Origin of the sequence: Chromobacterium sp. Beijing (genome assembly GCF_021496765.1) — a bacterium.
Lineage (GTDB): Bacteria > Pseudomonadota > Gammaproteobacteria > Burkholderiales > Chromobacteriaceae > Chromobacterium.
Genome location: NZ_CP053750.1, coordinates 785,293 through 893,843, shown reverse-complemented (window position 1 = coordinate 893,843; position 108,551 = coordinate 785,293). Strand labels below are relative to the sequence as shown.

Annotated in this window: 128 protein-coding genes, 1 other RNA gene, 2 pseudogenes and 1 riboswitch (2 of these 132 only partly in view); of the genes and pseudogenes, 39 read left to right on the top strand and 92 right to left on the bottom strand. The window is 62.6% G+C overall.

All coding sequences use genetic code 11. The features are described from left to right. From HQN78_RS04470 to HQN78_RS04350, 25 genes are all read right to left on the bottom strand, one after another. Positions 1–178, bottom strand: the beginning of a protein-coding gene (locus tag HQN78_RS04470; RefSeq protein ID WP_235088190.1) for a sugar ABC transporter ATP-binding protein. Its footprint begins 1,316 nt before the window's first position; 178 of the gene's 1,494 nt are visible here — the first part of the coding sequence; it begins with the start codon at positions 176–178; its stop codon lies beyond the left edge, outside the window. Between the two features lie 11 nt (positions 179–189). Beyond that, entirely contained in the window at positions 190–588 is a 399-nt protein-coding gene (gene rbsD / locus HQN78_RS04465) for a D-ribose pyranase (RefSeq protein ID WP_107799654.1), read from the bottom strand. Beyond that, positions 585–1,472 (bottom strand): ribokinase, encoded by an 888-nt coding sequence (locus HQN78_RS04460; RefSeq protein WP_235088188.1) that lies wholly within the window; start codon positions 1,470–1,472, stop codon positions 585–587. The genes rbsD and HQN78_RS04460 overlap by 4 nt, the downstream gene beginning before the upstream one ends. A 297-nt stretch (positions 1,473–1,769) precedes the next feature. Then, positions 1,770–2,495 carry a YebC/PmpR family DNA-binding transcriptional regulator gene (locus HQN78_RS04455; RefSeq protein WP_107799656.1) on the bottom strand — a complete coding sequence of 242 codons (726 nt, stop codon included), beginning with the start codon at positions 2,493–2,495 and terminating at the stop codon, positions 1,770–1,772. 97 nt (positions 2,496–2,592) lie between these two features. Beyond that, the gene (fliR, locus tag HQN78_RS04450) at positions 2,593–3,369 is read right to left on the bottom strand and encodes a flagellar biosynthetic protein FliR (RefSeq protein ID WP_107799657.1); all 777 of its coding nucleotides are present in this window, start codon (positions 3,367–3,369) and stop codon (positions 2,593–2,595) included. Then, a complete protein-coding gene (gene fliQ, locus HQN78_RS04445) occupies positions 3,369–3,638 on the bottom strand; it encodes a flagellar biosynthesis protein FliQ (protein WP_019099986.1) in 270 nt (89 codons plus the stop codon). Before fliQ ends, fliR begins: the two co-directional genes overlap by 1 nt. A 71-nt stretch (positions 3,639–3,709) precedes the next feature. After that, entirely contained in the window at positions 3,710–4,456 is a 747-nt protein-coding gene (gene fliP, locus HQN78_RS04440) for a flagellar type III secretion system pore protein FliP (protein ID WP_235088185.1), read from the bottom strand. Continuing rightward, entirely contained in the window at positions 4,453–4,902 is a 450-nt protein-coding gene (fliO, locus tag HQN78_RS04435) for a flagellar biosynthetic protein FliO (protein ID WP_235088183.1), read from the bottom strand. Before fliO ends, fliP begins: the two co-directional genes overlap by 4 nt. 11 nt (positions 4,903–4,913) lie before the next feature. After that, positions 4,914–5,363: a flagellar motor switch protein FliN gene (gene fliN, locus HQN78_RS04430; RefSeq protein WP_048414031.1), complete on the bottom strand. Its 450-nt coding sequence runs from the start codon at positions 5,361–5,363 to the stop codon at positions 4,914–4,916. A 29-nt stretch (positions 5,364–5,392) separates the two neighbouring features. After that, on the bottom strand, positions 5,393–6,394 hold the full coding sequence (gene fliM, locus HQN78_RS04425; protein ID WP_048413985.1) for a flagellar motor switch protein FliM: 1,002 nt from the start codon (positions 6,392–6,394) through the stop codon (positions 5,393–5,395). A gap of 5 nt (positions 6,395–6,399) precedes the next feature. Further along, positions 6,400–6,921, bottom strand: a complete 522-nt coding sequence (locus HQN78_RS04420; protein WP_048410216.1) for a flagellar basal body-associated FliL family protein — start codon at positions 6,919–6,921, stop codon at positions 6,400–6,402. Between the two features lie 106 nt (positions 6,922–7,027). After that, a complete protein-coding gene (locus tag HQN78_RS04415) occupies positions 7,028–7,969 on the bottom strand; it encodes a flagellar hook-length control protein FliK (protein ID WP_235088181.1) in 942 nt (313 codons plus the stop codon). Positions 7,970–8,042: 73 nt separating this feature from the next. Further along, on the bottom strand, positions 8,043–8,492 hold the full coding sequence (gene fliJ / locus HQN78_RS04410; RefSeq protein ID WP_107799662.1) for a flagellar export protein FliJ: 450 nt from the start codon (positions 8,490–8,492) through the stop codon (positions 8,043–8,045). Positions 8,493–8,501: 9 nt separating this feature from the next. Continuing rightward, positions 8,502–9,896, bottom strand: a complete 1,395-nt coding sequence (gene fliI, locus HQN78_RS04405; protein WP_227107860.1) for a flagellar protein export ATPase FliI — start codon at positions 9,894–9,896, stop codon at positions 8,502–8,504. Beyond that, the gene (locus HQN78_RS04400) at positions 9,877–10,704 is read right to left on the bottom strand and encodes a FliH/SctL family protein (RefSeq protein ID WP_235088179.1); all 828 of its coding nucleotides are present in this window, start codon (positions 10,702–10,704) and stop codon (positions 9,877–9,879) included. The genes fliI and HQN78_RS04400 overlap by 20 nt, the downstream gene beginning before the upstream one ends. Then, positions 10,685–11,683 (bottom strand): flagellar motor switch protein FliG, encoded by a 999-nt coding sequence (gene fliG / locus HQN78_RS04395; protein WP_048413990.1) that lies wholly within the window; start codon positions 11,681–11,683, stop codon positions 10,685–10,687. Before fliG ends, HQN78_RS04400 begins: the two co-directional genes overlap by 20 nt. Beyond that, a complete protein-coding gene (gene fliF / locus HQN78_RS04390) occupies positions 11,676–13,370 on the bottom strand; it encodes a flagellar basal-body MS-ring/collar protein FliF (protein WP_235088177.1) in 1,695 nt (564 codons plus the stop codon). The genes fliG and fliF overlap by 8 nt, the downstream gene beginning before the upstream one ends. A gap of 101 nt (positions 13,371–13,471) precedes the next feature. Next, complete coding sequence (gene fliE / locus HQN78_RS04385; RefSeq protein WP_019099998.1) at positions 13,472–13,792, bottom strand: flagellar hook-basal body complex protein FliE; 321 nt, start codon at positions 13,790–13,792, stop codon at positions 13,472–13,474. A gap of 2 nt (positions 13,793–13,794) precedes the next feature. Then, positions 13,795–15,171 carry a sigma-54 dependent transcriptional regulator gene (locus HQN78_RS04380; RefSeq protein ID WP_107799666.1) on the bottom strand — a complete coding sequence of 459 codons (1,377 nt, stop codon included), beginning with the start codon at positions 15,169–15,171 and terminating at the stop codon, positions 13,795–13,797. Between the two features lie 22 nt (positions 15,172–15,193). Continuing rightward, a complete protein-coding gene (locus tag HQN78_RS04375; protein WP_235088175.1) occupies positions 15,194–15,901 on the bottom strand; it encodes a chemotaxis protein CheB in 708 nt (235 codons plus the stop codon). A gap of 70 nt (positions 15,902–15,971) precedes the next feature. After that, on the bottom strand, positions 15,972–16,469 hold the full coding sequence (locus HQN78_RS04370) for a low molecular weight protein-tyrosine-phosphatase (protein WP_255701213.1): 498 nt from the start codon (positions 16,467–16,469) through the stop codon (positions 15,972–15,974). A gap of 129 nt (positions 16,470–16,598) precedes the next feature. Then, positions 16,599–18,824 carry an ATP-binding protein gene (locus tag HQN78_RS04365; RefSeq protein WP_235089757.1) on the bottom strand — a complete coding sequence of 742 codons (2,226 nt, stop codon included), beginning with the start codon at positions 18,822–18,824 and terminating at the stop codon, positions 16,599–16,601. 5 nt (positions 18,825–18,829) lie between these two features. Continuing rightward, positions 18,830–19,339: a molybdopterin-dependent oxidoreductase gene (locus tag HQN78_RS04360; RefSeq protein ID WP_107799669.1), complete on the bottom strand. Its 510-nt coding sequence runs from the start codon at positions 19,337–19,339 to the stop codon at positions 18,830–18,832. 11 nt (positions 19,340–19,350) lie between these two features. Continuing rightward, positions 19,351–20,568, bottom strand: a complete 1,218-nt coding sequence (locus tag HQN78_RS04355) for an EAL domain-containing protein (RefSeq protein WP_158274295.1) — start codon at positions 20,566–20,568, stop codon at positions 19,351–19,353. Between the two features lie 184 nt (positions 20,569–20,752). Continuing rightward, positions 20,753–21,676, bottom strand: a complete 924-nt coding sequence (locus HQN78_RS04350; RefSeq protein ID WP_107799671.1) for a LysR family transcriptional regulator — start codon at positions 21,674–21,676, stop codon at positions 20,753–20,755. A 95-nt stretch (positions 21,677–21,771) separates the two neighbouring features. Here HQN78_RS04350 and HQN78_RS04345 point away from each other — a divergent pair, with 95 nt between their 5' ends. Next, positions 21,772–22,740 carry a bile acid:sodium symporter family protein gene (locus HQN78_RS04345; protein ID WP_235088170.1) on the top strand — a complete coding sequence of 323 codons (969 nt, stop codon included), beginning with the start codon at positions 21,772–21,774 and terminating at the stop codon, positions 22,738–22,740. A gap of 133 nt (positions 22,741–22,873) precedes the next feature. Here the strand turns inward: HQN78_RS04345 and uvrB are convergent, their stop codons facing one another. Further along, positions 22,874–24,886: an excinuclease ABC subunit UvrB gene (gene uvrB, locus HQN78_RS04340; protein ID WP_107799673.1), complete on the bottom strand. Its 2,013-nt coding sequence runs from the start codon at positions 24,884–24,886 to the stop codon at positions 22,874–22,876. A gap of 223 nt (positions 24,887–25,109) precedes the next feature. Here uvrB and HQN78_RS04335 point away from each other — a divergent pair, with 223 nt between their 5' ends. Next, positions 25,110–25,979, top strand: coding sequence for a serine hydrolase (locus HQN78_RS04335; protein ID WP_107799674.1), 870 nt, complete (start codon positions 25,110–25,112; stop codon positions 25,977–25,979). A gap of 67 nt (positions 25,980–26,046) precedes the next feature. Here the strand turns inward: HQN78_RS04335 and HQN78_RS04330 are convergent, their stop codons facing one another. From HQN78_RS04330 to HQN78_RS04300, 7 genes are all read right to left on the bottom strand, one after another. Continuing rightward, positions 26,047–26,574: a fimbrial protein gene (locus tag HQN78_RS04330; RefSeq protein WP_081550751.1), complete on the bottom strand. Its 528-nt coding sequence runs from the start codon at positions 26,572–26,574 to the stop codon at positions 26,047–26,049. 66 nt (positions 26,575–26,640) lie between these two features. Then, complete coding sequence (locus tag HQN78_RS04325; protein WP_082158901.1) at positions 26,641–27,654, bottom strand: fimbrial protein; 1,014 nt, start codon at positions 27,652–27,654, stop codon at positions 26,641–26,643. 30 nt (positions 27,655–27,684) lie between these two features. After that, a complete protein-coding gene (locus HQN78_RS04320; RefSeq protein WP_227107851.1) occupies positions 27,685–28,419 on the bottom strand; it encodes a molecular chaperone in 735 nt (244 codons plus the stop codon). 16 nt (positions 28,420–28,435) lie between these two features. Continuing rightward, positions 28,436–30,859 carry a fimbria/pilus outer membrane usher protein gene (locus tag HQN78_RS04315; RefSeq protein WP_227107850.1) on the bottom strand — a complete coding sequence of 808 codons (2,424 nt, stop codon included), beginning with the start codon at positions 30,857–30,859 and terminating at the stop codon, positions 28,436–28,438. Positions 30,860–31,170: 311 nt separating this feature from the next. Next, positions 31,171–31,668: a fimbrial protein gene (locus HQN78_RS04310; protein WP_235088168.1), complete on the bottom strand. Its 498-nt coding sequence runs from the start codon at positions 31,666–31,668 to the stop codon at positions 31,171–31,173. A gap of 386 nt (positions 31,669–32,054) precedes the next feature. Further along, the gene (locus HQN78_RS04305; RefSeq protein ID WP_146176655.1) at positions 32,055–32,405 is read right to left on the bottom strand and encodes a hypothetical protein; all 351 of its coding nucleotides are present in this window, start codon (positions 32,403–32,405) and stop codon (positions 32,055–32,057) included. A 518-nt stretch (positions 32,406–32,923) separates the two neighbouring features. After that, entirely contained in the window at positions 32,924–33,856 is a 933-nt protein-coding gene (locus tag HQN78_RS04300; RefSeq protein ID WP_235088166.1) for an N-acetylmuramoyl-L-alanine amidase, read from the bottom strand. Positions 33,857–34,119: 263 nt separating this feature from the next. Between HQN78_RS04300 and HQN78_RS04295 the strand changes: the two genes are divergently transcribed. Next, complete coding sequence (locus tag HQN78_RS04295; RefSeq protein ID WP_235088163.1) at positions 34,120–34,461, top strand: hypothetical protein; 342 nt, start codon at positions 34,120–34,122, stop codon at positions 34,459–34,461. A 215-nt stretch (positions 34,462–34,676) separates the two neighbouring features. Next, complete coding sequence (gene motA / locus HQN78_RS04290) at positions 34,677–35,537, top strand: flagellar motor stator protein MotA (RefSeq protein ID WP_107799681.1); 861 nt, start codon at positions 34,677–34,679, stop codon at positions 35,535–35,537. On the opposite strand, the gene HQN78_RS04285 is transcribed toward motA, so the two are convergent. The 4 genes from HQN78_RS04285 to HQN78_RS04270 are packed head-to-tail and all read right to left on the bottom strand — an operon-like array spanning position 35,521 to position 39,584. Continuing rightward, entirely contained in the window at positions 35,521–36,477 is a 957-nt protein-coding gene (locus HQN78_RS04285) for an ABC transporter ATP-binding protein (protein WP_235088161.1), read from the bottom strand. The genes motA and HQN78_RS04285 overlap by 17 nt on opposite strands. Next, the gene (locus HQN78_RS04280) at positions 36,470–38,023 is read right to left on the bottom strand and encodes an iron ABC transporter permease (RefSeq protein WP_235088159.1); all 1,554 of its coding nucleotides are present in this window, start codon (positions 38,021–38,023) and stop codon (positions 36,470–36,472) included. Before HQN78_RS04280 ends, HQN78_RS04285 begins: the two co-directional genes overlap by 8 nt. Then, positions 38,023–38,571 carry a GNAT family N-acetyltransferase gene (locus HQN78_RS04275; RefSeq protein WP_107799684.1) on the bottom strand — a complete coding sequence of 183 codons (549 nt, stop codon included), beginning with the start codon at positions 38,569–38,571 and terminating at the stop codon, positions 38,023–38,025. Before HQN78_RS04275 ends, HQN78_RS04280 begins: the two co-directional genes overlap by 1 nt. Next, on the bottom strand, positions 38,568–39,584 hold the full coding sequence (locus HQN78_RS04270; protein WP_107799685.1) for a thiamine ABC transporter substrate binding subunit: 1,017 nt from the start codon (positions 39,582–39,584) through the stop codon (positions 38,568–38,570). Before HQN78_RS04270 ends, HQN78_RS04275 begins: the two co-directional genes overlap by 4 nt. A 45-nt stretch (positions 39,585–39,629) precedes the next feature. Next, positions 39,630–39,724, bottom strand: a riboswitch (TPP riboswitch). A gap of 149 nt (positions 39,725–39,873) precedes the next feature. Here HQN78_RS04270 and HQN78_RS04265 point away from each other — a divergent pair. Further along, positions 39,874–41,373 (top strand): DUF1800 family protein, encoded by a 1,500-nt coding sequence (locus HQN78_RS04265; RefSeq protein WP_235089755.1) that lies wholly within the window; start codon positions 39,874–39,876, stop codon positions 41,371–41,373. A gap of 13 nt (positions 41,374–41,386) precedes the next feature. Further along, positions 41,387–42,556, top strand: coding sequence for a DUF1501 domain-containing protein (locus HQN78_RS04260; protein WP_235088156.1), 1,170 nt, complete (start codon positions 41,387–41,389; stop codon positions 42,554–42,556). Between the two features lie 58 nt (positions 42,557–42,614). Here the strand turns inward: HQN78_RS04260 and HQN78_RS25665 are convergent, their stop codons facing one another. From HQN78_RS25665 to HQN78_RS04225, 4 genes are all read right to left on the bottom strand, one after another. Then, positions 42,615–50,714 (bottom strand): calcium-binding protein, encoded by an 8,100-nt coding sequence (locus tag HQN78_RS25665; RefSeq protein WP_304502837.1) that lies wholly within the window; start codon positions 50,712–50,714, stop codon positions 42,615–42,617. 236 nt (positions 50,715–50,950) lie between these two features. After that, positions 50,951–52,150, bottom strand: a complete 1,200-nt coding sequence (locus HQN78_RS04235) for a glycosyltransferase family 4 protein (RefSeq protein WP_235088154.1) — start codon at positions 52,148–52,150, stop codon at positions 50,951–50,953. Position 52,151: 1 nt separating this feature from the next. Further along, the gene (locus HQN78_RS04230; protein ID WP_107801108.1) at positions 52,152–53,573 is read right to left on the bottom strand and encodes an HlyD family type I secretion periplasmic adaptor subunit; all 1,422 of its coding nucleotides are present in this window, start codon (positions 53,571–53,573) and stop codon (positions 52,152–52,154) included. Positions 53,574–53,581: 8 nt separating this feature from the next. Next, the gene (locus HQN78_RS04225; protein ID WP_235088152.1) at positions 53,582–55,729 is read right to left on the bottom strand and encodes a type I secretion system permease/ATPase; all 2,148 of its coding nucleotides are present in this window, start codon (positions 55,727–55,729) and stop codon (positions 53,582–53,584) included. Positions 55,730–56,091: 362 nt separating this feature from the next. Between HQN78_RS04225 and HQN78_RS04220 the strand changes: the two genes are divergently transcribed. Further along, the gene (locus HQN78_RS04220) at positions 56,092–56,916 is read left to right on the top strand and encodes a hypothetical protein (RefSeq protein WP_107801110.1); all 825 of its coding nucleotides are present in this window, start codon (positions 56,092–56,094) and stop codon (positions 56,914–56,916) included. Between the two features lie 344 nt (positions 56,917–57,260). Here HQN78_RS04220 and HQN78_RS04215 read toward each other — a convergent pair whose 3' ends face one another. From HQN78_RS04215 to HQN78_RS04085, 27 genes are all read right to left on the bottom strand, one after another. Continuing rightward, complete coding sequence (locus HQN78_RS04215; RefSeq protein WP_235088150.1) at positions 57,261–57,872, bottom strand: tail fiber assembly protein; 612 nt, start codon at positions 57,870–57,872, stop codon at positions 57,261–57,263. 17 nt (positions 57,873–57,889) lie between these two features. Beyond that, positions 57,890–58,990 (bottom strand): phage tail protein, encoded by a 1,101-nt coding sequence (locus HQN78_RS04210; protein WP_235088148.1) that lies wholly within the window; start codon positions 58,988–58,990, stop codon positions 57,890–57,892. Positions 58,991–59,081: 91 nt separating this feature from the next. Further along, complete coding sequence (locus HQN78_RS04205) at positions 59,082–59,564, bottom strand: putative phage tail protein (RefSeq protein WP_235088145.1); 483 nt, start codon at positions 59,562–59,564, stop codon at positions 59,082–59,084. Next, positions 59,561–60,625, bottom strand: coding sequence for a baseplate J/gp47 family protein (locus HQN78_RS04200; RefSeq protein WP_235088143.1), 1,065 nt, complete (start codon positions 60,623–60,625; stop codon positions 59,561–59,563). The genes HQN78_RS04205 and HQN78_RS04200 overlap by 4 nt, the downstream gene beginning before the upstream one ends. Further along, positions 60,625–60,975: a phage GP46 family protein gene (locus HQN78_RS04195; RefSeq protein WP_107732775.1), complete on the bottom strand. Its 351-nt coding sequence runs from the start codon at positions 60,973–60,975 to the stop codon at positions 60,625–60,627. The genes HQN78_RS04200 and HQN78_RS04195 overlap by 1 nt, the downstream gene beginning before the upstream one ends. A 58-nt stretch (positions 60,976–61,033) precedes the next feature. Further along, a complete protein-coding gene (locus tag HQN78_RS04190; protein WP_235088140.1) occupies positions 61,034–61,402 on the bottom strand; it encodes a hypothetical protein in 369 nt (122 codons plus the stop codon). 11 nt (positions 61,403–61,413) lie between these two features. Continuing rightward, positions 61,414–62,040 (bottom strand): phage baseplate assembly protein V, encoded by a 627-nt coding sequence (locus HQN78_RS04185; protein ID WP_235088138.1) that lies wholly within the window; start codon positions 62,038–62,040, stop codon positions 61,414–61,416. Continuing rightward, positions 62,037–63,137, bottom strand: coding sequence for a phage baseplate assembly protein (locus tag HQN78_RS04180; protein ID WP_235088135.1), 1,101 nt, complete (start codon positions 63,135–63,137; stop codon positions 62,037–62,039). Before HQN78_RS04180 ends, HQN78_RS04185 begins: the two co-directional genes overlap by 4 nt. Continuing rightward, positions 63,121–64,398 carry a DNA circularization protein gene (locus tag HQN78_RS04175; protein WP_235088133.1) on the bottom strand — a complete coding sequence of 426 codons (1,278 nt, stop codon included), beginning with the start codon at positions 64,396–64,398 and terminating at the stop codon, positions 63,121–63,123. The genes HQN78_RS04180 and HQN78_RS04175 overlap by 17 nt, the downstream gene beginning before the upstream one ends. Then, positions 64,399–66,522 carry a phage tail tape measure protein gene (locus tag HQN78_RS25660; RefSeq protein ID WP_304502836.1) on the bottom strand — a complete coding sequence of 708 codons (2,124 nt, stop codon included), beginning with the start codon at positions 66,520–66,522 and terminating at the stop codon, positions 64,399–64,401. It lies immediately after the preceding gene. A 124-nt stretch (positions 66,523–66,646) separates the two neighbouring features. Further along, positions 66,647–67,024, bottom strand: coding sequence for a hypothetical protein (locus tag HQN78_RS04165; protein ID WP_235088131.1), 378 nt, complete (start codon positions 67,022–67,024; stop codon positions 66,647–66,649). A 7-nt stretch (positions 67,025–67,031) separates the two neighbouring features. Beyond that, complete coding sequence (locus HQN78_RS04160; RefSeq protein WP_235088129.1) at positions 67,032–67,406, bottom strand: phage tail protein; 375 nt, start codon at positions 67,404–67,406, stop codon at positions 67,032–67,034. Between the two features lie 47 nt (positions 67,407–67,453). After that, a complete protein-coding gene (locus HQN78_RS04155; protein WP_235089753.1) occupies positions 67,454–68,872 on the bottom strand; it encodes a phage tail sheath subtilisin-like domain-containing protein in 1,419 nt (472 codons plus the stop codon). After that, the gene (locus HQN78_RS04150; protein WP_235088127.1) at positions 68,872–69,060 is read right to left on the bottom strand and encodes a DUF2635 domain-containing protein; all 189 of its coding nucleotides are present in this window, start codon (positions 69,058–69,060) and stop codon (positions 68,872–68,874) included. Before HQN78_RS04150 ends, HQN78_RS04155 begins: the two co-directional genes overlap by 1 nt. Then, entirely contained in the window at positions 69,057–69,722 is a 666-nt protein-coding gene (locus tag HQN78_RS04145) for a DUF1834 family protein (RefSeq protein WP_235088125.1), read from the bottom strand. The genes HQN78_RS04150 and HQN78_RS04145 overlap by 4 nt, the downstream gene beginning before the upstream one ends. Continuing rightward, on the bottom strand, positions 69,722–70,141 hold the full coding sequence (locus tag HQN78_RS04140) for a gp436 family protein (protein ID WP_235088122.1): 420 nt from the start codon (positions 70,139–70,141) through the stop codon (positions 69,722–69,724). The genes HQN78_RS04145 and HQN78_RS04140 overlap by 1 nt, the downstream gene beginning before the upstream one ends. A gap of 1 nt (position 70,142) precedes the next feature. Beyond that, positions 70,143–70,526, bottom strand: coding sequence for a hypothetical protein (locus HQN78_RS04135; protein WP_235088120.1), 384 nt, complete (start codon positions 70,524–70,526; stop codon positions 70,143–70,145). A 10-nt stretch (positions 70,527–70,536) separates the two neighbouring features. Further along, entirely contained in the window at positions 70,537–71,445 is a 909-nt protein-coding gene (locus HQN78_RS04130; protein ID WP_107732766.1) for a Mu-like prophage major head subunit gpT family protein, read from the bottom strand. Positions 71,446–71,488: 43 nt separating this feature from the next. Continuing rightward, on the bottom strand, positions 71,489–71,893 hold the full coding sequence (locus HQN78_RS04125) for a hypothetical protein (protein ID WP_235088118.1): 405 nt from the start codon (positions 71,891–71,893) through the stop codon (positions 71,489–71,491). Positions 71,894–71,900: 7 nt separating this feature from the next. Beyond that, positions 71,901–73,001, bottom strand: a complete 1,101-nt coding sequence (locus HQN78_RS04120; RefSeq protein WP_235088116.1) for a phage protease — start codon at positions 72,999–73,001, stop codon at positions 71,901–71,903. A gap of 69 nt (positions 73,002–73,070) precedes the next feature. Then, positions 73,071–73,649 carry a hypothetical protein gene (locus HQN78_RS04115; RefSeq protein ID WP_235088115.1) on the bottom strand — a complete coding sequence of 193 codons (579 nt, stop codon included), beginning with the start codon at positions 73,647–73,649 and terminating at the stop codon, positions 73,071–73,073. A 7-nt stretch (positions 73,650–73,656) separates the two neighbouring features. Then, positions 73,657–74,532, bottom strand: coding sequence for a DUF4747 family protein (locus tag HQN78_RS04110; protein ID WP_235088113.1), 876 nt, complete (start codon positions 74,530–74,532; stop codon positions 73,657–73,659). 217 nt (positions 74,533–74,749) lie between these two features. After that, positions 74,750–75,313 carry a phage virion morphogenesis protein gene (locus HQN78_RS04105; RefSeq protein ID WP_235088111.1) on the bottom strand — a complete coding sequence of 188 codons (564 nt, stop codon included), beginning with the start codon at positions 75,311–75,313 and terminating at the stop codon, positions 74,750–74,752. Next, positions 75,310–76,140, bottom strand: coding sequence for a phage minor head protein (locus HQN78_RS04100; protein WP_235088109.1), 831 nt, complete (start codon positions 76,138–76,140; stop codon positions 75,310–75,312). The genes HQN78_RS04105 and HQN78_RS04100 overlap by 4 nt, the downstream gene beginning before the upstream one ends. Next, on the bottom strand, positions 76,127–77,704 hold the full coding sequence (locus tag HQN78_RS04095; RefSeq protein WP_235088107.1) for a DUF935 domain-containing protein: 1,578 nt from the start codon (positions 77,702–77,704) through the stop codon (positions 76,127–76,129). Before HQN78_RS04095 ends, HQN78_RS04100 begins: the two co-directional genes overlap by 14 nt. An 11-nt stretch (positions 77,705–77,715) precedes the next feature. Beyond that, positions 77,716–79,479: a hypothetical protein gene (locus tag HQN78_RS04090; RefSeq protein ID WP_235088105.1), complete on the bottom strand. Its 1,764-nt coding sequence runs from the start codon at positions 79,477–79,479 to the stop codon at positions 77,716–77,718. Continuing rightward, complete coding sequence (locus HQN78_RS04085; protein ID WP_235088103.1) at positions 79,476–79,652, bottom strand: hypothetical protein; 177 nt, start codon at positions 79,650–79,652, stop codon at positions 79,476–79,478. The genes HQN78_RS04090 and HQN78_RS04085 overlap by 4 nt, the downstream gene beginning before the upstream one ends. On the opposite strand from HQN78_RS04085, the gene HQN78_RS25770 reads away from it, so the two are divergent. Beyond that, positions 79,631–79,843: a KTSC domain-containing protein gene (locus tag HQN78_RS25770; protein ID WP_370646589.1), complete on the top strand. Its 213-nt coding sequence runs from the start codon at positions 79,631–79,633 to the stop codon at positions 79,841–79,843. The genes HQN78_RS04085 and HQN78_RS25770 overlap by 22 nt on opposite strands. Before the next feature lie 56 nt (positions 79,844–79,899). Here HQN78_RS25770 and HQN78_RS04080 read toward each other — a convergent pair whose 3' ends face one another. The 23 genes and pseudogenes from HQN78_RS04080 to HQN78_RS03970 all read right to left on the bottom strand — a co-directional run. After that, positions 79,900–80,400, bottom strand: coding sequence for a DUF1804 family protein (locus HQN78_RS04080; RefSeq protein ID WP_107732756.1), 501 nt, complete (start codon positions 80,398–80,400; stop codon positions 79,900–79,902). Further along, positions 80,400–80,621 carry a hypothetical protein gene (locus HQN78_RS04075; protein WP_081575578.1) on the bottom strand — a complete coding sequence of 74 codons (222 nt, stop codon included), beginning with the start codon at positions 80,619–80,621 and terminating at the stop codon, positions 80,400–80,402. The genes HQN78_RS04080 and HQN78_RS04075 overlap by 1 nt, the downstream gene beginning before the upstream one ends. Beyond that, positions 80,618–80,830, bottom strand: a complete 213-nt coding sequence (locus tag HQN78_RS04070; RefSeq protein ID WP_235088101.1) for a TraR/DksA family transcriptional regulator — start codon at positions 80,828–80,830, stop codon at positions 80,618–80,620. The genes HQN78_RS04075 and HQN78_RS04070 overlap by 4 nt, the downstream gene beginning before the upstream one ends. Next, the gene (locus HQN78_RS04065) at positions 80,827–81,408 is read right to left on the bottom strand and encodes a hypothetical protein (protein ID WP_235088099.1); all 582 of its coding nucleotides are present in this window, start codon (positions 81,406–81,408) and stop codon (positions 80,827–80,829) included. Before HQN78_RS04065 ends, HQN78_RS04070 begins: the two co-directional genes overlap by 4 nt. Beyond that, on the bottom strand, positions 81,401–81,610 hold the full coding sequence (locus HQN78_RS04060; RefSeq protein ID WP_235088097.1) for a hypothetical protein: 210 nt from the start codon (positions 81,608–81,610) through the stop codon (positions 81,401–81,403). The genes HQN78_RS04065 and HQN78_RS04060 overlap by 8 nt, the downstream gene beginning before the upstream one ends. Then, positions 81,603–81,836: a hypothetical protein gene (locus HQN78_RS04055; protein WP_235088095.1), complete on the bottom strand. Its 234-nt coding sequence runs from the start codon at positions 81,834–81,836 to the stop codon at positions 81,603–81,605. The genes HQN78_RS04060 and HQN78_RS04055 overlap by 8 nt, the downstream gene beginning before the upstream one ends. Next, a complete protein-coding gene (locus HQN78_RS04050) occupies positions 81,836–82,243 on the bottom strand; it encodes a M15 family metallopeptidase (protein WP_235088093.1) in 408 nt (135 codons plus the stop codon). The genes HQN78_RS04055 and HQN78_RS04050 overlap by 1 nt, the downstream gene beginning before the upstream one ends. A gap of 112 nt (positions 82,244–82,355) precedes the next feature. Beyond that, on the bottom strand, positions 82,356–82,907 hold the full coding sequence (locus HQN78_RS04045; RefSeq protein WP_235088091.1) for an SIKE family protein: 552 nt from the start codon (positions 82,905–82,907) through the stop codon (positions 82,356–82,358). A gap of 33 nt (positions 82,908–82,940) precedes the next feature. Continuing rightward, positions 82,941–83,372 carry a Mor transcription activator family protein gene (locus tag HQN78_RS04040; protein ID WP_235088088.1) on the bottom strand — a complete coding sequence of 144 codons (432 nt, stop codon included), beginning with the start codon at positions 83,370–83,372 and terminating at the stop codon, positions 82,941–82,943. After that, entirely contained in the window at positions 83,369–83,779 is a 411-nt protein-coding gene (locus HQN78_RS04035) for a gp16 family protein (RefSeq protein WP_235088086.1), read from the bottom strand. Before HQN78_RS04035 ends, HQN78_RS04040 begins: the two co-directional genes overlap by 4 nt. 57 nt (positions 83,780–83,836) lie before the next feature. Then, the gene (locus HQN78_RS04030) at positions 83,837–84,268 is read right to left on the bottom strand and encodes a hypothetical protein (protein WP_235088083.1); all 432 of its coding nucleotides are present in this window, start codon (positions 84,266–84,268) and stop codon (positions 83,837–83,839) included. Then, the gene (locus HQN78_RS04025; protein ID WP_235088081.1) at positions 84,258–84,497 is read right to left on the bottom strand and encodes a hypothetical protein; all 240 of its coding nucleotides are present in this window, start codon (positions 84,495–84,497) and stop codon (positions 84,258–84,260) included. The genes HQN78_RS04030 and HQN78_RS04025 overlap by 11 nt, the downstream gene beginning before the upstream one ends. Then, positions 84,497–85,018, bottom strand: a complete 522-nt coding sequence (locus HQN78_RS04020; protein ID WP_235088078.1) for a hypothetical protein — start codon at positions 85,016–85,018, stop codon at positions 84,497–84,499. The genes HQN78_RS04025 and HQN78_RS04020 overlap by 1 nt, the downstream gene beginning before the upstream one ends. Beyond that, positions 85,015–85,452, bottom strand: coding sequence for a hypothetical protein (locus tag HQN78_RS04015; RefSeq protein ID WP_235088076.1), 438 nt, complete (start codon positions 85,450–85,452; stop codon positions 85,015–85,017). The genes HQN78_RS04020 and HQN78_RS04015 overlap by 4 nt, the downstream gene beginning before the upstream one ends. Before the next feature lies 1 nt (position 85,453). Then, positions 85,454–86,065, bottom strand: coding sequence for a DUF3164 family protein (locus HQN78_RS04010; protein ID WP_081575566.1), 612 nt, complete (start codon positions 86,063–86,065; stop codon positions 85,454–85,456). Next, positions 86,062–86,415, bottom strand: a complete 354-nt coding sequence (locus HQN78_RS04005) for a hypothetical protein (protein ID WP_235088074.1) — start codon at positions 86,413–86,415, stop codon at positions 86,062–86,064. The genes HQN78_RS04010 and HQN78_RS04005 overlap by 4 nt, the downstream gene beginning before the upstream one ends. Further along, complete coding sequence (locus tag HQN78_RS04000) at positions 86,412–86,726, bottom strand: hypothetical protein (RefSeq protein WP_107732745.1); 315 nt, start codon at positions 86,724–86,726, stop codon at positions 86,412–86,414. The genes HQN78_RS04005 and HQN78_RS04000 overlap by 4 nt, the downstream gene beginning before the upstream one ends. Before the next feature lies 1 nt (position 86,727). Continuing rightward, positions 86,728–87,060, bottom strand: a complete 333-nt coding sequence (locus HQN78_RS03995) for an XRE family transcriptional regulator (protein WP_235088071.1) — start codon at positions 87,058–87,060, stop codon at positions 86,728–86,730. Continuing rightward, complete coding sequence (locus tag HQN78_RS03990; RefSeq protein ID WP_235088069.1) at positions 87,047–87,655, bottom strand: hypothetical protein; 609 nt, start codon at positions 87,653–87,655, stop codon at positions 87,047–87,049. Before HQN78_RS03990 ends, HQN78_RS03995 begins: the two co-directional genes overlap by 14 nt. Continuing rightward, positions 87,655–88,398: an AAA family ATPase gene (locus tag HQN78_RS03985; RefSeq protein ID WP_107732742.1), complete on the bottom strand. Its 744-nt coding sequence runs from the start codon at positions 88,396–88,398 to the stop codon at positions 87,655–87,657. Before HQN78_RS03985 ends, HQN78_RS03990 begins: the two co-directional genes overlap by 1 nt. Positions 88,399–88,448: 50 nt before the next feature. Continuing rightward, positions 88,449–90,578, bottom strand: coding sequence for a Mu transposase C-terminal domain-containing protein (locus HQN78_RS03980; RefSeq protein WP_235088067.1), 2,130 nt, complete (start codon positions 90,576–90,578; stop codon positions 88,449–88,451). Further along, complete coding sequence (locus HQN78_RS03975) at positions 90,575–91,099, bottom strand: hypothetical protein (RefSeq protein WP_235088065.1); 525 nt, start codon at positions 91,097–91,099, stop codon at positions 90,575–90,577. The genes HQN78_RS03980 and HQN78_RS03975 overlap by 4 nt, the downstream gene beginning before the upstream one ends. A gap of 93 nt (positions 91,100–91,192) precedes the next feature. Next, positions 91,193–91,438 (bottom strand): annotated as a pseudogene (locus HQN78_RS03970) (helix-turn-helix domain-containing protein); the annotation flags it as partial. A gap of 473 nt (positions 91,439–91,911) precedes the next feature. On the opposite strand from HQN78_RS03970, the gene HQN78_RS03965 reads away from it, so the two are divergent. Next, positions 91,912–92,187, top strand: coding sequence for a hypothetical protein (locus tag HQN78_RS03965; RefSeq protein WP_235088060.1), 276 nt, complete (start codon positions 91,912–91,914; stop codon positions 92,185–92,187). A gap of 1,116 nt (positions 92,188–93,303) precedes the next feature. On the opposite strand, the gene HQN78_RS03960 is transcribed toward HQN78_RS03965, so the two are convergent. Beyond that, on the bottom strand, positions 93,304–93,774 hold the full coding sequence (locus HQN78_RS03960; protein WP_107731688.1) for a helix-turn-helix domain-containing protein: 471 nt from the start codon (positions 93,772–93,774) through the stop codon (positions 93,304–93,306). Between the two features lie 182 nt (positions 93,775–93,956). Here HQN78_RS03960 and HQN78_RS03955 point away from each other — a divergent pair. The 30 genes and pseudogenes from HQN78_RS03955 to HQN78_RS03815 all read left to right on the top strand — a co-directional run. Beyond that, a pseudogene (locus HQN78_RS03955) lies at positions 93,957–94,249 on the top strand (transcriptional regulator). Between the two features lie 61 nt (positions 94,250–94,310). Next, positions 94,311–94,787 (top strand): hypothetical protein, encoded by a 477-nt coding sequence (locus HQN78_RS03950; RefSeq protein WP_107731690.1) that lies wholly within the window; start codon positions 94,311–94,313, stop codon positions 94,785–94,787. Next, positions 94,784–97,018 carry a Mu transposase C-terminal domain-containing protein gene (locus HQN78_RS03945; protein WP_235088058.1) on the top strand — a complete coding sequence of 745 codons (2,235 nt, stop codon included), beginning with the start codon at positions 94,784–94,786 and terminating at the stop codon, positions 97,016–97,018. Before HQN78_RS03950 ends, HQN78_RS03945 begins: the two co-directional genes overlap by 4 nt. Before the next feature lie 11 nt (positions 97,019–97,029). Then, complete coding sequence (locus tag HQN78_RS03940) at positions 97,030–97,812, top strand: AAA family ATPase (protein ID WP_235088056.1); 783 nt, start codon at positions 97,030–97,032, stop codon at positions 97,810–97,812. Continuing rightward, a complete protein-coding gene (locus HQN78_RS03935) occupies positions 97,757–98,410 on the top strand; it encodes a hypothetical protein (RefSeq protein WP_235088054.1) in 654 nt (217 codons plus the stop codon). Before HQN78_RS03940 ends, HQN78_RS03935 begins: the two co-directional genes overlap by 56 nt. Beyond that, complete coding sequence (locus HQN78_RS03930; protein ID WP_162787912.1) at positions 98,403–98,714, top strand: XRE family transcriptional regulator; 312 nt, start codon at positions 98,403–98,405, stop codon at positions 98,712–98,714. The genes HQN78_RS03935 and HQN78_RS03930 overlap by 8 nt, the downstream gene beginning before the upstream one ends. Positions 98,715–98,716: 2 nt before the next feature. Continuing rightward, the gene (locus tag HQN78_RS03925; protein ID WP_114152727.1) at positions 98,717–99,040 is read left to right on the top strand and encodes a hypothetical protein; all 324 of its coding nucleotides are present in this window, start codon (positions 98,717–98,719) and stop codon (positions 99,038–99,040) included. Beyond that, positions 99,037–99,333, top strand: a complete 297-nt coding sequence (locus tag HQN78_RS03920; RefSeq protein WP_107731695.1) for a hypothetical protein — start codon at positions 99,037–99,039, stop codon at positions 99,331–99,333. The genes HQN78_RS03925 and HQN78_RS03920 overlap by 4 nt, the downstream gene beginning before the upstream one ends. 42 nt (positions 99,334–99,375) lie before the next feature. Continuing rightward, a complete protein-coding gene (locus tag HQN78_RS03915; RefSeq protein WP_203390503.1) occupies positions 99,376–99,741 on the top strand; it encodes a DNA-binding transcriptional regulator in 366 nt (121 codons plus the stop codon). A 2-nt stretch (positions 99,742–99,743) separates the two neighbouring features. After that, complete coding sequence (locus tag HQN78_RS03910) at positions 99,744–100,484, top strand: helix-turn-helix domain-containing protein (protein ID WP_235088051.1); 741 nt, start codon at positions 99,744–99,746, stop codon at positions 100,482–100,484. After that, a complete protein-coding gene (locus HQN78_RS03905) occupies positions 100,481–100,810 on the top strand; it encodes a hypothetical protein (RefSeq protein ID WP_235088048.1) in 330 nt (109 codons plus the stop codon). Before HQN78_RS03910 ends, HQN78_RS03905 begins: the two co-directional genes overlap by 4 nt. Beyond that, complete coding sequence (locus HQN78_RS03900; RefSeq protein ID WP_081574355.1) at positions 100,810–101,433, top strand: DUF3164 family protein; 624 nt, start codon at positions 100,810–100,812, stop codon at positions 101,431–101,433. Before HQN78_RS03905 ends, HQN78_RS03900 begins: the two co-directional genes overlap by 1 nt. A 1-nt stretch (position 101,434) precedes the next feature. Then, on the top strand, positions 101,435–101,707 hold the full coding sequence (locus HQN78_RS03895) for a hypothetical protein (protein WP_107731699.1): 273 nt from the start codon (positions 101,435–101,437) through the stop codon (positions 101,705–101,707). A 35-nt stretch (positions 101,708–101,742) separates the two neighbouring features. Further along, entirely contained in the window at positions 101,743–102,018 is a 276-nt protein-coding gene (locus tag HQN78_RS03890; protein WP_235088046.1) for an HU family DNA-binding protein, read from the top strand. Positions 102,019–102,029: 11 nt separating this feature from the next. Further along, positions 102,030–102,092: hammerhead ribozyme type II (locus tag HQN78_RS03885), an RNA gene on the top strand. Positions 102,093–102,097: 5 nt separating this feature from the next. Then, positions 102,098–102,781: a DUF2786 domain-containing protein gene (locus tag HQN78_RS03880; protein ID WP_235088044.1), complete on the top strand. Its 684-nt coding sequence runs from the start codon at positions 102,098–102,100 to the stop codon at positions 102,779–102,781. 17 nt (positions 102,782–102,798) lie between these two features. Beyond that, positions 102,799–103,080 (top strand): hypothetical protein, encoded by a 282-nt coding sequence (locus HQN78_RS03875; RefSeq protein WP_235088040.1) that lies wholly within the window; start codon positions 102,799–102,801, stop codon positions 103,078–103,080. A gap of 177 nt (positions 103,081–103,257) precedes the next feature. Then, positions 103,258–103,653, top strand: coding sequence for a gp16 family protein (locus HQN78_RS03870; RefSeq protein ID WP_235088037.1), 396 nt, complete (start codon positions 103,258–103,260; stop codon positions 103,651–103,653). Then, entirely contained in the window at positions 103,650–104,099 is a 450-nt protein-coding gene (locus HQN78_RS03865) for a Mor transcription activator family protein (RefSeq protein WP_235088035.1), read from the top strand. The genes HQN78_RS03870 and HQN78_RS03865 overlap by 4 nt, the downstream gene beginning before the upstream one ends. A 112-nt stretch (positions 104,100–104,211) precedes the next feature. Further along, complete coding sequence (locus HQN78_RS03860; protein ID WP_235088033.1) at positions 104,212–104,511, top strand: hypothetical protein; 300 nt, start codon at positions 104,212–104,214, stop codon at positions 104,509–104,511. A gap of 21 nt (positions 104,512–104,532) precedes the next feature. After that, positions 104,533–104,916 carry a DUF4124 domain-containing protein gene (locus HQN78_RS25765; RefSeq protein ID WP_370646588.1) on the top strand — a complete coding sequence of 128 codons (384 nt, stop codon included), beginning with the start codon at positions 104,533–104,535 and terminating at the stop codon, positions 104,914–104,916. A gap of 81 nt (positions 104,917–104,997) precedes the next feature. Further along, positions 104,998–105,519, top strand: a complete 522-nt coding sequence (locus tag HQN78_RS03855) for an N-acetylmuramoyl-L-alanine amidase (protein ID WP_235088030.1) — start codon at positions 104,998–105,000, stop codon at positions 105,517–105,519. 2 nt (positions 105,520–105,521) lie between these two features. Next, entirely contained in the window at positions 105,522–105,761 is a 240-nt protein-coding gene (locus HQN78_RS03850) for a hypothetical protein (RefSeq protein WP_235088029.1), read from the top strand. Next, on the top strand, positions 105,758–106,327 hold the full coding sequence (locus HQN78_RS03845) for a hypothetical protein (RefSeq protein ID WP_235088026.1): 570 nt from the start codon (positions 105,758–105,760) through the stop codon (positions 106,325–106,327). Before HQN78_RS03850 ends, HQN78_RS03845 begins: the two co-directional genes overlap by 4 nt. Next, the gene (locus HQN78_RS25760; protein ID WP_370646587.1) at positions 106,324–106,707 is read left to right on the top strand and encodes a TraR/DksA family transcriptional regulator; all 384 of its coding nucleotides are present in this window, start codon (positions 106,324–106,326) and stop codon (positions 106,705–106,707) included. Before HQN78_RS03845 ends, HQN78_RS25760 begins: the two co-directional genes overlap by 4 nt. Positions 106,708–106,723: 16 nt before the next feature. Further along, positions 106,724–107,092: a hypothetical protein gene (locus tag HQN78_RS03835; RefSeq protein WP_233620762.1), complete on the top strand. Its 369-nt coding sequence runs from the start codon at positions 106,724–106,726 to the stop codon at positions 107,090–107,092. Continuing rightward, positions 107,089–107,403, top strand: coding sequence for a hypothetical protein (locus tag HQN78_RS03830; protein ID WP_114152740.1), 315 nt, complete (start codon positions 107,089–107,091; stop codon positions 107,401–107,403). The genes HQN78_RS03835 and HQN78_RS03830 overlap by 4 nt, the downstream gene beginning before the upstream one ends. Before the next feature lies 1 nt (position 107,404). Further along, entirely contained in the window at positions 107,405–107,950 is a 546-nt protein-coding gene (locus tag HQN78_RS03825) for a DUF3486 family protein (RefSeq protein WP_114152741.1), read from the top strand. A 12-nt stretch (positions 107,951–107,962) separates the two neighbouring features. After that, positions 107,963–108,157: a hypothetical protein gene (locus HQN78_RS03820; RefSeq protein ID WP_114152742.1), complete on the top strand. Its 195-nt coding sequence runs from the start codon at positions 107,963–107,965 to the stop codon at positions 108,155–108,157. Then, positions 108,147–108,551: the start of a hypothetical protein gene (locus HQN78_RS03815; RefSeq protein WP_235088024.1), read on the top strand. 1,143 nt of this gene lie beyond the right edge of the window; the window shows 405 of its 1,548 coding nt (coding positions 1–405); it begins with the start codon at positions 108,147–108,149; its stop codon lies beyond the right edge, outside the window. Before HQN78_RS03820 ends, HQN78_RS03815 begins: the two co-directional genes overlap by 11 nt.

The window sequence follows — 108,551 nt, the reverse complement described above, 5'->3', positions numbered from 1 at the left end:
GGATCTCTCCGGCGTCGGCCTGATGGACGCCGGACAGAATCTTCATCAAGGTGGATTTGCCGGCGCCGTTCTCGCCCATCAAGGCATGCACTTCACCGCCCGTCACGGTGAAATCCACCGCCTCCAGCACCTTGACCGGGCCAAAGGCCTTGCTGATGCCGCGCATGCTTACCTTCATCGCCCGTCCCTTCAAAAGATCACGCCGGAATACAGGATCACATTGGCGTACGGCGTGCATTCGCCGGTGCGGATCACCGCCTTGGCCTCGCGGCAGCGGCGCTTGAACTCCTCGTGCGGCGCGTACTCCACCGCCACGCCGTGCGCGGCCATATCGTTGGCCAGCACTTCCACCGCCGGGCTGTGCTGCAGGCATTCGGAGGCGAACAAGGCCCGCTCCGCCTTGAAGTCCGCCAGGATGGAGTCCAGCACGCTGGGAAACTCCGGCACGCCCAGGCGCAGGCTCAGGTCTATGCACTCGACGCCGGGCGGAATCGGCAGGCCGCAATCGGCGATCACCAGACTATCGGTGTGGCCCATGCCGGCCAATACCCGCGCGATGTCCCGGTTCAGATGTCCCAGCCGCTTCATGCCTGTTCCTTCAGCATCTGTTGCAGCGCGGCCAGCGTCGGCATGCCGCTCTGCGCGCCGGATCGCGTCACCGACAGCGCGGCCGCGGCGCAGGCCAAGGCCATCGCCGCCTCCAGGCCCTGCGGCCAGAACGCGGCCAAGGCGCCGTTGAAGGTGTCGCCGGCGCCGGTGGTGTCCACCGCGGACACCACGAAGCCGGCTTGATGATGCAGGCTGCCGTCGGCGCGGCAGAAATAAGCGCCGTCCTTGCCGCGCGTCATCGCCACCCGTCCCGGCAGTTTGCGCATCAGCGTTTGCCAATCGCCCTGCTCGTCCAGCGCCTGCGCCAGCTCGTGTTCGTTCGGCGTCAACAAGGCGGTCCGTTCCAGCAGGCTGGACGGCAAGGGGCGGGCCGGCGCCGGATTCAGCAAAAAGGGCTTGCCGTGGCGTTGCGCCAGCTCGGCCGCGCGCTCCACCGTGGCCAGCGGCACCTCCATCTGCGCCAGCACCACGTCGGCGTCGCGGAAGGCTTGTTCGTCCTGATCCAGATGCTCCGGCAGCAACTGATGGTTGGCGCCGGGCACCACCACGATGGCGTTGTCGCCTTCGGCCAGGGTAATCGTCGCCAGCCCGGTGGCCACATCCGCCTCGCGCAAGTGGCCGATGTCCACGCCCTCGGCCCGCAAGGTCTCCTTGAGCTGGGAGCCGAACATATCGCGGCCCACGCAACCCAACAAGCTCACCTGCGCGCCCAGCCGCGCGGCGGCCACCGCCTGATTGGCGCCCTTGCCGCCCGGATAGGACGCAAAGCGCTTGCCAAACAAGGTTTCACCCAGCCGTGGATAGCGCTCCGCTTCCACCACCAGATCCATATTCACACTGCCCACCACCAGGACCCGGGTCATAGTTTCCTCATCGTGATCAAACGACGCCGCGGCTAGCCCGGCGGCGCCAATTGCTAAAACGTAATCAGCTGACGCTTTATAGCAGAGCCGCCCACGCGCCGGAAGCGATAAACTCAATCTGTTCAGCAAATGCAACAGTCCGCGCCAAGCCCTTCGGCGGCGCTTGACGCCGGGCGAGCTTCAATGTAGCGGCAAAACTACAGACGGGCCGCGCCGCCCGGACGCAAAAAAAGCTCCCCTGGGGGAGCTTTCTTTTTCCTGCCGCCGCGGGGCCTGTGGCCTACCCGCGTCCGCGTCTTACTCGTCCAGCACCGCGGAGGTGTAAACATCCTGCACATCGTCCAGGTCTTCCAGCGCGTCCAGCAGCTTCTGCATGCGCGCGGCGTCGTCGCCGGACAGTTCGGTCTCGTTCTGCGGCTTCATCGTCACTTCGCCCATCTCCGCCTTGAAGCCCTTGGCTTCCAGCGCGTCCTTGACGTCGGAGAACTCGTACGGACCGGTGATCACTTCGATGGAGCCGTCGTCATTGGCGACCACGTCCTCCGCCCCGCTTTCCAGCGCGGCCTCCATCAAGGCGTCCTCGTCCACGCCCGGCGCGAACACCAGATAGCCGCAATGGCTGAACTGGAAGGACACGCAGCCGTCGGTGCCCATATTGCCGCCGTACTTGGAGAAAGCGTGGCGCACGTCGGCCACGGTGCGGGTCTTGTTGTCGGTCAGACAGTCCACCATCACCGCCGCGCCGCCGATGCCGTAGCCCTCGTAGCGGCATTCCACGTAATCGACGCCGTCCAGCTGGCCGGTGCCGCGCTTGATCGCGTTCTCGATATTGTCCTTGGGCATGGACTCGGCCTTGGCCTTGTCCACCGCCAGGCGCAGGCGCGGGTTCATATTGGTGTCCCCGCCGCCCATCTTGGCCGCAACGGTGATTTCCTTGATCAAGCGGGTAAAGATCTTGCCACGTTTGGCATCCTGACGACCTTTGCGGTGCTGGATGTTAGCCCATTTACTGTGACCTGCCATAGTTGCCTCTGTCTGTTGTCCGGTCCACTGCGGACCTTTCAGTCAAAATTGGCGCTTATTTTAGCAGAACTTGAATCTGGACAGGAATGGCGGCCGCCTACTTGGCCTTGAGCATGGCCAGCATCATCTCGAAACCGGCCTGGTACATCTGCTCCAGCACCGGCACCATCATCGGCAAAGTCAGATAGATGCTGATGAAACCTATCATCAGAGTCAGCGGAAAACCGAAAGTGAAGATGTTGAACTGCGGCGCGGCGCGGGTCATCACCCCGATCGCCAGGTTGGTGATCAGCAGCGCCGCGATCACCGGCATGGCCAGCCAGACGCCCCACTCGATCAGATGGCCGCCCCACAGGGCCAGCGCCTTGATGCCCTGGTCCGGCATGCTCATGCCTATCGGCAGCACCCGATAGCTTTCCACCAGGGTGGACAGCACCACCTGGTGGCCGTCGAAGGCCAGAAACAATAGAAAGGTGAACAGGGTCAGCAGCTGCGACACCACCGGCACCTGGGCCGAGTGCATCGGGTCGAAGAACATGGCGAAACCCAGGCCGGTTTGCGAACCCATGATGAAGCCGGCCACTTCCACCGCGGAAATCACGATGCGCATGACGAAGCCCATCGCCAGGCCGATCAACAACTGCTGCAACAGGATGGCGATGCCCTCAGCCGACACCAGCGGCACCGCGGGCAGCGGCGGCAGCAAGGGCGCCAGCATCACGGTGAGGATCAGCGCGAAGCCGGCCTTGAAACGGCGCGGCACGCCGCGATAGGCGAACACCGGCTCCACCAGCAGCAGGCCGACGATGCGCGCGAACGGCCAGACGAACATGGCCACCAGCGCGTTGATCTGCGCGTCGGAAATGCTCAGCATCAGCCGATCACGTGCGGAATGCTCTGGAACAGCCGCGTGGTGTACTCGATCAGCGTGTTCAACATCCACGGCCCGGCCAGCACCAGCACCAGGAACATCGCCAGCAGCTTGGGAATGAAGGTCAGCGTCATCTCGTTGATCTGAGTCGCCGCCTGCAGCACGCTGACCAGCAGGCCCACCAGCAGCGACACCAGCAACACCGGCGCCGCGACGATGATCAGGATGTACAGCGCGTTCTGCACGATATTGATGATTAGCTCCGGACTCATGCCGCCCGCTCCTCGCCTAAAACGCCGGGCCCAGCCCGGCGACGTTTCCAGTCACAAGCCATCATGCCGCCTCAGCCAGTATAGAAGCTCTGCACCAGCGAGCCCATCAGCAAGGTCCAGCCGTCCACCAGCACGAACAGCATCAGCTTGAACGGCAGCGAGATGGTCACCGGCGACACCATCATCATGCCCATGGCCATCAGAATGCTGGCCACCACCAGATCGATGATCAGGAAGGGAATGAACACCATGAAGCCGATCTGAAACGCGGTTTTCAGCTCGCTGATCACATAGGCCGGCACCAGGGTCTTCATCGACACGTCGGCCTTGGTCTGCGGCTTTTCCGATTGGGAAATCTCGATGAAGAAGGCCAGATCCTTCTCCCGGGTCTGGCGCAGCATGAAGGCCTTCATCGGCTTGCTAGCCTCGTCCACCGCCTGTTGCAGCGTGATCTTGTCGTCGGAGAACGGCACCCAGGCCTTGGCGTAGACCTGATCGAAGGTCGGCCCCATCACGAACAGGGTCAGAAACAGCGACAAGCCGACGATCACCTGGTTGGGCGGCGACTGCATGGTGCCCATCGCCTGGCGCAGCAAGGACATCACGATGATGATGCGGGTAAAGGCCGTCATCATCAGCATCATCGCCGGGATGAAGGTCAGCCCGGTCATGAACAGCAACATCTGCAGGCTGAGGGAGTAATTCTGCCCGCCGCCGGCCGCCGGCGTGCTGCTCATCATCGGCAGGCCGCCGGCCGCGTCCGCGATCAAGGGCATCGCCAGCAAGGCCAAGGCGCCGTATCGGAGACAGCGCTTCATCGCGGCCCCGCCTTGTCCTTGCGGTTCTTGTCCATCGCCGCCTTCAACCAGCGCGCAAACGGCTCCGCCGCCGGCGCGACCTCGGTTTCCGCGCCTTCCGGCCGCGGCAGCTTGCTCAGCAGATTGACTTGCTGCGGCGTCACGCCCAGCACCAGCCACTCGCCCTCCAGCTCCACGATCACCACGCGCTCCTTGGGCCCCACCATGGTGCCGCTCACCACCTTCAGGCGGTTGGACGCGCCCAGCATGCCGCCGGAAAGCCGTTTGAACAGCCAGGCCATGCCGACGATGGCGCCCAGCACCACCGCCAGGCCAAACAAGACCTGCAGCAAACTCATGAACGGCGACGGCGCGGCCGCCGGCGGCGCGGCGGTGGCCGCGGCGGCCAGACTGGACGCCGCCAAATAAAAAGCGCCCTGCACTGCACGGCGCGTCATCGCAAACATGGCTGACCTCGTCATTTTTGCAGGCGGCGAATGCGCTCCGCGGGCGTGATGATATCGGTCAGCCGGATGCCGAACTTGTCGTTGACCACCACCACCTCGCCCTGGGCGATCAGGCAGCCGTTGACCAGCACGTCCATCGGCTCGCCCGCCATGCCGTCCAGTTCCACCACCGAGCCCTGCGCCAATTGCAGCAGGTTGCGGATGGCGATCTTGGTGCGGCCCAGTTCCACGGTCAATTGCACCGGGATGTCCAGAATCATGTCCAGGTTCTGCGGCACGCCGGCGCCGGACGTGCTCGCGCCCAGCTCCTGGAACAGGTTCTGCGCCGGCACCGCCTCGGGAGCCGCGTCCACCACTTCCTGCTCGGCCATCGCGGCCGCCCAGTCGTCCATCGATATCTCTTCCTCGCCGCCGGCCCCGCCGGCGGCGGCTGCCGCGGCGGCGGCCGCTTCGGCCTCCATCTGCGCGGCTTGCAATTCTTCTTCGCTCATTACTCTTTATCCCCCAGAGGCTCGTGAAAATCATTCGCGCCGGCCAACACTTGCTCCACCTTCAGCGCATAGCGCCCCTGCACGGTGCCGTAGCTGGCTTCGAACACCGGAATGCCCGACACATCGGCCTCCACCCGTTCCGGAATCTCCAGCATCACCACGTCGCCGTTCTTCAAATTCAGAATCTGACCCAAGGTCACCTTGGTCTGGCCCAAGGTCGCCACCAGCTCCACTTCCGCCGCCTGCACCTGATGCGTCATCAGGTTGACCCAGCGGTTGTCCACCTCCGTGCGGTCCGCCTGCATGGTGCTGGACAGCATGTCGCGGATGGGCTCCACCATCGAATACGGCAGACAGATATGGAAATCGCCGCCTCCGGCGCCCAGTTCGATATGGAAGGTCATCGCCACCACCACCTCGGTGGGCGTGGCGATGTTGGCGAACTGGGTGTTCATTTCGGAGCGCAGGTAGACGAACTCGATCGGGTGCACCGGCTCCCAGGCCTTCTGGCATTCGACAAACACCACGTCCAGCAAACGGCGGATGATGCGCTGCTCGGTGGGGGTGAAGTCGCGGCCTTCCACCCGCACATGGTAGCGCCCGTCGCTGCCGAACAGATTGTCGACGATCAGGAAGACCAGATCCGGGTCGAAAATCAGCAGGCCGGTGCCGCGCAAAGGCTTGACGTGCACCAGGTTGAGGTTGGTGGGCACCACCAGGTTGCGGATGAACTCGCTGTACTTCTGCACCCGCACCGGCCCAACCGAGATTTCCGCGTTGCGGCGGATGAAGTTGAACAGGCCGATGCGCAGATTGCGCGCGAAACGCTCGTTGATGATTTCCAGCGTCGGCATCCGGCCGCGCACAATGCGCTCTTGCCGGCCGATATCGTAGCCGCGGACGCCCTGCGCGTCCCCGCCGCCGCTGTCATCCTCATCCTCCCCGGAGACGCCCCTGAGCAGGGCATCTACCTCTTCCTGGGAAAGAATATCGTCGCCCATGCCGCTTACTGCTTCTGGATGATGAAGGAAGTGAAGAGCACGCTTTCCACCGGCTGCTCCTCGCCGGCGTCCATCGACTCATTGATGATCTGCTTGACCTGGGCTTTCAGCCGCACCTTGCCGTCCGGCGTCGCCAGCTCGACCGCGGACTTGGACGACAGCAGCAGGATCAGCGCGCTGCGAATCTTGGGCGCGTAATCGGTGAATTTCTTTTTGGCTTCCTCGTCGGCCAGCTCCGCCTGCATGTCCACTTGCAGCAAGGAGCCGTCGTTGCCGGCCAGATTCACCACGAAAGTGTCCAGCTTTTCAAAGATCGGCGGACCTTCTTTTTTCTTCTTGGGTTTTTCCTTGGTCTGCTCGGCATGTTCGCCGGCCGCCGCCGGTTTATTCATATTAGTGAACATGTAAGCGGCCAAGCCCCCCACCGCGGCCAACACCAGAACCAGCAACACAATGACGATCAGCATCAATTTGCCGCCGCCCCCTGCTTTTTTCTCTGCTTTTTCCGCTTTTTTATCTTCTGCCATATACCTGCCCTGTTCACTGGGTGTTCATAGTGAAATCTTAAACGATTTCTTCACTATATTTTCTAATTTTAGATGCCAATTGAACAGGGGAGATTATCACAAATGATCAGGCGAAAATGCTGAGAATGCCTCGAGCGGCCTTGATGCTGCTCAATGCATCCATCGGCTCGGGCTCGGCGCTCTCGTTCTCGCGCTGCGATTGTCCGCGCTGAAACGCCTGCTGTTGCTGTCCGGATTGTCCGCTGGACACTTGCGCGTCGGTCAGCTGAATGCCGCCGGCGGCCAACATGGAAGACAGACGGTGCATATTGTTTTCCAACGCTTCGCGCGTGGCCGGCACCGCCGCGGCGAACAATACCTGGGCCTGGTCGTTGCCGTTCATCTTCAGCGTCACCTCGATCGGCCCCAATTGCGGCGGATTCAGCTGGATCTGCGCCTTGTCGGCCTTGAGGCTGACCATGCCCATCACCTGCTCGCTCATCGCCTTGGCCCAATTGGGATCGGTCACCGGCTGCTGCACGGTGAACACCGGCGTGGGCGCCGTTTGCTTGACCGCCAGCTGTTCATGCCCCTGGAGCGGCAAAAACTGCGGCAGGACCTTGCCGTCTTCCGGCAAATTTTGCTGCGCCTGCAGGGGCAGGTTGCGGGTCTTGCCAAGAGCGGCGGGCAGGGTCGCGGCGACGTCCGGCTTGAGATCCACCGGCTTGGCGCCGGTCGGCAAGTCGCCGCTGGCCCGCGGCGCGGTCATCGCCTGCTGCTGGACGGGCTGCTGCGCGGCGGCCATCAGCGGCATGCCCGGCAAGGGCGTCGCCTGCGCCTGGCCGTCGTCGCCCTTGGCCGGCTTATCCTTGTCCAGGCCTGCGTCCGCCAGCGGATCGGCGTTGGCGCCCGGCAGGAAGGAACTGCCCAGGGCGCTCATCTGCAGCCCCAGCAGGCTGGCGAACAGGTCGCCGGCGCCGGTATCGCCGGCAGTGGCCAGATTGCCGCCCGGCATATTGGCTTTGCCGCCGACCGGATTGGCCGCGGCTGCGTTCACAGGTGTCGTCATGGCCGACTCTCTACAAGTAAGACGCAGACAATAAAGCAACTAGCGTGCCAAGCGTCGGCCTTTGAGCAAGACCTTATTCCTCGCCGTGGGTGCTGTCCCAGAAACGCCGGGTGGCGAATTCGTCGCTGGCCTTTTGCTGCAGCCGCGCCTCGCGCACGGCGGCGCGCTCCTGCTCCCGCTGCAGCAGTTTTTCATAGGCCTTGAGCTTTTTGTATTCATGCTGCCAGGCCTGACGCTCCAGCAAGAAACGCTGGGTGCAGCGCTCCACCTCGCCCTGCTGTTGCACCATGGCCTCGTCCAGACGGGCGAGAAAACGCTGGAAATCCTGATACTGCAAAGCGCTGATGCCCTGAGCGCCGCGACTGGTCAGCCGTTGCCGGTACTCGCCGCGAAACGCGTCCAGCTGCTCCTGACGCGAACGGGCGTCCGCCAGACGGCCTTGCGCCAGCCGCATGCGTTCGGCGGCGGCCTTCTGCTTGTCCTCGGCCAAGCGAATCAACAACAGGTATTTGCTCTCCGCCACGGCTCAGTCTCAGGACAACACGCCCTGCAATTGTTCGCAGCTGGACGGAAAATCCTGCGACTCATGCATAGGCTGGGTCAGAAAACCGACCATGGGCAGCTGACGCCGCATCGCCTCGTCCAACACCGGATCCGAGCCGGGCACATAGGCGCCGACGCTGATCAGATCGCGGTTGCGCTGATAGCGCGAATACAGCTGCTTGAATTGCCGGGCCAAAGCCATCTGCGACTGCGGCACCACGTCCACCATCACCCGGCTGATGGACTGCTCGATGTCGATGGACGGATAGTGGCCGGATTCGGCCAGTTCGCGCGACAGCACGAAGTGGCCGTCCAGAATGGCGCGCGCCGAGTCCGCGATCGGATCCTGCTGATCGTCGCCCTCGGACAGCACCGTGTAGAAGCCGGTGATGGAGCCGCCGCCCTCGGCGGCGTTGCCGGCGCGCTCGATCAATTGCGGCAGACGCGCGAACACCGACGGCGGATAGCCCTTGGTCACCGGCGGCTCGCCGATGGCCAGCGCGATCTCGCGTTGCGCCATCGCGTAACGGGTCACCGAGTCCATCAGCAGCAATACGTCCAGGCCCTGGGCGCGGAAATACTCGGCCAGCGCGGTGGCGTAGGCGGCGCCGTGCAGCCGCATCAGCGGCGGCATGTCCGCCGGCGCGGCCACCACCACCGAGCGGGCGATGCCCTCGTCGCCGAGAATGTTTTCGATGAAATCCTTGACCTCGCGGCCGCGCTCGCCGATCAGGCCCACCACCACCACGTCGGCCTTGGTGAAGCGCGCCATCATGCCCAGCAACACCGATTTGCCCACGCCTGAGCCGGCGAACAGGCCCAGACGCTGACCGCGCCCCACCGTCAACAGGCCGTTGATGGCGCGCACGCCGACATCCAGCACGTCGCGCACCGGCGATCTGTCCAGCGGGTTCATCGGCTGGCTGTGCAAGGGAAACCAGGCGTCGGGATGAATGTCGCCCTTGCCGTCCAGCGGCCGGCCCAGCGAGTCCAGCACCCGGCCCAACAGGCTGAGCCCCACCGGCACCATGCGGCCGGACGCGCCGTCGCCGGCGGCCTGGGCCCGGGTCTTGCCGAATTGCGGCGGGTGCTGCGGCGTCAGCGGCATCACCGGCGTGCCCGGCAGCAAGCCATGCACATTGCTCAGCGGCATCAGAAAGACTTTGTCGCCGGAGAAGCCCACCACCTCGGCTTCCACCAGGCGCTTATCCGCCAGGGCCACCTGGCAGGCGCTGCCCACCGGCAGCTTGAGGCCCACCGCCTCCATCACCATGCCGGTGACGCGGACCAGCTTGCCGCAGGGCTGCCACAGCTTGGCGGCGCGCGCGCTGTCCGCGCAATCGCGCAGCCAGGCGCGCTGGCGCTCAATCAGCGGCGGGCTCATCGTCCATTCCCAAGGCTTTGCGCATGGCGGCGATGCGGGTGTTCATGGTCAGATCCAGACGCAACGCCGCGGTGTCTATCACGCAGCCGCCGCGCTCCACTTCCGGATCCTCTATCCATTGCCACTGGGTTTCCGGCGTCTCCTGGGCCAGAAACTCCCGCGCCACGGCCAGATCCGCCGGGTTCAAGCGCAGCCGCGCCTGAGCCAGCGTGGCCGGCAAGTCCTCCAGCGCCTCGCGCAGCAACTCCTGAATCAACAAAGGGTTCTGCCGCGCCAGCCCATGGCTCAGCTGGCCGGCGAGCTCCAGCGCCAGCGCCAGCCAGTCCGCCGACAATTCGGTTTCAAAACGGGAAATATCTTGCGCCAGCCCTGCCGCCAGCGCTTGCAGCGGCTGCCAGGCCGCGGCGAAGCGGGCCTCCTGCTCGACGCGCACCTCGGCCAGACCCTGCTCGCGCCCGGCGGTCAAACCTTCTTGATAACCGGCGGCGCGGCCGGCTTCCTCCCCGGCCTCATGACCGGATTGCCAGGCTTCCTGATGGATGGCTTCCAGCTCCGCCGCGGTGGGATAACCGCTGACCGCGCGCTCGTTTTCGGCCCCGCCGGTTTCCGCTTCGGGCTCGGCCGGGGCCGGCTCGGCGGCGGACTCCGCCTGCGCCTGCTCCTGCTGGCGGCGGCGCTGCTGCGCCAGCTCCATCAGTTGCACCGGCGTCAGTCTCTGGGTCAGGCCGTCCAGCGCGTTGGGACTCCAACTGCTCCAGCCCTCCAGCTCCTCGCCGGGGATGATGGGATTACTCGACGAGACCTTCATCACCGCCCTTGCTGCCTAGCACGATCTGGCCGTCGTCGGCGAGCTTGCGCACCACCTTGAGGATTTCCTTCTGCTCGGCCTCCACTTCGGACAGCTTGACCGGGCCCTTGGACTCCAGGTCGTCGCGCAACATTTCCGCGGCCCGCTGCGACATATTGCGGAAGATTTTGTCCTTGAGCTCGGCGCTGGTGCCTTTGAGCGCGATGACCAGAGAATCGGACTGCACTTCGCGCAGAATCGTCTGGATCGAACGGTCGTCGATTTCCAGGATGTTCTCGAACACGAACATCTTGTCCTGAATGCGCTGAGCCAGCTCCGGGTCGTACTCGCGGATGTAATTGAGCGCGGCGGCCTCGACGTTGGAGCCCATGAAGTTGAGGATTTCCGCGGTCAGGCCAATGCCGCCGGCCGCGCTCTTCTTGATGCGGTCGGAACCGGACAAGAGCTGGGTCAGCACGTCGTTCAGTTCGCGCAGCGCCTGCGGCTGCACGCCCTCCAGCGTGGCGGTCCGGATCAGCACTTCGTTGCGCATCCGCTCCGGGAAGAAGGACAGAATAGAACTGGACAGATCCGGCTCCAGATGCACCAGAATGGTGGCGATGATCTGCGGGTGTTCGTTGCGGATCAGGTCCGCGGCGGAAGAAGGGTCCATCCACTTCAGGCTTTCGATGCCGCTGTGGTCGTTGCCCTGCATGATCTTGTCCAGCAGGTTGGCCGCCTTGTCCGGACCCAACGCCTCGATCAGCACATTGCGCAGGTATTCGTCGGACGCGCCGATGCTGGCGCGCGCCGCGCACTCGCCCTTGAATTCGCTGACCACCTCGTCGATCTGTTCGTAGCTCAGATTATTGATCGCCGCCATCGCCAGCGAAATTTTCTGCACTTCCTTGGGACCGAGGTATTTGAATACCTCCACCGCCTCGGCCTGCCCCAGGCTGAACAGCAACACCGCGCTTTTGCGCACTCCGTTCTCACTCATCGGCGCTTATCCATTCCTTGATGATCTGGGCCGCCATGCGCGGATCGGATTTCACCATTTCACGCACCGCTTCCAGATTGGTGGTGTATTGCCGCATCTGCGCTTCGCGCGGATCGCCGCCGCCCGCGGCGCCGCCGGCGTGACCGACCGCGCCCTCCTCGCCCTCTTCTCCGGCCACGCCCAGCAGGCGGCCGCCCGCGGCGGCGGCCTGCGCCGCGGCCTCTTCTTCGCTGCCCTTGGCCGGCGCCGGCGGCTTGACCAGATCGCGCATGATGGGCCGCACCACGCCGAACAGCAGGTAGAGCACCGCGATGGTCAGCAGGCCGTACTTGATCAGGCTGGAGCCGTTGCTGGCCACGTAGTCGGTGACTTTTTCCTGCAGCGTCGCCGGCACTTCGGCGTCGGCGAAGGCGGCGTTGACCACGTTCAGGGTGTCGCCGCGCTGGGTGTTGAAGCCCATCGCCTCCTTGACCAGATTATTGATCTGCTGAACCTCCTGCGGGGTCAGCGGCGTCGGCTTCATTTCGCCGTTCTTGTCCGGCATGCGCCGGTAATTGACCACCACGGCGGCGGACAGGCGCTTGACGCCGCCCTGCGGCATCTTGGTGTGCTGGATGGTCTTGTCGACTTCGTAATTGGTGGTGATGTCGCGTTGCAGCGTGCCGGACGCGCCCATGGTCTGGCCGGACAGCGTGGCGGTGCCCGGCGCGGCGCCCGGCGGCAAGGTGATCGGAGCGGAGGCGGCCGACGGCGGCTGATTGGACAAGGCCCCCGGCACGCCGGACGGCAACGCCGCGCCGTTGTTCAGCTTTTCGCTGATCTGCTGGCTGCGGGTGGAGGACGGATTGGGGCTGGAATTGGGCTTGAAGGTTTCCGAGGTCTGCTCCACCTCGGCGAAATCGACGCTGGCGGTGACCTGGGCGCGAGAATTGCCCTTGCCGAAGATCGGCTCCAGGATATCCTCGATGCGCTTGACGTAGCCCTCTTCCACCTGGCGCACATAGCCCAGCTGGCGCTGATCCAGGCCCGAGTTCTCGTCCGGCCCGTTCTGTTTGGACAGCAGATTGCCGTCCTGATCGACGATGGTGACGTTCTTGACCGGCAGATTGGGCACCGAGCTGGACACCAGATGCAAAATACCGGCGATCTGCCCGGCGTCCAGCATGCGGCCGCGGAACAGGCTCAGCATCACCGAGGCGGTGGGCTGCTGCTGTTCGCGCACGAAGACGCTTTGCTTGGGAATGGCGATATGGACGCGGGCGGTCTCCACTGAGCCCACCGCTTCAATGGTGCGCGCCAGCTCGCCCTCGATGGCGCGCTGGTAATTGACTTGCTCGGCGAACTGGCTGATGCCGAACTTCTGATTGTCCATCAGTTCGAAACCGACGCCGCCGGCCTTGGGCAGGCCTTGCGCCGCCAGCTTCAGGCGCGCGTCGTAGACCTTGTCCGAGGGCACGGAGATGGTGCCGCCCTCGCCCAACTGATACGGCACGTTCATCTGCTGCAGCGAAGCGGCCACCTGCCCGCCGTCGCGGTCGGAGATATTGGAGAACAGGACTTTATAGCTGGGCGTGCGGTTCAACACCACCGCGCCCACGATAACAGCGAAAATGGCGGCTACCGCCGCGAGGAACAGGACTTTTTTATTGTTGGGAAGCGCTTTGAAGCGATCGGACGCTTCATTCATGCGGCTTCGCCAAACGGGTGTAGCGTTTTCTTCTGCCAGGTCAGCCATACAGTGGTTTTAGGTTCGAGCCCACCGCCGCCGGCTGGTCGGGTCCGGCAGCGCTAGACTTGGGTATTCATGATTTCCTGATAGGCGGTGACCAGCTTGTTGCGCGCCTGAACCATGGTCTGGAACGACAGGCTGGCTTTCTGCAGCGACACCATCACGTCCTGCAGGTTGACCCCCTCGTCACCCAATTCAAATTGCTTCTGCATCTCCTGCGAAGTCTGCTGCGCCGAATTCACCTGCTCCAAGGTGGACTTTAGCACAGCGGAGAAGTCCACCTGGGACGCTTCCGGGGCCGTAGCGGCGGGCTTGCCCGCGGCCAGGGCCGAGGCGGTGCGCAGCTCGCCCAACAGTTGATCGATATTTGGCACTGACATGGTTACTCCAAGCCATTTCCATCTGGAACCTCCTGACATCCGTCGGCTGCGTCTTCATCACGGTAACGCTGCAATTTATAGCGCAAGGTGCGCTCGCTGATGCCCAGTTTTTCCGCGGCCAGCTTCTTGACGCCGCCCACTGCGGTCAAGGTTTCCAGAATATGGCGTTTCTCTAGCGTTTTCATGTCGGTTTCATCCGACACGGAATAGTCTTTTTCAGACGCTGTCCGGGTAACCTGAGCCGCGCCGGAGTCGTGATCCAGCAGCAGGTCGGCGGCAAAAATTTCCGCCCCGGCGGCAAGAATCACCGCCCGCTGCACCACATTCTCCAGTTCGCGGATGTTACCCTCCCAACTATAGGCCGTCAAATGACGTTCCGCATCCTCGGACAGGATCAGATTGCCTCTTCCGGCGGCCTCTGCGTACTTTTTAAGCATGATTCGTGCCAGCGGCAGAATATCGTCGCGTCGCTCGGCCAGCGCGGGGATGCGCATCGGGAACACGTTCAAACGGAAATACAGGTCCTCGCGAAATTGCCCCGCGTCCACCGCGGCCTGCAAATCGCGGTTGGACGTGGCCAGCACGCGGATGTCCAGCTTCAGGGTGCGCGTGCCGCCGACGCGCTCCACTTCCCGCTCCTGCAGCACGCGCAGCAGCTTGGCCTGCAGCGACAACGGCATCTCGGTGACTTCGTCCAGCAGGATGGTGCCGCCCTGCGCCTGTTCGAACTTGCCCGGCAAGGCCTGGGCCGCGCCGGTGAACGCGCCGCGCTCATGGCCGAACAAGGTGGACTCCAGCAGGTTTTCCGGGATCGCCGCGCAGTTGACCGCGACGAAAGGCCCTTCGCAGCGCTTGGAGTGCCGATGGATGTAGCGCGCCAGCACTTCCTTGCCCACGCCGCTGGGGCCGGAGATCATCACGCTGACGTCGCTGCCGGCCACGCGGCCGGCCAGCGCGAACAGCTGCCGCATCGCGGCGGACTCGGCCACCACCTCGCCGCTCGTCTCGCTGGGCATGCGCAGCAAATGCTTTTCCACTTCGGCGATCAGGCTGGCCGGCTCGAAAGGCTTGAGCAAGTAATGCGCGGCGCCCGCGCGCAGCAGTTCAATCGCCCTTTCGATGACGCCGTAGGCGGTCATCAGGATGAAGGGCACGCCGGGATAGCGTTTTTTCGCTTCCTCGAACAGCGCGTAGCCGTCCATCGGTGCCATCTGGGCGTCGGATACGATCAGCCCCACCGGGGCTTCTTTCAATTTGGCCAGGGCCGCGGCGCCGTCGCCGGCCTCCAAGGTGGGATAACCGGCCAGGCTTAGGGTGTCGACGATGGCTTCGCGCAGGTCCGCGTCGTCTTCCACCACCAGAATAGGGAGATACTTCATGTCTTCTTGTTCTATCAGAGGGTTAAGCCGAGCCGCCGGCTTGTTGTTGCTTTTGCGTGGCCAGCACCGACAAACGCGTGGCGATGCTTTCCAAGGCCAGCACTTCGTGCGCGCCGCCCATGGCGATGGCCTCCTTGGGCATGCCGAACACCACGCAGCTGGCTTCGTCCTGGGCGATGTTCCAGGCGCCGGCCTGCTTGAGCTCCAGCATGCCGCTGGCGCCGTCCCGCCCCATGCCGGTCAGGATCACGCCGATGCAGTTCTTGCCCACCAGATTGGCGGCGGAGCGGAACAGCACGTCCACGGACGGGCGATGTCGGTTGACCGGCGGCCCGGCGTGCAGGCCGATGGCGTAGCCTATGGTGGGCGCCGGCTTGACCAGCAGATGGGAGTGACCGGGCGCAATGTAGACGGTGCCGTTTTGCAGCCGTTCATTGTCCTCGGCTTCCTTCACCGTCAGCTTGCACAAGGTGTTCAGACGCGTGGCGAAGGAATGGGTGAACATCTCCGGCATATGCTGGGTGATCAGGATGGGCGGCATCGAGACCGGCAGCGCGGTCAGCAAGGTGCGCAGCGCCTCCGTGCCGCCGGTGGAAGAGCCGATGACGATCACCGCCTGGCTGGCCAAGGGCACTTTGCCGGCCTGCTTGGGCAAGATAATGTCGGCGTTGTGGCTGGGCACTACGTCCAGCGGCTTCTTGGCCGCGCTTCCCCTCGTCAGCTGCCCCATACGCGTCCTTGGCTTTCTCTGGTTATTGTAAAAACAGCCCGCGCGCGCGGCGCCGCCGCGTCAAACGGCTTCATGGCGCCGGCTCCGTTTCGGCGTCCGCGATGCGGGCCAGCCAGGCGTCGCAAGCCGCCTCCACCAGATCCAGCACGGTGTCGAAACCGCCTGCGCCGCCGTAATAGGGATCGGGCACGTCGCGGGCGGCGCCGGACAGCGGCTCCAGCAGCAAATGCAGCTTGCCCCGATAGGATGGCGGACATTGGGTATTTAACAAAGCCAAATTTTGCCGGTCGGCGGCCAAAATCCAGTCGAAACGCTCGAAATCGCGCGCCTCCACCTGTCTTGCCCGCAAATCGGACAGGTCGTAGCCGCGACGCAGCGCCGCCTGACAGGTGCGCCGGTCCGGCGCTTCGCCGACATGGTAGCCGTGCGTGCCCGCCGACTCCACTTCAATCCGCGCCTCCAGGCCCGCGCGCTTCAGCTTGGCGCGCATCACCCCTTCCGCCGTTGGCGACCGGCAGATGTTTCCCATGCAAACAAATAAAATGGACAAGCAATCGTTCTGGCTCATGGACGGCTTCGGCTCTCTATTTTTATTCAGTATGGGATTCAGGCACCCACTCGCCCCGATCTTATCACTTCCGCCGCCGGCTACGCGTCCGCGAGAAAGGCGCCGGCTATTTTCCCTCCGCCCCCGCCGCTAACGCAGCGCCGGCAAATCCATGCCGGCCAGATAGCCGGCCGCGATGCAGGCGCTGCGCGTCGAGTCGAACAGCAGGCCCACTCTTTCCGCCTCGTCGGCCAAGCCCTCCTCCGCCGCCAGCGCCAAGCGCTCCAGCCCGGCGCAGGATCCGCCCAGCGCGCTGAAGCCCAGGGTCAGCGCGGCCCCCTTCAGATTGTGCGAGTGGCGTCGCACCTGATCTCGCTGACCGGCCAGCGCGGCGGCCAGCAGCTCGTCGACCCGGCCCACCTTGCCGGCGAAGAATTGCGCCACCAGCTCCCGGTATTTTTCCAGGGTCAGCATTTCGGTCATTTTTTCGATCATCGCCACGTCCAGCAAGGCCGGCAGCAAGGTGGGCTCGGTGTTCGGCTCCCGCGCCGGCCCATTGCCGAACTGACGCTCCAGCATGGCGTGGAACTCCGTCACATGCAGCGGTTTGGCCAGGAAATCGTCCAGGCCGCCGGCCAGAGCCTTGTCCCGCGTTTCCGCGAGGACGTCCGCCGTCAGCGCGACGATCTTCATCCCCGGCGTCATCGCGCGCTCGCGCAAATGCCCGGTCGCCTCGATGCCGTCCATCGCCGGCATGTGCAAGTCCATCAAGACCAAGTCGAAGGGCTGCCGGGCGGCCGCCTCCACGGCTTCCGCGCCGTCCTGGATCACGGTGACCAGATGCCCTTGCTTTTGCAGCATCGCCTGCATGTATTTGCGGTTGATCGGATTGTCGTCCACCACCAGGACGCGCAGCTGACGCTCCAGCCCCGCCGGGTCCGCTTCCGAGCCCGTCTTGGCCCGGCCCTCCGGCGCGTTCATCGCCTGCAAAGGCAGCGACAGCACGAAGACGCTGCCGGCGCCCAGCGCGCTGTGCACGGTGATGTCGCCGCCCATCAGCTGCGCCAGGTTCTGGGAAATCTCCAGCCCCAGGCCGCTGCCACCGTACTGACGCACGGTGGAGCTGTCGCCCTGGGAGAAACGCTTGAACAAGCGCGCCAGCGTGGCGTCGTCCATGCCGATGCCGGTGTCCCGAACCGTGATCCGCAGCACGGCGCCGGCTTCCGAGCCCGATTCCGCGGCTTCCGCCTGTATGGTTACCGCGCCGATCTCGGTGAACTTGATCGCGTTGCTGAGCAGATTGAGCAGGATCTGCCGCAAGCGGGTGGGATCGCACAACACCCATTCGGGCACGTTCAAATCCAGCGCCATGCGCATGGCCAGCCCTTTGGACACCGCTTGTCCGCGCATCAGGCTTTCGCATTGCAGCAGCAGTTGTCGCAGATTGCACACCGTGGGCAGCAGATCGAGCTTGCCCGATTCCAGCTTGCTGGCGTCCAGCACGTCGTTCAACAGGGCCATCAGGTGGCGGGCGGATTCTTCGGCGGTCTTGATGTAATCGGCCTGCACCGGCGTGGGATTGCAATCCCCCAGCAAGGAGAGCATGCCCAGCACGCCGTTGAGCGGGGTGCGGATTTCATGGCTCATATTGGCGAGAAACACGCTTTTCGCCATGCTGCCGGCCTCGGCCTGGACCCGAGCCTGCTCCAGCACGTCGGTCAATTCCTCCAGTTCGTGGCGCCGGCGTTCCAGTTGCCGCAGCTGCCGCACCACGATGGTGGCGAAGCCCAGGATCAGCGCCCATTCGAAGGCCATCAGCCAATTGCTGACCACGATGTGCTGCTGCATGCTTTTATTGCGCGCGTCCACCTGTTCCGCCATGCGCTGGTTGGCCACCAGCGACAGGTCGTGCAGCGGACCGCTCAGCAAGTCCAGTTCGGTGTCCAGCCGCCGCAGGCCGTCCAGTTCCAACTCCGCGCCGGATTGGCGGCCGAAATAGGCGTCGGCCTTGCGGATGAAGGCGTCCAGTTTGGGCCGGGCCTGCTGGTATTCCTGGGTGCCGTCCAGCAGGCTGGAATACAGGCCGTGGTCGACCACGCCCACGCGGCTGACGAAGATGTCGTAGCGCTCCTGCAGTTCGGCCCGGTCCTGCTCATGGTTCAGCACATGTTCTATCGTCGTCTGCAGCCGCATCGATTCGGTTTCGAGCTGAAAGTAGGCCCATACGATATTGTCGCCTTCGTAGCGCGCCGCGGTGTTCAGCATGTCCGCCTGCCGCACCTGGATATAGGCCACTCCGGCGAACACGCAGGCCAGCGTCGCCCCGATCAAGATCAGGCTGCGCCAGGCGGAATAGCTTCGCTGCGGCGTCTTCATCGCGCTCAATGCACCTGCAGGGATTTGAGTTGCCAGGCGGAACGGTTGTAATACAGCTCCGAACGCAGCTCTTCTTGCGAATCGTAGGGGTAGACGATGAACAAGGGCCCTTTTTCCCGCACCGGCATCGGTTTACCGTTCATCTGAGTCGCCAGGATCACGTCGAAGCGGCTGGCGTCGTCAAAGGGGATATCGGTCTTGTAGTCGTTCAGCGCCACTGCTTTCAACAGTTTGCCGTGGGCGCCGGCGGCGGCCAGCACGTCGCGCAGCAAGGGCCCCGAAAAGCGGGTCAAGCCCGGGTACCACGGCGTGTGGGTGCTGAAACTGCGCTGAGGCAGTTTGGCCAGCATGGCCATGTCGAAGGCGGCGACGTCGCCCTGGTTTTTTTGGCCGACGTTGCCGCTGATCACCAGCACCGCCTTGCCGGCGGGCTTGGCCAAAGCGTCGACCGCCGCGGCCAAGGGCGCCGCGGCGGCCAGGCCGAGCAGCAACAACAGGATTCCAAGTCGTTTCATGGTTTTCTCGCTTAGGTGTGCGCTGCAATGAATACCCAATCCCGCGCCGACTGCGGCACGCCTCCGCCGCAATTCGCCAGCCACTCGGCGAAGGAGGCCTCGTCCACCGGCGGGGAGATCAGGGAACCTTGGGCCGCCGATACGCCGAATGCCTGGCACAAGCCCCACTCGGCCTCGGAAGCCACGCCCTCGGCCACCACTTTCAAGCCCAACCGGCGGCCCAATTCCACGCTGGCCAGGAAAATGGAGCGGTTGGTGGCGTTGCTCGCGGCGTCGATGACGAAGCCCTTGTCGATTTTCAATTCGGTGAACGGGATGCGCGCCAGCCGGTCCATGCTGGCGAAGCCGGTGCCGAAATCGTCAATTGCCAGGCCGGCGCCTTTCAGACGCAAGCGCGTCATGATTTCCAGCGCCGAGGCCGGGTCCGCCATCACGCCGCTTTCCGTGACCTCGAACGTCACCCGGGACATCTCAAGATCGGCTTCGTTCGCAATCGCGACCAAAGCAGCCACCAGACTGGAGTCCTTCAGGGATTGCATGGAAAGATTGACCGACATGTCCAGACGCTGCCGCGCGTCCAGGCGTTTGAGCGCTTGCGACGCGTCCGCGAACAAACGCTTGGTCATCTGCGTGATCAGGCCGCTTTGTTCCGCCAGTTCGATGAACTGCAACGGCCCGAGCAAGCCCAGCTGCGGATGCAGCCAGCGCGCCAGCACTTCCACGCTCAACACCCGGCCGCTGGCCACATCCACCTGCGGCTGAAAAAACGGCACCACCTCGCCGCGCTCTATGCCCAGGCGCAGTTCCTCGCTGTTGATCCGTTCCAAAGGCAGGCACACCGCTTCCCCGGGCGCGACGGGCGCGGCCAGCATCGCCAGCAATTGCTCCGGATCCACCGGCTTGGGCAAGACGCCGCACAAACGCAGCGCGTACATTCGCGCCAGATCCGCCACGCTGTCCAGCACTCTTTCGTCGAAACCGCTGGTGATCAGCAATTTGCCGCAATAAGCCCTCTCGCCCAAATGACGCACGAACTCGACGCCGTCCATGCGCGGCATGTCCAGATCGCAAAAAATCAGATCAAAGGCCCGGTCGCCGGCGTCCAGTTGCATCAGCGCGTCCAGGCCGTCGACCGCCTCGGAAATCTTGCCCATGCCCAGCTGCCGCAATACCGCGGTCAGGAATTGCCGGGACACGGCTTCGTCGTCAACCACCAAGATTTGCGGCATCGTCTCCCCCATCTAGCCCATCTCGTGCTGGCTGTTTTCACTATCGACGCCGGCTGCGAGCTTCCGCGACCGCGCCCCGCCGCGCTGTGCTTGGCCGCGCGGCGGTCCGGATCTCGTTTTTGCCCCTGTAGTATCTAAATAGCCCGCCGCCTTCGTCTTTTCCAGCCGGCGCGGCTCGGCGAGCTCAGCCGCCCCAGGCGGCCGGCCGTGCCGCGGCGGCCAGTTCCTCGCGCATTTCCAGCGCCAGCTGCCACACTTTCCGCGCCAGCGGCGACAAGGAACGGTTGGGCCGTTTGATCAAGACGATGCGGCGCCTCTCCACCGGCAGCAAGGGCAATACGCTCAAGCCGCCGCCGGCGGGCGGCGGCATGGCCAGTCCCGGCGCGACGCTGAGGCCCAGGCCGGCCGCCACCATGCGGAACACCGACTGCGAGTGCCCCAATTGCTGCGCCACTTCGCAGGCCAGGCCGTGCCGGGCCAGCAAGTCGTCTATCAGCCGGCGGCTGCCCGAGCTGTGGTCCAGCAAGACCAGCGGCTGGCCGTCCAGTTGCGACCAATGCGCCGCGTCCTGGCCGGCCAAGGCGTGGTCGCTGCGGCACACCAGCCAGAAGTCGTCCTCCAGCAGGGGCTCGCTGTCCAGCGCCGCGGCCGCGTCGGGCTCCACCACCAGGCCGAAATCCACCTGTCCGCCCGTGACCGCGTCTATGTTCAGGCGCTGCACCTGGTCGTGCAACACCAGCTTCAGCTGCGGATAGCGCTGCCGGCACCGCGCGATCAACAAAGGCATCAGGCTGGCCGACAAGGTGGGGCTGCTGGCCACCCGCACCACGCCGTGCGCCTGCGCGCCCTCCATCCGGGCTTCGCCCAGCGCGTCCTGCAGCGCCTCCAGCACCCGCGTCAGCTTTCCCTGCAAACGGCGAGCCGCGGCGGTGGGCTCCACCTCGCGCGTGGTGCGGTCGAACAAGCGCAGATCCAGAGCCTGTTCCAGCTCCCGCACCGCGCGGCTGACCGCCGGCTGGGTCAGGCCCAGCGCGTCGCCGGCGCGGCTGAAGCCGCCCAGCTCGATCACGGCCTGGAACACTCGCAGTTGGCGCAAAGTCACATTCATATCAATTACTCATCAATTGATCAGATAAATGCATTTGTATTCTCAATTGAGCTGCGGTTCAATAGCGGCATCCCTTGCCATCGCCGCATCGCCCCATGCCCAAACTACTCGACGCCTTCACGCTGTCCCTGCTCGCCACCGTCGCGCTGGCCACCGCGCTGCCCTGCTCCGGCGATGTCGCCGCCGCCTTCAACCTCATCACCAATCTGGCGATTGCGTTGTTGTTCTTTCTGCACGGCGCCAAGTTGTCGCGCGAGGCGGTGCTGGCCGGCGCCGCGCATTGGCGGCTGCACCTGGTGGTGCTGAGCTGCACCTTCCTGCTCTTCCCCGCGCTCGGCCTGGCCTTGCGGCCCGTCTTGCAGCCCCTGCTGACGCCGGAACTCTATCTCGGCGTTCTCTATCTGTGCATGCTGCCTTCCACCGTGCAATCGTCCATCGCCTTCACCTCCATGGCGCAAGGCAATGTGCCGGCCGCCATTTGCAGCGCCACCGCTTCCAACATCCTGGGCATCTTCATCACGCCGCTCCTGGTCAGCCTGCTGGTGGTCAAGCACCACGGCGCCGGCCAGGGTTGGGGGCCGGTGCTGGACATCGTGATGCAGTTGCTGCTGCCCTTCATCGCCGGCCAGATCGCCCGTCGCTGGATAGGCGGTTGGGTGGACCGCAACAAGGGCTTGCTGCGCTACGTCGATCAGGGCTCCATTCTGCTGGTGGTCTATACCGCCTTCAGCGCCGCGGTGATCAGCGGTCTGTGGCGACAAACGCCGCCGCAGGCGCTGGCCGCGCTGCTGCTGGTCAACCTGGTCTTGCTGGGCCTGCTGCTGGCCATCACCCTCTTGCTGAGCCGCAAGCTGGGCTTCTCGCGCGCGGACCAGATCACCATCGTGTTCTGCGGCTCCAAGAAAAGCCTGGCCAGCGGCGTGCCCATGGCCAAGGTGTTGTTCGCCGCGCCGGCGCTGGGTTCCATCGTGCTGCCGCTGATGCTGTTCCATCAGATCCAGCTGATGGCCTGCGCGGCCTTGGCGCAGCGCTACCGCCGCCGGCACGCGGAGGACGCGCGCTGAAAAGACGACGCCCCGCTCGGCATCGAGCGGGGCGTCTCGCGGACAAGACCGGACAAGGCAGGGCCTGTCAGCTGGAAGCCCCGCTACTCGTCGTGCAAGGCTTCACACAGCGCAGCAGATTATGAACAGGCTCTTACAGCTCGTTGATCCAGGCCTGTTCTTTTAGATGCTTGAGCTGGTCGCGCAGGCCGGCCGCCTTTTCGAACTCCAGATTGCGCGCGGCCTCCATCATTTCCTTCTCCAGACGCTTGATTTCCTTGGCCAGGGACTTTTCGTCCAACATCGCCACGCGGGCCTTGTCCACCAGCTTCTTGCGTTCGTCCTCCACGCTGTAAACGCCGTCGATGATGTCCTTGATCTTCTTCTGCACGCCCTTGGGCACGATGCCGTGCTCGGCGTTGAAAGCCATCTGCTTGGCGCGGCGGCGCTCGGTTTCGTCCATCGCCCGCTTCATGGAATCGGTGATGCGGTCCGCGTAGAGCAAGGCCCTGCCGTTGAGGTTGCGCGCGGCGCGGCCTATGGTCTGGATCAGCGAACGGTCCGAACGCAGGAAGCCTTCCTTGTCCGCGTCCAGGATGGCCACCAGGCTGACTTCCGGAATATCCAGGCCTTCGCGCAGCAGATTGATGCCGATCAGCACGTCGAACACGCCCAAGCGCAGATCTCGGAGGATTTCCACCCGTTCCACGGTATCGATGTCGCTGTGCAGATAGCGCACCTTGATGCCGTGCTCGGTATAGTAGTCGGCCAGTTGCTCGGCCATGCGCTTGGTCAGCGTGGTCACCAGCACCCGTTCGCCGCGTTCCATGCGCAGACGGATTTCGGACAAGAGATCGTCCACCTGGGTGGCTACCGGCCGCACCTCCATCTCCGGGTCCACCAGGCCGGTGGGACGCACCACCTGTTCCACCACCTGGCCGGCGTGTTCTTTCTCGTAGTTGGCCGGGGTGGCGGACACGAACACGGTTTGCGGCATCAGCAATTCGAATTCGTGGAATTTCAACGGCCGGTTGTCGGTGGCCGACGGCAGGCGGAAGCCGTACTCCACCAGATTGGCCTTGCGCGCGGCGTCGCCCTTGTACATGGCGCCCACCTGGGGCACGGTGACATGGGATTCGTCGATGAACATCAAGGCGTTCTTGGGCAGGTAATCGATCAGCGTCGGCGGCGGATCGCCGGGGCCCCGGCCGGAGAAGTGCCGGGAATAGTTTTCGATGCCTTTGCAAAAGCCCATCTCGTACAGCATTTCCAGGTCAAAGCGGGTGCGCTGCTCCAGGCGCTGGGCCTCCACCAGCTTGCCCTCTTTCTGATACCACTCCAGGCGCGTGCGCAGTTCTTCCTTGATGTGCTCGCAGGCGCGCAGCACGGTGTCGCGCGGCGTCACGTAGTGGCTGGAGGGAAACACCGTGAAGCGCCCCACCCGCTGCTTGGTCGTGCCGGTCAGGGGATCGAACAGGGTCAGCGTTTCCACTTCGTCGTCGAACATGCTGACGCGCAGCGCGGTGTCGCTGCTTTCCGCCGGATAGATGTCGATCACATCGCCGCGCACGCGGAAGGTGCCGCGGCCGAAATCCATATCGTTGCGATCGTACTGCATGGTGGCCAGCCGGCTGATGATGTCGCGCTGCGCCAGCGTCTCCCCTTCCTTCAGATGCAGAATCATCTGATGGTAGTCGGAGGGGTCGCCAATGCCGTAAATGGCGGAGACGGTGGCGACGATGATGCAGTCCGGCCGTTCCAGAATGGACTTGGTCGCCGACAAGCGCATCTGCTCGATGTGCTCGTTGATGCTGGAATCTTTCTCGATGAAAAGATCGCGGCTGGGCACATAGGCTTCCGGCTGATAGTAGTCGTAGTAGGACACGAAATACTCGACGGCGTTTTCCGGAAAGAACTCGCGCATCTCGCTGTAGAGCTGCGCCGCCAGCGTTTTGTTGTGCGCCATGATGATGGCCGGGCGTCCGCTTTGGGCGATGACGTTGGCCATGGTGTAGGTTTTGCCGGAACCCGTGACCCCCAGCAAGGTCTGGTAGGACAGGCCGTCGCCCAGCCCTTCCAGCAATTGGACGATGGCGCCGGGCTGATCGCCGGCCGGTTCGAATGGTTGATGCAGTTTGAACGGACTGTTGGGATAGGTGCGCAGCATGGGTCGAGACATCGGAGGAGATAGCCTGATTCTACGCGGTTCGCCCCCGCTTCACACCCCCGATGCGCCTGCATATAAAAAAGCTGCGATTCAGGCTATACACAGTCAAAACATTGTTTAAAATACAGTTAGACCGAGCATAAAACACGGCTTGCGGCGCAAACGCCGCGAGCCTATTTTTCGGTCCGAGATTCGTTAATATCCGCTCTCCCTGGAGTGAAGCATGATCAAGAAAATTGCAAGCCTGCTGGTATCCGCGGCGTTAGCCATGCCGGTGCTGGCAGGTGCGCCGTCCAGCGTGATGGTGGCCTCGCAGATGGCCGACCTATCCGTTCCGCGGCTGAATTCGCATTCGGTCTTGGTGCTCAACGGCATCACCGGCGAACCCTTGTACCAAAAGAACATCCACCAACGCATGCCCATCGCCTCCATCACCAAATTGATGACGGCCATGGTGCTGCTGGATTCCGGCGCCTCGCTGGATCAGGAGGTGACGGTATCCGACGCCGAGATAGACCGGGTGAAAAACACCTCCTCGCGCCTGGCGGTGGGCACCACCCTCAGCCGCAAGGAAATGCTGCTGCTGGCGCTGATGTCGTCGGAAAACCGCGCCGCCGCCACGCTGGCCCGCACCGCCTTGCCGGGCGGCAGCGCCACCTTCGTGGAACGCATGAACCGCAAAGCCCGCAGCCTGGGCATGAGCGAGACCATCTTTTACGACGCCACCGGCCTGGACATGCGCAACACCTCCACCGCCGCCGACTTGGCCCGCATGGTCCGCGCCGCGCACGGCTATCCGCTGATCCGCGCCTTCACCACCACGGAGAAGCACCAGATTCAATCGGTGAGCCGCCGCGTGCTGCAATACAAGAACAGCAACGCGCTGGTGCGCGAAGGCGACTGGGAAATTTCCCTGCAAAAAACCGGCTACATTCAGGAAGCCGGCCGCTGCATGGTGTTGCAGGCCACCGTGGGCTCCCAGCCCTTGATCATCGTGTTGCTGGCCGCCGGCGGCAGCGCCGCCCGCGTCAACGACGCCAGGAGCATCAAAACCTGGCTGGAGGCGCATCCCGGCAGCTGGCTGGCCGGCTGAGTCCGCCGCCTCCAAACGAAAACGGCCCTTCCGCCATATGACGGAAGGGCCGTTTTCATGCATGCGCTTACATATAGCGCAAGTCGAACTGAGCCAGGCCGTTGGCCGAACCCGGCTTGATGCCGCCCTCCTGCCCTTGCGGCACCGGCGCGCGGGTGGATTCGTACATCGCGTTGAAACGCAGGGTGTTGCTGCCGTTGGTCAAGCCCACCAGCGGCGAATACTGGCCCAGCACGATGTCGCCGCCGCCCGGTCCCATCAGGCGGATGCCCACGCCGGCGGCGCTGCCGTTGATCGCCATCAGTTCGCCGTTGTCGCGGTCGGCCTCTCCGTTGAAACGCACCGCCACCGTGGTCATGGTGTCGATGGAGCACTCGGTCAGCCGGATATCGAAGGACACCGGGCGGGAACGGTCGCCGATCTTGCGGAACATCTGCGAGGACACCAGACCCATGCCCACTTCCAGGCTCTGCGAGTTGGGATCCAGACCGCAGGCGCTCAACACCAGTTCGCCAAAAACGTTCAAGGTGCCGTCCGCCGCCTGCGCCAACGGCGCCGCCAGCGCCAAAGCCAGCACCATCGCCTTGAATTTCATTGCTCCACTCCTTACGCCAATTCAGTTCGCCGTCTCGCCGCCCTCATACCAGAGGGCTCGAGCCGCTCAGATATAATCCAGATCGATATTGACCGTGCCCTGGAACGGGCCTTCTTCCACCTTGCCCATATTGGTGGGGACGATGGTGGCGAACATCGGCACGGTTTTCTGACGGTCGCCCTTGAAAAACTCCGCCAGGAACTCCGACTGCTCCAGCCGCAGCTGACGTCCGTCGCCGTAAAACAGTTGCAAGCCAAGCCCGCTATCCGAGTTGTCCTTCTTTTTCACCAAAGTGGCGGTATAGGTATCCGCCTTGCCGTTGATGCCGCGGAAATAGCCGTTGACCTTGACCGGATCGTCGCAGGTTTTCTCAAGCTTCAGGGCAAAGTCCCTGCGCGGCACCGCCGGGTTGAGCCCCTTGACGGTTTTGGCGATTTTGCCGAAGTCCAAAGCATTGCTGGCCGGATTCAGGCTGACCTTCACCGCGCACTGGATGAAACGGATCTTGTCCAGCCCGGTCACCTTGTAAACCAGATTGCTGCCCTTGATGTCGTTGATCCCGCCGACCCCGTCGAACTGCAAGACTTCAAACTGCGACTTGCCGACGCTCCCATTGCCGGGATACGGCGTCTTGGTGGCGATCACCACCTGGAAGCTCAAGGAAAAATCCGTTGTCGGGCACTGATTCAATGCGATATTGGACGGGCACTTCGGAATGACCTGACCCGTCGCAATCCGCAGATTGGGGTCGAAATTGGGGCGCCCGTTATACATCACGCCAAACTGCACCCCCTGCGGAGAACTGTCCTTGCGCGGGTTAGGATAGAAGAACACCTCCTCCGCCTCCCGCAAGCCATTATGGTCTTTGTAGCAAGAGACATTGACCGTGCGCACCGAGGAGTGCCAGATGATCTCGCCGCTTGGCAGGGTGATGGGCACCGCCACCGTGGAGCCTATGTCCTCGGTAATCATCACGCTGCCATTGCGCCCCCCTTCCTTGCACGCCAAAGCGTGGCTCAAGGCCGGCAGCATGGCCAGCGCGGCCATCAACAGCAAACGCGGCAAACGACGATTCAACATGGGCTCTCCCTGCGCTGTGCGCCTGCGGAATTATTTCTTGTCTTCGCGGTACTGGCACTGGCCGTCCGCGCAAACGAAGGTAAAGGTGTCCTGAGCGCCGAAATCATTGATATTGCTCAGCTTCAGACTGGCCGGCAGCGCCTTCAGCGCAAAACGGGCCTCGCCCTTGGGCGGCACCATCAGGCCGTCCATATCGCGCGGCTTCTTGTCGCCCGGCAGTTCCAAGCCCACCAGGGTCAGGTGATAGGGGCTGGGGTTCTTGAACACCAGCTTGCCGGCGGCGGCGTCGAAGCTCAGCTGCAGCTTGTTGGCCGGGTTTTCGCCGCGCGGCAATTGCGCTTCCTTAGGACGGTAGAACACCTTGATGCGCGACTTGATCGCCAGTTGCAGCACATTGTCCTTATCGCTCTTGGGCGGGACTTCCTGCACGTTCAGATAAAACAGCGATTCCCGATCGGACGGCAGGCTGGGGTCAGGAATGCGGCTCAAGCGCACCACGCCCTTCTCGCCGGCCTCGATGCGTTGCAGCGGCGGCAGCACCAGGAAGGGGGAAGCCAGACGTTTGCCCTCGCCGTCGCTGAGCCAGGATTGAACCAGATAAGGTTGCTCCGGGTTCTTGTTGCTCAGCACCATGCTGACGTTCTTGTCCTGCTCCAGATAAATCATCCGGGTGCGGTCCAGCAGGATGTTGGCCTGAGCCGCCAGCGGCGCGGTCAGCGCGGCCAGCACGCCCGCCAGCCCCAGTGCGCGATGAAACGTTTTCATATCGATTCCTTATTCTTTATTCTGCGAGAGGCGCGCACACCATGTCGCGGCTGCCCTGGCTCAACTCGTAATCGGCCGGCAGCGGGTCCACGCGGCAACGCGTCTTGCCCCAGGAGATTTCCAGCTTGGGCGTCGGGCTCAAGCCGGTGACGAAGGTCAGACCGCCGTCGCCCACCATGCCGACGTCGCGCTTGCCGGCCACGTCACTGACGGTGGCGCCCAAAGGCGGCATTTTGCCATCCGGCAGCCGCACCGTCAGCAAGGCCTTGCGTCCGACCTTGACCGGGAACTCGGTGCGCCCCACCGCGCCTTCGGTCAACACCACGCGGCGCACCGCGGAACTGGCCTCCACCGAATCCGGCATATTGTCGTCGTCCAGGCGCACGTCCTGGCTGTAATACGGCGCCACGCTGCTCAGCATCGCGTAGCCGTTGCGGTCGGTCTGCGCCGACACGCCGTAGACCGGCACGCCGGCCACGCCGTCGGTGTCCACCAGCATGCGGGTTTCGCCGCCGTAGCTATTGCCCATGGTCAGGCCCCCGGCGTGCAGCACCAGCGAGCTGCCCAAGCCCGCGGACAGGCTGCTGTAACCGCCCTGCTGCTTGCTGGCCGAGACGTCGGCCTGCATGACGCGGCCGGTGTAATGATAGTCGCCGGACACCAAGGGCTTGCCGGAACGGGTGTCCGCGCTCATCGCCACGTTGTAGCTGTGGTTGGGGTTGCTGCTGTCCGAGTAACGGACGGTGTGATTGGTGTTGCCGGCACTGCCCTGCACGTCGTAGCCGATGCGGCGGTTGTTCTCCAGCGGCATGCTCAAACCCAGGTAGACACGGTTGCTGCTGCCGGTCTGGTCGCGCAGGTTCTGCACCGACAGATTGAGGCTGACGTTGCGCAAGGACCCGATATTGACGTCGCGGCTCAGCGACAGATCCACGCGCTGGGTGGCGGTGGCGTTCCAATAAGTGGACTTTTCAGCCGACAGAAACACATTGGTCTGGCCGAAAGTCTTGCTGGCGGTCATGCCCACCCGCTGTTTGTCGCTGATATAGTTCTGGCCGTCCAGGTCGCTGAGGAATTGGCCGAAGGAACGGAAGTTGCGGTCCGAGAAGCGGTAGCCGAACAGACGGATGTCCGCGTCCAGGCTTTCAAACTTCTTGGCGTAGTTGAAACGGTAAGAACGGCCGGCCATATTCAGGCCGCCGCGCAATTGGGCGTTGGCCTGGGTCACGTCGGCGGACAAAGCGCCCCAGTTGCCGAGATCCTTGGCGAAGCCCATCGCCAGCGAACGGTAGTCGGCGGACGCGATGAAGCCGCTGTACAGCGACAAGGTCTGCGTCAGGCCGTAGGACGCCTCGGCGCTGGCCACGTTCGGGTGCGACGCGCTGCCGTTCTGATCCGCCTGGCCAATGGCCGCCTTGTAACGCCACATGCCGTTGCGCGTCAGGAAGGGCACCGAGGCGGTATTGACGGTGAAGGTCTGCTGGCTGCCGTCCGCCTCCTCCACGGTCACATCCAGCTGCCCTTGCGTGCTGCTGTTCAGATCGCGGATGGAAAACGGGCCCGGCGGCACATTGGTGGTGTACAGCACCCGCCCTTGATTGCGGATGGTCACCTTGGCGTTGGTCTTGGCCACGCCGTTGACCTGCGGCGCGTAGCCGCGCAGGCTTTGCGGGATCATGCGGTCGTCGCTGTTCAGCGTGGCGCCGCGCATGGAGAAGGCATCGAAAATCTCGGAAGTCTTGAAGACTTCGCCCAGGGTCAGACGCGCCTGCATGCCACGCAGATCGCGATACACCTGAGTATTGTTCCAGCTCAGACGGCTGCGGTTAGTCGCGCTGTCGTCGTACTGGTAATTGGAGCGCAGCCTCCAGGGGCCGGCGTTGGCGCCGGCCACGCCGTAACTGGTTGTCTTGCTGCTGCTGGCGCCAAGACCGTTGTCGGTGCGCTGATAGAATACGCGGTAATCCAGCATCGCGGCCGGCACGCCGTCGTTCCAGGTCTCCGGCGGCGCGTAGTCTTCATCGCGATACGCCAGTTCCGCCTGCGGCACCGAGATGTCCAGGCGCGCGTTGCTCTTGCTGTAGCGCACTTTTGCGGCGCTGACCGCCGACAAATCGACGCACTGCTCGTTCTGCGGCCAGACGATGCCGGAGCGCAGGCCCAGCTGGCGAATCAAATCCGGCGGCAAACACGGGCGCACGGTCTGATCCGCGCCTTCCGGGCGGAAATCCAGCTCCAGCTGCTGCAAAAAGCGCTGGTTCAGATACACATCGGCGATATAGCGGCCGGGCACGATATAACCGGCCTGCTCGAACTGCTCCAGGCTCACGCTGCTGCTCGGGTCCAGCTGCAAAAAGGCGTCGTTGAACTCCACCGCATGCGCAATGCAAGGGCCCAGCGTCAGCGCCACTGCCACAATGTAAATGCGATGCTTGTTCATGCCTGCCGATATCCCGATTTAAGTGCGCGCCGCCTGCGGCAGCCTGGCCCAAAACACGCCGTCGCGTCGAAGCGCGCCGGCCTTGAATCTGTCCCGTCAGGCAATGACGAAGCCGCGCCGCTTGTCAGGCGCAGGGGTATGCCTTGGGGGAATGCTTGCAGATGACTATCCTCATGCCCTGGTTTGCAGACTACTCATTGCTGACAGCGGACAAACCAGGCCAGACCATCGCCTAAGCGATGAGACCTTCAGGGCACAAGGAAACAGGAGCCGGAACCTTGCTTGGTTCCGTTATTGAATCGAACTGCGGATTACTTGTACTGCAGATCGAATACGGCGAAGGCATCCGCTTGACCCGGGGTCACGGTTACGGCGTCGCCGGCTTTGGCGCCGTCGGCTTCGTATGCAGCGCTGAAGTTCAGGGTGTTGTTGCCGTCAACCAGGTTCAGGGCGGTGCCGTACTGGTTCAGCTTGATCTGGTCGCCGTTATTGGTGTTCACCAGACGAACGCCCACGCCTTTGGCGCCGCCGCTCTTCAGAGCCATCAGTTCATTGTTGGAGCCAGCGGTGCCGGAGAACATCACAGCCACGGTCTTCAGCGTGGTGGTGGTGCAGTCGGTCAGGGTCATTTGGAACGGGGTCGGAGCCGAACGGTCGCCCACTTTCTTGAACACATGGGTCGGCACTTTGCCCAGACCCACTTCCAGGTTCACGCTCTTGGAATCCAGGCCGCAAGCTGCGGTAACGATTTCGCCCTTAACATCCAGGGTGCCGGCGGCGGCGAAAATGGAGGAAGCGGCAACAGCCATCAGGGAACCAGCAAATACAAATTTTTTCATTCTTGACTCCGACTAGGGTAATCATTCTCAAACCGCACAGCAGCCTCGCATGCCGCGTCGCGGACCATCCGCCAGTGCTGACCTGCAGTACTGGAACGCAGACGCATAGTATCAAGCGGAACCATTGCGTAGATTTTTTTGTTTCATATTAAATTTTTTCTTTAAAATCTATGCAAAAACACGCCTCGTCGACTTTAAACGATTTGATGAATCAATCTTGAATATTTGTTTTATTTCAGGGGTTTGTTAAGGATTGAGCGATATTTGCAATAAAACAACACTTCAAATAAAGAAAACCCACTCAGTCAATGCTGAATGGGTTTTTTGCTGATTTATTGAGCAGATTTGGACTGCAATCAGAAGTAGTTGACCACCAGGTTCACCGCGCCGGCCCGGGCGGTGGCGCTCCGCAGCAAATCGCGGCTGCTGAACTGGTTCTCGCCTTTACGCACGTTCAGGCTGGCGATCTTGCCTTGCTGGGCGGCGGCTTCGCTATCCAGCGTCAGCTTGGCCGGGCTGGCGCATTGATTGAGTTCGAGAGCCGGCTTGGCGCGGGCCGCGTCGGCGCTAGCCACTTCGTGAGTTTGGGCGCTGCAGCCGCCTTCAACGATGGCGCCGTAGAAATGGACTTGGCCGCCTTGGGCCATTGCTGCGGTAGAAAGAGCGGAAAGCAGGGCTGCCAGTCCAAGTGCGTGCAGACGTTTCATTTTCGACCTTCCTTTCCAAATCCCGCAATTAGTAAGCAATTACTTTTAGGTTTCGGCTTTTTTTATAAGCTCAACCAGTTCAATTGCATTCTAGTACAAGTGGCATTTAAATTGAAAGGGCTATTTGATAGTTTTTATTACAAATTATTTTGTTTTAGAAATAAGTGTTTCTTACTAATAAATGCTTGTTTATGCAGAAAGTGCTTAATAACTCTAAATGACGCCGTCTGATTATCGTTATGGCACAAACTAAGCGCGGCCGCCCACCCTCCTTGGCCGGCATGGCCGGCCGCCCGACGGACGGCGACAAAAAAGGGACGGCTAGCCGTCCCTTGGCTCCGCCGGCCTGAGCGCCGGCGAGGATGAAACCTGATAAGCATCTGTTCTATGCCCCGCGAGCAAGGGCGAAACAAGACGAAAACGGCTGAGAAAGAGGAATGTTGGCGTGGCGCATGAGCAGGCCGAAGCGGTACTCACTGCGCCACGCCTCACGAAGCCCAGCAGACATTGAACAGGTTCTAAGGCGTCAGCGGCCAGGTATCGCTGCCCTTTCCATTGTCCTTCTTCGGCGCAGCGGCCGGTTTCGAGCCCGGCGTCCGTCCCGGACGCGGCCGGTCGAAGTATTTTTCCAGCAAGGCGTCCAGAATCGCGGAAGTCTCGGCATCCGGCGCGCCGTCGTAGCGCGCAGGCCGGAAATGCATCTGAAAGGCCGCCACCACGTCCTGGCTCTCTTTGTCCAGCACGCCGGTTTGCGGCGCCTCGTAGCCGTAATCCAGCAAGCGTTTCTGCAGATCCCGCACGTCGCCGCGATAAGGCGCCCGGCGCAGGTAGAACTCGACCGCCTCGCGTTCCGGCCAGGCGCCGATATTGTAGTCGCGGTACAAACGCTCCCAGGGGAACTTCGGCCCCGGGTCCACCTTGCGTCCCGGCGACACGTCGGAATGCCCCACCACCTTGTGCGGCGGAATCTGATGCCGCGCGATGATGTCCGCCGCCAGTTGCGCCACCACCGAGACCTGCGCCTCATCGAAGTCGAACCACTGCCGCCGCATCAAGGGCAGTTCGTCCTCTTCCGGAGACGGATAGCCCAGGTTCACGATCTCGATGCCGATGGAGCTGGAGTTGATCAGCCGGTCCCCTTGCCAGTAACTGCGCCCGGCATGCCAGGCTCTGCGCTCCTCCGGCACCAATTGGTACACCTTGTTGGACATGCCCAGCAATGCGGCATCCGGCACCAGGTAGTGCGCGCTGGCGCCGTGCTGGCCCTGGGTGAGCATTTCCAGCGCCAGGCCGTTGGGCACGGCGGTGTAATGGAAGACCAGATTGCGTACTCTGGAATCCTGGTTTTCGGACAGCAGACTGGCGTCCACCCGATAGCTTTTGGCCGTCCCGGCCGCGCTGGCGCAAGCGGAACTCAATGCGCTGGCCGCCAACGGCGCCAGCAGGGGCAAGGCCCCGCTCCAAGCCAAAACTCGTCTTCTACTGATCATTTTCCATTCAACCTTAGAGTCAAGCATGCGCGCGGACCTTTTCCCGGCGCACGCAGCAAAGGTAGAGTTTTTAAACTAATAAATAGTTCCAATTAAGATATTGGCATGATAAATGCCATTTAATTAACATGGAAATATCGTCGCTTGGCGCTCAAGCCTGAATCTAGGCTTGCCAGCCCCCCGATCCTGATTTAGATTGCGCTGCGATTCATGGGAAACGGGCATTGAGACTTTCTGCATTCAAATCCATCACCCGGCTGGCCCTGCTGCTGTTCATGCTCTGGCAGGCCTTGCCCTTGGCCAACGCCGCGGTTCACGCCGACGGCGCCCTTGGCCGCGCCGGTCCATCCTATGCCCTCGGCCACGGCACGGCCGCGGCGCAAGCAGTCAGCGGCGGCCACGCCCACTGCGCCGCCGAGTTGGGCGGATGCGGAGAATGCCAGACCCTGCCCGGCATGAGCCCGGCCATGGCGACGCATGCGGCGAGGCCTGGCTGGCCCGACTTCATCGCCGCCCTTCCCTCGCCGCCGCCGCCCAATCCGCCGCGTCGGCCGCCTCGCGTCTGAGAGCCGGTTCAAAGCCGGCCGCGCGCCGCGGCGCCTTGCACGGCTGACGCCGCGTCGAAATGCTCATGCGCCGCTTGCGCGCTCAGCATCGCCACGCCGGCCGGACTTTGAACCGACCCCAGGCCTTCCGCCTTCTTTATCTCGCAGACCCGCCGCGTTCGCCGCGGCGACGCGCCAGGCCGGCATCGGTCTGACTTTGCTTGGGACTACCACATATGAATGTAATCATCGGCTACCTCGTCGTGATCGGCATGATCTTCGGCGCCTTTCTGATCCACGGCGGCGCCATCGGCGCCATTCTCTCCGCGATGCCCACCGAGATGATGGCGATTCTGGGCGGCGCGCTGGGCGCCTTCATCGTCGCCAACCAGACCAAGAATCTGAAAGCGGTGGCGCGCGCGCTGCCCGCCGCGCTCAAGGGCTCGCGCCACAACAAGGCCCGCGCGCTGGACTTGCTGTGCCTGTTGTACGAACTGCAGGCCAAGGCGCGCAAAGAAGGGCTGATGGCGCTGGAAGCCGATGTCGACGCCCCCGGACAAAGCCCGGTCTTCAGCAAGTATCCGGCCATCGCTCAAGACCACCATGCGCTTAATTTCATCCGCGACTATCTGCGCATCATGGTCAGCGGCAATCTGAACGCCTTCGAAATCGAGAGCCTGATGGACGTGGAACTGGAAACCCACCACCAGGAAGGCATGGCGCCTATCGCCGCCATCCAGCGCCTGGGCGACGCCTTGCCGGCCTTCGGCATCGTCGCCGCCGTGCTGGGCGTGGTCAACACCATGGCCTCGGTCGGCGCGCCGCCGGCGGTGCTGGGCGGCATGATAGGCTCGGCGCTGGTGGGCACCTTCCTCGGCATCCTGCTGTCCTACGGCATGGTGTCGCCGCTGGGCGCGCTGCTGGAACAGAAGCTGGACGAGGACAGCAAGGAATTGCAATGCATCAAGACCGTGCTCTTGGCCGGCATGCAGGGCTATCCGCCGCCCAGCGCCATCGAGTTCGGCCGCAAAGTGCTGTTTTCCAGCGAACGCCCGGAATTCGAGGAAATGGAACAGCGCATCAAGAGCCTGCGCTGAACGGAATCAGGGCGGACGCGTCCACCCCCAACCCAAACTGGCCGCCAAGCCGCAGTTCCGCGCCCAGGCTCGCCGCCTCCCGCGCGGACAGGCTCAGGCTCAGCCGCCCCGCCTGCGCCGCCACTTCCACCCGGGCGCCGTCCGCCAGCCAGGTCAGCGACTCGATGCGCGCCGGCGGGTACTGCGGCCCCAGCCGCAGCGCGTGGCCCGGCACCACCGCGTGCTCCAGCACGTTTTCATAGCCGATGAAGCGCGCCAGCCACGCATTCGCCGGCCTGGCCAACAGCTGCGGCGGCGTCTCGCATTGCACGATGCGCCCCTGGCGCAGCACCGCGGCGCGGCTCGCCATCGCAAACGCTTCCTCTCTGTCGTGCGTGACCAGAATGGCCGGTATGCCGGACTCCGCCAGCAACTGCGCGAACTCCCCTTGCAACTGACCGCGCAAATGCGCGTCCAGGCTGGAGAACGGCTCGTCCAGCAGCAAGAGCCGCGGACGGGTCACCATCGCGCGCGCCAGCGCCACCCGCTGTTGCTCGCCGCCGGACAAGGTCCAGACCTTGCGCCCTTGATAACCGCCCAGACCCAAACGCTCCAGCATCGCCGCGGCGGCGGCGGCGGCCTGGGCGCGGGACGATCCCCGTTCGATCAGACCGAACATCACATTGCCAAGCACGTCCAGATGCGGAAACAAGGCGAAATCCTGGAACATCAGCGCGAAGCCGCGCCGCTCCGGCGGCAGCCGGCTGATGTCCTCGCCGTTGAAACGAACCGCGCCGCCGTCCAGCGGCAGCAGGCCGGCGATGATTTTGAGCAAACTGCTCTTGCCGCAGCCGGACGGTCCCAGCAGAGCCAGGGTCTCCCCGGCAGCCACCTCCAGCGACACGCCGTCCGCCGCCACCCGCGCGCCGAAGCGCTTTTCAATTCCGATGAGCTCAAGCACGCCCGTCTCCTTTTCCCGGTTCTCCCGGTCTGGCCGCGCCGCTTTCAATCACGGCGAAAGCCAGCGTCGCCAACACCATCAGCAGGCCGGACAACAGCATCGCCGCATCCGCGTTGGCCTGGCCCGGCCGGCCCAGCTTCTGATAAATCAAGGTGGTCAGGGTCAACCACTCCGGCCGTGACAGGAATAAGGTCACCGCGAACTCCCCCACCGCAGTGGCGGCCGCGAAGGCCAGCCCGCGCCGCAGCGCCGGCTGCAACAAAGGCCAGATCACCCGTCGGAACAGCCGCCAGGGCGAGGCCCCCAGGGAGCGCGCCGCCTGCGCCAGATGTTCCGGCATGCCGTCCAGCGCCGCGCCGGCGGCTTTGGCGACGAAGGGATAGGCCAGCAAGACGTAGGCCGCCAACAGCATGGCCAAATCCGCGCTCCAGCTCGGATAGAGCAGCAGCAGGCCAAACGCCACGCAGACCGGCGACACCACGAAAGGCAGAAAGGCCAGGGCCCGCAACCACAGCCAGCGCCCGGCGGCCAACGCGTGGCACAGGCCCAGCAAGCCGGACAGCAATACGGTCAGCAAGGTGAAACGCGCCGAGTTGAACAAGGCCAGCCGCAATTCCTCGTCCCACAGTCCGGCCAGGCCGTCGAGCGCGGACAGCGCTTTCCACAGCACCGCCAGCAAGGGCAAGCCGGCGAAGATCAACAGGATGGCGAGGGCCGCCGTCAGCCAGGCGCGGTCCGTCCAGGTCCGCGCGGACGCGGGGAGCAGCGGCTCGCAGCGCGCCGGCACGCCCAAACGCGCCTCCAGCCAGGCGTAGACCGCGGCGACGCCGCCGGCCACCAGCAAGCTCAGCAAGGCCAGCGCGCCGGCGTCGGCCAGATTCAGCTCATACGCCACCAGCGTGTAAATCTCGACTTCCACCGTGGCGTAACGCTGGCCGCCCAGCAACAGCGCCAGGCCGAAGCCGGAGAAACAGTAGAGGAAAACCAGGCATAGATTGGGCAACAGCCAGGGCAGCGCTGCCGGCCATTCCACGCGCCAGAACGCGCGCCAACGCCCGGCGCCCAGGCTGCGGGCCGCGGCCAGCCGGCTGGCCGGCACCTGAGCGAAGCCATCGGCGGCCGCGCGGATCACCAGCGGCAGATTGAAGAACAGATTGCCGTACAGCAGCAGCCAGGGCGAATCCTGCAGGTTCAGCCCGCTCAAACCCTGAGGGCCGAACAGCGCCAACACGCCGACGCCGGCGACCAGGGTGGGCATCACGAAGGGCAGCATCAGCAGGCGCAGCGCCAGGCCGCGCCCGGCGAAGCGGAAGCGAGCCAGCGCCCACGCCGCCGGCACGCCGAGCAGCAAGGCCAGCGCGCAGGTCGCCGCACCCTGCAGCAGCGACCACATCATGCGCCAGCGCAGATAGGAATCGCTCAGCAAACCGAAGGACAGCGGCTCGCCGCCCTCCTTCAACAACCGCGCCAACGGCGAAATAGACATCGCCAGCAAAAACAGCAAGGGAGGCGCCGCCAGCAACAGGCGGCTCCGACGGCTCAACATCAAAACGGCGTTCCCTTCAACGGCCAGCGGGCGGTCAACACATCCTCCACCCCGTCTTCATCCTCGCTTTGCCCCGCCTTGGCGAAGCCAAGATCCGCGGCCAAACATTGCGAAGGCAGATTGTCCGGCGCGATGGACAGCACCAGCCGCGGCGCGCCGGCCAGGGCCGCCCAGGCCCCCATCGCCAGCACCGCTTCTCGGGCATAGCCCTGGCGGCGATAAGCCGGGTAAATCGTGTAACCCAATTCCACGTCGCCGTAGTCGCCCAGATAAGGATGGCCGGGCAAGGAGTGGAAGTTGACGTGGCCGACCATCGTCAGATCGTCGCGGCGCAGCAAGGCGCGCACCGACCAGGGCGCGTAGTCGGGCTGGCGCTCGATGTCGTCCAGCCGCATGCTCATCAAGTCCTGCTCGTCCAACCATTCCGCCGCCAGCGGCGCGCCCAGCAGCTCGGCCGCCGTTTCCGGCTGACCGGCCAGGCACAGCCACAGCGTCTGCGGGTCCAGATGGCGCAGCAACAGCCGCGGCGTTTCGATGTCCGGAATCATTGCCCGCCCTTCAACACCACTCGGGTCCAGCGCGCCACCCATTGGCGGGAATGTTCGGCGATCGCCTTGCTATCCGGCGTGTCGTGCGCGGCCGGCTGCTCCGCGAAACGATAGACCGGGTCCAAACTCACCTTGTCCATCACCGGATACATCCACATGGTGGTGGTCACGTCCTTCTGCACCGCTTCGGAGCGCAGGAAGGCGATGAATTTCTCGCCCAGCGCCGCCTCCTTGCCGCCCTTGACCAGGGCCGCGCCCTCCACCTGGCGGAACACGCCGCCTTTCAAGGGCAGATTGCCGGTGGGCGCGTCGTTCAGTTTCTGTTTGCTGTAGAACACCTCGGCGGCCGGACTGGTCGCGTAGCTGACCACCAGCGGACGGCTGCCGCCGTTCTTGGAGAAATCGGTGTAGTAGGATTCGCTCCAACCCTTGCTGACCTTCAGCCCGTTGTCGCGCAAACGGCCCCAGAAGGCGAAGGCCTTATCCTCGCCCATGGCGGCGATGGTGGACAACATGAAAGCCAGGCCCGGGCTGGACGTGGCCGGATTTTGCACCACTAGCAGGTTCTTGTAGGCCGGCTTGCTCAAATCCTCCAGCGTCTTGGGCAGCGCCAGCTGGCGCTGGGCGAACCAGGCCTTGTCGTAATTGAGGGTGACGTAGCCGTAGTCTATGCTCACCGCGCCGGGCAAGGCGGCCTTGCCGCCCTGGGCCAGCGCCGCCGGCACCGGAGCCAGCACGCCGGCCTGCTGCGCCTTGCCGATCAGGCTGTTGTCGATGCCGAACACCACGTCGGCGATGGGATTGGCCTTGGTCAGAATCAGCTTGTTCAGCATCTCACCGGCGTCCCCGGCCTTGATGATGGAGACCTTGGCGCCGTTCTGCTTTTCGAATTCGGCCAGCAAGGGCTTGGACACGGTGAAAGAACTGTGCGACAGCACGCGCAGCTCGGCCGCCGACGCGGCCAGGCTGGACGCCGCCAGCGCAACGGCTATCAAAGAGGAAAAGCGCTTCATGGATATCTCCGTACACGATAGTCCGGAGCAAGCGGAATGCGGGCCCTGGCCCGCGCATCACGCTCCCTCCGCTGGCATGACCCAGATCAGGTTGCAGGGTATTTTCTCAGCCCGCGTCGCGGGCACCCCTGGTGACAGCGCGCCAGTATACCGCAGCGGCCGCCGGCTGGCAGCCAACAATCCTTAACAGAGTGGGCCCGCGCCTTAACACGCCGATGACAAGCGCCTTCTAAGCTGAATGCATGCTTACGCCCGCTCCGGGCGCGTTTGGAGACCATGCTTGAACCCCATGCCCACCCTTGGCCGGCCGCCGACTAGAACGGCCGAGGCCATCCGCTTCACCGCAAAAACCGCGCTGGGGCTCCTGCTGGCCGTTCTCAGCCTGCCCGCGCTGGCCCAGGCCGGCATCGGCGTCGCCGGCGCGCGCCATTTGCTGTCCCGCACCGGCTTCGGCGCCAACCCGGCGCAAATCGCCGTGTACGCGCCGCTGAGCCGCGAAGCCGCGGTGGATCGGCTGCTGGCCAATAGCCAGGCCAACGCCGCCACGCCGCCGCCGTCCTGGGTCGACGAAGCCTTCGAGCGGCCGGGGCAGCCCAATTTAGACGAAGAGGCGAAAAAGGCGCTGCAAAAACTGCGCGCCGAGCACGCGGTGGAATTGCGCGGCTGGTGGCTGAACGAGATGCGCTACACCTCGTCGCCGCTCAGCGAAAAAATGACCCTGTTCTGGCACAACCACTTCGTCTCCGCGCTGGACAAGGTGCGCTCGCCCCAACTGATGTATCGGCAAAACGTCTTGCTGCGCCAGTACGCGCTGGGCAACTTCGGCGCCATGCTGCACGCCGTCGCCCGCGATCCGGCGATGATGCGCTATCTGGACACCGCCAATAACCGCAAGGGCCAGCCGAACGAGAACTTCGCGCGCGAGGTGATGGAGCTGTTCACCCTGGGCGAAGGCCATTACAGCGAACAGGACATCCGTGAAGCCGCGCGCGCCTTCACCGGCTGGGGGCTGGATCGCGACGAGCGCTTCGTCAACCGTCCGCGCTTGCACGACGACGGCGACAAGCTCGTCTTCGGCCAGCGGGGCGACTTCAACGGCGACGATGTCTTGGACCTGCTGCTGCGACAGCCGGCCACCGCCGAGTTCATCGCCGCCAAGCTGTGGAAGGCCTTCGTCTCGCCCAAGCCGGATCCGGCCGCCGTCAAGCGGCTGGCCGCCGGCTTCCGCAACAGCCGCTACGAAATCAAGCCCTTGCTGCGCGCGCTGCTGCTAAGCCCGCAGTTCTGGAGCAGCCAGGGCCAGTTGGTGAAATCGCCGCTGGAGCTGACCATAGGCACCCTGGTCACCTTCGACCTGAACCCGCCGGACTGGCGCGCGCTGGCCGGGCTCAACCGTCAGTTGGGCCAGGACGTGTTCGCGCCGCCCAACGTCAAAGGCTGGCCGGGCGGCGAGGCCTGGATCAACAGCGCCACCTTGCTCAGCCGCAAACAGTTCCTGGACCGCATCGCCCGCGACGCCGCGCCTGCGCGCAACGCCTTTGCGCTGCCGGACGGCGGCATGGACGAAATGAAGGGACGCGAGGCGCGCATCAACCGGCTGGCGGCCGCCGGCCTGCGTTCCATCAGGCTGCAGCCGGATGAATGGAGCGCCATCTACCAAATCCGCAGCGCTCAGGACGCCGCCAAGCTCTTGCTGGCCTTGCCGCCGGCCAATCCCCTGCCCGAATCCGGCAGCGGCGCGCAAGCCATCGCCCCGCTGCTGCTGGACCCGGTTTATCAAGTTCACTGACGGAAACCCAGCCATGTTCCAGCGACGACAATTTCTCAAAGCCATGGCCGGCGGCCTGATGGTGTCCGTACTGCCCAATCTGAGCTGGGCGCTGGCGCCGGCCGGCTATCAACGCCTGTTGGTGCTGATCGAACTCAAGGGCGGCAACGACGGCCTCAACACCGTGGTGCCCTACGCCAGCGCCGACTATTACCGGCTGCGCCCCGGCATCGCGATTCCCCGCGACCAAGTGCTGCCGCTGGACGAACGCCTGGGCCTGCACCCGGCCATGACCGGCCTGCGCCCGCTATGGCAGCAGCAGGAGCTGGCGGTCTTGCAGGGGGTGGGTTATCCCGATCCCAATCTGTCCCACTTCCGTTCCATCGAGATTTGGGAAACCGCGTCCAATAGCCAGCAATACCTGAGCGAGGGCTGGTTGACCCGATTGTTCCGCGAGCAGCCGACGCCGCGCGGATTCGCCGCCGACGGCGTGGTGTTGTCCAGCCAGGCGCTGGGCCCGCTGGACGGCGGCGCCCGCGCGGTGGTGCTGAGCAATCCGCAAGACTTCGCGCGCCAGGCCAAACTGGCCGCGGACCAAGGCCATGCCGGCAGCGGCGCGCTGGGCCACATTCTCAAGGTGGAGGGCGACATCCGCCAGGCCGCCGCCGAACTGAGCCAAGCCGCCAAACCCGTGGCCGCGGCGGATTCGCCGATGGCCGCGCCTCGGCCGGCCGGAGCCTTCGCCCAGGCCGTCGCGACCCTGACCGATACCCTGTCGCGCGGCGTATCCATCGCCGTGGCCCGCATCACGCTCACCGGCTTCGACACCCACGGCAACCAGCCGCCCACCCAGGCGCGGCTGCTGGGAGAGCTGGCCGACGGCATCGCGCTATTGCGCACGCAATTGCAACAGCAGGGACGCTGGGACGACACCCTGGTGCTCAGCTACGCCGAATTCGGCCGCCGCCCGCGCGAAAACGGCAACCGCGGCACCGACCACGGCACCGCCAACGTCCATTTCGCCGCCGGCGGGCGCGTGCGCGGCGGCCTGTATGGGCAAAGCCCGCAATTGGCCGGCGTCGACGACGGCAACCTGCCTTGCGCCATCGACTTCCGCCAGGTCTACGCCACCGCCATCCAGAGCTGGTGGGGCAAGGACGCCCACAATGTGCTGGGCGGCCGCTTCGCCCCCTGCCCATTCTGAAGGCATGAAAAAAGCCAGCCCCTAGGGGCCGGCCGTCTACAGAGAACCACTCAGCGATTTACTTCCAGCTGGACGCCAACACCGGCTGCAAAGCCGCCTGATAGTTGTCCGGCAGGTTGACCTGGCCAGCGGCCGGCGGATTGAAGGCCGCCATCGCATTGACCAGCGCCTGCACCTGACTGGCCGCCAGGGCCTTGCCGTCGCCGGACTGGAGGGTCTCGATCTGGTTCGCGGCATTGCCGAACCAGTTGTTAATCGACACCTTGTCCTCAGTGCCGATCACGCTGACCTCCAGGCTGGCGCCCTGACGCTTGAACCACAGCTGGTCGGCATTGACGCCTTGGCCGAACTTCAACACATCCTGGCCGCCGGTGTCGGTGATGCCGTCCTGGCCATCGCCGCGCTCGAACTGATAGGTGTCGTTGCCGTTGCCGCCCTCAAGCACGTCGTTGCCGCGGCCGCCGACCAACAGATCGTTGCCCTCGCCGCCGTACAAGGCGTCATGGCCGCCGTTGCCAACCAGCCAATCGTCAAGCGCGCCGCCGCGCAGGGTATCGCCCAGCTCGGTGCCCAACAAGGGCACGCCCTGCTTCATCAACTGATCGGCGGTCCACTTCGTGCCGGAAGCGAAGGTGATCTGTTCGATCCAGTTCAGCTGATCGCCAAACCAATCCTTCACCGTCACGCTGTCCTGGCCGTTGATGTGGCGGAACACCATGTCGTTGCCGCTGCGCAGCACCTGGATATCGCTTTCCTTGATGTCGGCGCCGAACACCAGTTCATCCCGGTACGAATCTTCCGCGCTGACGCGGTAGGCCCGATCGATGATCACGTCCTGACCGTCGCCCAGATTGAACAGATAGATGTCGCGGCCGTAACCGCCGGTCAGTGTGTCGTTGCCGATGCCGCCTTCCAACGTGTTGTTCCAGCTGCTCCACGCCACTGTCAGCTGATCGTTGCCGGCGCCGCCGCGCAGCGTATCGCGCTCTTCGCGCCATGAGCCGCCTTCGTTACCGCCAATGATCACGTCGTCGCCGTCGCCGCCTTCCAGCAGGTCGGTGCCGTTGCCGCCGTACAGCGTATCCTTGCCGGCGCCGCCGCGCAGCGTGTCGTTGCCTTCTTCGCCGAATAGGCCGTCGTCGCCGGCACCGCCTTCCAGCAGGTCGTTGCCGTTGCCGCCGTACAGCGAATCGTTGCCGCCGTTGCCCAGCATCCAGTCATCGACATTGCCGCCGCGCAGCGTGTCGCCCAACTCGGTGCCAATCAGCGGCACGCCCTGCTTCATCAACTGATCCGCCGTCCACTTCACGCCGGAAGCGAAGGTGATCTGTTCGATCCAGTTCAGCTGATCGCCAAACCAATCCTTCACCGTCACGCTGTCCTGGCCGTTGATGTGGCGGAACACCATGTCGTTGCCGCTGCGCAGCACCTGGATATCGCTTTCCTTGATATCCGCGCCGAACACCAGTTCATCCCGGTACGAATCTTCCGCGCTGACGCGGTAGGCCCGATCGATGATCACGTCCTGACCGTCGCCCAGATTGAACAGATAGATGTCGCGGCCGTAACCGCCGGTCAGCGTGTCGTTGCCGATGCCGCCTTCCAGCGTGTTGTTCCAGCTGCTCCACGCCACTGTCAGCTGATCGTTGCCGGCGCCGCCGCGCAGCGTATCGCGCTCTTCGCGCCATGAGCCGCCTTCGTTACCGCCAATGATCACGTCGTCGCCGTCGCCGCCTTCCAGCAGGTCGGCGCCGTTGCCGCCGTACAGCGTATCCTTGCCGGCGCCGCCGCGCAGCGTGTCGTTGCCTTCTTCGCCGAATAGGCCGTCGTCGCCGGCACCGCCTTCCAGCAGGTCGTTGCCGTTGCCGCCGTACAGCGAATCGTTGCCGCCGTTGCCCAGCATCCAGTCATCGACATTGCCGCCGCGCAGCGTGTCGCCCAACTCGGAACCGACCAGCGGCACGCCCTGCTTCATCAACTGATCCGCCGTCCACTTCACGCCGGAAGCGAAGGTGATCTGTTCGATCCAGTTCAGCTGATCGCCGAACCAATCCTTCACCGTCACGCTGTCCTGGCCGTTGATGTGGCGGAACACCATGTCGTTGCCGCTGCGCAGCACCTGGATATCGCTTTCCTTGATATCCGCGCCGAACACCAGTTCATCCCGGTACGAATCTTCCGCGCTGACGCGGTAGGCCCGATCGATGATCACGTCCTGACCGTCGCCCAGATTGAACAGATAGATGTCGCGGCCGTAACCGCCGGTCAGCGTGTCGTTGCCGATGCCGCCTTCCAGCGTGTTGTTCCAGCTGCTCCACGCCACTGTCAGCTGATCGTTGCCGGCGCCGCCGCGCAGCGTATCGCGCTCTTCGCGCCATGAGCCGCCTTCGTTACCGCCAATGATCACGTCGTCGCCGTCGCCGCCTTCCAGCAGGTCGGTGCCGTTGCCGCCGTACAGCGTATCCTTGCCGGCGCCGCCGCGCAGCGTGTCGTTGCCTTCTTCGCCGAATAGGCCGTCGTCGCCGGCACCGCCTTCCAGCAGGTCGTTGCCGTTGCCGCCGTACAGCGAATCGTTGCCGCCGTTGCCCAGCATCCAGTCATCGACATTGCCGCCGCGCAGCGTGTCGCCCAACTCGGAACCAACCAGCGGCACGCCCTGCTTCATCAACTGATCCGCCGTCCACTTCACGCCGGAAGCGAAGGTGATCTGTTCGATCCAGTTCAGCTGATCGCCAAACCAATCCTTCACCGTCACGCTGTCCTGGCCGTTGATGTGGCGGAACACCATGTCGTTGCCGCTGCGCAGCACCTGGATATCGCTTTCCTTGATATCCGCGCCGAACACCAGTTCATCCCGGTACGAATCTTCCGCGCTGACGCGGTAGGCCCGATCGATGATCACGTCCTGACCGTCGCCCAGATTGAACAGATAGATGTCGCGGCCGTAACCGCCGGTCAGCGTGTCGTTGCCGATGCCGCCTTCCAACGTGTTGTTCCAGCTGCTCCACGCCACTGTCAGCTGATCGTTGCCGGCGCCGCCGCGCAGCGTATCGCGCTCTTCGCGCCATGAGCCGCCTTCGTTACCGCCAATGATCACGTCGTCGCCGTCGCCGCCTTCCAGCAGGTCGGTGCCGTTGCCGCCGTACAGCGTATCCTTGCCGGCGCCGCCGCGCAGCGTGTCGTTGCCTTCTTCGCCGAATAGGCCGTCGTCGCCGGCACCGCCTTCCAGCAGGTCGTTGCCGTTGCCGCCGTACAGCGAATCGTTGCCGCCGTTGCCCAGCATCCAGTCATCGACATTGCCGCCGCGCAGCGTGTCGCCCAACTCGGTGCCAATCAGCGGCACGCCCTGCTTCATCAACTGATCCGCCGTCCACTTCACGCCGGAAGCGAAGGTGATCTGTTCGATCCAGTTCAGCTGATCGCCGAACCAATCCTTCACCGTCACGCTGTCCTGGCCGTTGATGTGGCGGAACACCATGTCGTTGCCGCTGCGCAGCACCTGGATATCGCTTTCCTTGATATCCGCGCCGAACACCAGTTCATCCCGGTACGAATCTTCCGCGCTGACGCGGTAGGCCCGATCGATGATCACGTCCTGACCGTCGCCCAGATTGAACAGATAGATGTCGCGGCCGTAACCGCCGGTCAGCGTGTCGTTGCCGATGCCGCCTTCCAACGTGTTGTTCCAGCTGCTCCACGCCACTGTCAGCTGATCGTTGCCGGCGCCGCCGCGCAGCGTATCGCGCTCTTCGCGCCATGAGCCGCCTTCGTTACCGCCAATGATCACGTCGTCGCCGTCGCCGCCTTCCAGCAGGTCGGTGCCGTTGCCGCCGTACAGCGTATCCTTGCCGGCGCCGCCGCGCAGCGTGTCGTTGCCTTCTTCGCCGAATAGGCCGTCGTCGCCGGCACCGCCTTCCAGCAGGTCGTTGCCGGCCCCGCCGTACAGGGTGTCGTTGCCGGCGCCGCCGAACAGGCTGTCGTTGCCTTCATTGCCGAACAACTGGTCATCCCCGGCCAGGCCGAAGATCACGTCATTGCCCTTGGCCCCCTTCAGCGTATCCGCGCCGTCGGTGCCGTTCAGGGTCACGGCCGCCAGGCTGATCAGTTCGAGCAGACTCCAGCTGCCGCCGTTGGCGAACACGATGCTGCCGGACCATGAGCTCTGAACCGACATGCCGGCCTGGATGGTGATGCTGTCCACGCCGTTGCTATGCCGCAGCACCACATCGTCGCCAATGCGCACCACGGTGATGTCGGTCACCGAAATCCCCACGCCGAAGCGGATCTCCTCGTAGCTGCTCCAAGCGAGGTTGACGCCCTTTTCGCCATAGCGAATGGTGTCCTGGCCGTCGCCCAGATTGAAGATATAGACATTGCGCCCGGCGCCGCCTTCCAGCACGTCGTTGCCTGCGCCGCCCTTCAAGGTGTCGTTGCCGCCGCGGCCAATCAGGGTGTCGTTGCCGGCGCCGCCGTCCAGCAGGCTGCCGCCCGCGCCGCCGATCAACACATCATTGCCGGCGGTGCCGATATAGATGCCGCTGGCCCACTGATTGATCTGCACTGAGGTCCAGCTGCTGCCGTCGGCGAACACCACGCCGCCCACCCAGTTGCTCTGGCTGAGGAACCAGCCCTGGATCAGCACCGAATCCACGCCGTTGACGTGTTGCAGCAACACGTCGTCGCCCACGCGCACCACGGTGATGTCGGTCACCGAGATGCCGGCGCCAAAGCGGATTTCGCTCTGGTGGCTGACGCTGACGTTCAAGGAGTTGTTGATCACCACGTCGCGGCCGTCGCCCAGATTGAAGACGTAGATGTCTTGGCTGCCGCCGCCCTTGAGGGTGTCGTTGCCCTTGCCGCCTTCCAGGATGGACACGCCGCCGCCTGCGCTGATCAACACATCGTTGCCGGCGCCGCCTTTCAGGGTGTCGTTGCCGCCGCCGCCGATCAGCACGTCGTCGCCGTCGCCGCCGTCCAGCAGGTCATGGCCCTTGCCGCCCTTGAGGACGTCGTTGCCGCTGGTGCCGATGAAAATGCCCGCGGCGAACTGATTGATCTGCACCGAAGTCCAGCTGCTGCCGTCGGCGAACACCACGCTGCCCACCTGGGACAATTGGCTGCTGAACCAGCCCTGGATGCGCACCGAGTCGCTGCCGTTGACGTGTTGCAGCACGATGTCGTCGCCTACGCGCACCACGGTGATGTCGGTCACCGAAATCCCCGCGCCGAAGCGGATTTCGCTGCTCATGCCCACCGATACGTTCAGCGAGTTGTTGATGACGAGATCGCCGCCGTCGCCCAGATTGAACACATAGATGTTCCGGTCCGCGCCGCCGCGCAGGGTGTCATTGCCCTTGCCGCCGTCCAGGATCACCGTGCCGCTGCCGGTGGCGATCAGCACGTCGTTGCCGTTGCCGCCGCGCAAGGTGTCGTTGCCGCCGCCGCCAATCAGCGTATCGTCGCCGTCGCCGCCTTCCAGCAGATCGCTGCCGCTGCCGCCGTGGAAGGCGTCGTTGCCGCTGCCGCCCACATAGACGCCTTTGACGAACTGGTTGATCTGCACCGAGGTCCAGCTGCCGCCGTCGGCGAACACCACGCTGCCCACTTGCATGCTCTGGCTGCTGAACCAGCCCTGGATGCGCACCGAGTCGCTGCCGTTGACATGCTGCAACAGCACGTCGTCGCCCACGCGCACCACGGTGATGTCGGTCACCGAAATGCCGACGCCGAAGCGGATTTCGCTGCTCACGCCCACCGACACGTTCAGCGAGTTGTTGATGATCACATCGTTGCCGTCGCCCAGATTGAACACATAGATATTGTGTTCGCTGCCGCCTTGCAGGGTGTCGTTGCCCTTGCCGCCTTCCAGGATGGCCGTGCCGCCGCCGCTGCTGATCAGCACGTCGTTGCCGGCGCCGCCCTTCAGGGTGTCGTTGCCGCCGCCGCCGATCAGCGTATCGTCGCCGTCGCCGCCGTCCAGCAGATCGCCGCCCTTGCCGCCGGTCAGCACGTCCTTGCCGCTGGTGCCGCCCGCGGCCACCACCATGGTCAAGAGCTCGGCCGCGCTCCATTTGGAGCCGTCGGCGAACAGCACCACGCCGGCCCAGCCGGTCTTATCGACCAGGCCGTTTTTGACGCGGATGCTGTCCTGGCCGTTGACGTGCTGCAGCAGCAGGTCGTTGCCGGCGCGCAGTACGCGGATGTCCTTGGCGCTGATGCCGGCCTTGAAGCGGATTTCATCGTTGGCGCTCAAGGCGGCGATCTTGCCGATCTGGGCACCGTAGTTGATCAGGTCGCGGCCGTCGCCCACGCCGAAGACGAAGGTTTCACGGCCCTTGTTGCCGATCAGCACATCGTCGCCGGCGCCGCCTTCCATTGTGGTGTGGCCGCTGACGCCGCCTTGCAGCTGGTCGTCGCCGGCGCCGCCGCGCAAGGTGTCCTCGCCGCCGTTGCCAATCAAGGTGTCGTTGCCGGCGCCGCCGTCCAACAGATCGGACTGGCCGGAGCCCAGCAGCAGATCGTCGTCGTCGCCGCCGGTCTGCACTTCCAACAGTTTCTGCGCCAGTTCCGCGCCCAGCCAGACGCTGCCGTCGGCGAACACGATCTGGCCATGCCAGCCATGCTCAAGACTGAAGCCCGCCTGGATGGTGATGGAGTCGCGGCCGTTGGCGTGGATCAGCACGATGTCGTCGCCCTGGCGCTCCACTCGGATGTCGTCCACCGAAATGCCGACGCCGAACACAATGCGGTCCTGCAAGGTCACGCTGACGTCCACGCCGTGCGCGGCGATCACGTCCGCGCCGTCGCCCAGGCCAAACTGGTAAATCTCCGCGCCGGCGCCGCCCACCAGGGTGTCGTTGCCCGCGCCGCCGATCAGCACGCTGACGCCCGCGCCGCCGCTGACCAGCACATCATTGCCCAGGCCGCCGATCAAGGTATCGTTGCCGCCGCCGCCGATCAGCGAATCATCGCCTGCGCCGCCATCCAGCAGATCGCTGCCTTCCCAGCCGATCAAGGTATCGTTGCCGCTGCCGCCCAGCTGGGTCAGCTTGATGTCGGCCTGGGTCCAGACCACGCCTTCGGCGAACACGATGCGCTCGATCCGGCTGGACGCGCTGGCGAAATAGCCTTCCACCACCAGGCGGTCGCTGCCGTTGACGTGGATCAGCACCAGGTTGTCGTCCTGGCGGCTGACGCTGACGTCCTTGACCAGGATGTCGGCGCCAAAACGGATCTCGTCTTTCACCGACACGTCCACGCCGCCGGCGTCGCGAATCACGTCCACGCCGTCGCCCAGGTTGAACAGGTAAACATCGGCGCCGGCGCCGCCGATCAGCAGATCGTTGCCGCGACCGCCGTGCAGCACATTGTTGCCGCTGCCGCCGTCCAGGGTGTCGTCGCCGTCGCCGCCCAGCAAGGTGTCGTTGCCGTCTTCACCAAACAGCTTGTCGTTGCCGGCGCCGCCGTCCAACAGATCGTCGCCGCCGCGGCCGTTCAGCACGTCATTGCCGCCCAGGCCGATCAGATGGTCCTTGCCCAGCCAGCCGTTGAGGATTTCCTTGCGCTCGCTGCCGGTCTGCACGATCACGCGCTGCGCCAGATCGTTAATGCCCCATTCGCCGCCGTCGGCGAATACGATGCGCTCGATCCAGAAGCTCTTGTCGGCGAACCAGCCCTTGATGGTGACCGCGTCGTCGCCGTTGCGGTGGGACAGCAGCAAATCGTCGCCCACATGCTCCAGCTGGATGTCTTCCGGGCGGATGCCCGGGCCGAAGCGCAACTCGTCGCGGTAGGCCGGATCGCTGTCCGCCGCGTCGCGCTTGTCCTGGGCGTTGTCGGTGATGGTGTCGAAACCGTCGCCCAGATTGAACAGATAGATGTCCTTGTCCGCGCCGCCGATCAGGGTGTCGTTGCCCTCGCCGCCGGCCAGCACATTGTTGCCGCTGCCGGCATTGAGCAAATCGTCGCCGGCGCCTCCTTCCAGCGTGTCGTTGCCTGCATAGCCGTTGAGCACGTCGTCGCCGGCGCCGCCCTGCAGCAGATCATTGCCGTCATAGCCGTTCAAGGTGTCGTTGCCGGCACCGCCCTTGAGCACATCGTCCTGCGGGCCGCCTTCCAGCACGCCTCCCAGGTCGCTGCCCGTTACGCTTGTCGTCATAACTTGTTTCCTTATCAATATTTGTTTGTGTCATCACGCACTACGATTTACTGCTTGGTACTGCTCTTGCCGGTTCCACCGCCTAAGAGCCTGTTCAAAGTCTGCTGCGCTTCGGCGATACGGCGTTGAAAACCCCTTCGAAATACTCATGTACCACTTGTACATTCCGCTTTCTCAGTGGTTTTCGCCTTGTCTCGCCCTTGCTCGCGAGACTTTGAATAGGCTCTAAGCCGCCTTCACTCCGCCGGCAAACCCAACAACCGTCGATAGCCCGCCAGCCCCGCCTCCACGCTGTAACGCGCCGCCGTCTCCCGCGCCGCAAGCCGCAGCCCGCCGCCGTCCGTCTCCAAGGCCGCCCCCACCTTCTCCGCCAACGCCGCCGCGTCGAAGAAGTCGGTCAGCTCGCCGTTCTCCCCGTCCCGGATCACTTCCCGCACCGGCGCGGTATCCGACGCCACGATGCGGCAGCCGCTGGCCATTGCTTCCAGCAGGCTCCACGACAGCACGAAGGGATAGGTCAGGTAGACATGGACCGCCGACACTTGCAGCACCTTTCGGTAAACCTCGTACGGCACTTTGCCCAGGAAGTGCACCCGCTCCGGGTCCACCGGCTTGTCACGCAGCAGTTTTTCGCGCCAGTTGGCCGCGTCGCGCGGCGCGCTGCCGTAGCTGACGCCGTCGCCGCCGACGATGACGATCTGGCTGTCCGGCCGTTGCCGCAGCAGCGCCGGCAGCGCGCGCATGAAGCTGTGGAAACCGCGATAGGGTTCGAGGTTGCGCGCCACATAGCTGACGATGGGCTGGCCGGCGCGCAGCGTCCGGCCGTTGGGCAGGGTCAGCGTCGCCGTCGGGTCCGGCCCCAGTTGGCCGCAGCGGATGCCTTCGTGCTGGATCTGCACACTCGGCCGGTAGGCCGCCGGGTGCAGGCTGTGTTGCCAGTGAGTGGGGGTGACGCTTTGATCGGCGTGTTCCAGGTTGAGCAGGTGCAGCGCGTTGCGCGCCCGCAGCCGCGCCGCGCCGTCCAGGCTGAGCGGGAATTCCGGATCGAAGTCGGCGTCGGCCCCTTGACCGTGGTAGTAGTACTCGCTGTAGTGGATCAGCCGCGCCGCCGGGAACAGGTCTTTGAGGAACAGGGTTTCGCCCCAGCCGGGGTGGGCCAGGATGACGTCCGGCCGGTAGCCGCGCTGTTGCAGCGGCTGCAAGGCGCGCAGCACCGCCTGGCCGTGCAGCACCGCGTCTTCGTAGCTGTGCAGATAGGGGTGGGTGTGCCGATGCGGGCCGCGATGCGGCCGGTAACGCAGCAGTTTGACGCCGGCCAGGCCGGGCGCGCTGTCGCGCCCTACCGCCAGCAGTTCGATGTCCGGCCGCTGTTTGAGGTGTTCGGCGATGTGGCGCAGCTGGCCGGGGAAGTTTTGGTGGATCAGCAGCAGTTTCATCTCAACGCTCGCGCAGGCCTTCGCCAACATGCTGTTGCAGCGGACTCAGGAAGTAGTCGATCACCCGCCGCCGACCGGTCTTGATTTCCGCGCTCACCGTCATGCCGGCGCTGAGCCGCACCCGCGCGCCGTCTATGCTCAGGTGGTCTTGCTTGAGCCGGATCCGCGCCAGGAACACCAAGCCCTTCTTCTCGTCTTGCATCGCGTCGTGGCTGACGCTGTCCACCACGCCGTCCAGGTAGCCGTAGCGGGTGTAGGGGAAGCTTTCCACTTTGACGGTGGCCGCCTGCCCCGGCCGCACAAAGCCGATGTCTTTGTTTTCGATCTGCGCTTCGATTTCCAGGGTTTCGTCCCGCGGCACCACCGCCAGCAGCGGCTGCGCCTCGGTGACCACGCCGCCCACGGTGTGGATGGCCAGTTGCTGCACGCTGCCGGCCACCGGCGCGGTCAGCCGGGTCAGCGCCTGCCGTTGGCCGGTCTTTTTCTGGTCTTCGCCGTATTGGCGCATTTGTTCGCGCGCTTCACGCAGTTTGTCGAGGGCCTCGCTGCGGAAGTTGGCTTGCAGCGCTTTGCGCTCTTGTTCTTGCCCGGCGATGGCGGCGTCGAGTTCTTGCAGCCGGCTTTGCTGGCTGGCCAGGTCGCCGGCCTGTTCGATGCGCGCTTGTTGTTTGTCCAGGTAGGCGTGCTTGGAGATGAAGTTCTTGGCCAGCAGGTCTTGGTAGTCGTGTTCGCGCGCGGCGGCGATGCGGCCGGTGGCTTGCAGTTTGCTCACTTGCTGGCGGGTGGTGGCGTGTTCGGCCTGGCGTTGGCGCAGGGTGGCGTTCAGCGCTTCGAGCTTGGCCTGGTAGCCGCGCCATTGGCCCAGCGCCAGGCTTTCTTCGGCCAGTCTCTGGCTGTCGGCGACGCCGGGGGTGGCCGGCAGCTGCGGCAGCCGGCCGCTGTCCAGCGCATTCAGCAGCGCCTGGTAGCGCGCGGCGGCCAGCGCGGCGGCGGCGTGGGCGTCGTCGGCCTTTTGTTTGTCGGCGCTGGCGCCGGTGGCGTCCAGTTCGATCAGCACTTGGCCGGCCTTGACTTGCTGGCCGTCGCGCACGTGGATGGCTTTGACCACGCTGGGTTCCAGCGGCTGCAGGATTTTGGTGCGGCCGCCGCTGACGGTCTTGCCGCCGGCGACGGCGACGATGTCGAGCTGGCCCAGCGCGGACCACAGCAGCGCGATGAGGAACAGCGCGCCGATCAGGCGCATGCTCCACATCGGCAGCGGGGACAGCGGGCTGTCGGTCAGTTCCAGGTGGGCGGGCAGGAAGGCCAGTTCGTCTTCGCGCCGCGGCTGGGGGTCCAGTTGGCGGCGGATGGCCCAGTGCGCGGCAAAGGCCTGCCGGTAGCGCCGCGCGAAGTCGCGCAGCGCGTGCAGTTGGTGCTTCATGTACGGGTTTATCCTTGTTGCAGGCTGTGCAGGCGGGCGTAGTAGCCGTCGGGCTGGCGGAGCAGGTCTTCGTGGCGGCCGCTTTCGACGATGCGGCCTTGGTCCATGGCGATGATGCGGCTGGCGCCGCGCACGGTGCTCAAGCGGTGGGCGATGATGAGCACGGTGCGCCCCTGGCAGATGGCGCGCATGTTTTGCATGATCGCGCGTTCGGATTCGTAGTCCAGCGCGCTGGTGGCTTCGTCCAGAATCAGGATGCGCGGCTTGCTGATCAGCGCGCGGGCGATGGCGATGCGCTGGCGCTGGCCGCCGGACAGGCTGGCGCCGTGTTCGCCCACCATGGTGTCGTAGCCTTCGGCCTGTTCCATGATGAAGTCGTGGGCGCCGGCCAGTTTGGCCGCCTGGATCACGTGGTCAAGCGCCAGCCCGGGTTCGGCCAGCGCGATGTTGTCGCGGATGCTTTGGTTGAACAGCAGGTTTTCTTGCAGCACCACGCCGATCTGCCGCCGCAGCCAGGCCGGGTCCGCCAGCGCCAGGTCGTTGCCGTCCACCAGCACGCGTCCGGATTCGGGCACGTACAAGCGTTGCACCAGTTTGGTCAGCGTGCTTTTGCCGGAGCCGGAACGGCCGACGATGCCGATGACTTCGCCGGCCCGGATGTCCAGGCTGAGGCCGCGCAGGATTTCCGGGCCGTCCGGGCGGTAGCGGAACACCACCTGGTCGAACTGGATGCGGCCCTGGATCGCCGGCAGCGCCGCGCGGCTGGCCGGCAGTTCGCTGCGGGTGTTGAGGATGTCGCCCAGCCGTTCCACCGAGATGCCGATCTGCTGGAAGTCTTGCCACAGCTGCGCCAGCCGCACCACCGGCGCCGCCACCTGGCCGGCCAGCATATTGAAGGCGATCAGCTGGCCGACGGACAGCTCGCCGGCGATCACCAGCCGCGCGCCCAGCCACAGGGTGGCGACGGTGACCAGCTTCTGGATCAGTTGCACGCCGTTCTGGCCGATATTGGCCAGCCGGGTGACGCGGAAGCCGGCGGCCACGTAGGCGGCCAGCTGGTTGTCCCAGCGCCGGGTCATGTGCGGTTCCACCGCCATCGCCTTGATGGTGCCGATGCCGCCCACCGCTTCCACCAGGAAGGATTGGTTGTCGGCGCCGCGCGCGAACTTCTCGTCCAGACGCCGCCGCAGCAGCGGGGTCAGCCCGGCCGACCACAGCGCGTAGCACGGCAGCGACACCAGCACGATCAGGGTCAGCCAGCCGCTGTAGTACCACATCACCGCCAGGAACACGAAGGAGAACAGCAGGTCCAGCACCGTGGTCAGCGCCTGGCCGGTGAGGAAGTTGCGGATATTGTCCAGCTCGCGCACCCGCGCCACGGTGTCCCCCACCCGCCGCGCTTCGTAGTAGGCCAGCGGCAGCGCCAGCAGGTGGCGGAACAGCCGCGCCCCCAGTTCCACGTCGATGCGGCTGGTGGTGTGGGCGAACACGTGGCTGCGCAGCGCCGACAGCGCCACATTGAACAGCGACAGGATCAACAGCCCGACGGCGATCACGTCCAGGGTGTTGAAGGCGCGGTTGACCAGCACCTTGTCCATCACCACCTGGAAGAACAGCGGCGTCACCAGCGCGAACAGCTGCAACACCAGCGACACCGCCAGCACTTCCAGCAAGAGTTTGCGGTATTTGACGATGGCGGGCACGAACCAGGTGAAGTCGAACTTGGCCAAGGCCCCCGCAGCGGACGCGCGCGAGGCCAGCAGCAGCAGCCGGCCGGCGTAGCGCGCCGTCAGCTCCGCCTGGCTCAGCACTTGCGGCCGGCCGTGTTTGAGGTCGTGGATCAGCACTTTGTCGCCGTCGCAGCGGGCGATAATGAAGTGTTCGCCGTCCGGCCGCAGCGCCAGCGCCGGCAAGGCGGTCAGGCTGAGGCGATCCGGGCTTTGTTTGACGATGCGGGCTTTAAGGTCCAGGCCTTTGGCGGCCAGCAGCAGGTCGGTTTCGCTGAAGGGTTCGGCCTGGCGGCCGTATTGATGGGTGAGTTGCGCCGGGTCGGCGGCTACGCCGTGGAACTGGGCCAGCAGGACCAAGCCCAGCAAGCCCAAATCGCTGATGTTTGCGGAGGAGGTAGAACCGTCCGTATCCGTTTGAGCAAGCATAATGACCGATTGTATTTAATGATTGGGGGCACGATATGCCACACCATTACCCAATACAAGTAACACATTCACATTTTATTATGTGATTATTTAGCGCAACCAATAAGTGTTTGTTTGAAATAAAGCTTTTATTGATCTGCAATATTCTAAGTAAAACTACGCATTGACCGTGCAGCGCGCCAAATTGGCCGCCGTTTGCCCTCATGCCGGATGTCATGCGAGCAAGGATTCCCCAAGCCGTCTAGATTGGTACAATAAGCGTCCCGTGACGCCCGCCCGCGGCGGCCGTCCGCCCGTTCACGAGCCCAGCGCCTGATGACCACCGCAAACAGGCCCCCAGAACACCCCAGCATAGGCAGCAGATGACCAGTCCGAACCAGGCCGCCAACCCGGCGCCCACCGCCGAAGAACCGGTGCTCCGCGCTCCGGAAAACGAAAACACCCTGGCCACGCTGGCCATTCCGCTGGGCGAGACCATTCTGACGCTGACCGCCAACGGCACGCCCATTTACGGCATCTTGCAGCGCAGCCGGGCCATGACCGAGCAATCCGACTTCTTCCGGCTGCAGTTTCGCGGCTACGCCCGCGCCGACGGCCACCGCTGGCAGTTGTTCGAGGGCGAGGACAGCCATTTCCAAGCCGCCCACAACTGCGCCTGGGTGCGCGTGGACCGGCCCAGCCGCACCGTCACCTTCGGCCCCAAAAGCGGCGTGCAGGCCAGCCCCGGCTTTGTCGGCACCGGACTCGACGCTTTTCTGTTCGCCAGCGTCATCGCCTGGGCCAAGGGCATTTGTCCGGACCACGCCATCAGCCCCGGCATGATCGCCATGAGCCAGACCTCGTCGGAAGAAGAGAGGCTGCAACGCAACGCCTTTTACGCCAGTCAGGGCTTTGAATTTGAATGGCAGGACGCCAACCAGCGTTCCGCGCTGTACTTCAAGGACAAGGTCAACAAGCTGCTGGGGGTATGGAATAAGGAACTGATCACCGAGGTGGGCGGCGAGGCGATGCTGCAATCGCTGGCGCGGCAGGATGAAACCCGCGCCGAGCTGGAACAGCGGCTGGAAAAACTGGAAAGCGTGCACGACAACCTGAAACGGGCGCTGCAAAAAGAACGCACCACCGCCCAGATCCTGACCGGGGTGCTGATCCTGTTCGCGATCTGCGGACTGTGGGCGGTGATCTAAGAGCCTGTTCACGATCTTTCTGAGTGATGGCTCCAAGGCCTGGAATCCGCTGCGCGGATGATAGTTTGCATTGCCGGGGCTGCCCGGCGGGCAGGAAGGGGAATTTGCGCGGCCAAATTCCCCTTCACCCCAAAGGCCGCCCTGCAAGCCTGGCCTGCGGCTTCCCGCCGGTTCCCGTCAGGCCCGAGGCGCGGCTGAACTCGCGATTTGCTAACGTCAAATCGCTCAAACAAAGCAGCCGCTGTAACGCGGCGCGCATTTTGGCACTCATTTGCAAATGTTTTGTCACCAGACACAACCGCAGATTTTCGCAAATTTACAGAATTATTGGCACTTGCGAAGCATTACGCCGGCAGCGGCGGCCAGACGACTGAGATGGGGAAACCCGACTGCTGGCGAACACGTGACAGCTCGACCCTATAACGCCGCCATGCAGTCAACTTCTCTTCTTCTTCTGGTGTTGCCATTTGCAAATCAACAGCATCTTGCAATGGCACAATCGCTGCATCAGCGGCGACACGAAGAGATGCGATCTCCGCCTCTGCCGTCGCTGTCAGCGCGGCAAGGCGGGTAGCGGTATCTACTTCCCAGCTATCACCGTCCCATAGACAAAATGCTGACGGCTCCAGTTCGGTCGCTTGCAGGCGCTCCGGCGTGTCTCCGATTTGTGCAGCCACCGGTTGTGCATTGGTCTTGCTCCATAACGGGACACTACGCCAGTCTGGCAGCACGCACCATTCGCCACCAGTGCAATGGCTCGGGACGGCCCCATCTTCAGCTCTGAATACTGCCGCTTGTCGTGGGCCAACCTGGGGCGGTGGTTCGTCTGCAGCCCAAGCAGGGGTCAAATAGACATCGTCATCGTCAAGCGGCGAGCGCTGGGCGAAGGTTTCGCCGACATACTCGCCAGTTTCGGCGCTGTAGCAGTAGACAGTTTTCCATGCAGAAGTGGACATTTTGCTCTCCATCGGAATCAGAACTTAATGCATGCGAGCAGCGCGATGTTGCGTGGTCTGGTCTCGCCGCCACCGGTATAGCCCACGTTTGCGAGCACATCGTATGACGAACCACCCAGGGTCTTCACGCCCGAGCTTGAGACGGTCGCCGCAATGCCCGTTTGGTTAGGCGGCGTGTGTGTATGCGATGCCAGCGCGTCGCCCTGTTCGCTGCCATAGACCCGGCCAACGTCTATACCGCGGTTGTTGTCAAACCCGCGAAAAAACACGCCGCGCGCATCGGGCAAATTGAATGTTGTAGACCCATTGCCCGTGCCAAACTGCGTGCCAATTGCGGCATAGAGCGTCGAGTATGTCGTTCGAGATACCGCAGACCCGTCAGCAACAAGCCAGCCAGTCGGCGGAGCGGTGTTCAACGCAATGCCAAAGAGCGCAACGAGGCCCGGCGGCGATGCGGTTGAAATTGCCGTTGCTACGCTTGCTTGCGTTGCGCCGTCGGTAATGCCATAACCCGCCAAAGTGGTGGCCTGCGTTGCAAGGTTTCTCCAGGCACTCCATGTTGTACCGTCGGTTTTGTTACGCCAGCGCACGAGGCCGGTGTGGGCGTATTCTGTTTGCACGGATCCAACAGAGCCACCCGCGTCAGAGACAACCAAAGTAGTCGAATAGCCTGAGTAGAGTACTCGCCAGATCCCAATGTTCGTTGCCGTGTTAATCTGCGCAGAATCCAACTCCCCACGGTAGCCTAATGCGTCGGTAATGCCATAACCGGCAAGGGTTGTTGCCACATTCGCCTTGCCAGCCATTTGGCTATCTGTCGCCGTCTTCGTGTAAGCATCGGTAATACCATAACCCGCCAAAGTCGTCGGGCGCGCCGCTCCTGTTCCACCCCATGCGATCTTCTTGATCGCCTCAATGACCTGGGTAGTACTGCCAGGGTCAATACCGACCCCCGCCGCCGCCAGCACGGCGAGCAGTTCAGACTGCGTTGATCGGATAGCCCCCTGAGAGGCATTCAACCACAAGGCCGAAACGATAGTTCCCAGTTGGCCGGTGGCCGGGTTGCCATCATGGAAAAGCCCATCAGGTGTCCCAATGGGTTGCATTACGTCTTGCATAGCTATGCCTCCTGATAGGCAAAGTAAACGAAAGTATCGGCAGGCTTCAGATCGTTAAACACCGTCTCAATGGCTTGGTCGCCGAACTCCATCAGTCTCTCACCAGCAGCAGATAGCCCCGCTTGAAACCGATACGTCTGAGTCGGGTCTCCATGAACCAGTACTTGCCATACCCACAAAATATCAGCAGTCCAAAGTGGATCCCCGCGCAGTTGAGGCCAGCGCGGAATGGCTGCGGCTCGTTGATGGTGATCTGGTAACCCAGCCCCGCCGCCAAGCGGATGAAATACGGAATGGACAAACCACCAATTTCTGCCAGCTTGGCTAGAACGGTCTGCAGCCGCTGTTGATAGGGGGCGTTCGCTGCCGGAGTGATGCCACACACCCGCTCCCAATCCAACAACATCTGCTGCGACAAAAATGGCGTTACTCCACCTACTGCAGAGCGCGCGGAGGCTTGCACAACATCGAGCGCATTGCCTTCAGCAGAAAGCTCAGCCTCAAGAGAACCTCCCGTTGCGGCCGCATAGCTCGTGGGGGGCAATAACAGAGTGAGCAGCTCATCGTGGTTCATGACATCACCGCGATGGTGACGATACCCAAGCGAACCCACTCGACTTTGATCTCATCGACCACCGGGACTACGTTTGCTGTTGGCAAGGTCACAGCTCGGTCAACGATGCCCGTCAGATCAGAAACCAGTGCTTCGAGTTGGCTCTTGATGGCAGTCTCGCCAGGCGCTAACTGGTCAAAGTAAATGGCCAGTGCAGCTTCAATCTGCGCTGTCGCGGCGGCAAGAGTGATGCCGGACAGTTGAACCAGCATGCTGACATTAGTTGTCTTCGGCGTCGGCGACAGAACCAAACAATTCTTGGCGGTAACGGGTCGACGCTCGTCGAGATAGTCCTGCGCAGCCTCGATAGTCGCTTCGGAAGGCAAAGACCCAGCAGAGGTGACCACAACGTCGACGGTGCCGAGGCCACGGCGCAGCGGATAGACGTAGGCGGCGGTTACGCCCGGCACCTCCATCGCCCAGCGCCGGTAATCGTGACGGTTGCCGCCGGCCGGCGGGCGGCGGATCAGCTCCAGCAGCCGCGCCAGCAGCGCCGCGTCGTCCTCTTCATCCACTCCGCCGGTCATTGTCACGATGCTGGCCGCGCTGGTGACGCCGGACGGCGCGGCGGTCAGCTCCAGCGCTGCATTGGCCGTGGCGTTGCCGACGGTCCCGGCGGTATTGGCGACGGCCGTCACGGTTGCAATGCCGGTGCCGTCGATCACACCGGCCGACGTAGTGGTATACACCTGGTCGCCCAGCTTTGCGGATAGACCAGTCGGCACAGACGCGCCCGACGTGCCGTATGCCTTGATCTGGCCCTGTGCAGCCACCGCCACCTTGCGGGCCAGGCCGCGGACACGGGCGTGCAGCTCCAGATACTCTCGGTCGGCGGTGTCGGGGAAGATTTGGCGCACGATCCATGCTTGATGTTGGTACAGCCCTTCAACGGCGCTGGCGACCGAGCTGGCGCGGATGAAGTAGTCGCTGTCGGGGCCAGTGTCGGCATCCGGCAACTGGTTCTTGATGTCCCGCAATAGATCTTCGCGGATCTTTGCGAATGCGGGAACGGAGAAGGCCATCACGCGACCCTCACCGGGTGCTGAAAGCGTTGTACACGGCCGCTGATGTCTTCGACCTGGATGTGCAGCTCAAGCCAGCCGGGTTGCTGGCGAGACGTGGTGACGGCCACGCTGTTGGCGCGACCGTCCTTGATCAGCGGCGCAAGCGCCTGTTCGGAGTATTGGCGGGCCAGCACCGCCACGCGGCTGACGTCCTTCTCTCGCTGCAGCTCGTGCAAGCGCGAACCCAAGGAGGGGTCGGCCCACCAGCTGCCCAGCGGGGTCATCAGCCTCAGGTAGACGGCATTGGCCAGGGTGTCGGTGCGGGATCCGGCGTAGTCGCCGGTTTTGGGGTCAATTAAAGCGTCCATGCCCCGATTGTCGGGGCATGGTTGTGGCGAAGCTCATGTGATGGGCTTCAGTGCGCTGTTATAGGGCGCTTAACACATCAATTTGCTTGTTCTCAAGTGACTTAAGCATCTGGTGCCCGCTCCAACTAAGCCGCAATGCAACTGCTTTCGCCTGATGAATGTCGACATGGCCCATAATCCATTCCTGCTCAGCAATCAGAAGGTAGTGCGCCATCACTTGTTCTCGCGAGAAACCCTCTCGGTTCAAACTGCGCTCACATGCTTCAGATTTGAAGATATAGGACCGATCCGAGATCTCCTTCAACAACGCCATTATCAGTTCGCTATCGATTGCTCCATCAAAAGCAGTCTGTTGTAACATTGATTTCATGTTGGCCCCATGTTGGATTAAATGCACATAATGCCAAATGGCTTGCAAATTATCCATAGGGAATGTCTTTAGTTCGGCGGCCCTGTCACCCCGCCCGAGTCCCCTGGGTGCGTATGGTGCGCGCCGCTCTTGCCGCCAGCCACTACATCCTCTGTCGCCGTCAGCGTGCCATCCACATGCGCGCCGCTGCCGCCGCTGATCGCCATCCCACCGCTGCCGTTGATCTGGCCATGGGCGTTGAACACCGCGCTGGCCGTCAGCGCCGGGGTGTTGAAGGTGGCGCTGGCGCTGGCGTTAACTTCCCAGGTCTGGCAGTTGACTTTAAACACATCGCAGTCGGTCTCGATCAGCCGGCCGCGCTTCATCACGATCTTGCTGCCTTCGTCGGTGTAGAGCGCCACCTCACCAGGGGCTAATGACTTCAACCGGTAGCTGCCGTGCTCGGTGGCGATCACGATGCCGTGAGCGGTTTTACCGCCCACCGGCAGGATCACCGCCATGGTGCCCGGCGGCGGGTTGCTGGTCAGTCCGTAGTGCTGGAACAGCTCATTGTCCTGTAGGCGTTCGCCGGCCAGGCCGTCAGCCTGGGCCAGTTGCACCGCCGGGCCGCTGCTGACGCGTGTCAGTACCCCGCGGAACGCCTGGCGCACGCTGGACATCGCCCGACGGATGCGCTTGTCGATTTCGTTGATCATTTGCTCACGTCCACGGCTTCCAGCCCCGCCGATCCGTTCTTGCCGCGGCGGTGCTTGCGTTTATGCGGGTGGGCGTCCAGCACCCAGACCTTGTCTTCCTTCAGCGTCAGCGTTGTGACGGTTCCCTGGCCCCGGCCACCCTGGAACTTGCGCGCCATCAGAAAGAAGGTCGCGTCGATGCCGTGGGCGTCGCTGATCACATGAATGCGCTGGCCAGGCTGCCACAACACGCCACCGCTTGTGCGGTGGCCGGCCACCTTGGCGGTCAGCGTAAAGCCCTTCAATCTGGAGTCGGACAACAGCTTGCGGCCGCGAGCGCGCGCCGCCTCGGTGTTCTCGGCCTCGTGGTCGACGATGATCTTGGGTCGATAGATCTTGACGCCGGGATCCCGCACCGTGCTCTTGAGCGCGTGCTTGCCGTTTTCCGTTGCTGTGCCATGGCGTTGGCCCAGCACCGTGAACTCGGAGTAGCGCTCCGCCATTGAGCGCACCCGGCTCAAGCTGATCACGTTGTTGTCCTTGCCTTCGCGGCGCATCACCAGGCTGGCCACTGGCGGGGTGTTGTAGTCCGGGCCGCCGATCACCAGGGTGCCGTCTGGCTCGAACCAGGGCCACAGCCCGTTCGCCTCAGCGGCGTGGACCAGGGTTTCCCATGCGGTGTCGCCTGGCTCCACGTTGATTTTCTCCGACGTCATCGACCGGGCCGCGTCGATGCGGATCTTGCTGATGCCCAACGGCCTGACCACGTTGGCCACCACCTCGGCCAGCGTCGCTTGCTTTGCGGTGAAGATGGGGCTGGAGCAGTCCACCAGCACCGCCGCGCCGTCACGGCCGGACAGACTCAGTGTGTGGCTGTTCTTGTCGATGGGGTCTGCAATCTCGTCTATCTGACCGGTTAGCACCGTGTCGCGGCCGATCCGCACCACTACGCTGGCTCCGGCCTCCACCAGCGGAGGGAACTCGCCCTTGGGCAAGCCCAGCGACACCTGCCAGGCGTCGGCCGGGATCATCAGATCCGAGTCGATCTCGTAGCTGGTCCATTGCTGGTGGACCCGGCCACCGATCAGCACGCTGACCGTGTTATCTGGCGTAGGCATTGAGCACGTCTCCCACTTGCAGCGCGTTCGGGTTGATCAAGTGCGGGTTCAGCCGCGCCAGCTCCTGGGCCCGCGTGTAATCGCCATACCACCGGAAAGCGGCCAAGTGCAGATTGCCAGGCGCCTCGACGGTCCTGGTGATCAGCGGGGGCAGCGCCTCAATCACCGCCGAGGCGGCGTCCTGGGTGCCCAGGGCGGTGTCTTTCAGCGCCTCGGTGACGGGCCGGAAAACTTCGACTGGGAACAGCTGGCGGTGCGTTTCAATGGCTTGCTGAATGGAGCCACGCACGTCATTGGCAATCCGTTCGACTTCGGGAGGGGATAAGGTCGGCTTCTCCGCCTCGGCGGCCAGGATCTGGCCCGCCACCTCGGCCAGCGTAGTGGCCACTGTCGTCTGTACTACGGCCGTCACCAGCGCGACATCTTCCGCCTTCGCGGGAATCGGCTTGGCTTCAGCCCCGACACTGCCGCCAGACTCTCCGCCGCTTCCTGTCGTACCTGCGGATCCCGACGCCACCGCGCCCGGCAACTGGACAACATTGTTGAGTTGACCCGTGAGGCTTTTCCAGTCCGACATGATCACGCCGGAATCGAAGCTGCGCAGATCCGCCATGCCGTTAACCAGGCTGACCACGTCGCTGGCAAACGCGCGCGGGTAGTCGATCAGATCCAGCGTGGTGCCGATGATGCTCTGCAGCTGGCTGCGAATCGCGCCCAGCGTGCCCGTCATCACGTCGCGCAACGCATTCAAGCGCGACAGACTGCCGGTGACGCCGCTCAAGGCAGAGATCGCCGAGGCGAACACCTCGATACCGTTGAAGCGGGCCGTTTCCGCCAGCAGGCTGACTGCCTCGGCCTTTTGCACCGGCAGCTGCTGGACAAAGAAGGGGTTGCCGGGTGTGGCTTCGACGAAAGCCAGCTCCAGCGTGCAGTAATCCGGGCTGTCGGCGTCGTGGCCGATTTCGTAGCTGAGGAGCTGGGCCGCTTTGATGCTGCCGAACACCGGGTGGATCAGCTCGCCGTGGCCCGGCTCGTCCAGCACTTTCAGGAAGGCTTGCAGGCGGCTTTCGTAGTCCTTGCCGAAGAAGGCGGCCGACATCGTAATGTGTCGGGCCTTGCGGCCCAGGTCTTCCACGTCCGCGCCGTCCAGGTAGGGGTATTCGTGGCTTGCCGAGTCGCGCTGTGCGCTGTCCTGGGCGCGCAGGCAATCGAAGGTCACGCCGCGGAAACTGGCGTCAAGCAGGGTGTCGGCCCAGGCCATCTAAAACCTCCTGCCGGTAGTGGTGTTGGCGGCATTGACGGCAGCGACGATGTTGCCGTTCTGAACATCCACCGTTACCTTGATCGGGATGGGCTGGCTGGTGGCCTGCTGCATCTTCTGCGCCGCGAAGTCCAACTTGGTCGACGCGTTGACCGCCGACTGCAGCAGATTGAGCTGCGGAATCGGCGCGGCGGCGCTGGGGTCATTACGCTTTGATAGTTGCGTTGGACCCAGCAGCTTGGCGTCCTTGTCGCCGTTGACCATGTCGTAAAGCCAGGTACCCAGCGTCCGCTCTTTGCCGCCATTCGTTGCTGTCAGCCCCCAGGTAATTCCCGAGTTGAGCAGTGACCCAACGCCGTAGCCCGCCAGGCCGGCCAGCCCCACGCCGCCGGCCCGGAGCGCGACGCCGGCCCCGCTGGCTGCCCGGCCGAGGATCCCGCCGCCTGCGCCGCCGCCCAAAATGCCGGGCAAACCGCCTTTGCCCATCAGCAGCATCGGCAATGCGGCCGCGCCGGCTGCGGCGGCCAAGGCGCTGACTGCGGTCGTGGCTCCAACCAAGGACGCAGTCAGGCCGGGGTACTGGGATCCATATTCCGCCAACTTGCCGGCCACATCGCCCACTACATTGTTGAACTTGCCGATGGAGTCGTACTGTCCTTGTTCCTTGACGTTCTCCGCCTGCTGGAACTTGAATCCGGCCTGCTCTTTGATGAATAGGTGGTTTGTTTCTACATCTTGCTCCCCACCTTCTTTTGTTCTTTTATTCAACTCCGCCAATTTCGCAGGATCAAACAAAATTGGCAGAACACCAAGTAATGCTTGCCTGTCCTGCAATGTCTTGCCAATCCCTTTCGCCATCAGGATATCGGCCATGCTGCCATACATTGCAGATTTGTCTTTATCATCCGCGGAGGCTTTTACTTGCTGCTGCAGTTTGGCAAATGCAGGGTCAGCACGAGCAACTTTTCCTACAAGTGCAGTAAACGCATCAACGGAATCCATTCCTTTTGCTCGTGCATTTATCAAAGTGCCGTATAAATCTATACCTTTCTCGCCTTTCTTTTTGTCACCCATAGTGCGAGCGCTGATCTTCTTGAAGTCGTTGGCGGTATCTGCCGATGTGATTTTCTGCAAGAAATTGACGACGTTATTACCTGCCTCGTCAGTTCCTCCTGCAGCGGTAACCGCCATTTGGCTTACAGAAAGTATCTTTGCCAGACCGTCCGCTCCTCGAAGCCCTGCAGCTCCACCCATTGCCAACATTTTGGGCAACCAGGTGGCCATGTCCTTCAACTCGAAACCACCCAACTGTCCAGACTTCAACGCCATCCCGAGCGCTTTTGGAATCTGGTCTACCGGAATCTTGGCGTTCTGCACCGCCGCCATGACCACGCCGGTCATTTCCTCTGCGTTGGAGCCTGCTGCAGTAGCCGCCTTGCTGATCATCGGCAGTAGCTTGCCGGCCTCCTGCGGCGAGAAGATGCCGCGCGCGATCAGCTTGTCGAGGGCTGCGGCGTTATCATCTCGGGTTCCGCCCTCAACTGTTGCCGCCCTGATGTATCCCTCTAACTGGGATTTGCCTGCACGTCGGCGCTGCAACTGCTCATCTACGGAGAGCTTGCGCCCGTTCTCCTCTGTGTCGTTGAACGCGGTGTTCGCCATTTGCGCCAAGCGCATATCGTAGCTGGCCACTCTGCGCATCGGGTTTGCCAACACGGCGCTCCCAGCGATGCCGCCCGCCGCGACGGATGCCAGCACTTTCGACCCAGCCGAAAAGTTGCGCTGCAGCTGGCTGACGCCGGTCATCTCCCGGCGCAGCTCTTTGACCTGGTCCCGCATGGCGCTGTAGGCGCGGGTTTGCTCCCGCGCCGTCATGGTGCCGCTGCTGGCAAGGCGCTTGTAGGCGGCCTCGGTCTGCTGAATCTCGCGTTGGATGGTGCGTTCTGACCTGACGCCCAGTTGCTCCCTGGCGCTGGCCATGCGCTGGCTTTCGCGCGACAGGCCAATGACCGCTTTCTCGGCGCGCTGAGTGTTCTTCTCAAGATCCTGCATCGCCCGCGCAATCGGACGCGAGGCTTCGTCGCGGGCCTTGAGGGTTAGGCCGACTTCAGGTTCTCTTGCCATGTTTAACCGGGCTTCCTTTTGCGCTGGGATTTAATGCTGCGCTGCTCGACGCTGCCCCGCGGGCGTGTCTTGCCGCCATACAAGCTATTGACGGCGGCAAGGTAGCCTTCAAACTCGACGGCGTTCAGCTCCCGGATCCGGGACTCGGGGATGCCGTGCCGGCCGAGGAGGACGACGGCGAGTCGGAAGCCGCTGAGTTGCTCTTCGGCCGCATCCGCTTTTTTTTGAGACGATCTCGCGCATCGGTCATCACGTCGTAGTCGTCATCCACCATGGTGCCCAACAGCTCAAAGGTGATCGCCTCGCGCGGGATGCCGCCCAGCTTCACCAGGCTGGCCGCCAGCATCATGGTGTTGAGGCGCAAATTGGAGCCGCCGCCGCTGGTCTCGATGGCGTCGATGTTGTCGCTTACGGTGGGCAAGCGAATCTCGAATTCGTAGTGCATCTGGCCGGATCCGGCCGGATACTCGACGCCGTACTGCAGTTCGCCTTTTTCGGTCATGGTGCGTTTATTCCTTCACGTGGCGCAGCGCCTGCAGCTTGAGGTCGCGGCGTGCTTCGTTGTCGACGGAGTACTTGTCGCCGGTCTCGGTGGTGAAGCAGTCGAGATAGCTTTCACGCTTGCCGCCTGCGCTGTTCGGGTAGATGGTCAGCTTCGCGCCTTCAATCGCCTCCCAGTCCAGGTCGCCGCTCAGCGGGATGGCGACGGTTACCGACAGGTCGTATTCGGCGATGCCCTTGGCGAAACCTTTGGCCCGGCCGGTCTTGTTCATGGTCTTGACCAGCTTCCGGCCGGTCTTTGTGCTGATGCTGATGTCGATGACTTCGACTTCCTTGCCGTCGACTTCCAGCACGATGGCCCCTGCGTATTCCTGAAGCGCCATGATGTCCTCCTGGTTGATGCGAGGCGGCCTGCGCCGCCCCTGGTTGTTTACAGCAGCAGGTCGATGCGTCCGGCGAACACGTGCAGGCCGTTGACCACGTCCACCGGTATCTTGGCATCCAGGCGGTTCACGTCCTGGCTGTCGCGCTCGACGATCAGGCCGTCCTTGTTGGCCTCCACCGCTTCGACGATCTCCAGTTCTTCCAGCTTCAGCAGCACGTCGAACAGCTCCGAACGCACCTTGTCCGGGGTGCGCTCTGACAGCTTCTCGCGCGGGAAGCGCAGCGAGATCCGCTCACGGCACGCCTTGCGCACGTAGTCCAGGGTGCGAATGGTGGTGATGTCCAGCAGCGCCACGTCGTCCACGCCCTGGGCGTCCTTGGTGTAGGTGCTGATGGCGCGCACGATCTGCACCCGGTCGCCGGGGCCGATCTCCAGCGGCGTCATGCCGTTGTACAGGGCGTTTTCCTGCTCGGTCCGGGTCGGCCGCTGGTCAATGCCGGTCACGTCGATGCCCGCCAGCTCCAGGGTGTTCAGCGGCCGCGCCGGATCCTCCTCGCTGGCCAATACGGCGGCGTAGGCGGCGGCAATTTCGCAGGGCAGGCGCAAGGCGCCTCGATGCCATGCGCCAGTGATGCGGCCGCTGTTGATCTGTCCGGCCAGGGTGGTGCCGCTCGCCAGCGAGCCAGGCCAACCAAATACGCCAATGGCACCGCGTTGCTCCATCGGCCCGGACACGAAGTCCAGGTGACTGCGGATCACGGTCAGCTGCGCCTGGCTCGACAGCGGGGCCACAATGATGTTGTGCCCGCCTCCGGCCATTGCCGCCAAGGTGGCGGTATAGTCCGGGTCCAAAGTGCCGCCTGCCAGGGTCACCACCGCGGCGGAGAGTCCGGGCGCGGTGGCGCTGGCCACCAGCTTCAGGTCATTGCCGATGGTGCCCTTGTGGACGCAGGTCACGGTGACCACGCCCGACGCCACCGCGCCGGTCGCCGGCAAATCCGGCCGGGCGGCCAGCGCCGCGCCGAGGGCCGTCGCCACGGCGGCGGCAGTGTCGCCGCTGTTGACCGCGACATCGACCCGAGTCGCGCCGACCCACAGCTTCAGCACGCCGCTGCCGGTGGCGGTGCCGGTCAATGTCACCGTGCCCGATGCCGCCACGCCAGCCGGATCCACGATGGCGACGGCGGTCAGCTGCAGGTACGGGTAAGCCGTGATTGCGGCGCGGGCCATCAAGTGCAGCTGAGAGCCGCGGCCGAAAGCCTGGGCGGCCTGCTCGTCGCTGAACACGTCGACGGGCATCATCGCCGCCTGGGTGCCGGCGGCCAGTTTCTGGCCCAGCACCAGCACACGCTGCGGATTGCCCGGCAGTGTGCGCACCGCCAGCTTGGTATTGAATTCGAAGTACTTTCCGGGCTTGCGGATGCTGGCCGGAATGCTGTCGAAGCTGATATTCGGGCTGGCCATCATTCACCCCCTTTCTTTGCGGTGGTTTTGGCACTGTCGGCGGCGTCGATCTCGATCAGATCGCCATCCGCCTGGATGCGCAGGTAATAGGCGCTGTTCGGCACGTCCACCGCGGCGGCGTCGGTGATGAACTCACGCGGTTTGTCTTCCCTCGGCACCTTGATGCCGGGCGCGGCTTTCACTTTCATGGATCGCTCCTGGTGAGGATGTCCGAGGCGTCGGGCTGGCCGTCGTCCGGCATCAAGTGGTAATTCAGGCCGGTGCGCAGCCAATCCGGATCCGGCTCGCCGGTCTTGCCCTGGTAGCCGGTGAACACCGCGTCCGGGTCGTTAACCGCATCCGGCGCGCCGGCAGCCGGCGGCGTCGGCCAGCGCAGGTGCGGCAGGGCTTCTTCCATCCAGAAGGTCGAGAACTCGCAGGCGAACACCGAGAACGCGTCGTTCTCCAGACGGGAGTTGAACAGGGTGCGAATCCGGCCGGGCTGCAGCGGATGAATCGGCAGACCCAGGTCCTGAGCCGACAGCAAGCGACGCACCGCGGTGACCAGCCGATAAGTGCCGACTTCCGCCGCGGCCGCGCCGCCGGTACGGCTGGCCGCTTCGCTGCGCACGCTGCGGTCGCCCACCATCACGACGAAGCTGGCGTCGGCTTTGAATTTCCACTTCGACGCCGAGTACGGCTCGGTCCTGGGAACACCGCCGAAGGTCACCCATGCCGCAGGGAAACGCCGGATGGCTTCCTCCAGACCATCGTCCAGTTCGCCGCCATAGCTGCCGACTTCGCGGACCATGCGGCCGAGGCCCAGCCGCAAACGCGCGATGATGGCCTCTTCGGTTCTGGCGATGATCATCAGAACAGCCCTCCATCCCGCGCGAACACCCGCGTGCCGCTGGCGAACTGCACGGTGTTGTCGGTTGGCATGGGCGCGCCGTCCGGCATGCCGCCCAGCGTGACCTTGCCCGCGGCCACCAGTTCAAGGAACTTGACAGCATCGCGGTAACGGTCGCGGATGTCGTCGGTCACCCGCGTGCCGCTGCCACAAAGCCGATAGCGCGCGATGTCGCAGGCGTAACCGGTGAGGATCTTCGGCGGCTGGGCCAGCGGCAGCCGGTAGCGGCTGCTGATATAGCCGTCGATCTCGACGCCGGCCGCTTCCAGCGCGCCCGCCAGTACCGTCTCGTCGACTGCGCCGGCAAAGGCGCGGTCAGTCAGCGCAATGACTTCACCTTCGCCGAAGCGCGTCACCATGTCGTCGCGGGTGGCGTACATCTCATTCGCCCCCGCCGACGCGGAGCAGCTGCAAGGACAGCATCGGCTCCTGGCACAGCACTTCGAACTCTGCGGCGGTCAACTCGCTCAGCGGGATCCGGGTAACTTCGCGAGTAAACCAGCGGCCGGCACGGCGGAACTGCTCGCACTTCGCTACCACCTCGACGGTGTCGGGGGCAAACATCCCCGTCACTTCAGGCGGCAGCGCGTCCGGCGGCTCCACCACTTGGGCGGCGGGTTGCTGCAGATCGCCTTCGGTCGCAGCGCCAGATTCCTGGATGCTCGGCGGCAGCGCGGCCGGCCGCTCCACCACTTGGGTGGCGGGCTGCTGCAGCTTCTCTTCGGCCGCCCCGCTCGGCGCGGCCTTGGTGTTGGTTTTAGCCATGACGCCCCCGTTACGCTACGCTGCCGTCGGAGCCGTAAGCCAGCTGCCAGAAACCGTACCCCCCCGCCGCGCGAGCCTCCGCGCCGAACTTGTACTTACGGCGGTTAAACACGTCGTCGGCCTGCGGATCGGTCTGCTGGACGAATACCGGCTTTTTGCGCTCCTGGTAGATGAAGGGTTTGACCGGCTTGGTGGTGTCGAGCAGGAACCAGGCATCGTCCGAGGTCAACCAGGGCACCACCACCAGTTCGGCCGTGCCTTTGTAGGGGTTGGTCTTGCCATCGTCGAGGCGGTCGTTGCTCAGCAGCGCGCGGGCGATGTCTTCCAGGGCCGGCGGCACCAGCAACACGTTCGGGGTGATGTTCAGCGGGCGGCCTTCGTCGTCCTTGAACTTCTTCATCGCCGTGCGCGCAACGCCGTAGCTGGCCTGGGCGGCCGCTTGCGACGCGGCGGACAGTTTCTTGGTGCCCTTGTTCGATACCGAGGCATCGGCCACCGGGTGATCGACGTCGAAGAAGTACTGACCGTCGTAGCACAGGCTGTTGAATGCCTTGTTGACCAAGTCGAACACGATCTCGTCCGGCAACTGCTTGGCCGAGAAGCCCGCCATCTGCGCTTGCGGCGCGTAGATGCCGAGGTTGTCGTCGTCGATATCGTTGCGGTCCACCTCGACGGTGGTTTCCCAGTCGTCGTTGGTGATGCTGTAGCCGAAGGCGGACAGCGCTTTGACCGCTTTCTCGCCGATCCACTTCTGCATGCGCGGGAAAGCGGACAGCCACTTGTAATCGTTGGAACGGGCGGTCGACGGCACCAGCATGGCGATTTTCTGCCACTGGCTGGGCGCGCTGTCGAAGGCGTTGTTGAAGGTGGTCTTCAGGTTGACGAAGATCGCCTTCAGCGTAGCTGCGTTGATGATCATGGGGTTTGCTCCTTCCAGTCGCTGGGGTTTAGATGACCTGGACTTAGATGACCCACACGCCGTCGACGTCGACACCGAGTACGGTGCCTGCCAGCGAGCGGGTGTTGGTGCCGTTGGTTTTGGCCACGGTCTGGTTGTCGACGATGTAGCAGGCGCGGCCTACGCTGGCCTGGGTGACCGGGTCGCCGGATTCGTTGGCCCACTTGAACGCCTTGCCGCGGCGGATCGTCATGCTGATCGCGCCGTCGGCTCCGGCCGTGTTGTCGGCCAGCACTTCGGCGCGGCCGAGGTAGGCCAAGGTCGTCGCCGTCGCGCCGTTGGTGGCGAATCCGGTGGCGCTGGCTGCAACCAGCGCCCCGGCCGGGATTTTTTGGCCCGCGGCCACCGGCACAACGATCAGCGAGCCGTCCTTCATCGGGGTGTTGCGGTCTTGAGTCGTAGCGGTCATGACGTGCTTACTCCTTCATCGCGGCGGCCACGGCGGCCGGGTCGTTGCCAAACATGCTGCAAACCGCAAGCGTGTCGGCATCCAAGCCGGTTTTCGGATCAGCCGCGGGCGGCTTGCCTTGGGTTTGGGTCGCCGACAGCGCGGCGATCTTCGGAGCGCTGGCAAGATACGACTGCAGCGCGTCCAGATTGGATTTGCCCAGGCCGCGCGCCCATTCTTCCTGTACCGGCAACAGCCGGCCGTCGGAAAGTGCCGCGGTCAGCAGTTGCTCAACCTCGCCGCCCTGCAGCTTGTCGGTGAGCACAGCTACTTGGTCTTGCAGGGCGCGCATGGTCTCCACCGACACGAAACGGGCGGGGTCGACCTGGGTTGCCGACAGCGCGGCGATGCGTTGCTGCTGGCCGGTGAGTAGTCCGAGCAAGTCAACGCTGGCGGCGGCGGTGCCTTGGCCGGCGGACAAGTGGTCAATCAGTTTCTGAAGCTGTGCTTTGGTGTCTTCTACCGTTGCGCCCACCGGCAGATTCAACATCCAGCGCAATTGCTCCAGCAGTTCGGCGATATCCATGGATTCCTCCTGGATGGTTGGGGGGAGAGAAACTGTCGCTAAGAGCGACAAGGCGGCGACCGACAACTCCGGCAACTCATCGAGCGCCGGGTTATTGGTCAGAGCGACATGCAGCAGGCCCGTGATGCGGCCTTCCTTGTCGTAGGTAAAAACGGGAGAGAGGTAGCCATACTCATCGGACTCGAGCATCGCGGCGGCGGCTGTCGTCCATTCGACGTCGACGGCGTAAAGTCCATCGTCCCGCCATTCCAGCGTGCGGAACCAGCCAGCGGCAGGCGCGGGCTTGCCATTCTCAATACTGCGCAGGGTTTGATGCTCATAGTCGATTACATAGCGCGTCCTCCGGTCGGTGGCTGCGGCAATCAAAATGGCGGCCTGCACGCTATCCATCTTCCAGGCGGACACCTCAACCGGCCGGCCGTCTCGGGCGCGGAAACTACCGGCGGGGATCAGCTTGACGACGCGAGGCGCCTTGCCTTCCGTTCCGGCTTGTTTGGAGAGGTCGACCGTCAGAGCGGCGATGAAGGGTGCTAAATGTGCCATGCCCCGCATTGTGCGGGGCATGTGGGGAGGGGAAATCTGTGAGGGGTTTCAGTGGAAAGAGGGGTTAACTTACTGTTTATCCGATCCAGAGTTTTGACGGTTAACCGATTGAAGAGCATCGTACCAAGAGGAAACCCGGAAAATAGCAATTGCTGCTGCTGCAGTAATGCATAGACCATAAAGAAACAGCCAGTATCCCAGCATATCAGCCATAAACCTCAGCGTGGCTAAAGGTGCTAAGCATATTTTCCAGTGGCCAGGGGGATCAAAACTTGTTGCTTTGACCACAATGGCCATCAACAGAGTAGTCAGCTGTATCAATACAAAGTGTAGAAAAGTGGCACTAACTTCCATGTATGGTGAAGGGCCATCTTCTCCCTCCTCTTGTCCACTAATGAGCTCTTTAAAGCGTTCATCCCCAAAGCCAAGAAAGATGGCAAATCCACCCAAGGTAAACCCAAGAACATTGGGCATGACTGAGAGAACTTGCTCCCACCAAGGGCTTGTCAACCAAAAATGAGCAGTGAGCACGAGCAATACAACGGAAAGCCAAAAATATGGAGAATGAGTGACCGCCTTCAAGCCACCATATGCTTTCCAATAGTCTTGCAGTACTGCTTTAAGCCCATGTTCGTTTTGATCTGCCATCTCTCTCTCAGTCATGTCCTGGTAGGTTTGCTGTAGCAGCGACTAGAGCATCCGTAGCGGTTTGCAAATCTGGGTTATAAGTGATGTTGTCTTCCCATGACTTGGCAAGAGTAGACTCTTCAACCCGGTTTCCATTCGGCGTATAACCGTAGCCAACCACTTTTCCATTTCCTGCCGCTGCTACTTGTGCTGCTATTTTGATCTGTGCGTCTAGCTCGATTGACTCTTTACTTTCGGCAATAATCTCCATTTTGAGTTTCCGGGCTTTCATGGCTCCTAAACGGCCAAAGACTTTCTCGTGCGCTCTTCCAAGCTCGTCTGCATTGGGCTTGCTAACTTCGATGATAAGGCGGCGGAGTTGGTGAATCTTGAGGATGTGGTCAAGCTGGCCTTTGTCAGCAAACACGTTCACATCGACTTGGCCGAATTTGTTGACGACCTCTGGAACAGCAAACAAAGACCTCAGCATTTTTGTTGCCAAGCCTGGACTCAGTGAACGCTGTCCAGCCTTTGTCTCAAGATAAAAAGCATGCCCGCGAGGGTAGAAAACAAAATCGAACATCTCACAGTTAGGACGTAGATGCTCTGGTATGTTGATCTGCGCGACCTCCTCTTTGGTTGCCACATCGTTCTTTGCTACGTTGAACCACGGCGCAGTCTTATCAATATGGATAAAGCGGTAAAGGCGGCCAAACAGGCCCTGAAGAGGTTCGTCAACATTCAGATAACGCATTTCCCCAATCATCAAATGCTGATCTCCACGAACTGCGACGCTCTGTCCGCTGATGAAGGCTGTGCGCATCAGGTCAATGTAGCCTGCCGGGGTATGAGGGTGGGTAACGATGTTGATTCGAGCAAATCTGAGCGAACGATCACGAGCCATTAGGCAAGTCCTTCTTGAGGCTGGGCACCATAGCCAAGCAACGGTTATTCATAGGTCATTTTTCTATTGTGCCTCGTAGACCTACCTCAGATCAACCAATCAAAGCCGCGCGCAAGGCGTTTAAACCCCGTTTAATTTCGACGATCTGTGGTTCTGCCGTACACCGCATCACCCAGCCCGCTAAAACTGCGCCAGAACGGCGCGTTTCGTTTTGCGTTCAACCACCCGTGGTGGCTCTCAGATAGTCTTCTACCGTCGCCTCGATCTCCCGCATGTCCTCGTCGCCCAGCACCAGGAAGGGGCGCGCCGGGATCTTGCTGCCGGGGTGGTTGACCTTACGCACCGGATGCCGGCCTCCCGCCCAGGCCAGCGCGCGCTTGTTGCGCGGCCGGATCTCGTGGGCTTTGGTCTGTCCGCCGAACTGCTGGATAGCGGCGTACTTCACATTGGTGCCCACCACCGCGTTATCGTTGCTGCTGCTCTGGGTCATGCTGCTGGCCAACCGGCCGGACGCCTGCAGGATCTTGCCGCCTCGCACTTTCTTCTCGAAGCGCGACTGGGATACCTGGCCGCGTTTTGTCAGCGCGCCCGCTCTCGACATCCAGGACGCAGGCTTCAATCCCTGCCAGGCCGGCCGGCCCTCGCGCGCGAAGTTTTCCTCGACTGCGTCGGCCATGATGCCGGCGATGGCTTGCATCAGCGGCGCGCGGTGCGTGACCGCTTTCTCCAGCCGCTGCAGCGCGGCGAGGACGCCGCTGTTGTCCACCTTGATGTCTATCATGCGGCCTCCTTGTACTTGCGGTATTGCTTCGCCAGCTCCGGCGGGTATCGGTTCAGATCCGGCTCATAGGCGGCAACGCCTGGATTGAAGCCGAAGCCAGGATCCGCGACGAAGCGCTTGCCGGTCGCCGGGTCGTTGAAGGCGATTACCTTCCGCGTATTGCCCTCGCGGTCTATCGGCTGATCCACTTCTTCCAGTCGCCCCTCGCTGCTAGACGGCAGCAGCTCCAAACGCTCCATGTCCCGTGCGCTGCGAGTGCGCACCCTGCAGCGGCAGTTCCAGCCGTTCGGCGGATAGAAGCGGCTCCAGAACGGGTCGTCGTAGCGGAACACGCGGCCGTGCAAGCTGCGGTGCGCCGGCCGGGTGCGGTTGTCCATAACTGCGACGTACTCCCAGTACGGCCGCAACTCTGCGCTGGCCAGTTGTTCCTGGAAACGGCCAGCCATATAGGACGACTGCAGGTTGGTGCGGAAGATGGTTTCGAGCCGGCGCGGGTTGAGCCGCTTGCCCAGGATCTCGCCGGTTGCTTCGTCGACGATGCGCCCCTTGCCCCACCAGCCCTTGGCCTCCAACAGCGGCTGCAGCCGGTTTTGGAAGTCGGCCAGGGTTTCGCCATTCTCCAGCGCGATTGTCAGCCCTTCGCGCACATCGGTCAGTACGTCCAGCCGGGTAACGCCGGACACGGTAAACGCGCGCGCATGCGCCTCGGCCCAGACGTCCTGCCACTTGAAGCTGATCGCGTAGCCCTTCTCTTTGAAGTAGGCGATGGCCTCCTCGGGCGGCAGGCCGATGGCGTAGCTCAGATCGACCGCGTCAGCTGTCGGCATTCAAGCGCCCCCACACATCGGCGACGAACATCGCGCGCGCCAGCATCTCCTTGATCGCGCCGTCGTCCAACAGCGGGAAAGCCGCCGTCAGCGCCTCGACGGCGTCATCCGGCGTTGCGCCGTTGCGCAGCGCCTGGATCACCGGCTCAAGCAGGGTATTGGCCTCGCCGCTCAGATCCGGCAACTCAATGGCGTCCAGCGCCGCCTGGTCGGGATACACCACTTCGCCCCTGTCGTTGCTCAGGACCGCGCGGTATGATAACGCCGCCTTGGCCTCCTTCGGCCGCAGCTCCGGCGGCAAGGCCATTTCCGGCCGCTGCGCGATCAGCACGTCCTCGTTTGGCTGGGGCGTGGGGATCGCCAACTTCTCGTAGACCCAGGCTGTGGGCACTTTCAGGCCCAGGCCCACCAGCGACGGCAGCGCGTCCGCGTACAGCTTCAAGTCTTCCGGCTGCCGGGTATCGAACACCAGGCGCGGCATGCGGCGCGGATCCACCTGACCGAAGTTCAGGACCGCCAGCGGATAGAGTAGATCTCGGGTCAGCGAGCCTTCCAACTGACGCGCGTCACTGACCGTCAGGTCGTGGCGCACTTCGTTATGTATCGCGCCCAGGGCGTTGGTCGAGGTCTTGCCGTCGGCCTGGCTTGTCAGCGTGCCGCCTAGGATGGCTTTGGACTGGGTCCGCTCGCACCAATCCATCATCGCGTTGAACGGTTCGTGACTGCCGTTGGCGGCGTTCTGGAACTCGATCAGCATACTGTCCGGGATGATGCCGGCCGCGTTGTGACCGATGCTGGCTACCGCCTGCAGCAGCGTGGCCTTTTCTTCTTTGCTGGCTCCCGCCGGGTACTTGCCCAGGCGCAGCGGCAAGCCGTAGATCTCAAGGAACTCGGCCAGGTCGCGCACGCTGAAGTTCTTGAACAGATAGGGCCAGGACAACACGCGGTGCAGGCCGGCGCGGTTCAGATAGCCGGACTTGGCTTTATGGCGATGGATCACCCAGCCGAACTGCCAAGGCTCCGCCCCCTCGGCCGAGCCGTCGCGCAGCCGCAGCGCGTTGCCGTCGTGCGGCAGGGTCTGGAACCAGCGCTGCGGGCGATGCTTCAGGCTCCGCGGCAGCCAGTCGCTGCCCAGGCGCTGCCACTCGATCTCCAGCGCGGCAAAGGCGTGGCCAATGCCGTCAAGGCAGTCCAACAGTATGTCGTCGAAGTCGGCCATGTCCGCCAGCCACTCCTGCAGCTGATCTGCCTGCTTTTTCTCCGCGGCGCTGGCGTTACGCGGCGGCGCGATGCTCCAGTCCAGAGTCAGCAATGCACGCTTGCGCTTGGACATCTCTGCGAAGATGTGGCCGTCCTTCTCCTCCATGTCGGTGAACAGGTCGGCTTGCGCGGCCAGGTTGCCTTGCTCGGCGTCCTCCAGTACCCGGGCCAGGCGCTGCGGCGTCAGCCCGCGCGACGGGTGCTCGGCGAACTCGCGCGTAACCCAGCCCACGCGGGCGGTCTGCGGCTCGTGCAAGACTTCTTTTTGAATCGGTTGACCGAATTGGTCCACAATTTGCGCCATGTTTGTCACTCCTACCAAGCGCCGGATCCGGCGCTGAACTCGCTATCGGTTTCGCCTCGGCCGCCACGGGCCACAGGCGTGAACTCGAACACGGCATTGCCGCGCGTCGACGCGATCATCCATAAAATCTGCAGCGCGTTGAGGCCGTCGTAGTGATGGTTGGTTTGCGGCTCCGGCCAGGTGTCCAGCTCGGCCAGCAGATTGGTCAATGCCGGGCTGATCAGGATCCGCGGCACGAAGGCGTCGCAGATGAACGGCTCCAGGGAGTCGATGCGCACCTCCGGCGCGGCCAGAGACGTCACGCCGACCAAAGGCAGCGGCACGCCCGCGTTCAACGCGTCCTGCATCATGGTGTGGCGCATATGCTCATAGGCGTTGTTGTTCTCAAAGCCCCAGGCCTGGCAGCGCTGCTCGCGCTGCGCCTTGATCAAGTCAGCCAATAACTTCGACGGTACTCGTCGTTTAATCTCGGCCTCGACCACATGCAAGATCTTGGTATGCCGGTCCCAGCCTCCGCACAGGATTGCGGACGGGTCGGACGACTCGCCACGGCCCATCGACGGGTCGCACGCGCCAAACATGGTCCAGTCCGGCATGCGCTGAACCCAGAACTGGACGTTGCCGAACACCTTGTCTTCGTCGCTGCGCGGATCGCCTTGCATCTCGGTTTTGAAGGCGGTGCCATTTTTGGCACGTTGCCGCATCAACCAGTACAGTGAGCGGACGCTGGGCCATGATGTGACCGCGCCCGCATCCATCAATACCTGGTTGCCCAGGTAGAAATGATAGGACGGTAGCTCGGCGTCGGACAGTTTGCGGCCGGCCTCGTTGGCGGCCTCCGCGGCCTTTTTGTCCTCGTTCAGCATCAGCGCATGGCACTGCTCCCACAGGTCCATGTGGGTGGGCAGCTTCTCGATGGCGCGGAAGTGGTGGACAATGTGTCCGATGGTGCGCTTGGCCCGGCTGATAGGGTCGTCCTTGTTCAACACCGTGCCGACGCCCAGGTACTTGACCGAGCCGTCCGGCGGCCCCAGGTAGTCAATCGCCTTGCCGAGCCAGTTCCAGCGGTTTTCACGCTCGGTCGGGCTTTTGGCTTCGGCGTCGGTGATCAGGTCGTCGCCCAGCAGCAGCTTGGGCCGGCTTGCGCCGTGAAACGTCCCGCGGATCGCTTGTTCCGCGCCGAACGGCTCCACTTTCACCCCGGTGCGGGTGACGAACTCGCCGACCTTCCACATCGGGCCGCGGCCGGTTGCTTCAGGGAAATCCAGCGCCAGTTGCGCGTTGACCGTCAGCTCAGTCTTGACTACCTCCAGCAGCTTGGTCGGCAACTTGGTTTCCGCGCCCAGCAGGATGATGTAGTCGATGAAGGGCGGCGGCGGGCCGGACCAGCCCACCTCCTTGCGTACTTCCGGCCGCTGCATCAGCCCTTGCACCGCGCACCAGGTCGGCCCGATCTTGGTCAGTAGGGAGGACTTGGCTTCGCCGCGCGGTGCGATCCACCACTCGGTCACGCCGCCCGGCTCGCGCAGCAGCTGCGGCAAGCGCTTGCATAGATGGTCCTGGAACAACGACGGCGTGCCGCGGATGTGGTGCGGAAAGTAGGTATAGGCAAAGAACTCGAAATCGCCATCACGCAGCACCCTGCGGCGTCGGGCCTTGATCGCTTCAGGCGACGAGTCCAGCCCGGCCTGGTGCGCTTCGATATCGCGCTTGAGCTGCGCGGAGAGTTCGCGCAGCTCGTCGAAGAATTCCTTGGTTGTGAATACCTGGCTCATGGCTTCACCAAACCCGCCATAAACTCATCAAGCAAGACCAGGAAGTCTTCGCAGTTGACCAGCGGATGACCGAGCGTGTCCCTGAATTCATAACATTCAAAATGGGTGATAATCTCCGCTTTCGACATGGCTTGAAAGCGAGGAAGTGACAATGGAAAGAACTCGGGTTTCATCTTCGACGATCCGTTCAATTGGTTACGATGAAGCAACTTTCACCTTGGAGGTTGAGTTCCTAAACGGCCACGTGTACCAGTATTTCAGTGTGTCGTTCGACCGTTATCAACGCCTGATGGCTTCAAGATCTAAGGGCAGTTTTCTAGCAAACCATATCAAAGACCATTACCGATACCGCCAAGTGCGTTGAGTCCTCGCACGCGTTGCCTAGGTCTCTCACAACTCATTGTTCAGCACTGGATCTCGTCACCCATACAGTTTCGCCAGCTCGTTGCCGAACGGCTCCAACACTTCGACAAAGGCCGCAGCATGCTGCGGGTGGTTGTCGCGGATGTACGCGGCCATTTTCTGCACCACGTCCATGGCCGTCGCCAGCTGACTGGTTTCCGGCAACACTTTGCGGCTGGCCGCCACGGTCTTGTTGAACGAGTCGGCCAGGCTCGCCAGCATCGCGACCTTCTTTTCAGCAGGCAGATCCCCGTTGGTGTTGATCGCGTCCATCGTCGTCTGGTACTGCGTTAAAAAGCCGGTCAGCGCCGCCCGCGCGACGTTCTCTATGCCGTCGCCGGCCAGGATCGCCGCGGCGCGCAGTTTGTCCCAGTCGTCGCCGGCCTCGGCCGCTTCGCGCTTCCAGCGGCTGGCTGTAGACATCGACACATCGCACTGCAGCGCCGCCACCTCCAGCCCGATGCGGTCAAACACATACAGGCGCCTGACTTTGTCGCGGGTCTCCGGTGCATGCGCCATTACGTCAACGCCCGTTTAACCACCTCGACTGCAATGGCGGTGCCGACGGCCACGATGCCGCCGCTGATCGCCCCGGCCTTTGCGGCTTGTTGCTCGACGTGGCGCAGCCGCTCATCCATGCTGTCCAGCCGTTCGTTCTGCTGCTGTTGGCTGGTCACAATCATGTCCAGCTTGCCCTCGATGCGCCCCAGGGCGCGGGTGACTTCGTTGTTGTCGCTCATCTGGCATTGATCCTCTCGTGAATGGTTTGGCACTCAAAACAGCGGGTGCAGCCCTTGACAAAGGTCTGGCGTTTTTCCGGTATCGCGTCGCCGCAGTCTTCGCAATGACTGAGGCTCGTGCCGGTTTTTTGCTGTGCCGCCTGCCGTGCCAGCGCCTGCTCGCGCTGGCGCAGCTCCAGTTCTTGCGCCTGGTCGAAGATGTCCGTCATTTAGTCGTGGCACCTCCATGAAGGTGGGCCAGGGTGCCCAGTTGAGCTTCAAGCTGTTGGCACCACGCGCCATAGTCGGCGGCGTGGGCGATCAAGTCCGCCGGCTGTAGCCCGGCACCGGCGGCCCCGGTTTGACCGGGATTTGCAGCATCTCCGGCGTTGGCTGCGGGCAGACCCGGATTACGCTCGGGGTAGCCGAGGGCTGAGCTGTAGAGCCGCAGGCCGCCAGGGCCGAGGCCAGTAAAACGATCACCATCAGATTGAGTCGCATCGGCAATCCTTTGCTTCAGTTGGGTCTGGGTGGTAGCCAACTGGGAACGGGTTTGCAGCAGCTCCCAGCCCAGCTTGTTGGCTTGTTCTGCGAGCTTCTGCTGGCCGGCCAACGCGGTCGCCAGCTCGCCGGCTTTGGCATCAGCCGCGCGGGACCGCTCTTGCTCGTGAGAGAGCTGGACAGCCTGCAGCTTGCTGGCGGCAGCGGTTGACGCGACTTTCTGGCCGGAATAGAAGCCAGTACCCCAGACCAGGGCAATAAGGGCAGTGATGGCCAAGGGCTTGATGAAGGGGCGGATATCAAACATGGCGAGTTCTCCGCTGTTTGCGCGCCTTCCTGGCCGCGCGGCGGATCGCCGCCACGCCGGACTTTCGGCCAGGCATCGGCCAGCTGAGGCAGACCGGCGCGGCGCTGGGGATGGGCCGCGGCTGAACGGCGGGGGCTTGGACCTTGGCCGGCGACAGCAAACGACGCCCCCAGCTCACCAGGCGCAGCGCGAGCTTAAGCATCCTTGCCCCCTTTGGTGTTGTCGCGACGGGTGGCGATCCAGCTACGCGCGGCCGAGTAGCCGCCCACGACGCCGAGGTAGATCAGCCAGATCTCTGGCGTCAACGCACCCATCACGCCCAGATGAATAAACATGCCGGTCGCCGACGCGCATGCCACATTCGCCCACAATTTGCTGTGGCTCAACCGGTTTGTTGCGGGGTTCTTAAACAAGTCGCCGAGGCTCATTACTGATACCCCTTAGCCAGTTCGAAGTGGGGAAACTCGCGGAACGGCGCATTGGGACGGCCGTACCAGTTCAGCCCCAGCTCCATTCCGATCTTGCCCATCACTTGCCAGTGCGGATGTTTGGCGTCCCACATCGGCTTGCCGCCAATGGTTGGCACCACGTCGAAGGCGCGCGCGGCCGGCTTGCCCTGAATCATCGCGTTATGCGCGGACTGGCCGGCGCGGGCATTGGTCACGCGCGGGCCCGGTTTGGTCCGGCCCTGGGCGTAGAGCTCGTCTTGCTCCGCGCCGGAGCGCCAGGTGGTGGTGATCAGAGCGGTGACCCCTGCCGCTTCACAGCGGCGCACGAACTCGCGGCACAGAGGCTGCAAGTCCGGGTGCAGATCTTCGATTTTTCGGCTTGCCATGACGGCGGTATCCTTCTCGCTGAAGCCCATCACATTGATGGAGAACACCGCCAGAATAAGAAAGCGCCCCAGTTGGGGCGCTGTGAGGGGCTTCAGTGGAAAACGATCAGTGCTATTTCTTTTCTTGGCTCTTCAATACGGCACCGCTCAGAGCAAACGAGCATTGAAACCTGATCAGCTTCGCCAGTTCATCAAGCTTTACAGCTACATCTGGCATTTTGCCCTGGGCGGCTTCAACGCTCATTCGTGCGAGCGTCGGCAAATTCCTGCATGACCGGAACACAGGGTCTATTTTCTCTGCCGCTGTGCTCATATGCGCTGGCCACATGTCTTCCAACACATACAAAGGCTTCAAGATTGTTTCTAGGTTTGTTTCCAGGGTCACTTTTTCCATTGCATCATAAGCGCTGTTTACCCCAGCAAGCGCCGCCCTGGAAGTCAAAAATCCTTCTCGATCAATGTCGGGAAGAGTACTGCCTAAGCTATCACGGCCAAATTTTTGGATTTTCTCAAGATCAATAGAAGGGTGCTCAGATTCCAAGATCTGAAGCTTGGACTTCAGCTGTTTATTCTCAGTCTCCAGCTGAGTCATTTTTTCTTTTTCTCCGTTTGAGCAGCCCGGCAACAACAAAGCCACCAACAGAATGGACAGATAACGCGTCATGACATTTCCTCGCTTCACCGGAATGCCGACATCCTAAAACAGCTTGCCCTGCGGTGTCTCGCTAATCTGGTCCACCTTTTTCAGCACCATCCAGACATTGCGCTCGGTCATCTGGTATTTGCGCGCAAGCTGGTTGACGGCATGCACGGCCGGGTGCTCGCGGGTCAGTTCGTCGAACTCGGCCCGGATCAACCGGTCACGCACTTCTCGCATCGCCACCGCGCAGCGCGGGATCGCCAGCACTTCACCGCCGAAATGGGCTGTGAGCTTATCGGCGGCCTCGACGCCCACAACTTCCGCCAGCGCTTCGTAGCGGATCTGGCCTTCACGCCGCTTGTTCTTGCTCACGGGGAATGTAGTGCCGCCCCAGACGTCAATCAAGCGAGCGGCTTTGGGCAGGCCGATTAAAGTGGCGATCAGCTGGGCCATTTCCGGCAACAAGTGCTTCACGTCGTCCAGTTTCATCTCACGTCCCTCCCATGTCGTTTCGCGTCGTAAGTCAGCGCCGCCACCAGCTTCTGCAACTGCTCAGCATCCAGCCAATCCACCTTGTCCACCGTGAACATGCGCTTGGCCATCGCGTCGGCGTAGGCCCAGGGGCGCTTGGCTTCCGCCAGCAGCGCTTCGACCTTGCCCACCAGCGCCTTGCGATCCCGCCCCACGCTGGGCCGCTTTCCGGTCTTGGCCGCGATCTTCGGCTTCCAGCCGCAGCGCTTGAGATGGGCCAACACCTTGTTGACGCCAGCAACTGTCAGGTCTTTGCTCGACGACACGCCGGCAATGCTCTGCAGCATGGCGCGGTAGGTGTCGTCGTCCATGGCCAGTTCTTTCTTTGCGATGTGGATCTTCGCCAGGGCGGGGTTGCGGTTCATTTGTCACTCCGTTAAAACGCGTTGCGGAGCCGGCAAGCGCCGGCTCGACACCGGGTTCTATGCCGCTTGTTCCGCAAGGATCTCGATTGAGTCGCAGACCTTGCAGAGATGGTTGATTGCAGCCTTGCCGCTGGCCCAGGTGACGCAATAGCCGGTTACGGTCGCGGTCCAAAACGGATCCTCAGCACACATTTTCTTGAAGCAGCGCTTGCCTACGGCCTTCTCCATGTCGTCCCGTTTTTTCTGGCTGACCAGCGGGCGCACTGACTTGCGTAGAAACTTTTGCTCAGGGTGTTCTTCCTTGGCGGACATCCACTTGCCTTGCCAGCTGCCATTCACATAAGTGACAACGCGATAGCTCATGCCTTTGCTGCGCTCAACAACCAAATCCACTCGATAGCCATCGCATTGGAGGCGAACCCGCCCCAGGGGTGGCTCAGCGCGGCGGCCAACTCCTGCTTCTGCTCTTTGCTTAATTTCATTGGGCATCTCCTTTCTTCGGTGCGCCGTTTGACTTGTACTCGCGGCCAATGCGCTTTCCTTCCTGAATGAGCCATCTGCCGAGTTGGCGCAGTTGTGTCGGGGTAAGGCGCTGGAAGCTATCAAACTCAAGATCGATCATTTCCCAAGGCGGACGGAATTCGCCTTTGGTGCGCTCGGAAACCATGATGGTTACCGGCAGATCATCGTGGCTGGTTTCTTCGTGGACGATGGCCATCACTCGCCCCCTTTCGCCTCGGCCGCCAGGCCGGCCTCTTGAGTCGGTGTGGCCGGCGTCTGCTGTTCGACCTGGGCCGGCTGCGGCGCAGCCAACACAGCCGGATCGGCTCCACGCTGGTGCAGCATCATGCAAAGGTTGGCTATGTCCTCGAAGTTGCCGGCATTGCCTTTCTCTAGGTGGCCGACCAGCAACTGCGCCAGGGACTCGACAGAGCATTGCGCTGGGTCGTCCCAGCCACTGCGTCCCTTATCGCGTGCTGCGGCAAGCTTGACCTTCATCGCTGTGGCGAACTTGTCCACTGCCAGGTCATCCGTGTGCTGTGATAAAAATGCGCGATTGGTGGCGGCGATGATTGAGCGAGCGTTACGCAAGTACGTATTGCGCTCCTCCATAAAATCCACAGGGTCACAATCACCACCCAGCGAGGTGATTCTGTCGTTGCCCGCCTCCAGAGTCTGGACATAGCCGAGATACAGATACTGCAGCGCATCAAGCAGCTGCTTTTCCAATGCAGTCATGCGGCGGCACCTCCCAAAGCTTTCTCTGGAGGCGTCACAAACACGACGTCTTCGTGAGAGGTGCTTGCGCACCAGGACAGCCACTGGTCCAACGCATCTGCCGCCGCACGTTTGTCAGCCGCTTCCGGCACGCCCGGCACCAACAGAACTCCGTGCTGAAAGCCATGCCGCGCCACCACGTTGAGAATGGACTTGAGCGAGCATTTCGGGCCGCGGGCGATGACGATGCCGCCTTCTGGCTCCTGCCCCTGGTCGCCCCACTCAATCAGGCCCGAGGCCCAGCACCAGGCGACCTGCGGCGTCATGTCGTAATACGAATGGGCACCGCAACGAGGGCAGGCCAACACGTCCCCCAGTTCCGTCGGGCGGCCGATGCGCTCGGTCTCACGATGTGGGTAACGGCAACGGGCGCATTTCACGATCAGATCGGCCATCTCACACCCCCGCAATATCAAGAGGGATCTGGCGGTACTGGTCGGTGTCGCCGACGCGCTCATACACGCGGATATACGACTTCGAGCACTGCACCCGCACCGAGTCGCTGAGCGCCGTCATCGCGCGCTGCCACTTCTCGTCCTGGATGTCGAGCCGGCGCAGGGAGAGGATGCGGCCGGTGCTGATGTTGCCTTCCTTGTCCACGTTGAATGCGTCGTTGATCAGCGCGCGGAGTTCGCTGCGCGCACCCTCGGTCCAGGTATGTACGCATTCGTCTATCAGGGCTTTGGCGGCCTGCAGTCCTTCGTCGAATGTCAGCGTGTCCTGGTTTGCACGCTTGACCATATAACGGCCATCAAAGCTGACCAGGCTGACATTGCCCTTGGCTCCGCCAAGCTTGGCGTCGTAGCGCTCGGCGGAGAGTTCGATAAACGCCCCGATGTCGGCGAAGACGGTTTCCTTGAACGTGGCCAGCGTCTGGCTCACCACTTGCGCTTTCTCGATGATCTCGGCCACGAGCTGGTCGCGCTCCAGGTCAATGGGCTTGATGGTCTCGATGGGAATCAGGCGCCCTTTGGCGTCTTGCTTGTAGCCCTGCGGAATCGTGTTCATGTCTTGCTCCTCAGTAATCGCTTCACTTTTGCCAGCTCAACCCGGTTCCGGCTCAACCAATCCGGGGTAAGGGCCGGTTCATCTGCTGCTTGCCAGAACTTGCGCGCTGGCGTCGTTACGGCGGGCGGCGGCGGAGGTTCCGGTGGCTCCGGCACCGGGGTGTCGGGTGGGGCCGGCTCCGGCTGGACTGGCTCAGGTGGGGCTGGGGTAGTGAAGGCCGCCAGCTCGTCCTGGTAGTCCAGCCAAACAATCTGTCGCGCCTCCTTCCTCGTCTTCCCCATCGCCACCAGACGCTCGACTTCGTCGGCCAGGCGCTGCTTGGTGGCCGCGTCCAACTCGATCTGCGTCATGACTCGAGTTCAGACCAGACCACCCGGCAGCCTTCGCACTTGAACTGCGCAGCGCGATAGGGGCCGAAATGCGCTTCACGCCCGAACGAGTAGTAAGCCGCTTCGCCGGACTCAATCAGCGCTTGGCACCGGCCGTCTTTCAGCACGGTGATGGTCGGCCGAGCCGGGGTGAAGTCGACGCGCAGCACGGTAAAACCGCGGGCGGTCAGTTCTTCAATGGCTCCAGCCAGGCGCAGCGCAGCGGCGAGCATCACTTCGTTGACGCATTGACGCTGAGCCGGGGAATAGATCTGTGTTTGAACGGCATGCATGTCAGTCTCCTTTGCGGCGGTTTTGGCACTGCTGGCATGCGCGCCAGTGGGCCATCTTGAGCGGGTTGTGAGTCGGTGCCGGGCCGGTGGCATGGCTGCGGCAGAGGTCGGCGGCGATGGTCTGCCCGAGGTAGGGGCAAGCCACGGCTTGTTCCAGCAGTTCGATCACGGCCTTGGCGATCTTGTCGGGCCGGCCGGGGTACTTGCCGGACAGCACCAGGCTGATCGTTGTCGGGCTGTACCCCAGCCGCGCGGCGACAGAGCGCATGCTTGTGCGCTCGGCCTCGGCGCGCAGCAAGTCCAGCCAGTAAGTACGGGTTTCAGAGGTCGTCATGGTTGATCTCCTCAGCCCACACCACTTGGTCCAAATTCGGGTCGTACACGTAGGCGTTGCGGCCGACGACGGGCGGACGCGGCCCGGTGTAGCGCTGCGACAGGAAGCGATAGCGCGGCGGGCCGGACTTGCTCCGTTTCCGGGTCTGCAGCACATAGCCGGCCTGGACCAACTGGCCGATGTACACGCTGGCGGTGGTGTGGGCGACGCGGCGTTCCGGCGTACTGGCCAGCGCCGCCAGTTCGCGCGTCGAGAACTCGCCGCCGACAATGCGCATGGTTCTCCAGATCGCCTCGGTGGCCAGATCCCGCTGGATCGGTTCCCCCTTGGCGTTTAAACGCGGGTACTCGATGCCGCAGTCTCGGATCAGGCGGAAGTGCTGCTGATCGTTGTTGCGGATGCGCTGATTGATGCGTTCGACGTAGCCGCCTTTGACCAGGGCGTTGATGTAGTGAAGGATCCCGCCGCGGCTGGCCTCGGTGTCGCTGTAAATCAGCAGCAGCGTGAAGTCGTCGCGCCGCGCGCGGATCGCCTCCCAGATCCGCTGAAAGCTGCCGCGGCCGCCGGCGCTGATCATCGGTGCGGGGCGCGTCATCACAGGCCCCCGCGGCGTTTCGGCGCGTCGCCGGTATACAGGTCGCGCTCGCCCCACTTGGCCAGCGTCATTTCGGACTCGGCCAGCATCATGGCTTCTTCATGGACGCGGGTCAGGTTCACGCACACCCGGCGCACCGAGCCATGCGCCACCTCAACCAGGCGCGCCAGCAGATCCTCGGCAATGCTCACGCTCGGGCAATAGATCGGGGCCAACAACTCTGCGTCGGCCAGCGACACCGGCAGGGCCGGGATCCAGGCCATCACCCGGCTGTGGAAACGCTCCCAGCGCTTCAACTTTTGCGGGATGGTTTCCTCGCCCACTAACAGCAGCGTGCCCTGGCTGCCCTCGTAGATGTCCCGTACCAGTTCGATCAGGCCGTCGGAGCGCAGGCAAAAGTCGAATTCATCGATGATCAGCGGGCGGCGGCTGGCGGCGATCTGTTCGCACACCTGGTCGAGTAGATTCGGGATCGTGCCCGCGGGCTTGATGCCCATCTCGAACAGGATTTTCTCCAGCAAAGCCTTGCGGTTCCAGGCGCTGCGCATCTGCACGTAGTACCCTCGCGTCTGATTTGCCAGAGCGCTGCAGGCGATGGTTTTACCGCGGCCGGCTTCGCCGTACATCACGCCGATGCCGGGTAGTCCATCGACACGCGACAGCAGTTTCTCGGCAGCGACGGCGACCAAGTCCAGGTTGGCGATGTGCGCCACGCGATTGACCATCGGTTGGTGTTGAGTCATGATTTAATCTCCAAGTTGGTCCCGCGCTGTTGCAGCAGCGCGGCATAAGATCACGCGCTCTTGCGCTGATACGTTCTGAATTCGGCGGTCGCCTGATAGGTGTGCCGCCATTTCCTTGCCTTCTCGCTGTCGATGTCCTCCTCTGTCATCGCGTTCAGTCGTTTCCACTCAGCCCAGCGCGCTTCCGGGGTACTGGGCACGCTCCAGGCAGCCTCTGCGGCCGGCGTAGCGGTTTCCTGCGCCGTCGGTTTGCTGACCCCCGGTTCGGCCACCACGTCAACCGCCTGCAGCTCCCGCGCCCGTTGCGCCAGTTGCTCGCGATTGATGCTCATGAAGCCGGGGATGGTGACGGTGTCGCTGTGCTCCAGCGCCGGGGTGCCGTGCAGTTCTTCCCGCACCTCGACCAGCTTGGCTTCAAGACGCTTCTCGCGGCCGGTGGCGCGCTTCTCGCGGGCGCGGTCGATAACCGATTTCGGCATGTAGTCACGCTTGTTGGCGTCCAGCTCGGCGGTGCAGAGGAAGCGGCCTTCGTCGTCGTAAACCCAGACAATTTGAGGGTCGTGAATGTCGTAGCCGACCCGCAGCTGCTCGCCGTGGAACTCTTCCAGCGCGCGGGCGAAGTAACGGTTGCCGAGCAGCTCGATCTCGCAGCGGCGCACCGTGCGCAGCATTTGAGGACGGAACAGAGGGCGGACCTCGTCGTCGGTGACGCGGTGGGCTTCGAAACCCTGTGCGACATGCAGCGCCCACTTCTCGTTCGGCGTCATGTGGCGGCGGCGGCCCGTCGCCGGGTCGGTAATCTTCGGCAGGCTGCGGTGCGGGCGGTCGTTGTACTCGGCCACCTTTTCATCGCAGAAGGCGACGAAGCGTGCCCAGGCCATCAGCGGCATGGCGGCGTTCTGCTGGTTTTGGGCAATGGCTTTGCGCGACAGCTTGAAGGTGGCCAGCTTGGCCTCGCGGTCCATGTCCCAGCCGATGTAGCCCGGCAGGCTCTTGGCGGCGTTGATCCAGATGGTCTGGTGCAATTTTTCGATCACGCCGCGCGCCTGGGAGTTGTACGGCAGGCTGTTCACCATCTCGATGCCAAGGCGGGCCATGAAGCCCGTGGAGACGTCTAGCATCATCTGGTTCTTGTAGCCGGACCCGTTGTCGACGTAGAACACCGCCGGGATCCCAGCTTTCATCGCCGCATCGCGCAATGCGTCCAGCACGGCCAGCGCGCTTTCTGCCAGGCCGACAGACCATCCCACCGCCTTGCGGGTGGCGATATCGACCATTGTCGTGATCTCCGGGCGGAACGGGCGTCCATGCAAGGGGTGCTGCACTTCGGCATCAAATGTGTGGCCGTCGGCGCTGTAGATGTCGCCCGGCAGCAGGTTTTCAAAGCCGCGGCGGATGAAGGGGCGCAGGGTTTTCAGCTCATGCTCGCCCATGCGGCCGATCTCGCGGCTCACGTTGCCGACTTTGGATAGGAAGCGGCGCACTTGCCATACGCTCGGTATCTCGGTTCCCGGCTGAGCCTGTGCCCAATCCTTGATGAACTCGCGGTAAGCGTGTTCCACCGTGGGTTTTTCCGGGCGCTGGTAGTAACCGAGGAAGAAAGGCGCCCAGGCGGGCACGCTCATGTCTCGCTCGCGCTTCTTCGGGGCCAGCATGCCGGCGCGCTCGTACTCGACAAAGCGCAGCACGCTGCGCACGCTCGGCAAGCCGTCTTCGCTTTTGCGGCCGCGCTCGTCGCGGGCCATCTTGAGCATGCCCACCAACTGCTCGTTGGCGGCACCCACGCGGGCCATGTCGATCAGTACCGCGGCGGCTTTCTTCATCGGGTAGCCGGAGCGCTGCATCAGCATTTCCAGCGACTGCAGCACGCCGCGCCGGGCATCCGCTTTGAGCGCTTGGCCCTCGGTCTCGATCAACGGCAGTTGGTCTTCACGTCGGATGGGAAGGACTGGCGCAGACAGCGCCGCCACTTTTTCGGCGGCTTTGGCGCGGATCGCTGCAAGCACCTCGGCGGGCGGGCTGTACTCGCGGCGGGTGCCGCCTTTGCCGGTGGTCTCGACGAAAGACCAGCATTCCCGTTCTGCTTTGGCAATCAGCTTGCCTTTTGATGTCGGCAAGCCTTCGACCTGTAAGGCCGACAGCTCTGCGGCACTATAGTGGGACTTCAGGGCCGAGTTCATTTGTTCAGCCGCTTCATTCTGTTCATCAACTGGCCAAGCAGCTTTTCATCCATCTGTCCCTCAATGGATTTTTGCTTGGCTTTGATGTGGCGATCCAACACCGCCATAGCTCCAAACTCGGCACACAATGCTTCGTCGGCGGTCAACAGCTTGCGCCCGGCGTAATGCGCCATCCACTCCAGCGGACTGTAGTCGTCGCATACCGACATCAGCGCCATCAGCGCGTCGACGGGGATACGCCGTTCTGCTTGGCTGGGGGCCGTCCACAAATCAAGATGGGCCTTGCTGATGTTGCGGCACAGCTTCTCGCTCATCTGATCCGCGACGCGGTCGCGTGACAGCCCGCGGCCGAACGCGCTATCCAGGACCACAACCAGCGCTTGGCGGATCGCGGCGTCCAGGATGTTTTCGCCCTGGACGGCGACGACGCCGCAGGGGGTTTCGATGGCGAACACATCGAAGTTGAGGGGAAGCTGGTCCTCGTGCAGATCAACTCGGTCATTACGCTTGCGACGGCTCATGCTGTACTCCTTTGCCGCTTTAGTTCACTTGAAGCACTATCAAAGCGAACAATTCGTTAGAATTAAGGGGTGCGAATTAAGCTGACCGTTTTGTCATGAACGGTTTTTGTTCGCCTCGATATACTTGTGAGCGTAACGAGGGCGGATACGACGGCCGTCCGGCGTCCAGCGTTCCGGCCAAAGCTCGTGGGCGGGTATGCCCAGGAACTCGGCAATGGCGACTTCGCCGGACAACACCGGACGAATCAAGGCGTTGCGGATGGTCGAAAGCGGAAGATTGCGATCACGCGCCAAGGCGTTCATCGTGCTGCCGGCTTTGCGGATCGCCGCCTTGATGTCCTCTTTGTGCCAGCCAGGGGCTGAGTCGAACTCATACTTGGCTCCTTTTGATAACCGGTTACCGCCGGTTTTTTGTTCGGGCGTTAATCCCGAAGGTCACTTTTAACCAAGGTTAAGTGTTCTTAAGTGTTCCGTCAAGAGTGTTCTGTAGCGGAACACTAAAAAACACTCGTTGCTAGCGCTCTTCAGAGTTGCGTCGCACGCAATGTATTGATTTTGCTTGATAAATTTGAACTGTTCCGCATTGACGTGAAAAGCGTTCTTGCGGAACACTTTTGAGGCGCAAAGCGTTCCGTGAAAAAATTACTTTCTGCCAGCGAGATTGGAGCGATGCGTCTTCCTGGCCTTCCAACTTCTAAGCAAGCTGTGATTGCACGAGCGGCTGCTGAGGGCTGGTACTACGAGGAGAAGAAGGGATAGGCGGCACTCGCCGCGTTTATGAACTGCCCGCTCAGTACTTGTCTGCAGTAGAGGTGGCTGTCCCACTATCGACGGAGCTAACACCAACTGAGCAAATTGAGGCTGCACAGGAAGAGAAGGTTGCTGGCACGATCATGCCAGGAGGGCGTAGCGTCGATTTGGAGACGATAAAGTTTGTCGATGCCGTCCTTGAAGAGTGGCTACAGAAAAAAGGGCTACGCCTCAAGCCGGAGCGGCGGGCGGGCATTCTGGCCGTGCTGTGCGACTATCTGGCCAAAGGCGCAACGGAGAAGGATCTGCAGGAAATGTTGAAGGTGCTCTCCGCCTAGAATTGGCGGCACTTATAAATGCGACTATGCTGATGGCTTTGCAGTTAGCATAGCCGCAAGTTGGAACTAGAAGAGGTGAAGCTTGCTTTGGCGCGTGCCTTGGATGATGCATTTGAAGAGACAGCGCAGACTGCACTATGCAAAATCCCGCACTGCCCATACCAGAAGAATCGTCCTCCGGACAAGGAAGCGGCAAACGATCCGCTCTGCGACTAGGACGATGCTCAGTTATTGTCGAAAGCTGATCATTCCAGTGACAATAACAACGCAAAAACTTCCACAATCACACCAGAATTTCTCATTTTTGCGCACAGCGTCCGCGTAGCAAGAATTCGACAGACCCCGCGCCGCTATTGGCTTTGAGCAGCATTCGCCCCTCTATCCTGGAGTGACAAACTAACCACCACCCCACAGCCGCTTAAAACCTCGGGCCTGCCACCCGACGGCAGGCTTGAAGGGAGTTGGGGCGCATCGGATACGCGGTTTCCGATGCATCAAACCGAGTCTCAAAGCACAGACAAAATGTGATGTTGCTAGGAGTATTGCACTGGGTCAGGAAGTGGGATGAGCCAGGATGACATGGGATAAAGTGGCGGGAAATCAAGCCTGGGCGCTGTCTCTGAGCAATCTAGCCGCCATTTTGATGACGAAAGCCAGCCGTTGCATCGAAAATCTGTGGAAGCATGATTTTTGTGGCTGGTTTTGCATCCATCTGGCGGCGTCTTAGAAGAGTTTTGAACCTGCCAGCCCCAACCCTGCCGCCACCGCTTTTTTGCGTATGGCCACAAGACCACCAGCCAAACAATGGCCGTTTGCCATCGATCCTCCACCCAAAAGTGGGCAACTGCGAGGGAAAGTGGCGCTGCTCGGCTACCTGCATGCATTACAGCCGCTGAAACGCTTGTCTGATGCGGGATTGTGGGATCATTCGCAGCCTCTATATCCCGTGGGAAGCGTCGTCGGGGCGTTGGTGGCCTGGCTTTTGCGAGCAGCCCCTTGAGATGATCGATAGTGCCCTGATCCCCATGACGCCTTGCCGCCGCAAATTAATATGACGTGGACATCCTAGATTAGTATTATCAGGCTCGCAACCAGCACTAAGGGCAGTTGCTAAGCTCAGGCCGCCAACGCTTGCAATAGGCTAGCAATTTCCTGTGGATTGACTGTATTTCGAGACCGTAAGTAGCGATACAACACCACCACAACCTCCGCTTTGCGCTCCGGGTCGAGCTCTAAATTTTCCTCTAGCAGCCATTCCTCTAGCGCCTGAACGCTTAGTTTGACCATTTCGACGGCGTCGTCCTCAGATGCTTTTACCTCACCGTGAACAACTCTTTGTCTCGCGTAGAGTTCACCCTCCCCGGTTGCCAGCCACTCAAGAGAAACACCTTTTGCCATAGCCAAGTTTGCCAGAACCTCAAATGGTGGTGCTTGCTCTTCCGCGATGTATCTACGGAGCGAGATTGGGCTAACCCCAGCTGTAGAGGCGGCCTCACCCTTTGTGCCGTAGAGGTCTGCAACGGTTCCAATGCGGTCTCCGATGCCACTGTTGCAAATCGGAAACGATCCATTTTTGGCTGAAGCCATGCAAATTCCAATCGTATATGTCTGTTTTCATTGAGAAAACAGTGCAATTCCTAGTTAAATCAATCGCATCCGAATCGGAAATGAATCGGAAATGAGTGTTTTTTATTGATGAATGGATCGGATGCGATCCATAATGTGCTTGCGAATTCATTGCAAGAGATCATCAAATGAACACACCAACAGTGCAAAAAAAAGCCGCCGACTGGCATCGGGCGGATATTGTTGCAGCCGTCCACAAGGCGGGGTGGTCACTTCGCAGACTGTCCATTGAAGCCGGACTCTGCGCAGGCGCACTCAACAATGCACTTGACCGGTCATGGCCGAAAGCAGAGGGCATCATTGCCGCTGCTATCGGAGTCCCCCGGAAAGCATCTGGCCAAGTCGCTACAACAAGCGCCATTTTAAGCCGGTTTTTCCTGCCGCGCTTCCCAAATCTACAGAGGACTGCGCAAGTACGTCCCCTGTCTCCTCGTGAATGGTAGTGAACCCCACTCGGAATAACTACCACGCCAATTCTCATTCAGAGGTCAAGACAAATGGGAAAACGACTAACACAAACTGTTTCATCGAGCCTCAGCGATGCCATCAACCGGCAAGTAGAGGCGGCATCCAAGATCGGCTTGGTTCCGAAGCGCATGTCGGACCTGATGGGTGTTGAACTCAAGACCTATTACCGCTGGCTGGCGGACAACAGCATGCCGCTGAACCGCGTTCGCCAGTTCGAAACCTTCTGCAAAGCCTCCTACATCAGCGAATACCTCTGCACGGCTCATGGAGACAAAGTGGTGATCGCCATCCCGTCTGGCCGTGCCGCCAAAGCGAGCGACCTTGGGGAAATGCAGGCTAATTTTGGCGAAGTGATCATGCTGCTGGAGCAATGCTACCGCGACAAAACGAGCGTCGCGGAAACCCTGGCCTTACTCGGCGTTGTCCTTTCGCAAGCGGCCTACCACCGCGAAAACATCCGCAAAATTGGCCAGCCTGAGCTCGATTTCTGCGAGGGCCAAGCATGAACTCCCCCGCATTCAAGTCGTATTTCAGCGCGTCAGAGCTAGCGAATATGCGCTTGCCTAACCTTCCGGGGACTGAAAGGGGCATTCGCATCACTGCTGAGCGTAATAAGTGGGACGCTCGCAAGAAGCTCCAAGGTAAGGGGTTCGAGTACGCTATTTCTAGCCTCCCAATTGACGCCGTCCGCGCCATCCAAGCCCGCGCCGCTGCCGCCGGTCGCGTTGACCAACTGATGGACCCCGCCGCCGCCCCGGCGATCAATAGCCGAATCCCTGGCTCGCAAATGAGCTTGCTGGACGACGAAAACCGCCGTGAAGCCGACCGCGAAGTGCTGCTGCGGCTGCCGAAACTGACGCCAAAACAGGTCGCTCGCTTCGAAGCGCGCCGCAGTATCACCCTAGCCTGGTACACCTATCTCAAGCTCCACGGCATGCGGCCGTCGCGCAAGCTGTACGAAGCCTTCGTCAGCCACTTCAACGCCGGCCACCTGCAGGCGAATAAGGTGCAATACCCGGAGCTGGCCATCGCTACCGCCGGCGTGATTGAGCAGATCGCTCTGCGGACTCTGCAGATGTGGGTGTCCGACTACGAAAAAACCGGCCTTTCTGCCTTCGTCGACAAACTCGACGGCAGCCACCAGCGCGGCCGCTGCCAGATCAGTTTGCAGCCGGATTTGCACAACTTCACACTCGGCATGCTGGTCAGCAATCCGCATATCAAGCCGGTCCACCTGGAACAAGCGGCCGCCGCCCGCTTTGCCGGCCACAGCAACGTGTCCGTGCCCGGATACCACGCGTTCCGCCGCTTCATCAATCAATGGAAAACCGACAACGCCGAGCTGTTTACCGCCCTAATTAACCCTGACGCGTGGAAAAACCAACACATGTCGGCGTTCGGCTCGGCATCTGAAGACGTTTACGGCTTGAACCAGCGCTGGGAGTTCGACTCCACCCCGGCCGATCTGATGCTGACCGATGGCCGTTACTGCTTGCTCGGCGTCATCGACGTCTGGAGCCGCCGCGCCAAGCTATTGGTTGCCAAAACCAGCCGCGCCCTGGGCGTGGGCGTCCTGGTCCGGGCCGCGCTGCTCGACTGGGGCAAATGCGCCGAGGCCAAAACCGACAATGGCCAGGAATACGTCGGCGTCTACGTCGACGACGTGTTCCGCGCACTGGACATTGAGCAGATCAAATGCCCGCCGTTCCAGCCTTGGCACAAACCGCATATCGAACGGCTGTTCCGCACCTTCTCGCATGACCTGCTGGAGCTGCTACCAGGCTATATCGGCCACAACGTCGCCGAGCGCAAAGCCATTGAGGCGCGCAAGCAGTTCTCGGAACGGCTGTTCACAAAGAACGAGGTACTGAATGTCGGCATGAGCAGCCAGCAGTTGCAGGCGTTCTGCGACCAATGGCTGGTGCGCTACCACAACGCGCCGCACAGCCAGTTGGAAATGAGCCCATTTGCCAAAGCGGCGACCTGGACCGGCGAGGTCGAGCAGATCGACAACCCGCGCCTGCTCGACGTGCTACTTGCTGAGCGCATCGACCGCACCGTGCTGAAAAAAGGCCTGCAGATCGACGGCGGCTGGTTCATCGCCCCGGAATTGGCGGTGAATCTGATCGGCCGTCAAGTCCAGGTCCGGCTGGACCCCACCGACCTGGGCCGCGTCTACGTGTTCCACGACGGCCAGTTCATCTGCGTCGCCGAATGCCCGGAACGCACCGGCATGGACCGCCAGCGGGTGGCGCAGCAGGCCAAGCAGTTACAGACCGCAGAGGTCAGCCGCCAAAAACGGGAACTCAAAGCGCTGGCGCGTAGGGTGAACACCGACGAGGTGGTGCAGGAAATCCTGCGTGCCGACGCCGAGCGCGCCGGCAAGTTGGTCTCGCTGCCGCGGCCGGCCGCCGCCGTCGACACCCAGGGCACCCGCGCCGCTGCGGCCGCCGTCCAGGCCGTCGACAACCCTCAATCCAATATCCCGCTGGCGATTAAACGCCAGCAGGCGTTGGCGGCTAAATCTGCCCCGGCCCCGGTCGACATCCCGCTCAGCGACGAAGCCAAGTTCCGCCGCTGGCTGGAACTGTCCGACTTGGTCGAGCACGGTCAGGCGATCCCCGAAAACGAACAGCGCTTTTTCGCCGGCTTCCCCAAGACCGCCCGATTCATGGTCCAGCACGAGAAGCACCAGAAGCTGCAGGCCAGCCAGCCGCGCAACGCCGGCAACCACTAGGAGTTTGAAACATGACTTTGAATGCTACCGCCGACATTACCAATGTCGATCTGATGCACGCCACGGCGCTGCGCCTGTTGAACCGCCCGAGTGGCTCGGATGGGCTGGCCGTGATGTTTGGCCCCAGCGGCTACGGTAAAACCCAAGCCGCGACTCAGGCCTATCTGCGCCACAACGGCTATTTCGTCCGCGTTTCCGACTCGTGGACTTGCAAGACGTTCTTGCAAAAAGTCCTCGCCGAAATGGACATCCAAGCGGGCTGCACCACCAGCGCCATGCTCGACCAAGTCGCGCAGCAGCTATCGACCAGCCAGCGCCCGTTGATCATCGATGAAGCCGACTATGCGGCTGACAAGCCTCGCCTGATTCAGTTGATACGCGACATACACGACACGAGTTGGCGCGCCAGCATTGTCCTGGTCGGCGAAGAAGCACTACCGCACAAGCTGGCCAAGTGGGAGCGGGTCCATAGCCGCGTTTTGGATTGGGTGCCGGCCCAGCCGGTCAGCCTGGCCGACGCCCGCAAGCTGGCGCCGATCTATTGCGCCGATCTGCCGGTCGCAGATTGTCTTCTGCAGCGCGTGGTGGATGAAGCCCGCGGCTCGGTGCGTCGCGTTGGTAACAACCTGAACCTGATTCGCGAAGAGGGACTGGCCGAAGGCTGGGACGTCGCCACCCTGGAGGTGTGGGGACCCGGCCGCTGTACAACGGCAAAGCACCGACCCGGAGACTGCCGCAATGACCGCGCCCCGCAACGGCCGCAAACCGGCTCAACTGGAACTGGCCGGCGGTAAAAGTCCGCGCCAGCTGGCCTGGGAAACCATCCGCGCCCGTCGTGAAAGCTTCACGCTGAACGACGTCGCTTGCTATGCCGACATCGACATCCAGACCGCGAAAGCCTACCTGCAGGCGCTGGAGCGCGGCGGCTATATCAGCAGCACCAGCCCGCGCCGCAATACTACTATCGCCGCCAAAACCTACCGCCTGGCCAACGACTGCGGCGTCGACGCGCCGCGGCTCAACCGTCACGGCCAGGTGGTGAATCGTGGCATTGGCAACACCAATATGTGGCGCGTGATCCGAATGAGCAAAAGCGAGTTCGACTATCACAGCATCGCCCGCGATGCCTCCACGCCTGAACATCAGATCGCCCCGTCGACCGCCAAAAACTACCTGCTCGCACTGGAGCAGGCCGGCTATCTGGACATCGTTCAGCCCTCGCAAGGGAAGCCCGGCGGCGGCAACAGCCCCTGCCGGCTGCGACTGCGCCCCATTCACCCCATCACCGGCAAAGCGCCGGGGCCGCGGGCACCGATGGTTCAGCTTCTGAAAACGGTCTACGACCCGAACTGGGCGCAGATCGTCCAGCAAGAGGCACCGCACCATGACTAACTGGCTCGCGATGTTGCACGCCGCCGTTCAGGCCGAGGGCCAACAGGCGGTAGCGCGTCGGCTGAACTACTCGCGCACCACCATCAGCCTGGTACTCGCCGGCAAATACACCGGACGCGTCGACCTGGTGCAAAACGCGGTGCAAACGGAGTTCGGCACTGTCGCGTGCCCGTTCTCCGGGCATGCCATCGCCCGCGACGTCTGCGCGACGATCTCCGCCGGCCCGATCCCGACACATAACCCCAGCAAATTGGCGAACTGGCAGCACTGCCGGCATTGCCCCAACCGCAGCACAGGAGAGTGACGATGTTACATAGCGAAACCGCTGCTCTGCAGCGCATCCAATCGAATCAGCAGCTGCACGAGCAGCCCGTTGCCGGCCGGGAATACTTCCTGATCCGCCGGCATACTCTGGACCGCCAGCCGGCGCTGCAGCTGACCGTCGATTTCTATCGTCAGCGTTTCGAGTCGGGCCGCATCGATTTCTGGAACGACGCGGACCAGAAAGACGACGAGCTGCAGGTCAATGTGCCGATGGGGCGGGACTCTTTCTCGCTCTTGTACCGCATGGCGCGCTGCTGCCTGCATCGCCGGCCGCTGAATCTCTACGTGACCGAGGCCCGGCCATGAGCGCCGTCCTGCCGCTGGGCCGGCCGGTGCCCAATGTCTACATGCTGGCCGGCGCTCACCGGATCGCCGCCGCGATTGAGCTGCTGAGCCGCGAAGGGCTCACCGTGCTGAGTTCGGTACAGGAACACCCGATGAAGCCAACGATTCGCGTGCGCCACAGCATTCAGTGCGACCGCCTGATCGCGACCGGCGAAGCCAAGTTCTATTCGTTCGGACACGACAACGACGGTCGCTACAGCGAAGCCCAGTTCGAACGCGCCGGCTGCCGCGTGATCTGGACCCAATACCCGTAAGTCCAGCGCCACAACACCCCGTAATGACCAGGAGCACATGACATGCAAACCGAACAGAAAGACTACATAGAAATCCGTCGCAACCGCGGCATGAATCAGGGCGAATTCTGGAGCCGGGTAGGCGTCACCCAGTCCGGCGGCTCGCGCTATGAGAACAAACGCAAAATCCCGAAGCCGGTCGCCGAACTTGTCCGCTTGCAGCACGAGCTTGACATCGACACACGGCTGATCAGCAGCGGTAACGCGGACCTGGTGCGCGCCGTGATCGGCGGGACGCTGGACGCCGAGCAACTGCGTCGCACCACTGCGCGTTTCAAAGTGTTGATCGCTTCCATGAACTTGGCAATTCAAGAGGCCGCCGAGTTGGCCGGCGACGTCGACAACCTGATGACGGGCCGGGAGGGCTGATCATGCAGACCATTCAACATCAGCAAACCATCGTACTCACGTTGACTCGTGCTGCGCAGCCTCTGAGTTTTGGCCAACTGACCGAGGCCACCCAACTGAGCCGCGCACAAGTGCAGGAATGCCTGGACACGCTGGAAGACATCGGCCTGGTGGCGTTTGACGTCGACCAGAAAACCTACCAGGTGAAGCAGCCGTCCGCGGCTTCCACGGTGGCCACGTCGCCAGCGAAGCCGACCACCGATAGCGCCGCTCATATTGTGGTCCAGTCGGTGCCGCAGCAAGTGCGCCAGCATCTTGAAGCCGCGCCAGGTAAAACGCTCAGCTCGGCTGAACTGCTGAAGCGGGTCAACGGCTCTGGCCAAGCCACCAGGGCCGCGCTCCAGCACTGGCGCAAGAAAGGCTGCGTCCGCATTGCCGGCGACGGTTGGCAATGGCTTGACCCGGCGCAGCCGGTTAGCGCCGCCACTCCCGAGAAGGCCGAGAAGGTTCCCGCCCCGGTGCCGCTTGAGCCTGCCCCGGTGGCGTTGCGGGGGCCTGAGGCACCGGCAGCCGATGCAGCAGAGCTGGCGCAGGTCGACCAGACACTGGCCCGCTTCACTCGACCGTTCCGGCTGGCGGCCGTACATGACGGCTCGCTGGAGATTCAGAACAGCGGCGGAAAGTTGACGCTGAACGCCGAGGAAGCCGTGGCCCTGGCGGTGTTCATGCACAAGGCTGCGCCCCTGGTCGGGACGTCGGCATGACGCAAGCGGCGCTGGACGAAACCACCCGGCAGCGGCTGGCGGCCGAGGTCGACCGGCTCGTCGCAATGGACATCGACCGACGCACGGCGCGGCGGATCGTGTGGGACGACTACCAGGACGAGTTGGCCGCCAGCCAAATCGCCACGCCAGCGCCACTTGCCGACACTCCCGTACCGGAGCCGCCCACGCTAGAGCCAGAACCTGCGCCGGTGGCTTCTAGCCGGCAGCGGTTCTTTACCGCGGACCCGCCCTTTTTTACACCAGAGCGCCTGGCTCGCAATCGGGCGGCGCTTGAACAGATCAAGAAGCTTGTTAGGAGGATGTGATGCAAAACACTGCGCAAGACGTGCCGGAAGGTTTCCTGCGCGATGCCAAGGGCCGGCTTTGCCCAATTGAGATCATTTCGGACCTGGACCTGGCTCGCAATGATTTTGTATTGGAGACCTGGAAGCGCGCCCTGGCGCTACAGGAACAGGTCGCCCAGTTCAAAGCCGAGTTGTTCCGCGACATTGAGGACTTCATCAAGTTGTCGTCCGAGCGCTACCAGGTCGACGCCGGCGGCGAAAAGGGCAACGTGAGCTTCACCAGTTTTGACGGCAGCAAACGGGTGCTGCGCGCCATCAGCGACAGCCTGGTATTCGACGAGGGCCTGCTGGCGGCCAAGGCGTTGATCGATGAATGCGGGCAGAGATGGACCGAGGATGCCGGGCCGGAGGCCAAGGTGTTGATCAATGACGCCTTCCAGACGGACAAGGCCGGCAAGATTTCGACTTCCCGCGTGTTGAATCTGCGCCGGCTGGAAATCGAGGACGAGACTTGGCAACGAGCGATGAAGGCGCTGTCCAATTCGCTGACCGTGCAGTGCTCAAGAGCCTATGTCCGCATTGAGCAACGCAACCCGAACACCGGCAAATTCGAGTCGCTGCGTTTTGACTTGGCGGGGGTGTGAGATGGCTGCTGCAAAACCTCGTGCGAATGCTAAACAGAAGCCCATTTGCCACCTGCGCATTGGTTTTACCGACCTGTTGATTGATGCAGACAAGGGTTTGCAGGTGATCAAGCTGTTAAGCGAGTCCACGGAGTGCGATGTGTCCTACGGCCATGGATACAGCTACGTAATCACCGAGCCGCCTAAATTGAGCATGGAAATGGTCAACGCCAATAGCGTGAGAAGACGTAATCCCGTCGATAAGCAGTTGGCCATTGGCCATGACCCAGATTGATCGATTTTTTCAACGCAGTACCCAAGGAGAAAAGCATGAACAAGCAAGAGCTGATCAAACACGTTGCCGCCGACGCGGAAGTGAGCACTAAGCAGGCCGAGGCGGTGATCAACAGCCTGACCACCACCATCCTGGACACCGTCCGTGCTGGCGGTGAGTTGCAGATCACCGACCTGGGCAAGTTCGGCAGCGTGGAACGCGCAGCCAAAACCGGCCGCAACCCAGCGACTGGCGAAACCATCCAGATCCCGGCCAAGCGCGCGGCCAAGTTCTCCCCGGCCAAGCGCCTGAAGGACGCCGCCGCTGGCTAAGCGACAACCCGATGCGAAACCGCCGCGAGGCGGTCTGCCGGGCGTGGTTGCCTGGTACTGATGAGCAGCCGAGGAAAACATGGACAAGCAAACCGCAATTGAAAAGATCAGGAAGTGCTTAGCGCTGGCCAAGAGCGCGAACGAGCACGAAGCCGCCGCCGCGCTGCGACAAGCGCAGGCGCTGATGCGCAAATACGGCGTGGAGGATGGAGACATCCTGATGGCGGAGGTAAGCGAAGCCAAGGTGAAAGCGGGAGCCAAAGCCAAGCCGGTGAAGTGGGAAAGCCAGCTCTCCAGCGCTGTGGCTGCTGCCTTTGGTTGCCGCAAGATTTTTGTCCAGGAGTGGAAGGCGGGTTACTGGACTTTCATCGGCTGCGGGCCGGCCGCTGAAATCGCAACCTATGCCTTTACGGTGCTGATGCGCCAGTTGCGCAAGGCCCGCAGCGTCTACCAGCAAACCCATTGCAAACGCCTGGTTCCCGCAAGTCGTACTCGCCGCGCCGATCTGTTCTGCGAGGCCTGGGTTGCAGCTGTGCGTCGCCAGATTGAAGCCTTTGCCGGCACGCCTGCCAATGAAGAGGCGCTGGAGGTCTACATGGCTAAGGAATACGCAGACCTTGGCTCATTGGTGCCGAGGGATCGCCAAGCCGGCAAGAACCTGCGCGGTGGAGATGTTGATGCACGCCGCGCCGGCTGGAATGCCGGACGAGAGGCGCAGCTGAACCACGGAGTCGACAACAAGCCCTTGGCCATTGGTCAGTAACCAGCGAAAGAAACGACATGGACAAGCTTTGTAATCGCATCGACGAAATCGAGCAGAAGGTTGCGATGGGCGAGATGGACGCATTCCAGTGCTTCACCCAGATGCGGCAGCTGTTTGATGCCGCCCGCAGCCAATCGGCGCTGCTCCCACTCTACCGCGAAGTTGTCGGGCGCATCGCCATTGCTCCAGACGCCCGAATCGCATTAGAGAACATGCGCTGCTGGTGGGACAGAGAAAACATGCTCCGCATTGCGATGGACCTACCCGAACGAGAAGGCCGCGCCTTCATCGGGCGCTAATAGAACCTGCCGTCGAGCCGGTTGTGTTCAGCCGGCTCCGCAGCAGATTTTAGTTCGCATCGGTGAGCCGCCGGCCCCGATCAACCTTGGGGTGCCGTCCTCTGATACAGCCGGCGGGCGGCTCACCGATGCGAGTGCATGTAGGAGAAAAAAACGATGACAGACCAACGTAGACCGATGATCGCCAAGCTGCAGATTGCTAAGCAGCAGTTGGGGATGGATGACGCCGATTATCGGGCGATGCTCGCTCGCATCGCATCGGGCAAACGGAGCAGCACGCAATTAACGCGGGCCGAACTGGACATGGCGCTGCGCGAGATGGCTCGCCTCGGTTTCGTGCAAAAGCCAGCGCAAAAGCATGGCCGCCGGCCGCGGCCGACGGACAGCCGCGAAACACTGGTCGCAAAAATTGAGGCGCAGCTGGCTAGCGCCGCCAGGCCCTGGAGCTACGCCCACGGCATGGCGTGGCATATGTTCCGGATTGCCCGCGTGGAATGGCTGGACGCCGAGCAGCTGAACAAATTGATGTTGGCGCTGGTTTACGATGCGCGTCGCAATGGGAGGCCGAAATGAACGAAGCCCAGCATGAAGCGGCGATGGCCCGCGCTTTGCATCTGCTGCCGGAAAACGCCCGCCAGGTCGTCGACATCATCGGCCTGGCCACTACATTGAAACTCGTGAACGCCTTTGGCGGCACCCATGTTTCTGTACCCAAAACCACACGCGAGCGTGGCAGTTTCTCCGCGCTGTCGGAGGTCGTGGGCACCGATGCCGCTCGGCTGCTGGTGCGGCGTTATGGCGATACCCGGCTCTATGTGCCGAAATGCGCAGCCGCGTTGCGCGGTTTGCGCGATGCCAACATCCGTGCGGACTATGATAAATGGTGTCGGGAATTGGGGCATAATGCCACTGTCAATAATATGCTGGTTCCCAAGTACCGACTATGCGACCGGAGGCTGGAAGACATCTTGTCCAAGGCCGACCAGGTGTTGCCGGAGGCGCAAGGGAGCTTGTTTTAGGAGGAGTGATGGCGATTACCAATAAGCAGTTAGGTATTGTGGCTATTCTCATGGTTGCTATGGCAGGTGCAGAGTATTACCAGTACAAAGCCACCACTCCCAAGTCGCCCCCGTGCAGGCACAAAGCCAATCAGTATCTGCCGCGCAGTTGGGCAATGAATGGCCGCTGCGCGTCGCTTCCGGCAAAATTTACTGCGAACTCGGCACCCGCTACGTGTTCGAAGACCCGAACGGCCAGCGCTGGGCGATCAACGGCGCCGCCACCGGCCCTTATCCGGCCATCCTACCGCTGCAGCTCGACAATCCCAACCCAGAACTAGCCTGCCGGCCTGACGAACCGAACTACATGACACCAAAGATGTCTCTGACGCCTTTGTTTGATATCGCAGAAGTGCAATGTAATCGTAAGTAACGCTCAATTAGGGAGACTTGGATGCGCGTCTTGTCTGTTCTTTGCTTATTCTTCGTCACATCATCAGTCGCTCCTTCCGCCTTAGCACAAGCTTACAAATGCAAAGCTGGGGATGGGTCTGTTATATATTCTGACAAACCCTGCGATGGAGATAGCCGCCCACTTATCTTGCATGACAACCATCTCGGCTCGCCTCCACCAGGAAAAAAGCACAGCCCACCTCCAAGGGAGAGCTCGAATTCGTTACATAAAAATACGTGTAATCAAATCGTTTCAATGTATGAGGATTCTGAGAGAAAAATACAATCTGGCAGTTGGAGTGAGTACTTTGATGGTGTAAACACAAAAAAACGCCTGCTCTCCGCATACATCAAATGTAAAGCCGAAGCTAAGAGCGGCAACTAGTCTACCGAACCCCTTCCTGATCTTCTTTCCGGCCACCGCTCCCTAATATCGCTTCATGTCCACGACATGAGGAGCGGCCCCATGGCCCGAACCATCAATCGAATTGTGATTCATTGCGCCGCCTCGCCCAATGGCAAGCAGCTGGCGCGCAGTGACAACCAAACCGCCGCCGGCATCATCGATGTTTGGCACAGCCAGCGCGGCTTCCGGCGCAGCGGCCCCTATACCGCCAGCTTCAACCCCAACCTCAAATCAATCGGTTATCACTACGTGCTGGACGTCGACGGCCGCAAATCGACTGGCCGGCATCTCGACGAAATCGGCGCACATGTTCAGGGCCATAACGCCGACAGCATCGGGATTTGCCTGGTTGGCACAGACCGCTATACCAGTCCGCAGTGGAGCGCGTTGCACAGCCTGGTCAAAGCGCTGCAGGCGCAGTTTCCCGGCGCGGCCGTGCTAGGCCATCGCGATCTGTCCCCGGACCTCAACGGCGACGGCAAGATCACGCCGAACGAGTGGACCAAAACCTGCCCGGGCTTCACGGTCGCCGAATGGCTGTCTAGCGGTATGAAGCCCTTAGCCGCGCATCTGTTGAGCTGACCATGGCGCTGCGAGACCTCATCACAAACCCGGCCACTGGCCGGCTTTCTACCAGCGACAGCACCCTGGTCGGCGCATTCCTGGCCAGCACGCTGGCGCTGCTTTACGCCACTGTCACCGGCCAACTGAGCGAATGGCTGTTTGTTGGCTATCTGGCTGCCTGGGTGACGCAAAGCCAAGCGTCCAAACGCGCCGCCATCACTCGCGACTCGCTGCCGACAAAACCGGAGGAAACGCCATGAATCCTTGGTTGAGGCCCATTGGCCTGGCGCTGGCGGTGATCGCGGTGTCCGGCCTGATTGCCGGCGGCGGCTACCAGATCGGTGCCAATGTCTACCAGGCCAAGTTGGACCGGCTGCATGCCGACTATGCACGCGAGCGCCAAACCCAGGCCGAAGCCCAGGCGACGGCGCTGGACAAAGCGCTGCGCGAGCAAACCGCGCTCAACGAACAGGCGCACCGCATAGGCGTTGAACTGCTGAACACCCGCGCTGAGCTCGTTGCGGCTCATACCGCACTGAAACGGAGAATCCCCGATGCGACTCGTTCCGACGGCTCTTCTTTTACTGGCCTTGGCCCTGCAGGGCTGCGGCTCTACACCGACAACCTCGGTTATGTCGACGCCGCAAAGGGCTTGCCCGCAACCGACGCCGGAAATGCTGCAAAAACCGATGCGACCGCCGCCGCCGAGACCGGGCTATTACCAGTCGACCTCCTGGCTCATTCCGCCGATTACGGCGCTTGGTGCCAGAAGATGGAGCAGCAGCTCGACAGCTTGAACCGCTTGTATCACACGGAGTCCCGGTGATCGATTTCCTGGGCCTGCGAATGAATGACCGCGGCGATCTGCTCGACGAACTTGACGCCACCAGCGACAGGCTGTCCGGGCTGATTCAGCAGATCGCGCCGCTGGGGGAAATGGCAATTGTGCAAAAGAAGCCGCAAACCGCCTGGCGGAGGCCAAGGCGTCGTGGACGGAGGCGTTTGATGGATCAGTTTGACCAAGCATCGGAGCTGGAGCAGCTGCAGCGTGATATTGCGCTCAGCGATCAGCTGGCCCGCGCTGCTATCGGGCCAGGCTTGAGCCACTGCGAGGATTGCGGCGACGCGATCCCGCCGGCGCGGGCTAGAGCGATGCCAGGCTGCCGCCGCTGTATTTACTGCCAAGAACGCAAGGAGCGCCGCTGAGCGCCGAGGGGGAATATTGATCACATTGGAGCCGACATACCTGATTGGGCTAGCGCTCTCGTTTTTCGGTTTTCTATTTGCCGCAGGCAAGCTGTTCCTGGCACAAGTGGACCGCCGGCAGAGTGAGCGGGATGACCGACAGGAACAGCAAACTCAGGCCCTACTTAAGCAGCTGGGCCAACAGGCCGAAAGCGTGAATCAACAGTTGTCCCAACAAGCTGAAAGCGTGCATCGCTTGGAGAGGGACTTCCTGAAGTTTCAGGGAGACCTACCTCTCTCTTATGTGCGCCGCGAAGATTACATGCGCAATCAAACGGTAATCGAAGCCAAGTTGGACGCTGTGGCGCTGAAAATCGAGAACATCCAATTGAGGGCACACCGATGAATGTGGATCAAGCGAAATTGCGTCGTGAATCGCTGCGCTGGTATCTGCTGCTGGCACTGTACAACGCACGTCCGGAAGAAGTCTGCGAGGACATCGTATTGATGACGATGCAGACGCTATACCCCGACGTCACGGCACTGGAGGTCCGCAAAGAGCTGGATTACTTGGCCGTCCGGGTGCTGGTGAAATTGCGCAAAGAGGCTAGCGGGCGGTGGTGGGGCGATCTGACCCGATACGGCGTCGATATCACCGAGTACACCATCGACTGCGAACCTGGCATTGCCCGACCCCAAAAATACTGGGGCCAATGAGATGGCGCGTCGCAACAGTGTCGAGCAGTTGCCCAAAGCGGTACGCGACTGGCTGGACAAAGCGCTGATCGATGGCAATTTCAGCGGTTATAAGGCGCTGGAGGAAGCCCTGCGCGAGCGTGGCTGCGCGGTCAGCCGATCAGCGATTCACCGCTACGGCCAGAAAATCGAGCGCCGATTCGCCGCCATTAAAGCGAGCACTGAGGCGGCGCGCTTTCTAACCGAGGGCGCGGCCGATGATCAGGACGCACGCAGCGAAGCGGTGATCGCACTGGTGCAGACAGAGATGTTTGAAAGCATCGTCAATCTGCAAGAGGCCAACGAGGAAGACATCCGACCGGAAGACCGCATCGCGCTATTGTCGAAAGCGGCGAAAAACATCGCCACCCTGGCCAGGGCCAGCGTCAACCAGAAGCGGTTTCGCCAGGAAGTGCAGGCGAAGGTGGACACAGCCGCCGCCAATGTCGAGAAGATCGCCCAGAAAGGCGGCCTGTCGGCCGAGGTAGCAGCACAGCTGCGTCGAGAAATCCTTGGGATTGCGGGCTAAAGCAACGTGAGCATGGGGACTGAAATGTATGAATGGCATGTGAAATACAGTGAAACGAAGAGCAATGGCTCGCGCATATCCTGCGAAGTTTACGAGGCGACGGTGATTGCCGACAGCGAGGAGGAAGTGAGGGCCATTATGGCCGAAGCGGAGCCGGATATGGTCATTGATAGTCTCCTCCAGGGCGAGGCCGTGGATGAAAGCTAACCTTCCAGTTCAGCTCCCCAATACGGCAAGCATTGAGGCTCCGGCGGCCTTGATGGGGTATCAGCAGCGCTGGGTTGCTGACCCGTCCCCGCTCAAGGTCATAGAGAAAAGCCGCCGTACCGGCCTGACCTGGGGTGAGGCCTCAGATGATGTGCTGTCGGCCGCGACTGCCCGCAGCGCCGGCGGGCAGAACGTCTACTACATCGCTTACAACCAGGACATGACTATCGAGTACATCCAGGCATGTGCGATGTGGGCACGAGTCTTCAATTACGCGGCCGGTGAAGTGGAAGAAGGGTTTTGGGACGGGGAAGACGATGCGGACAAACACATCAAGACCTATACCATCCGATTCCCCGCCTCCGGCTTCCGTATCGTCGCCTTGTCCAGCCGG

Coding starts and splice junctions, on each gene's coding strand:
- rbsD (WP_107799654.1), bottom strand. CDS start 588: ATGAAGCGGCTGGGACATCTGAACCGGGACATCGCGCGGGTATTGGCC.
- HQN78_RS04460 (WP_235088188.1), bottom strand. CDS start 1,472: ATGACCCGGGTCCTGGTGGTGGGCAGTGTGAATATGGATCTGGTGGTG.
- HQN78_RS04455 (WP_107799656.1), bottom strand. CDS start 2,495: ATGGCAGGTCACAGTAAATGGGCTAACATCCAGCACCGCAAAGGTCGT.
- fliR (WP_107799657.1), bottom strand. CDS start 3,369: ATGCTGAGCATTTCCGACGCGCAGATCAACGCGCTGGTGGCCATGTTC.
- fliQ (WP_019099986.1), bottom strand. CDS start 3,638: ATGAGTCCGGAGCTAATCATCAATATCGTGCAGAACGCGCTGTACATC.
- fliP (WP_235088185.1), bottom strand. CDS start 4,456: ATGAAGCGCTGTCTCCGATACGGCGCCTTGGCCTTGCTGGCGATGCCC.
- fliO (WP_235088183.1), bottom strand. CDS start 4,902: ATGTTTGCGATGACGCGCCGTGCAGTGCAGGGCGCTTTTTATTTGGCG.
- fliN (WP_048414031.1), bottom strand. CDS start 5,363: ATGGAGGCCGAAGCGGCCGCCGCCGCGGCAGCCGCCGCCGGCGGGGCC.
- fliM (WP_048413985.1), bottom strand. CDS start 6,394: ATGGGCGACGATATTCTTTCCCAGGAAGAGGTAGATGCCCTGCTCAGG.
- HQN78_RS04420 (WP_048410216.1), bottom strand. CDS start 6,921: ATGGCAGAAGATAAAAAAGCGGAAAAAGCAGAGAAAAAAGCAGGGGGC.
- HQN78_RS04415 (WP_235088181.1), bottom strand. CDS start 7,969: ATGACGACACCTGTGAACGCAGCCGCGGCCAATCCGGTCGGCGGCAAA.
- fliI (WP_227107860.1), bottom strand. CDS start 9,896: ATGAGCCCGCCGCTGATTGAGCGCCAGCGCGCCTGGCTGCGCGATTGC.
- HQN78_RS04400 (WP_235088179.1), bottom strand. CDS start 10,704: ATGAAGGTCTCGTCGAGTAATCCCATCATCCCCGGCGAGGAGCTGGAG.
- fliG (WP_048413990.1), bottom strand. CDS start 11,683: ATGAGTGAGAACGGAGTGCGCAAAAGCGCGGTGTTGCTGTTCAGCCTG.
- fliF (WP_235088177.1), bottom strand. CDS start 13,370: ATGAATGAAGCGTCCGATCGCTTCAAAGCGCTTCCCAACAATAAAAAA.
- fliE (WP_019099998.1), bottom strand. CDS start 13,792: ATGTCAGTGCCAAATATCGATCAACTGTTGGGCGAGCTGCGCACCGCC.
- HQN78_RS04380 (WP_107799666.1), bottom strand. CDS start 15,171: ATGAAGTATCTCCCTATTCTGGTGGTGGAAGACGACGCGGACCTGCGC.
- HQN78_RS04375 (WP_235088175.1), bottom strand. CDS start 15,901: ATGGGGCAGCTGACGAGGGGAAGCGCGGCCAAGAAGCCGCTGGACGTA.
- HQN78_RS04370 (WP_255701213.1), bottom strand. CDS start 16,469: ATGAGCCAGAACGATTGCTTGTCCATTTTATTTGTTTGCATGGGAAAC.
- HQN78_RS04365 (WP_235089757.1), bottom strand. CDS start 18,824: ATGAAGACGCCGCAGCGAAGCTATTCCGCCTGGCGCAGCCTGATCTTG.
- HQN78_RS04360 (WP_107799669.1), bottom strand. CDS start 19,339: ATGAAACGACTTGGAATCCTGTTGTTGCTGCTCGGCCTGGCCGCCGCG.
- HQN78_RS04355 (WP_158274295.1), bottom strand. CDS start 20,568: ATGCCGCAAATCTTGGTGGTTGACGACGAAGCCGTGTCCCGGCAATTC.
- HQN78_RS04350 (WP_107799671.1), bottom strand. CDS start 21,676: ATGAATGTGACTTTGCGCCAACTGCGAGTGTTCCAGGCCGTGATCGAG.
- HQN78_RS04345 (WP_235088170.1), top strand. CDS start 21,772: ATGCCCAAACTACTCGACGCCTTCACGCTGTCCCTGCTCGCCACCGTC.
- uvrB (WP_107799673.1), bottom strand. CDS start 24,886: ATGCTGCGCACCTATCCCAACAGTCCGTTCAAACTGCATCAACCATTC.
- HQN78_RS04335 (WP_107799674.1), top strand. CDS start 25,110: ATGATCAAGAAAATTGCAAGCCTGCTGGTATCCGCGGCGTTAGCCATG.
- HQN78_RS04330 (WP_081550751.1), bottom strand. CDS start 26,574: ATGAAATTCAAGGCGATGGTGCTGGCTTTGGCGCTGGCGGCGCCGTTG.
- HQN78_RS04325 (WP_082158901.1), bottom strand. CDS start 27,654: ATGTTGAATCGTCGTTTGCCGCGTTTGCTGTTGATGGCCGCGCTGGCC.
- HQN78_RS04320 (WP_227107851.1), bottom strand. CDS start 28,419: ATGAAAACGTTTCATCGCGCACTGGGGCTGGCGGGCGTGCTGGCCGCG.
- HQN78_RS04315 (WP_227107850.1), bottom strand. CDS start 30,859: ATGAACAAGCATCGCATTTACATTGTGGCAGTGGCGCTGACGCTGGGC.
- HQN78_RS04310 (WP_235088168.1), bottom strand. CDS start 31,668: ATGGCTGTTGCCGCTTCCTCCATTTTCGCCGCCGCCGGCACCCTGGAT.
- HQN78_RS04305 (WP_146176655.1), bottom strand. CDS start 32,405: ATGAAACGTCTGCACGCACTTGGACTGGCAGCCCTGCTTTCCGCTCTT.
- motA (WP_107799681.1), top strand. CDS start 34,677: ATGAATGTAATCATCGGCTACCTCGTCGTGATCGGCATGATCTTCGGC.
- HQN78_RS04280 (WP_235088159.1), bottom strand. CDS start 38,023: ATGTTGAGCCGTCGGAGCCGCCTGTTGCTGGCGGCGCCTCCCTTGCTG.
- HQN78_RS04275 (WP_107799684.1), bottom strand. CDS start 38,571: ATGATTCCGGACATCGAAACGCCGCGGCTGTTGCTGCGCCATCTGGAC.
- HQN78_RS04270 (WP_107799685.1), bottom strand. CDS start 39,584: ATGAAGCGCTTTTCCTCTTTGATAGCCGTTGCGCTGGCGGCGTCCAGC.
- HQN78_RS04265 (WP_235089755.1), top strand. CDS start 39,874: ATGCCCACCCTTGGCCGGCCGCCGACTAGAACGGCCGAGGCCATCCGC.
- HQN78_RS04260 (WP_235088156.1), top strand. CDS start 41,387: ATGTTCCAGCGACGACAATTTCTCAAAGCCATGGCCGGCGGCCTGATG.
- HQN78_RS25665 (WP_304502837.1), bottom strand. CDS start 50,714: ATGACGACAAGCGTAACGGGCAGCGACCTGGGAGGCGTGCTGGAAGGC.
- HQN78_RS04235 (WP_235088154.1), bottom strand. CDS start 52,150: ATGAAACTGCTGCTGATCCACCAAAACTTCCCCGGCCAGCTGCGCCAC.
- HQN78_RS04230 (WP_107801108.1), bottom strand. CDS start 53,573: ATGAAGCACCAACTGCACGCGCTGCGCGACTTCGCGCGGCGCTACCGG.
- HQN78_RS04225 (WP_235088152.1), bottom strand. CDS start 55,729: ATGCTTGCTCAAACGGATACGGACGGTTCTACCTCCTCCGCAAACATC.
- HQN78_RS04220 (WP_107801110.1), top strand. CDS start 56,092: ATGACCAGTCCGAACCAGGCCGCCAACCCGGCGCCCACCGCCGAAGAA.
- HQN78_RS04215 (WP_235088150.1), bottom strand. CDS start 57,872: ATGTCCACTTCTGCATGGAAAACTGTCTACTGCTACAGCGCCGAAACT.
- HQN78_RS04210 (WP_235088148.1), bottom strand. CDS start 58,990: ATGCAAGACGTAATGCAACCCATTGGGACACCTGATGGGCTTTTCCAT.
- HQN78_RS04205 (WP_235088145.1), bottom strand. CDS start 59,564: ATGAACCACGATGAGCTGCTCACTCTGTTATTGCCCCCCACGAGCTAT.
- HQN78_RS04200 (WP_235088143.1), bottom strand. CDS start 60,625: ATGGCCTTCTCCGTTCCCGCATTCGCAAAGATCCGCGAAGATCTATTG.
- HQN78_RS04195 (WP_107732775.1), bottom strand. CDS start 60,975: ATGGACGCTTTAATTGACCCCAAAACCGGCGACTACGCCGGATCCCGC.
- HQN78_RS04190 (WP_235088140.1), bottom strand. CDS start 61,402: ATGGATAATTTGCAAGCCATTTGGCATTATGTGCATTTAATCCAACAT.
- HQN78_RS04185 (WP_235088138.1), bottom strand. CDS start 62,040: ATGATCAACGAAATCGACAAGCGCATCCGTCGGGCGATGTCCAGCGTG.
- HQN78_RS04180 (WP_235088135.1), bottom strand. CDS start 63,137: ATGCCTACGCCAGATAACACGGTCAGCGTGCTGATCGGTGGCCGGGTC.
- HQN78_RS04175 (WP_235088133.1), bottom strand. CDS start 64,398: ATGGCCTGGGCCGACACCCTGCTTGACGCCAGTTTCCGCGGCGTGACC.
- HQN78_RS25660 (WP_304502836.1), bottom strand. CDS start 66,522: ATGGCAAGAGAACCTGAAGTCGGCCTAACCCTCAAGGCCCGCGACGAA.
- HQN78_RS04165 (WP_235088131.1), bottom strand. CDS start 67,024: ATGACCGAAAAAGGCGAACTGCAGTACGGCGTCGAGTATCCGGCCGGA.
- HQN78_RS04160 (WP_235088129.1), bottom strand. CDS start 67,406: ATGGCGCTTCAGGAATACGCAGGGGCCATCGTGCTGGAAGTCGACGGC.
- HQN78_RS04155 (WP_235089753.1), bottom strand. CDS start 68,872: ATGGCCAGCCCGAATATCAGCTTCGACAGCATTCCGGCCAGCATCCGC.
- HQN78_RS04150 (WP_235088127.1), bottom strand. CDS start 69,060: ATGAAAGTGAAAGCCGCGCCCGGCATCAAGGTGCCGAGGGAAGACAAA.
- HQN78_RS04145 (WP_235088125.1), bottom strand. CDS start 69,722: ATGATCATCGCCAGAACCGAAGAGGCCATCATCGCGCGTTTGCGGCTG.
- HQN78_RS04140 (WP_235088122.1), bottom strand. CDS start 70,141: ATGTACGCCACCCGCGACGACATGGTGACGCGCTTCGGCGAAGGTGAA.
- HQN78_RS04135 (WP_235088120.1), bottom strand. CDS start 70,526: ATGGCTAAAACCAACACCAAGGCCGCGCCGAGCGGGGCGGCCGAAGAG.
- HQN78_RS04130 (WP_107732766.1), bottom strand. CDS start 71,445: ATGATCATCAACGCAGCTACGCTGAAGGCGATCTTCGTCAACCTGAAG.
- HQN78_RS04125 (WP_235088118.1), bottom strand. CDS start 71,893: ATGACCGCTACGACTCAAGACCGCAACACCCCGATGAAGGACGGCTCG.
- HQN78_RS04120 (WP_235088116.1), bottom strand. CDS start 73,001: ATGGCACATTTAGCACCCTTCATCGCCGCTCTGACGGTCGACCTCTCC.
- HQN78_RS04115 (WP_235088115.1), bottom strand. CDS start 73,649: ATGGCAGATCAAAACGAACATGGGCTTAAAGCAGTACTGCAAGACTAT.
- HQN78_RS04110 (WP_235088113.1), bottom strand. CDS start 74,532: ATGGCTCGTGATCGTTCGCTCAGATTTGCTCGAATCAACATCGTTACC.
- HQN78_RS04105 (WP_235088111.1), bottom strand. CDS start 75,313: ATGATAGACATCAAGGTGGACAACAGCGGCGTCCTCGCCGCGCTGCAG.
- HQN78_RS04100 (WP_235088109.1), bottom strand. CDS start 76,140: ATGCCGACAGCTGACGCGGTCGATCTGAGCTACGCCATCGGCCTGCCG.
- HQN78_RS04095 (WP_235088107.1), bottom strand. CDS start 77,704: ATGGCGCAAATTGTGGACCAATTCGGTCAACCGATTCAAAAAGAAGTC.
- HQN78_RS04090 (WP_235088105.1), bottom strand. CDS start 79,479: ATGAGCCAGGTATTCACAACCAAGGAATTCTTCGACGAGCTGCGCGAA.
- HQN78_RS25770 (WP_370646589.1), top strand. CDS start 79,631: ATGGAAAGAACTCGGGTTTCATCTTCGACGATCCGTTCAATTGGTTAC.
- HQN78_RS04085 (WP_235088103.1), bottom strand. CDS start 79,652: ATGAAACCCGAGTTCTTTCCATTGTCACTTCCTCGCTTTCAAGCCATG.
- HQN78_RS04080 (WP_107732756.1), bottom strand. CDS start 80,400: ATGGCGCATGCACCGGAGACCCGCGACAAAGTCAGGCGCCTGTATGTG.
- HQN78_RS04075 (WP_081575578.1), bottom strand. CDS start 80,621: ATGAGCGACAACAACGAAGTCACCCGCGCCCTGGGGCGCATCGAGGGC.
- HQN78_RS04070 (WP_235088101.1), bottom strand. CDS start 80,830: ATGACGGACATCTTCGACCAGGCGCAAGAACTGGAGCTGCGCCAGCGC.
- HQN78_RS04065 (WP_235088099.1), bottom strand. CDS start 81,408: ATGTTTGATATCCGCCCCTTCATCAAGCCCTTGGCCATCACTGCCCTT.
- HQN78_RS04060 (WP_235088097.1), bottom strand. CDS start 81,610: ATGCTTAAGCTCGCGCTGCGCCTGGTGAGCTGGGGGCGTCGTTTGCTG.
- HQN78_RS04055 (WP_235088095.1), bottom strand. CDS start 81,836: ATGAGCCTCGGCGACTTGTTTAAGAACCCCGCAACAAACCGGTTGAGC.
- HQN78_RS04050 (WP_235088093.1), bottom strand. CDS start 82,243: ATGGCAAGCCGAAAAATCGAAGATCTGCACCCGGACTTGCAGCCTCTG.
- HQN78_RS04045 (WP_235088091.1), bottom strand. CDS start 82,907: ATGACGCGTTATCTGTCCATTCTGTTGGTGGCTTTGTTGTTGCCGGGC.
- HQN78_RS04040 (WP_235088088.1), bottom strand. CDS start 83,372: ATGAAACTGGACGACGTGAAGCACTTGTTGCCGGAAATGGCCCAGCTG.
- HQN78_RS04035 (WP_235088086.1), bottom strand. CDS start 83,779: ATGAACCGCAACCCCGCCCTGGCGAAGATCCACATCGCAAAGAAAGAA.
- HQN78_RS04030 (WP_235088083.1), bottom strand. CDS start 84,268: ATGCCCAATGAAATTAAGCAAAGAGCAGAAGCAGGAGTTGGCCGCCGC.
- HQN78_RS04025 (WP_235088081.1), bottom strand. CDS start 84,497: ATGGCCATCGTCCACGAAGAAACCAGCCACGATGATCTGCCGGTAACC.
- HQN78_RS04020 (WP_235088078.1), bottom strand. CDS start 85,018: ATGACTGCATTGGAAAAGCAGCTGCTTGATGCGCTGCAGTATCTGTAT.
- HQN78_RS04015 (WP_235088076.1), bottom strand. CDS start 85,452: ATGGCCGATCTGATCGTGAAATGCGCCCGTTGCCGTTACCCACATCGT.
- HQN78_RS04010 (WP_081575566.1), bottom strand. CDS start 86,065: ATGAACACGATTCCGCAGGGCTACAAGCAAGACGCCAAAGGGCGCCTG.
- HQN78_RS04005 (WP_235088074.1), bottom strand. CDS start 86,415: ATGACGCAGATCGAGTTGGACGCGGCCACCAAGCAGCGCCTGGCCGAC.
- HQN78_RS04000 (WP_107732745.1), bottom strand. CDS start 86,726: ATGCATGCCGTTCAAACACAGATCTATTCCCCGGCTCAGCGTCAATGC.
- HQN78_RS03995 (WP_235088071.1), bottom strand. CDS start 87,060: ATGACGACCTCTGAAACCCGTACTTACTGGCTGGACTTGCTGCGCGCC.
- HQN78_RS03990 (WP_235088069.1), bottom strand. CDS start 87,655: ATGACGCGCCCCGCACCGATGATCAGCGCCGGCGGCCGCGGCAGCTTT.
- HQN78_RS03985 (WP_107732742.1), bottom strand. CDS start 88,398: ATGACTCAACACCAACCGATGGTCAATCGCGTGGCGCACATCGCCAAC.
- HQN78_RS03980 (WP_235088067.1), bottom strand. CDS start 90,578: ATGAACTCGGCCCTGAAGTCCCACTATAGTGCCGCAGAGCTGTCGGCC.
- HQN78_RS03975 (WP_235088065.1), bottom strand. CDS start 91,099: ATGAGCCGTCGCAAGCGTAATGACCGAGTTGATCTGCACGAGGACCAG.
- HQN78_RS03960 (WP_107731688.1), bottom strand. CDS start 93,774: ATGGCTTCAGCCAAAAATGGATCGTTTCCGATTTGCAACAGTGGCATC.
- HQN78_RS03950 (WP_107731690.1), top strand. CDS start 94,311: ATGGGAAAACGACTAACACAAACTGTTTCATCGAGCCTCAGCGATGCC.
- HQN78_RS03945 (WP_235088058.1), top strand. CDS start 94,784: ATGAACTCCCCCGCATTCAAGTCGTATTTCAGCGCGTCAGAGCTAGCG.
- HQN78_RS03940 (WP_235088056.1), top strand. CDS start 97,030: ATGACTTTGAATGCTACCGCCGACATTACCAATGTCGATCTGATGCAC.
- HQN78_RS03935 (WP_235088054.1), top strand. CDS start 97,757: ATGACCGCGCCCCGCAACGGCCGCAAACCGGCTCAACTGGAACTGGCC.
- HQN78_RS03930 (WP_162787912.1), top strand. CDS start 98,403: ATGACTAACTGGCTCGCGATGTTGCACGCCGCCGTTCAGGCCGAGGGC.
- HQN78_RS03925 (WP_114152727.1), top strand. CDS start 98,717: ATGTTACATAGCGAAACCGCTGCTCTGCAGCGCATCCAATCGAATCAG.
- HQN78_RS03920 (WP_107731695.1), top strand. CDS start 99,037: ATGAGCGCCGTCCTGCCGCTGGGCCGGCCGGTGCCCAATGTCTACATG.
- HQN78_RS03915 (WP_203390503.1), top strand. CDS start 99,376: ATGCAAACCGAACAGAAAGACTACATAGAAATCCGTCGCAACCGCGGC.
- HQN78_RS03910 (WP_235088051.1), top strand. CDS start 99,744: ATGCAGACCATTCAACATCAGCAAACCATCGTACTCACGTTGACTCGT.
- HQN78_RS03905 (WP_235088048.1), top strand. CDS start 100,481: ATGACGCAAGCGGCGCTGGACGAAACCACCCGGCAGCGGCTGGCGGCC.
- HQN78_RS03900 (WP_081574355.1), top strand. CDS start 100,810: ATGCAAAACACTGCGCAAGACGTGCCGGAAGGTTTCCTGCGCGATGCC.
- HQN78_RS03895 (WP_107731699.1), top strand. CDS start 101,435: ATGGCTGCTGCAAAACCTCGTGCGAATGCTAAACAGAAGCCCATTTGC.
- HQN78_RS03890 (WP_235088046.1), top strand. CDS start 101,743: ATGAACAAGCAAGAGCTGATCAAACACGTTGCCGCCGACGCGGAAGTG.
- HQN78_RS03880 (WP_235088044.1), top strand. CDS start 102,098: ATGGACAAGCAAACCGCAATTGAAAAGATCAGGAAGTGCTTAGCGCTG.
- HQN78_RS03875 (WP_235088040.1), top strand. CDS start 102,799: ATGGACAAGCTTTGTAATCGCATCGACGAAATCGAGCAGAAGGTTGCG.
- HQN78_RS03870 (WP_235088037.1), top strand. CDS start 103,258: ATGATCGCCAAGCTGCAGATTGCTAAGCAGCAGTTGGGGATGGATGAC.
- HQN78_RS03865 (WP_235088035.1), top strand. CDS start 103,650: ATGAACGAAGCCCAGCATGAAGCGGCGATGGCCCGCGCTTTGCATCTG.
- HQN78_RS25765 (WP_370646588.1), top strand. CDS start 104,533: ATGCGCGTCTTGTCTGTTCTTTGCTTATTCTTCGTCACATCATCAGTC.
- HQN78_RS03855 (WP_235088030.1), top strand. CDS start 104,998: ATGGCCCGAACCATCAATCGAATTGTGATTCATTGCGCCGCCTCGCCC.
- HQN78_RS03850 (WP_235088029.1), top strand. CDS start 105,522: ATGGCGCTGCGAGACCTCATCACAAACCCGGCCACTGGCCGGCTTTCT.
- HQN78_RS03845 (WP_235088026.1), top strand. CDS start 105,758: ATGAATCCTTGGTTGAGGCCCATTGGCCTGGCGCTGGCGGTGATCGCG.
- HQN78_RS03830 (WP_114152740.1), top strand. CDS start 107,089: ATGAATGTGGATCAAGCGAAATTGCGTCGTGAATCGCTGCGCTGGTAT.
- HQN78_RS03825 (WP_114152741.1), top strand. CDS start 107,405: ATGGCGCGTCGCAACAGTGTCGAGCAGTTGCCCAAAGCGGTACGCGAC.
- HQN78_RS03820 (WP_114152742.1), top strand. CDS start 107,963: ATGGGGACTGAAATGTATGAATGGCATGTGAAATACAGTGAAACGAAG.